We start from the raw sequence: 115,343 nt of genomic DNA, 5'->3' as shown, positions 1-115,343 counted from the left end.
CAGCCCGTGCAACCGCCTGCACGCCCGCACCGCCTACAGCGAAGCTCCGCGCGCTTCCCGCAGCGTCCCGCACCACCTGCAGCGAAGCTCCGCGCGCTTCCCCCAACTCCTGCACCACCTCCGGCGAAGCCCGCGCACTTCCCGCAACGTCCTGCACCACCTCCGGCGAAGCCCCGCGCGCTTGCCGCAACGTCCTGCACCACCTCCGGCGAAGCCCCGCGCGCTTCCCGCAGCGTCCTGCACCACCCGCCGCGAAGCCCGGCGCACTTCCCACAACGTCGCAGCGTCCTCCGCCGCCGGCCAGCCGATGCACCGGCCGGAGCACCGTCTGCTCCTCCACCCACCCGCCCGGGCTCCCAGCTCGACCGACCCGCTCGCCCAGCACGTCGTTCAATCCCCACGCCCCGCGCGACCTCCCCTGCCATTCGTGCAACCGCACGACGATATTCATGAATCGCATCCTTTTCGTGCTCGCTCGCGGCATTCTCTCCAACGCGACTTAGTCCTTGCGTCCATGCCCAAACCCAAGAACCCGAACAAATCAGGGACACCCGCCGTCGAACCCACCCAGCTCCATATCGCGGAGGCGGCCTTCCAGCGCGTGAAGCCCGACCTGGACGCGATACCGCTCGTCGGGCTGGACACGCCGCGGCTCGACCTCCAGGCAGCCGCCGTGCAGGCCATCGGCGTGGCCCAGACGCTCGCCGCGCCCGAGCTGCGCCAGCGCATCGCGGCCATCGCCGCGGCGGGCGCGCTCGACGCCGCGCTCATCGACAGACTCGAGAGCGTCGCCTGGGCGACCTGGTTCGCCCGGCACAAGCTCCTCCTCACCTCGGCCACGCACTCCGGGGCGGCGCTCCCGGCCACCCTCGTCGAGCGCGCCTACGAGATGCGCGCGCGCATGCTGAAGACCCTCGAGTACCACCTCGACGGCGACGCGGAGGCCACCGCCCAGCTCGCGCACCTGCGCGCGGGCAGCGGTCACCTCGACCTCGCCAACGACCTGTCGGGCGTCGCCGATTTGTACCGCAGGCACCGCGACGCCATCAAAGACGACAAGAGGAACTTCCGCAGCGAGGACGAGCAGGAAGCGAGCGCCCTCGCGGAGCAGATCCTGCGCCTGCTCGGCGCCACGTCGACGCCCGAACAGACGCTCTGGAAAGGCTACCAGGCGCGCGCCGCCAAGCTGCTCTTCCGCCATTACGACGAAGCCGTCCGCATTGGCCGGTTCCTCTTCTATTACGACGATCCCGAAGGTCGATTCCCCAATCTGTACACGGCGACACGCTCCACGCCGGCGTCCCCTCGGCCCGACAAGAAGCCGGATGCCGGCCCCGTGAAGCCCGAGCCCGATCCGGTCGATCCGCTCGTCACCGGCATCGCCTGATTCAGCCAGACGCGCACGCTTTCCCGCGCGCTCCTCATCCCCGCCACCCGCGCCCGCTCGCGCCCTCCGGCCGCATGCGCTACTGCGCCGGCATGCGCCTCTACACGTTCCGCCACTCGCCCAACGCGCTCAAGGTGCGCCTCGCCCTCGCCGAGCTCGGGCTCGCCTACGAACCGGTCGAGGTCGACCTGTTTCGAGGCGAGCAGCGCGCCGAGGCGTTCGCCCGGCTGAACCCGCACCGGAAGGTGCCCGTCCTCGAGGACGGCCCGCTCGTGCTCCGGGAGTCGAACGCCATCATCGCCTACCTCGGCCGCACGCACGGGACGACGCGCTGGCCCGACGTGGCGACGTCCGAGGCCAGGGCGCTCCAGTGGCTGTTCTTCGACAGCGCGCACCTGACCCCGCACTGCAGCGCGATCTGGTGGACCAACGTCGTCGCGCCGAAGACGGGCCTCCCCGCCCTCGCCGAGGCGGTCGTCAAGCGGGCCAGCGACGAGGCGACGCGCTCGCTCGATCTGCTCGAGGCAGAGCTCGAGGCCCCGTACCTGCTCAAGAGCTCCATGTCGCTCGCGGACTGCTCCGTCGGCGCCGCCCTCTCGCTGCTCCGCGGATCGCACCTCGACGACGCCGGGCGCTGGCCGAAGGTGATCGCCTACCGCGAGCGGCTGCGCAGCCGCGACAGCTGGGCCGAGGCGGGCGGCGACGCGGTCAGCGACCTCGGTTGAGCGACGCAGCAGGCGCGGCGCGCCCGCGGCGATCGCCTCGCCCTGCGTCGCCCGCGGCGATCGCCTCGCCCTGCGTCGCTCGCGGCTATCGCCTCGCCCTGCGGCCGATCCCGCGCGCGTCGCGCCCGATCGGCTCGCCCAGCTCGAACGCCGGATCCCCGGCCGCCGCCGGCAGCTCCTGCGGCTCTCCCGGCTCGAGCGGGCCGTGCGCCCGCTCGGCGTCGACGACCGACGGGTAGTGCTCCACGTCGCCGTCGACCCGGAAGCCGCCCGCGCGCGCGGGGCGCACCACGCGCCCGAGGACGAGCCCCTCGTCCCAGATGCCGCCGTGCTCGACCGCGATCGCCGCGCCCACCGCCACGTCAGAGAGCCGCGCGGGCGCGCCGTCCGGCCGCCTCGGCGTGGGCCGCCAGCGCAGGATCGCGTCCTCGTGGAGCACCACCACCGGCAGATCGCCGGGCAGCTCGGACACCCCGCGCGCAAAGCGGACCCGACGCCCCGGCGCCCCAGCGCCCTCCACCCCGCGCTCGCCGCCGGCGCCCTCCGCCTCCTCGAGCGCGGCGAGCGGCTCCGCACCCAGTTCCTCGAGCGGCGCCATGCGAAGTCCTCCCCGAGAGGTGTCGGCCGAGCGCACGGCGACGTCAAGGCCGCCCGGCCCGTGCCCCGCGCTTGACGCCCCGAGACCTCCGCTGATGCCATCGGCCGATGACGTCGTTCGATCCGTTCCCCGTCCTCACGACGCCGCGCCTGACGCTCCGCGCGATCACGCCCAGCGACGTCGAGCGCATCTTCCGCATCCAGTCGGATCCGGAGGTGGTGCGCTACGCCGGCCGCGGGCCGGACGGCTCGCTCGCGGACTCGGAGCGGCGCATCGCCACCGTCATGACCGGCGTCCGAGAGAACACCTCGATCCGCTGGGGCATCACCCTCAAGGAGAACGGAGAGCTCGTCGGCACAGGCGGCTTCTGGCGCTGGAACAAGCCCCATCGCTCGGCGGAGATCGGCTACGAGCTCCTGCCCGCGTTCTGGAACCGGGGGATCATGACCGAGGCGCTGCGCGCCGTGATCCGCTTCGGCTTCGAGTCCATGGAGCTCCACCGCGTCGAGGCGCAGATCGATCCGGACAACCGCGCCTCCGCGCGCGTGCTCGAGCGCCTCGGCTTCGCGCTCGAGGGGCAGCAGCGCCAGAACTGGTACTACGACGGGCGGTACACCGACACCGCGCTCTACGGCCTGCTGCGCGGCGAGCTCGCGGACGCCCCGACGTGACCCGCGCCCGCCGGCCTCCGCCCCCGCGGCTACCTCGCCGCCGGCGCGCGCCCGCTGCCCGGCGGCGCCGCGGTCCCGGGGCCGGGCTCGCCCTTCGCGTCCAGGTTGATCTGGATCCGCGCGGGCGACTCCGACGTGATCTCCACCGTCTGCGAGACGCCGTCGCTCGACCGCGCCTCCACCACGAGCGACACCCCCGGCTTCGGCCGCGCGATGACCTGGCTGCCCACGCCGAGCACCACGCCGTTCAGCTTCACCACCGCGGCGCTCGGCTGCGTCTGCACCGCGATCGGATCCACGATGGGCCGCTGATCCCTCGGCCGGCTCAGCGCGACGAACATGAGCGACGCCACCGCGACGCCCGTCGAGACCGACGCCACGAGCCACGGCAGCGCCACCGGGCGCAGCGCGTCGCTGCCGGCGCGCATCAGCCCGCCGATCCCCCACCGCGGCGCCGTGCGCGCGTTCCGCGAGCGGCCCTCCGACGGAGGCCCGACGCTCAGCGTCGCCCCCGGCTTCGGCCGCCACCCGGGGCGCTGCTGCGGGACGATCGCGTCCGCGATCCGCTGCCGCTCCTCCTCGAGCTTGTCCCCGCAGCGCGCCATCAGGAGCTCCGCCACGTGCGCGGTCGTGATCACGCCCGACCTGCGCATCAGGAAGTCCTCCAGCGCGCTCGCCATCTCGCCCGCCGTCTGGAAGCGCCGGTCCGGGTCGCGCGCGAGCGCCTTCAGGATGATCTCCTCGAGATCCCGCGGGCACTGCGGCGCGATCAGCGTGGGCCGCGGCGGCTCCGACGACCCGGTCTGCGGCAGCACGAGGTCGTGCAGCACCTGGAACGGGAGCGCGCCCGTCACCGCCTCGAAGAGCACCACGCCGAGCGAGAAGATGTCCGAGCGGCGATCGACCTGGTGCCCCTGCGCCTGCTCGGGCGACATGTACTCGCCCTTGCCCTTGATCTCGCCGGTCTGCGTCGTGTCGCCCAGCCGCTCGAACGCCTTCACGATCCCGAAATCGGCCACCTTCACCGTGCCGTCGCGATCGATGAGGATGTTCTGCGGGCAGACGTCCCGGTGCACGATGCCGAGCGGCACCCCGCGCTCGTCGTGGAGCTCGTGCGCCGCGTGCAGCCCGTGCGCCGCGTCGGCCACGACGCGCGCCGCCATCGCCGGGGAGATCGGCATCGGGCGCAGGCCCGGCCGGAGCAGCCGCTGCATCGTCTGCCCGTCGATCCACTCCATCACGAGGAAGAGCACGCCGTCGGTGTCGCCGAGGTCGAGGATCTCGACCACGTTGCGGTGATGGATCTTCGCGGCGAGGTTCGCCTCGTCGAGGAACATGCGCTGGAACTGCGGATCGCGCGCGAGCGCCGGGATGAGCGTCTTCAGCGCGACGACCTTGTGGAAGCCGCGGGAGCCCTCCATGCGCGCGGCCCAGACCTGCGCCATCCCGCCCTCGCCGATGAGGCGCAGAAGCTCATATCGCCCGAGACGCTGCCCCGGAGCGGGGTCCTCGGAGATCCGCATGGCTCACCAGACGCTTGTGCTCGGGGAGCCGCGCCCGCGGTCCCCAGGAGCAGCTCGGGCCGCGGGTCGCGGCCCCCTCTCTCCAGGCGCTCACCATAGCCAAGCGCGGCCGCGCAGCAAAGGATCGTGTGGATCGAAGGCCGCCCGCGGCCACCCCCGGACCGTCGCGCCGCGCCACCTCCGGCGCCCGCGACGCCGCGCGTCCGGCGCGACGCCGCGCGTCCGGGGCCGCGACGCCCCCGCGCCCGGCGGCCTCGATCCGCGTCGCTCCCCCGCCCTGCCCCTGCTATGGCCCGGAGCACGATGACGAACGAGAAGAGCGCCCCCCCGCCTGCCCGCGGGGGCCGAGCCCCCGCCTCCAAAGCCCTGTTCGACCGCGCCGCCGCCGTCCTGCCCGGCGGCGTGAACAGCCCGGTGCGGGCCTTCCGCGCCGTCGGCGGCGACCCCCTCTTCATCGCCCGCGCCCAGGGAGCGCGGCTGTTCGACGCCGACGGCGCCGAGTACATCGACTACGTCGGCTCCTGGGGGCCGGCCATCCTCGGCCACGCGAACCCCGCCGTGGTGGAGGCCGTCCGCGAGGCGGCCCTCGGCGGCCTCTCGTTCGGCGCCCCGACCGAGCTCGAGGTCCGCTTCGCCGAGAAGATCCGCGAGCTCTACCCGAGCATCGACATGCTGCGCTGCGTCTCCAGCGGCACCGAGGCCACGATGAGCGCCATCCGCGTCGCGCGCGGCTTCACCGGCCGCGACGCCATCATCAAGTTCGAGGGCTGTTACCACGGCCACGCCGACCACCTGCTCGTCAAGGCGGGCAGCGGGCTCGCCACCTTCGGCGCGCCCGACTCCGCCGGCGTCCCCGAGAGCGTCGCCCGCGCCACCCTCTCCCTGCCCTACAACGACCCGGCCGCCCTCGAGGCCGCCTTCGCGGCGCGCGGCGGCGACATCGCCGCGGTCATCCTCGAGCCCGTGGTCGGCAACATGGGCTGCGTCCCGCCGGAGCCCGGCTTCCTCGCCCTCGTGCTCGACCTGTGCCGCAAGCACGGCGCGCTCTCGATCTTCGACGAGGTGATGACCGGCTGCCGCCTCGCCCGCGGCGGCGCGCAGGAGCGCTTCGGCCTCCGGCCGGACCTGACCACGCTCGGCAAGATCGTCGGCGGCGGCATGCCCCTCGCGGCCTACGGCGGCCGCGCCGACGTGATGCGCGTCGTCTCGCCGCTCGGCCCCGTGTACCAGGCCGGCACGCTCAGCGGCAACCCGCTGGCGGTCAGCGCCGGGCTCGCGACGCTCGAGCGCCTGACGCCCGACCTCTACGCGCGGCTCGAGCAGCTCGGCGCGTCCCTCGAGCAGGGCCTCAGGGCCGCCGCCGAGGGCGCCGGCGCGACCGCGTGCGTCCAGCGGGTCGGCTCGATGATCACGCTGTTCTTCACGAAGGGCCCGGTCCGCTCCTGGGCCGACGCCGCGACCTCCGACACGAAGCGCTTCAGCGCCTTCCACGCGGGCATGCTCGCGCGCGGCGTCTACTGGCCCCCGTCGCAGTACGAGGCCGCGTTCCTGAGCGGCGCGCACACCGAGGAGGACGTCGAGCGGACCGTCGCCGCCTGCCGCGAGGCGCTCGCGGCCTGAGGCCGGGCAGGCCGGAACGGCGAGGGGCCGGCCGCCGCAGCGATCGGCCCCTCCCGCGAGCGCCCGTGCGGGCGGGCCCCGCGGCGCGCGTCGGTCAGTCCGCGCGGACCCAGCCGTTTCTATAGAGGTTGCCGCGGGCGGTCGGCCAGAGCAGGCAGTTCGTCGACGACCGCGGCACCGTGTACACGTATGTGTTCGGCTCGGGGGTCTGGCCGTCGATCCAGCCGATCTCGCGGAGCGAGACGACGATCTCGATCGTGCCGTCGCCGTTCACGTCGGCGAGCGTCGGCACGGGCATCGCGCCGAGCCGCGGCAGCGGGATCTTGTGGAGGAGCTTGCCGCCCGCGTTGAGGATGAAGAGGTGGCTCCTGTTCTCCTCGGTCGAGTAGGTGTTGAACACGACCTCGGGGATGCCGTCGCCCGAGAGGTCCCCGACCACGACGCCGCCCGTGAGCACCTGCGTGTCGTCCGTGTACTCGACGTCCCAGTACTCGCTCTTGTCGGCGTAGACCGCGTGGATCCGCCCGTCGAGGCCCGCGAAGATCATCTCGGGGCCGGCGCGCGTCGCGTCGAGGTCGGCGACGGTCACCTGCTGCGTCGCCGCCACGATGTTGCCGCCGAGGTCCTCGCCGCCGGACAGGTAGTCCGGCGCGTAGAACGGGCTCTCCCAGCCCGGGATGCGGCTCGCGTCGTTGCGGACCACCCACAGGCCGACGCCCTGGGACTGGTCCGACATGTCGACGTCCTCGGCCGCCGCGAGCATGATGACCTCCGGCGTGCCGTCGCCGTCCACGTCCGCGATCGCAGGGGCCGAGTTCTTGAAATAGGCCTGCAGGTCCCTGCTGTCGCCGAAGCCCTGCTGCGCGAGCGCGAGGTCGTGCATGTACCGCACGCCCGGCGTCTTCGGGCGGCCCTCGAACATGGGATTCGCGTCGAATGCCTCCCCCGTGCCGTGGTAGAACCCGGCATAGGAGTTGTCCATCGGCGAGACGATGTCCTGCGCGCCGTCTCCGTCGAGGTCGCCGATGGCCAGGTTCTGGTCGTAGACGCCCACGATCCAGCACTCGGCGTCGTCGCTGCGGCGGGCGTCGCACCCGATCGTGTTGCTCGCGATCGGCGGGAAGCCGGCGACCGGCGCCCCGCTCGCGTGGAAGGCCATCAGGATGTCGGGGGTCCTGTCGGTGCTCGCGGCCACGACGTCGAGCTGGCCGTCGCCGTCGACGTCGCCGGCGGCGAGGGCGCGGATCTCGTCGTTCCAGGCGACGGGCCAGCCGTCCACCACCCGGCCGCTCGCGTCGAGCATGTAGATCCGGGTGCGCGCCGCGATGACCACCTCGAGCTGCGCGTCGCCGCGGAAATCCGCGACGAGCGGGCTCGCCCAGATGCGGCCGTACTCCCGCGACTCGTCGAACCGCCACTTCTGGGCGCCGTCGGGCCCCCAGGCGACGATGTTGCCGTTGTGCGTCACCAGGATCTCGTTCTCGCCGTCGCCGTCCAGATCGGCGACCGCCGGCGACCCGAGCCACGCGCTCTCGTCGTCGTCGGAGAGCTGGAGGAGGAGCTCCGGCTCCGCGACGTCGGCGGAGCCGCTGCCGGCCGGCGCGCACGACGCGACCGCCGGCAGCGGCTTGGAGCCCCCGGGCACCGGGCGGGGGTGGCTCCAGGAGCCGCTGCTGCCGCCGCCGTCGTCGTCGGGGAGGGTGCCGTCGACGTTGCCGAGCTGGCCCTCGCAGGCGGCAAGAGCGAGGACGCTGGTCAAGAGAGCGATTCTACCGGGAATTACAAAACCTCGGTTGCAGACAAAGGACTTCATCATGGCCTGGAAGCTTACCAGCGCTTCGCGGCCGAAGAAGAGGTGAAGCGGAAAATTGACGCGGTCGCGGATGCGCCGAACGGTGCGTTACGCTCCTCCTTCAGGAGGAGAGGTAGGCTGCATGTCCCCGACGTGGCGCGCGCGCGTCGACCTGCGGGTTACCTGCGGGTTGCCGGTATGGGTGCGGGTAGGTGCTGTGCTAGGCTCCGCCGCCATGAACGTATCGCGACGGCTTTGGATTGCCGGCGCCGCCTGTGCCCTGCTGCTGGGGACGACGGCGCTGGGCTGCAGCTCGAACCCCGCACCGAAGACGGCCAAGGTGGAGGCCGGGGACATGCCCGAAGGAGGCGACTGGACGGGCGTCTATTACAGCGAGCTCTACGGTTACCTGCACCTCGTGCGGGACCCGAACTCCGACTCCATCGAGGGCCGCTGGCTCCGGCCCGTCAAGGATCGGTGGGGCGAGCTGCACGGGTCGGTGGCGGGCGACCTCATCAAGTTCAGCTGGACCGAGCGCGTCATCGGCGCCATCGGGCCCAACTCGACCAAGGAAGGCCGGGGGTACTTCAAGTACACGCGGCCGGAGGGCGAGAACGTCGACGACAAGATCGTGGGCCAGATCGGCCGCAACAAGGATGAGGTCGGCGAGCCCTGGGAAGCGGTCAAGCAGCGCAACATGATGCCGGACCTGCAGTCGATCGGGGGCTCCGACAGCTCCGACATCGGCGGCGGCGACTGGGACAGCGACAACCAGGAGTCCGGAAAGCCCGAGCCGCCCGCCTCCCCCTCCGAAGAAGCACCTGCCGAGCCCCCCGGCCTCTGACATAACAGCCCCCGATGACCCAGCCGCAGCCGCGAGGCATTCAGTTCCGCGAACCCCCCATCTTCGAGCGAGGCACGCCGGGCAGGACCGGCGCGTCGCTCCCCCCGCTCGACGTGCCCGACGTCGATCCCGGCGCCCACTACGGCGCGCTCGCGCGCAAGGAGCCGGCCGGCCTGCCGGAGGTGAGCGAGCCGGAGGCCTTCCGGCACTTCGTCCGGCTCTCGCAGTGGAACTTCTGCATCGACGGGCAGATGTACCCGCTCGGGTCGTGCACGATGAAGTACAACCCGAAGATCAACGAGTGGGCCGCGCGGATCCCGGGCTTCGCGAAGCTGCACCCGATGACGCCCGACGAGCTCAGCCAGGGCTCGCTCGAGGTGATGTGGCGCCTGCAGGAGGCGCTCTGCGAGGTCAGCGGGATGGACGGCTGCTCGCTGCAGCCGTCGGCGGGCGCGCAGGGCGAGCTCGCGGGGCTGATGATGATGCGGGCGTTCCACGAGTCGAAGGGGCGCTCGCCGCGGAAGGTCTTCATCCCGGAGAGCGCCCACGGCACGAACCCGGCGAGCTGCGCGCTCAACGGGCTGGTCGCCGTCAGGATCGAGAAGACCGCCGACGGCATCACCCACCCCGAGCAGGTCCTCGCCGCGATCGAGCGCGAGGGGTCGGACGGCGACGTCTGCGGGCTGATGATCACGAACCCGAACACCCTCGGGGCGTACGAGACGCACCTGCCGGCGATCATCAAGCTCATCCACGACAAGGGGGGGCTCGTCTACGGCGACGGCGCGAACACGAACGCCATCATGGGGCACGCGCGGCCGGGCGACGTCGGGATGGACGTCATCCACATCAACCTGCACAAGACGTTCACGACGCCGCACGGCGGCGGCGGCCCCGGCTCCGGGCCGGTCTGCTTCAAGAAGCACCTGGAGCCGTTCCAGCCCGCGCCCGTCCTCGTGCGGCGCGGCGACGCGCTCGCGTGGGACCGCGATCGACCCCAGAGCGTCGGGCGGCTCCGGGCCTTCACCGGCAACTTCGGGATGTTCATCCGCGCGTACACGTACATCCGGGAGATGGGCGGCGAGGGGCTCACGGCGGCGAGCAGCCTGGCCGTGCTGAACGCGCGCTACCTCTGGGCCAAGCTGAAGGACCACTACCTCGCGCCGGTGCCGCAGCCGTGCATGCACGAGGTGGTGCTCTCCGACAGCCAGATCGAGAAGGAGACCGGGGTCAAGACGCTCGACATCGCGAAGCGGCTGCTCGACTACGGCTTCCACGCGCCCACGGTCTACTTCCCGCTGGTCGTGCCGGGCGCCCTGATGATCGAGCCGACCGAGACCGAGACGCGCGAGACCCTCGACGAGTTCGCGGCCGCGATGCTGAGCATCCTCAAGGAGGCGCAGGAGACGCCGGACGTCGTGAAGCAGGCCCCGCACGGGACGGTGGTGGGCCGCCTCGACGAGGCCCGGGCCGCGCGCCAGCCGCGCCTGCGGTGGTCGAGGACGTGACCCTCCCGGAGGAGGCGGCCGGCGCGCGGCCGCCTCCGGCGGGCGGCGCCGGGCGGACAAGCGCTCCAAATTCGCGAATCTCCGCCGGTCGCGTCTACAATGAGCGCCGAGGGTCCGTGGTGCGGTACCTCACGGGACGAGCGACGCGTGGCCGATACCGTTGAGAACGAGGGCGACATCGAGACGATCAGCCAGACCACCCCGGTCTCGGTTGGAGACACCGTGCGCCTGGTGTTCCGCGCCTACGACGAGGCGACGCCGCCGTTCAACATCAAGATCCGCTCCCCCTCGGGGAAGATCATCATCGAGCGCGTGCTGCGCGACCTGCCCACGGGCAAGCCGCAGAGCGCGTCGCCGGTCGAGTTCAGCGCGTCGTCCCCGGGCGAGTACAAGATCGAGATCAAGCAGCTCTACGGGAAGCAGAAGGGCACGGCCGTCCTCCGCGTGAAGCCCTGACGGGCGAGCGCCTGTCCCAGGGCTACCTGGCGAAGCCCGGCAGGAGCATGCGCGTCATGCGGTCGGGGCTCACGATGCCCTGCTCCTGCATCCAGCCGTTCGCGGCGGCGACGGCGGCGCGGCCCTCGTCGCCCTGGAGCAGCTCGCCGTGGCGGCGCCGCGCCGCCGCGGCGTAGAGGGCCATGCCGGCGGCCTCGAAGCCGCGCACGGCCTCGGCGAGCTGCTGCGCCGCCGGCTCCGCCTCGCCTCGGGCGGCCGCGACCGCGGCGCGCACCGCCGCGGCGAACGGGTCGGCCCAGGGCATGTGCTCGGCCTCGATCTTGCGGGCGGCGCGCGTCGCCTCCTCGTAGAGCGGCTCCGCCTCGGCCGGCGTGACGGCGGCGGCGGCGGCGAGCGCGGCGCAGGCCCGGAGGTGGGTGATGATGATGCGCACGGCCTGGATGCGCAGGACCAGCGAGCTCTCGAGGCCCGCCCGCTGCTCGGCGAAGAGGCGGTGCGTGGCCTCGCCGTCGCCCCGGTACAGGCCGATGTGCGCGCGGGCGACGAGGTCGAAATAGCTCTGCAGCTGGAAGCCCGCCTTGGACCAGCTCCGGATCGCGTCCTGCGCCTGGCGCTGCGCGGCGTCGGGGTCGTCCTGCACGAGCCAGTAGGCGTTGCTCTGCGACGAGCGCAGGCTCGTGGCGAGGTAACGGTCGCCGCGCTCGTCGGCCGCCTGCAGGTACATCGGGACCCGACGCATGAACTCGCGCGTCTCGCCGCCATACCAGAGCGCCCAGGCCGAGAACGTGTGCGCCCAGCTCCGCTCCCACGTGACGCCGGTGCAACGCTCGCGAAAGATGACGTCCGCCCGATCGAGATCCGCCACGCCCTGGTGCCAGCGGCCGAACAGCGTGGACGTGACGCCGCTGACGAAGCCGACGAGGCCGAGCGCGTGAGGCCGGCCGATGCGCGACGCGATCGCGCTCGCCGTCGAGAGCAGGTCGGTCACGCGGGAGACGGACGGGCCGCCGTCGATCGCGAGGTAGGTCGCCTCGAAGGCGAGGGCGCGGGTCACGCGGTAAGGCTCCCCCGCCTTGAGCGAGAGCAGCAGGTTGCGCGCCTGGAAGTCGGCGCCGCGCGTGGGATCGACGATCGCGAGCCCCATCGCGGCCGACCAGCAGACGTCGATGCGCATGAGGTCCTCCGGCGAGACCTCGTCGGCCGGCCGCTCGACGAAGTTCAGCCCGCGCAGGCGGACCTGCGCGCGCCGCAGCAGCAGCGACGCGACCGCGAGCTCCGGCGTCTTCGGCACCTGCATGCCCACCGCGCCGAGCACCGAGCGCAGGCCCGCCATGCCGGCGTCGACGTAGCCGGCGCGGAGGAGGTTCTCGGCGGCGCGGCGCCCGAGGTCGATCGCCTCGGCCTCGGGGGCGCCGTCGCTCGCGGCCATGTACGCCTCCGCGGCCTTGGCGCCGCGGCCGGCGCTGCTCAGCGCGTCGCCGAGCTTGGCGAGCACGACCCGCCGCTCCGCCCCGCCGGGCAGGTGGAGATCGATCGCCATCCGGTAGAGGCGCGCCGCGTGGTCGAACGCGAACGCGGCCTCGGCCTGCTCGCCCGCGCGCACCGCGTAGCCGGCGGCGCGCTCGGAGTCGCCGGCGGCGCGCCAGTGCTCGGCCAGCGCCTCGAGCTCCGCGCGCCCCGAGGCCTCCAGCGCCAGCGCGAGCCGGCCGTGCCAGCTGCGCGCCGTCTGCTCGTCGAGCCGGCTCGTGACCGTCTCCCGGATGCGGTTGTGAAACGGCTCGACGAACTCGTCCTGCCCCGAGCCGCCGGTCCGCAGGAGGTTCGCCGCGCGCAGCGCCGAGAGCACCCGCGTGAGCTCCGCGAAATCCGCCGCCATGGCGTGCGCGGCCACCGACGTCAGCACCGGCGCGCCGGCGCAGACGACGAGCTCGAGCAGCTGGCGCGCCCGCGGGTCCAGCCGGCTGATCCGCGCCCAGAGGACGTCGTCGAGGCGCACCGGGCCGCCGTCGTTGTCCTGCGCCATCCGGTGGCGCAGCAGGGCGTCGATGAACAGCGGGTGGCCGCCGGCCTCCTGCGCGATCGCCTCGATGCTGAGCGGCCGGCCGACCGGCGCGCCCCGGAGCAGGAGCGCGCAGAGCTCCTGCGCCTCCGCGAGCGACAGGCGGTGGAGGATGATGTGCCCGAGCGCGTCGACCGGCACCCCGAGCTGCCGCGAGACCGGCGGCGCCGTCTCGGAGGCGGTGCGCACCGCCGCGACGAGCATCATGGCGCGCGGGCGCGCGGGATCGACGGGCGGCGCGCCCGCGCACGCGGGCCCGTCGAGGCCGGCGAACGAGCCCGGCCTGGCCGCGGCGCTGAGATCGGCCTCGGTCCACGGGCGCATCACCTCCGAGAGCAGCGCGACGCTGTCGGCGTCGGCCCACTGGAGATCGTCGATCGCGAGCACGAGCGGCCGCTCGGCCGCGAGCCGGCCGAGCAGCTCCCGCAGCGCGGCGAAGACGAGGGCGCGGATCTCGGGCGGGTCGATCGCCTTGCGCCGCGCGCGCGCCTCGGTGATGGCGGGGACCGTGCGGAGCACCGGGAACACCGTGCCGAGCAGGCCCGCGTTGGGCGGCAGGAGCGCCTTGACCTCCTCGGGCGGGCGGCGAACGAGGTGCCGGCTCAGCGCGTCGATGAGCTCGTCCACCGCCTTGTAGGGGACCGCCTCGCGCTCGTAGCAGCGCCCGGCCAGGACGAGCGCGTCCTTGTCGATGCGCTCGAGGAACCGGCGCAGGAGCGCGCTCTTGCCGACGCCCGACTCGCCCTCGAGGAACCGCGTGACGGAGCGGCCCATCCGCGCCTCGGCGAACGCGCCCTCGAGCGCGGCGAGCTCGCTGTGCCGGCCGACGAAGCCGATGCGCTGCGAGAGGACCGGCGGCTCCTCGATGAGCTCCTGCACCCGGAGCCGCCGCAGCACGTCGCGCGCGGTCGGGCGGGCGGCCGGGTCGATGCGGAGCATGTCCACGCAGAGCTCGTCGATGTCCGCCGGCATGTCCTCGACGAGCCGGCTCGGCGGCGGCGGCTCGGCCCGCCGCATCATGTCCATCGTCGCCTTGGGCGCCGTCTGGAACGGATAGACGCCGGTCAGGGCGAGGTAGAGCATGACGCCCGCGCTGTAGATGTCCGCTTCGGGCCCGGCCGCCTTCCCCTCGGCCTGCTCGGGCGCCATGTAGTGGAGCGTCCCGACCACGGCCTGCTCGCGCCCCGGGCCGCTCGCGTCGGCGACGAAGCCGAAGTCGAGGAGGACCACCCGCTCTTCGGCGGTGACGAGCACGTTGGAAGGCTTGATGTCGCGGTGGACCTTGTAGGCCGCGTGCACCGCCGCGAGCCCCTGGGCGAGCTGGGCCAGCGCCGAGCGGAGGCGGGCCTCGTGGAAGGGGCGCTTGATGCGGGGCAGTTGCTCGGGCGCGGGGCCCTGCCCGTGCCAGAGGGGGATCGACGGCAGGGTGGAGCGCCGCCCGCCGCCCGCGGGCTCGCCCCGCGGCCCGCCGTCGCCCTCCTCGTGGAGCCGCACGTGCACCACGAAGTCGACGCCCCGGATGAGCTCCATCGTGAAGAAGAGCTGCCCCTCTTCCTCGTGGAGCTCGCCGAGGCTGACCAGGTTCGGGTGCTGGATGTCCTGCAGCGAACGGAACTCGTTCTTGAACCGGAGGCGCGCCTCGGCGCTCAGATTGCGGAGGATCTTGAGCGCGACGCGCCCCTTCCGCTCGCGGTCGAAGGCCTCGTAGACAACCCCCATCCCGCCGACGCCCACGACGCGAACGACCTGGAAGCGACGCGTGCCTCCGAACTCCGGTCTCGCGTTCCTCAGGCCCATGCGTGGACCAAGAAATCACCGGCGCCGAGCGGTGGCAAGCAGCGCGTTCGGTGCGCGTTGGGAGCGCGTAGGGAGCGCGCGGGAAGCGCGGAGGACGCGGGCGGGGAGCGCGCAGGATGCGCGCGCCAGCAGCGCGCGGGAGGCGCGGCGAGGGCGCAGGCGCCGCGCGGCGCGCCGGGCCTGCGCGGCGCGCGTCCGGCCTGCGTGACGCGCGCGTCACGCCGCGAGCAGGATCGGCAGAAAGGTGGCACGCCCAGGGGAAGGGCGGTAGCGTACCCGGCCTGCGAGCGAAAAGAACCCGGTCCGGGGCGCGCCGCTCAGCCGGTCAGCCCGGCGCGCACCCAGTTGACAACGGGAGGGCATCATGGTCTGCGTAGTACGCTCCGAGGCTTCGGAAGCGGTTCCGAGAGCGCCACGCGCAAAGGGTTTGCTGGGGTGATCCAGAGGTTGAGAGACTTCTTCTCGTCGTCGGCGCGGCGCATCACGAGGCCCCCGAGCGAGAGCGCGGCCGAGAGCAACCCGGGATGCAGCCTCGTTGTAGAGAATGTCAGCAAGAGCTTCGGGAAGACACAGATACTGAACGACGTGTCGTTCAAGGCGGAGGCCGGCGAGTTCGTCACGCTGCTCGGGCCGTCCGGCTGCGGAAAGACCACGCTGCTCCGCATCATCGCGGGGCTCGATCGCTCCGATCGGGGGCGCATCCTCCTCGCGGGCAGGGCGGTTGACCACCTGCCGGCGAACCGCAGGCCGGTGAACACGGTGTTCCAGAACTATGCCCTGTTCCCGCATCTCACCGTGTTCGAGAACGTGGCCTTCGGCCTGAGGTCGCGCAGCATCCCTGATCCCGAGGTGCGCGAGCGCGTGCGCTCGAGCCTCTCGATGCTCAAGCTCGATGATCTCGCGGAGCGGTATCCGCACCAGATCTCGGGCGGTCAGAAGCAGCGAGTCGCGCTCGCGCGCGCGGTCGTCAACGAGCCTGAGGTGCTGCTGCTCGACGAGCCGATGTCGGCCCTCGACGCGAAGCTGCGCGCCGAGGTCCAGCTCGACCTGCGCCGCCTCCAGCGCGCGCTCGGGAAGACGTTCGTGCTCGTCACTCACGATCAGGACGAGGCGATGACCGTCTCGGACCGCATCGTGCTGATGAACAAGGGCCGCATCGAGCAGCAGGGCGCGACGGCCGAGGTCTACGAGCGGCCGCAGAGCCGCTTCGCCGCCGAGTTCTTCGGCGCGGCCAACCTCATCTCGGCGCAGCGCGTCGGCGCCACGCTCGTCTTCACGACGGTGGGCGCGCTGAGGGTCCAGACCACGCCTCAGTGGGAGTTCGGCACGCTCGCGATCCACCCCGAGTGGATCGAGCTCTGCGACAGCGAGCCGCCGGAGAACGGCGTGCGCGGCGTGGTGCGCGAGAGCTTCTACCGCGGCGACCACGTCGAGCTCATCATCGAGCCCGGGCCGCTGCGCGTGCAGCTCAGCCCCCGCTCGATGCTCAAGCCCGGCTCGTCCGTCTGGCTCGCCCTCCCCGCCGAGCGGCTCGAGGTGCTCAGTGACTGAGCCGACGGTCTGGTATGGCCAGCTGACGACGCGGCGGCGGCTGCTCGCGCGAGGCTTCATGCTCATCGCGGGCGGCGTCTCGTGGCTGTCCGTGTTCCTCCTCCTGCCGAGCCTCGCCCTCCTCGTCGTGTCGTTCGTGAAGCGCGACGCCGACGGCGCGCTGATCTGGGAGCTGACGCTCGAGTCGTTCGCGCGCATCTTCGGCTCCGCGTCGGGCGAGAACGCGCGCATCCTCATCCGGAGCATCGTCCTCGCGCTGGTCGCCACGACCGCCTCCGTGCTCCTCGCGTATCCGATGGGCTTCTTCATCGCCCGCGGCTCGCAGCGCCGGCGGTTCTTCTGGCTGGCGCTCGTCTTCGTCCCGCTCTGCACGAACCTCGTCATCCGCACGTTCAGCTGGAAGCTCCTCCTCTCGGCGCAGCTGCCCCCCGCCAAGCTCGCCGCGTCGCTCGGCTGGGTCGACCCCGGCCGCGACATCTACCCGAGCTGGGTCGCGGTCTCGCTCGGCCTCGTCGCGGCCTCGCTGCCGTTCGCGGTGGTCCCCCTCTACACGAGCATCGACCGCCTCGACTGGTCGCTCGTCGAGGCGGCGCAGGACCTCTACGCCTCGCGGCTCCGCGTCTTCTTCGCCGCGATCTTGCCCCAGACCCTCCCCGGCCTCAGCGTCGCCGTGATCCTGACGTTCGTCCCCGCGATGAGCGTCTTCGTGGTGAGCGACATGCTCGGCGGCGCGAAGCACTGGCTGATAGGCAACCTGATCCAGCACCAGTTCGGCCCCGGCCGGAACATCCCCTATGGCGCGGCGCTGAGCCTCCTGCTCATCGTCATGACCCTGGGCGGCGTCTCCCTGTATCGCCGCAACGGGCGCTCCGTGGAGATCTTGTGAACAGCGATCGCGGTCCCTGGCGCGCGCTGACGACGGTCGCCGCCTTCCTCGGCTTCGGGCTGCTCTACGTGCCGCTGCTCGCGGTGGCCATGTACTCGTTCAACGCCGCGGAGCGGGGCCTGGTCTGGACGGGCTTCTCGGTGCGCTGGTACGTCGATCTCTTCGCCGATCCCGAGACCAGCCGCCGCGCCCGGGAGATCCGCGAGGTGGCCGTGAATACCCTGCTGCTCGGCGGCGCCTCCACGCTCGTCTCGACCGTCCTCGGGACGCTGCTCGCGCTCGGGATGCGCTTTCCGTGGACGAGCTCCGTGAGCCGGCTGCTCGAGTCGATCGTGGACATCCCGGCGGTCGCGCCGGACATCACCTTCGCGGCGGTGCTGGTCATGGCGTTCAACCTGCTCCGCCGGGTGGTGGACTGGTTCGACCTGGGCATGACGACGATGATCATCGGCCACGTGACGTTCGAGATCGCGTTCGTCACGCTCATCGTCCGCAGCCGCCTCATCTCCATCGGACCGACGCTGAGCGAGGCCGCGATGGATCTCTACGCCTCGTCCTGGATCCATTTCCGGCGGGTCACGCTCCCCCTCCTCTGGCCGGCCATCGTGGGGGGCGCGATGCTCGCGTTCACGATGTCGCTCAACGACTTCGTGATCAGCTTCTTCACGTCCGGCCCTCGCTCGGTCACGCTCCCGCTCTTCGTCTATCACTCTCAGGTGCGGGGGATGCGGACGGACCTGTTCGCGATCTCGACGATCCTCGTGTTCGGGGTGATCGTGTTCATCATGGTGCTGGAGCGGCTGACCCGCTGGCGGAACGATTGAGCGCTCGCCGCCGCTCCACGGCCGAGCTCGAGTCGCTCCACCGCTGAGGGCCCGCGCCGCCGCCTCGCGCCGCGCGAGCGCCGGCGCCTCGCGATCGCTTATGCATGTGCGGCGGCGCGAGCCGGCGCGCTGCGGCTCGGCTCGGGCGCGGCGCGCGAGCGAGCCCGAGCTCGGGCGCTTGCCTCCCGGCGCGCGGGAGCGCGAGCGGTTCCGGGGAGATCCGCGCGCGCGGCGAGCTCCGCGCGCTGGGCTCGACCGCGGCCCGCTCACGCTGTCACGCGGCCCGCGCAGAAGCGCCTACACAGCGGCGGCGACGTGGACGTGGGGGCGTCCGCCGCTTGTGCGAACAGGTTGGATCGGCTCACGGCTTACGGTAAGCTGACCCGGCAATGCGGCTGTTCGTCCGAAGCTCGCCGTGTCTCAGCGTGACTGCTGGGCCCCGGCGGACGGCGCCTTGCGCTCCACTACGACCGCTGGGAATCGAGATCGAAAGATGAGCTTTCGTCGTTCCGCACTCCTACTCATACTCGTTTCACTCCTCACATTCTCCGGTCGGCCTGCCTGGGCGGACGATCTGGCCGATGAGGCCGATCTACACTTCAGGATCGCCACGGAGCGTTACGCCAAAGCCGATTACCGGGGCGCCCTGGAGCACTTCCTGGTGTCGAACCGGCTCGTGCCGAACCGCAACGTCATCTTCAACATCGCACGAACGTACGAGGCGCTCGGGGAGTACCCGGACGCGTTCCGCTACTACGTTCAGGCGCTCGAGCAGGAGCCCAACGCGGCGCGCCGGCCCGCCATCGAGGAGGCGCTCGCGCGCATACGCCCGAACGTCGCCGTCATCAAGGTGACGACGGACCCGCCGGGAGCGACGGTGTACATCAACCGCCGTGATCTCGGCGGCCGCGGCAACACGCCGCGCCTCCTCGGCTTCCCGCCCAACACCAAGCACAAGATCATCGTCGACCTCGAGGGGTACGAGCCGGCGGAGGTCGAGAACGTCGAGGCGAAGCTCGGCGAGCAGACGAACGTCGAGGTCAAGCTGAAGCGCATCATCGGGACGGTGCGCGTGGTGGGCGAGACGGCGGGCACGACGGTGCGCGTCAACGACGCGAGCGGCCCGCCGGCGTGCACCGCGCCGTGCGACCTCACGCTGCCGCCGGGCCGGCACCGCCTGTACCTCTCGCAGGAGGGGTATCAGCCGTCGGAGCAGGACGTGAACGTCGCGGCCGCGAGCACGGTGACCGCGCGCTACCGTCTGAACCCGCTCACGGGCAGCCTGGTGGTCAACGCGGACGAGCGCGACGCGCTCGTCGAGGTCGACGGCAAGCCGATGGGCTTCACGCCGGCGGTGCTCAACGTGCAGAGCGGCCAGCGCCGGGTGCGCGTCTCGCTCCGCGGCTTCCGCCCGGTGGAGCAGGTCGCGACCGTCGTGGCGAGCCAGCAGACCCGGATCGACATCTCGCTCCGGCAGCTCGAGGAGGTCGAGGCCGCGTCTCGTTCGACGGAGGCCGTCGAGGACGCCCCCGGCTCGGTCACCATCATCCCCGGGCAGGAGCTGCGCGCGATGGGTTATCCGACCGTCGCCGAGGCGCTCCGCGGCGTGCGCGGCGTCTACACGACATACGACGGCGTGTACACCTTCGCGGGCATCCGCGGCATCAACCTGCCGGGCGACTTCGGCAACCGCATGCTGACGCTGCTCAACGGCCACTCGATGAACGACAGCTGGGTCAACCTGTCGTACTTCGACTACCTCGCCCGGACGGACCTGGAGGACGTCGAGCGGATCGAGATCGTGCGGGGCCCGGGCTCGGTGCTCTACGGTACGGGCGCGTTCTCCGGCGTCGTCAACATCGTGACCAAGGGCCGCCCGACGGCGAGCAGCGTGGGCTTCGGCGTGGGCACGGCCGACAACTCGCTGGTCCGCGGGCGCGCGTCGTTCCAGCTGCCGCTCGGTCGCGACTCGGGCGTCTGGGCGTCCGTCGGCGCCGCGCGGAGCCTCGGGCGGGATTACTTCTTCGATGGTTACCAGGACCACTTCACCTCTAGTTATCCCCCGCCCGAGACGGGGCCGGACGATCCGCTTCGCTACCGGTTCGACGGTCACTCCCGGGATAACGACAAGTTCACGGTGGGGACCTTCCAGGGGCGGCTCTGGCTGAAGTCGTTCTCGGCGCAGTGGTACCTGAACTCCCGCGACAAGACGGTCCCCAACGGCGTCGCGACGACGCAGCTCGGCGTCGACAAGACGTACTACAAGGACACCCGTGGGTTCCTCGAGCTCTCGCTCTCGCCGCGCTTCGGGGACAAGCTCGCGACGCTGACCCGCGCGAGCATCAACCTGTACCAGTTCAGAGACAGGCTCTGGTACTACGCGCCGTTTGCCGCGAAGGGCATGAGCGAGGTCTATGACAAGGAGAAGTTCGACGACGTCTGGTTGCTCGCGGAGCAACGGGTCGAGTTCAGTCCGATCCCGCAGCTGAAGATCACCGCGGGCGCCGAGGCGCAGCTGCACTTCACCGCCGCGCAGCAGGGCGTCAACAGGGCCTGCGACGGCACGCCCACCGGTTGCTCTACCTTCGTCTACCTCCCGCTGAGCGACGATCCTGCGAAGCAACTTGATACGACCGCTCTCGACAAGCACCCTTACCGGATCTTCGCGGCGTATGCGCTCGTCGACATCACGCCGTCGGAGCGGCTCCGCATCTCGGCTGGCTCCCGCTTCGACTACTACTCGACGCTGGAGGATGCGACGCCCGTCCCGAGCCCGAGGATCGCGCTCATCGTCAAGCCGTACGAGCAGGGCAACCTGAAGATCACCGGCGGCCGCGCGTTCCGCGCGCCCTCCATCCAGGAGCTGTTCTACGGGTACGCTCTTCCTCCGAATCCGCTGGTGGCGAATGACACTCCGCACGTGACCTACAGGCCCTCGCCGGATCTCCGACCCGAGAACGTCTGGTCGGGCGAGGTCGAGTTCACCCACCGGCTCTCCTCCACGGTCTCCGCGCTCGGCGCGGCGTACGTGAACCACCTGAGCAACCTGATCTTCCAGGAGGGGAGCAATATTCCAGACGACCCGACCGACTACAACAACACCGATGTTCCGATCTTGGTCGTCGGTGGCGAGGCCGAGCTGCGCCGCGAGTGGCGTCAGGGGTGGATGGCGTCGCTCTCGTACTCCTATGCGAAGGCGCGGTACCTGGAGGACAGCGGCGTCAACAAGCTGCGCAACGTCCCGAACTCGCCGGAGCACATGGCGTCGGCCCGCGGCGCGGCCCCGCTCTTCGGCAAGGCGGTCGTCCTGGCGTCGCGCTTGACGGTCGAGGCGCCGCGGTACGACCGCAATATCAAGGAGGACCCCGCGCTTCCTCCTCAGACCCAGACCGAGCCGGCCGTGATCTGGGACATCGTCGTCTCCGGGCAGCTGGACGTCGGCAACCTCCGGTACAACGTCGGCGTCTACAACGTCGGCGACTGGCGCTGGACGGCGCCGACGGCCGCGCAGTACACCATCGCGAAGTTCCCGCAGAGCGGCCGTACGTTCCTCGCCTCGCTCAACATGAGCCTCTGAGCAGCGCCGGCGCTGGTGCCTGCCAGCGTCGCAGAGCGCCCCTCCCCGTTCGGCGGAGGGGCGCTGTCCTTTTGTCCCCCCGAGCTCGCCCAGCGGCCCGCCGCCGAGTGACACGCACCGTCAGGCGACGCGCACCGTCGGGCGGCCCGCCGCCAAGTGGCACGCACCGTCAGGCGCCGCGCACCGTCAGGCGCCGCGCACCGTCAGGCGCCGCGCACCGTCAGGCGGCCTCACGCTCGCCGATGCGCTCCAGCGCAGATGCGCCTCGATTCATGGACAAACGAAGGCCCCCGCGGCGGGGGGGTCGTCGCGCGGGGTGGGAGATGGGCTGATGTTTGAGCCCGAGTGGCGTCCTGTCTCCGTCGTGCGGCGCACGACGGGGACAGGACGCCCCAGGCGAGCTCAGCCCATCCCCCGCCCCGCGCGACGACCGCCCGCTCCGGGGGCCGGACAGCTCGGGACGACCTGGAAGCCTACGAGACCCGCAGAAGCCCCGTCACTTGTTGTACGGCCGCTGCGCCGGCTTGGGGCTGAACATCGTACACAGGATCGTGTCGTAGAACTTCCCCTGGAAGAAGTAGTTCTCCCGGAGGTACCCTTCTCGCTGGAAGCCGACCCGCTCCGCGACCCGGAGCGACGGCCCGTGCTCGGGGTCGATGCCCGCCTCGATGGTGTGCAGGTCGAGCTGCTCGAACCCGAACCGCACGACCGCGCGCAGCGCCTCCGTCATGTACCCCTTGCCGCTGGCCGTCTTCGCCTGCTCGTACGTGATCTCGGCGCGGTAGTGCGGCGTCAGGAAGCGGAAGAACCCGGCGGCGCCGATCAGGTGGTCCGACCCCCGGACGCTGATGCCCCATCGCAGCTGCGACCCCTCCTGGTGCGCGCGCTTGAGCATGCCGATCATCTTCCTTGTGTCGGCGACCGTCTTGTGGACGGGAGCGCCCCACAGCCTCAACCATTCATCGTCGGAGCAGACGGAGAACAGGGCTTCAGCGTCGGATTCCACGATCTCACGCAGGATCAGGCGCTCTGTCTCGAGTCGAGGATGAACAGCGAACGGAAGGTCGAGAGGGCTACTCATCAGGGGCTTCTCCCAGGTATAACGCCCAGCCTATCATCGTTCCGCGGCGCTCCGCGCAGCAATCTGGCGTGCGCGCGAGCGGATTGTGTCCGCCGCGCGTGCTGACGCGCCGCGCATCGCGCCTCACACGAGGTCGCGCTCCGCCTCACATCGGGAGTGTCCAGGGGAGAGCCAGCGCGCCGCCGGCCACGCAGGGTCAGACAGGCGACTTCACGGCAGGTGCGTGTCTGTCCACGTGGGCCACGTGGGCAGAGGTGCCTCCCTGAGCCCGCGGTCGCGCGCCGCGCCACCATCGATGGTGACGCCACGATGGCGTCACTGTGACTTCACTTCCGTCCAGACCTCGTCAAACACCTTCGCCGCCTCGCCGAGATCGCGGTGGTGCTCCAGGCGATCCGCCACCTCCTTCGTCGGGTAGATGAGCGTGTTCGTGCGATCGGCGTCCGGCAGCTTCCCTTGTGCCGCGGCGTTGGGCGTCGCGTACTTCGTGTACATCGAGAGCTGCGCGCCGCCCTCCGGCGTGAGCACGTGATTGATGAACTTGTGGGCCAGCTCGGGGTGAGGCGCCTTCGCCGCGATCGTCATCACGTCGACCCAGATGACCGAGCCTTCCTTGGGGATCACGAACGCGAGGCGCTCCTTGTCCTGCTCGATCTGCTTCTGCGCGTCCCCGTTCCAGACGACCGCCATGTCCACGGAGCCCGCCCTGACGTCCTCCATGGCGCCCACGCCGCCCTTGAAGCCGAGGCACTTCGGCTGCTTCTTCACTTCCTTGAGGACGCGCCCGGCCTCCCGGATCTCGTTGGCGTTCGTGGTGTTGCTCGAGTACCCCTTGTACTTGAGCACCGAGCCGAGCATGTCCCGCTGCTCGTCGAGCAGCACGAACGTCCCCGCCAGCTTCTGCGGATCGAGCAGCACCGACCAGGAAGGGTCGAGGTTGGGCAGCTTCTTCTTGTTGTAGACGATGCCGACGGTGCCCCACTGGTACGGCACGCCGTGCTTGTTGCCGTCGTCGAACCCGGGCCCGGCGAACCGCGACTCGAGGTTCTTGAGGTTCGGGATCTGCGCGTGATCCAGCGCCCTGACCAGGCCGCGCCGCACCATCCTGGGCAGGATCTGGCTGGCCATGATCACGACGTCGTACTGGCTGTCAGCGCCCGCGTACGCCAGCTTGCTCTCCATCTCCTCGGTGGAGTCGTACCGGGTCAGGCGCACCTGTGCCTTGGTCTGCGCCTCGAACTCCTTGATGATCTTCTCGTCGATGTAATCTGGGAAGATCAGCAAGTTCAGCTCGCCTGTTTCGGCGGGCGCGGCTGGTTTGGCGCCGGCGGCCGGCTCCTGCCCCGGAGCCGGGGACTCCTTCTTGCCGCAAGCCATAAGCGAAAGGACCCCCAGCAGCAGCGAAGCAAGCACCAGGGGTCTACGTCGGTATTGCATTAGTCCGTCCTTTCTCCTTCTTGTTCAAGGCATCTCGCGGGGACGCGGCATGACTGGACGTTCTTCGCACTAGTTGAACAATGATTTGACAGGACCAGTCGAGTGGACGATTCGTCGCGCGAGCAGCGTGACCACGAAGTGGTGGAACGCGGCCGCCAGCTCCGGCGCCTCGTCGGTGAGCCGCCGCAGCGCCTCCTCCGAGAGCCTGTAGAGCGTGGCCTGGCGGCTCGCGGTCACGGTCGCAGAGCGCTTCTCGCCCATGTACAGCCCGGACTCGCCGACCACGGAGCCCGGCCCCATGGTGCGGAGCCGCTTGATCTTCTTCCCGTCGATCTCGAGCCACGCCGTCAGCTCACCGCTCTCGATGAGGTAGAGGTCCTTGGAGACGTCGCCCTGCCGGAACAGGTCGAACCCCGCCGGGGCCTCGACGCGCTCCAGGTAGCCCAGGAAGCGCAGCATGTCTTCCCTGCCGTTGAAGACGTCCTGGAGGTCGTAGAAGAGCATGGGCGGCGGCAGCATGCTCGGGGGCGCCTCCTGGATGATCTCGTTCTCACACGCCTCCAGGCCGCGGTCCAGATCCGGGTAGATCCGGCACACGTCGTCGTTCTCGATCACGACCTCGCCGCGCTCGAGGTGGTTCCTGATGTCCGCCGGGACCTCGGTGAGGATGAGCCTCACGCCGTTCGCCTTCGCGAGGCGGCGGAGCCGGAGGAAGCTGGCGATGGCCGAGGAGTCGAGCCCGTTGACGTGCCGGAAGTCGAGGAGCAGGTACCGAATCTCCGCGTCCGTGCTCTGGATGCGCTGCTGAGCGCTGGTGAGGAGGTTGTAAGCCGTACCGAAGAACACATAGCCCTGGAGCTGGAGGATGTACAGCTGCTTGGCGCGCTCCATCAGCGTCATCTCCTCGCCGTCGCTGCGGGCCACGTTGCTGCGGAGGTGCACGCCGGAGATGGCGTTGCGGATAACCTCGATGCGGCTGTAGCTGAGCGCGAACAGGATGAGCGAGACGCCGAGCCCCACGGCCACGCCGAGGAGGAAGCCCCAGACCGCGACGACGAGGAGGATGACCACCACGACGAGGTACTCGGTCCGGCGCAGCCGGAAATAGCCCTCGTACAGCGTGTTGATCAGGAAGTGGAAGCCGAGGTACGCGATGAGCCCCCCGAGCACCGGGCGCGGGTAATAGCTGATCGCGTCGGCGCCGATGATCAGCACGAGCGCGCTGACCGACGCCGCGAAGAGGCCGGCGAGCCGGGTGTTCGCGCCGGTCTTGAAGTTCATCGACGACTCGGGCATCGACATGTACCCGACGACGCACCCGAACATGCTCCCGACGATGTTCGCGACGCCGGTGGCCCTGAGCTCCCGATCGAGGTCGATCTCCTGCTCGGTGGCGAGCTCCACGCCGGACGCGCTCAGGAGCACGGTGATGGCCGCCATGACGGTCACCGCCACCATGTTGCCGCCGCTGTCGAACAGGACGGGCCAGTTCACCTTCTGGAGATCCGAGGCCTGCACCGGCGGCCAGAGCCCCTCGCGCGGGAACGGCCCGAGGAGCCACCCGTCCGCGAACGCCTGCGTCACGCTCGAGCCGGCGAGGGTGAGCATGAGGTAGAAGACGCCGGTCGACCCGACGAGCAGGATCGGCAGGAGCAAGAGGTTCGTGTAGCGCCGGAGGAGCGCCACGAGCAGCAGGCCGAACAGGAGGCCGGTGAGGACCTTGTCGAGCGAGCTCGCGAACAGCTCCGGCAGCATCGGCAGCGTGGCCGGCTTGCCGGACATGACCGAGAGCGACCCCTGGACGAGCAGCCAGCCGGCGCCGGCGAGGAAGCCGCCGGCCACCGGGTAGGGGATGAAGCGGACCAGCACCCCGAGGCGGAGGATGCCGAGCAGCAGGAAGAAGCCGCCGGCGACGACCGACGTGAGCGCGATCGCGACGATCACCGTCGGGAACGCGTCGGCGTTCGGGTCGACCTTGTGGACGCCGGCCGCGATGGCCGAGGCCATCGAGGCGAAGATGACGGCGGCGTCCTCCTGCGGCGCGGCGATGACGGGGCGGAAGGAGCTGAGGAGGGCGACGATCACCCCGACGATCACGGAGCTGACGAGGAAGATGCCGATCCCCTTCGACAGCCGGTCCGCGAAGTCGTGCGTGAACACGAGCGCCGCCAGCGAGATGTCGAAGGTGACGACCAGCGTCCCCGAGACCGCGGCGGCCAGGGCCGCCTGGACCAGCTTGAGCCGCTTCGCCGACCCGCGCTGCTCCTCACGCGCCGGCTCCGCAACGTCCCCTGCTTCCTGCTGTGTCATGCTCTTGAGAGACCTCTCGGACGATGTGGCGAAATCCGCGCCGCGCTAGGCTCGAGGGGCGCTAGCGTCGACCCGCAGGCGAGCCGAGCATAGCGATTCTGCAGCCGGGCAGGTATGCGGCAGCGAGGGTCGCGACGACGATGGTGGCGGCGTGGCGGGCGGGGGGCGCCGTGGCCCCCCGCCCCGGCTCAAGAGGCGCCCAGCTCACGCTCGATCGCCGCGGCCTGCTCCTGCAGGGCCTCGGCCTCGCCGAGGTGGCCGCTCAGCCGGTGCAGCTTCGCGAACTCCGCGAGGAGCCTCGCCTCCTCGCGCCGGTTGCCGATCTGCCGCTCGATGGCGATCGCGCGCGAGTAGAGCGTGCGGGCGGCGTCGTACCGGCCCTGGACGGCGTAGGCCATCCCGAGGCTCGCGAGCGTGAGCCCCTCGGCCGGGAGGTTGCCCGCCTCACGCGCGGCGCGCAGCCCCTCCTCCCAGTACGTGCGCGCGTCGTCCGGCTGCTGCATCGCCCAGTGCGTGCGGCCGAGGCCGAGGAAGCCGAGCGACTCGGACGCGCGATCGCCGAGCTTCTGCGCGTCGGTGAGCACGCGGATGTGCTCCTGCCGCGCCTCCTGGTACCGGCCCCGCGCCTCGAGGACGTCTCGGGCGAACTCGTAGCGCACGACGACGCTCTCGGGGGTCGGCTCCGGCGAGAGCTTGAAGTAGACGCGGTAGAGGCGCGTCGCCTCCTCGTGGGCGTAGCGCGCCGCCGCCTTGCGGGCGCCCGCGAGGAAGTAGCGGCGCGCGTGATCGACCTTGCCCGCGCGGCGCCAGTGCCGGCCGAGCGCCACGAGCTGGTCCTCGAGGTCGTCGCCGTACAGGCTCTCGATCGCCTCGGCGGCGAGCCGGTGGAGCTCCTGCAGGCGCGCGCGCGACTGCATCTCGTAGGCCGCGTTGCGGAGGAGCGCGTTGCTGAACTGGAAGCGCCGCTCCGTCATCTGCGACCAGATGCACTGCGCCTCGCCGATGCGCACGTGCTCCTCGAGCACGGAGGCGTCGGGGAGCATCAGCGCGAGCACGCGCAGGTCGAACTCGCGCCCGAGGACCGCCGCGGCGACGATCGTCTGCTTCACCTTCGCGTCGAGCCGGTCGAGCCGCGAGATGAGCAGGCTGTTCACGTTCTTCGGCGGCATGAACGTGTTCGAGATCGAGATGGAGCTCGAGCTCGAGCCGTAGCGCCCGTCCTCGAGCCAGTAGGCGAGGATCTCCTGCGCGAAGAACGGGTTGCCGCCCGCGGTCTCGCAGAGGAGCGTCGCGAGCATGTCCGGCATCGGGCCGCCGAAGAACGGGACCGCGAGCGCGAGCAGCTGCTCGCGCGGCAGCGGCTTCAGCTCGATCACCTTCTCGGAGATGCCCGGGTCGAGCGGGATGCGCACCGGCGTGCCGTCGTCCTTGCGCCGCGTCGTGCAGATGATCGCGATGGGCAGCCCCCGGCACGCGCGCGCGATCACGCGCACCGCCTCGAGCGAGTCCTCGTCGGCCCAGTGCGCGTCCTCGAGGTGCAGGATCACCGGCTGGAGCGACGCCTCGGCGAGGAAGACGAAGGACAGCGCCGAGAGCGTGCTCGTGTACCGCAGCTTCGGGTGCAGGCGCTCGTACGGCGAGTCCTCCCAGCGGATGCCGATGAGCGCGGCGAACACCGAGCGCGCGCGGTCGAGCTCGCGCTTCAGCGCGCTCTGGCTCTCGGGCAGCCGCTCGAGGAGGTACTCGAACGCGTCGTCGAAGTTCGTGAGCTTCTCTTCCTTGCCGAGCGCGGAGGACTCCCAGAAGTACTCCTTCAGCGCGAACTCGAACGCGTTCAGCGAGCTCTGGAGCGTCTGGTCGCAGCGCGCGTCGATCCACAGGAAGGGCCGATCGCTCTGGTGCTCCTCGCACCGGTGGCGGAAGCGCTGCACGAGGTAGCTCTTCCCGAGCCCCGGCTCGCCGTCGATGTAGATGATCCCGGCCGGCTTGCCCTCGAAGATCGGCCCGACGTAGCGCGCGAGCTGCTCGATCTCCGCCTCGCGCCCGATGAGGCCGAGGTCGTAGAACTCCTTCTGGACCGAGATGCGGCGGCGCTCGAGCGAGTAGACGAGGATGGGCAGGTCGAAGCCCTTGAACCGGAAGATGTTCTCCGTCGTCCACTGGTAGCTCGTCTCGCCGGCGCGGAAGACCTGCTCGTCGGCCCAGATCGCCGACCAGGGGGCCTTCGCGACGAGGCGCGCGGCGAGGTTCGTCGCGCGGCCGATGCACGCGAACTCGTGCCGCTCGGTGCCGCCGTTGAAGCCGGCGTAGCGGACGTCGCGCGTGATCCCCGCGCGGAGGCGCATCTGCCGGAGGCCGCGCTTCTTCAGCTCGAGGGCGAAGTCGAGCGCGCGATCGTTGTCGTTCTCGTGCGTGATCGGCGCGCCGAAGTGGATCAGCGCGGCGATGCCGAGATCGCCCGCGTCGATGCCGGTGAAGGTGCCGCCGTAGAGCTCCGAGAGCTCGTGCAGGAGGCGCGTGAGCTCGGCGAAGCTCGGGATCTGCTCGAACGAGAGGAAGACGCTCGTGACGTTGCGGAACTCGCCCTCCGGCGGCATGTCCGCGACGCCCCTCGCCACGAACGCGGCGCCGTCGCCGCGCGGCGGGTTGCGCGGGACCTGCGGCAGCCGGGGCGCGGGCACGTCGCCGAGCTTGTAGACGCCCTCGCCGTGGTACTTCGCGCTCGCGGGCGGGATGCGATCGCAGAGCGCGCGGTCGAGGAGGATGTCCCCCTTCTGCGCCTGCCGCTCGATCGCGACGCACGCGGCGAGCGCCTGCCCGTGGAAGTGGTAGTACGCGCGCTCCGGGGAGATGCGGACGATGCCCCACTCGACCGAGCCCCACGCGAGCCCCATCCGGAACGAGAACGGGAAGCTGCCGAAGGGCGTGTCGCGCTCGGGGTGCTCGGCGAAGAGATCGCGCATCGAGAGCGCCGCGCCGAGCACGTACTCGGCGACCTTGCGGTCGGGCGTGTCCTGGAACAGCGCCGTGAACGCGTCGCCCGCGAAGTTCGTGATGAAGCCTCCGGCGTGGTGGACCGCGGCGATGAGCGGGTCGAAGTAGTACCGGAGCGTGCCCGCGAGCGTCTCCGCGCCCGCGCGCCCGTGCTGCATCAGCTTCTCCGTGAGCTCGGTGAAGCCGGGGATGTCGATCATCAACACCGCCCCCGTGAAGCTGCCCTCGGTGTTGCCGAGAGCGTCTTGCTGGATGATGAAGTCGGGGACGAGCGGGTTCATTTCCTTGCTCCTCAGCAACGGATCCCGCTTGGAATCGGCCTGGGAAGCGCGTCTGCGGGACGCAGAGCCTGGAGTCTACTGCCGGCGGGAACAGATGAATACCGGGATCTTCGATCGACGGCGACGACGCTGCGGCTGCCGCTGCCTACCCGCGCGGGGCCGACCCGGCGAGCGTGCGCCCGTTCCGCAGAGCGCAGCACACCGGCGCCTCGCGGGCGGCGCCCGGCCGCGGAGAGCCTGGAATTTGGCGCCTCCGCGTCGGCTGGGACATCCGCCCGGAGCGGTCGCGCGGCGAGGACAGACGGGGAGACGACGAGCAGGCGTGCGGGGCGCTTTCGGGTCATCGCTCGATTTGAATGTCCAGCGGCCGGGGAGACGGAGCAGCAGGGGGCGGCGCGTCGGGCGTCGGCGTGGGCCTCGCGGCGGGCCGCCCGGAGTAGGGCCGCGGCGCCGGGGCGACGGGGGGCGGCGGGGTGGGCGCGGCCGGCGAGCTCGTCGGCGCGGCCGCGCGCTTCGTGAGCGTGGCGACCAGGCGAACCGACTGATCCGACGGGCCCTGGACGATCGAGTACGGCTCGTACCCCTCCTGCCGGACAGTCAGCCGGCGGGGGTTGGCGCGCACCGAGCTGTTCGAGATCGAGAGCTGGAGCGGCGTGGTCCCGAGGGGCTTGCCGTCTTCGAGGACCTCGGCGCCGGAGGGCATGGACTCGACCATCAGCACGAACGTCCCGACGTCGGCCGGCGGCGGGGCCGGGGCGACCTGCGGCTTCTCCGGCTGGGCCGGGGCCGGCGGCGGCTCGCTCGGGCGCATCTGCGACATCGCGACCCCGATGCCCGCGACGGCGAGGACGCCGACGGCGACGAGCACGAGGCCCTTGCGGCCCTGCGGCGCCGCGTCGGCCGGGCGCGAGGCGGCGCCGAGCGACGCGTCGTCCACCTGCGAGGCCGCGCCGCCGGACGACGACGGCGGCGACGGGCTCGCGGGGATCGCGGTCATCACGCGCACGGGCGGCATCGGCGTCGGCATCCTGCCGGTGCCGGTGGAGTCCATGGTGACGAGGCCCGTCGAGCCGAACGCCGGGGACAGGCCCATCGCCTGCGCGCACTCGCCGAGGCCGCGGATGAAGGCCTCCATGTTGGCCGGGCGGCCCTCCGGATCCTTCGACAGGCAGCGCAGCACGAACGCCTCGAGCGGCTCGGGCACGTCGGCCTCGGGGTTGCGCTCGCGCATCCGCGGGACGGGCTGCTGCAGGTGGGCGATCAGGATCTGGACCGAGTTCTGCGCCTCGAACGGGACCTTCCCGCAGAGCATCTGATACACGATGACGCCGAGCGAGTAGACGTCCGTCCGGAGATCGACCTTGCCGTGCGAGATCTGCTCGGGCGACATGAAGCGCGGCGAGCCGAGGAACGAGCCCTGCTGCGTGAGCTCCTCCGAGTCGTCCGCGAGCACCTTGACGAGGCCGAAGTCGAGGATCTTGACGAGCTCCCCGGTGTCCTCGCCGGGGACGAGCATGACGTTCGACGGCTTCAGGTCGCGGTGCACCACCCCGTGCTTGTGCGCCTCGCGGAGCCCGCGCGCGATCTGCCGGGCGACGCCCATCGCGTCGGGCGCCGACAGGCGGCCGGCCTTGCGCAGCCGCCGGAAGAGCGTCTCGCCCTCGAGGAACTCCATGGCCATGAAGTACCGCTCGGGCTCCATGTTCTCGACTCGGCCGTAGTCGAAGACCGTGACGATGTTCGGGTGCTGGAGCCGGGCGAGGATGCTCGCCTCGAGGAAGAAGCGCTTATGAAAGTTGGGGTCGATTTGATTGGATGAGTTCGTCGGCGTCAGGACCTTGATCGCGACCTGGCGCTCGAGGGCGATCTGCTCTCCGCGATAGATGACGCCCATGCCGCCCGTCGCGAGCAGGGAGTGGATCTTGAACTTCTGATTCAAGACCTTTCCCAGCAGCGGGTCGGACTCTCCGCTGGCCGAGGCACCGTCCGAAAGCTTCTCCGCCGTGCTCATGGCCTCTGTCTCTTTCCCCTTCCCATCCCGCTGGCCCCCACTGCTGGCACTCGGGGAAAGCGTACCCCGTGCCCGTCCCGCGCCGCCCTACGTTCGGCTGACGTTCGACCTATGCGCGACTTACGTGCTGCTTACGTTCTGGCTTGCGTGCTGGTGTCCGTTCTGGCGCAAATTCTGGGACCTGCCTTCGCTGCGGTACCGCCCGCGCTCGTCGGCTTGGCTTCCGGACCGGCTGCGGCACGTTTGAGCTCAGCCTACCGTAAGCTGCGAGCCGATCCAACCCAGCTGCTGAAGATGACATTCGTTGGCTACCCGACCACACGCTGTGGGCGGGCGCCCCCGGCCGGGACGCTGGGTCCCTGAACGAGCTTGCTGCATGGGCGGATGTACCCGTACTCTGACCGGGTCCCCGATGCCGCCGCAGCACTTCATCCGATGCCAGGCGTGCGGGTTGCCGCACCCGTCGGACACCGAGAGGTGCCCGGTGCACGGCACGGCGCTCACGCCGAGCGTCGCCCCGCCCTCCTCGACGCGGGTGCCGCCGACGAGCAGGGGCGAGTCGCTCTGGCCGGTGGACGGCCCGCTGCCGCCCGACATCGATCCAGATCAGCCCCGGCCGACGAAGGAGGCCCCGCTCGTCGGCCGGCTGCTGCACGATCGCTACCGCATCCTCGGCGTCATCGCCAAGGGCGGGATGGGGATGGTCTACGACGCGATCCACATCGGCCTGCGGCGCCGGGTCGCGATCAAGACGCTCCGCGCCCAGTACGCGCAGAGCAAGACGGCGATCGCCCGCTTCCACAACGAGGCGGCCGTCGCCGGCCGCTTCGGCCACCCGAACATCGTCGAGGTCTACGACCTCGGCGTGCTCGAGGACGGCACGCCCTACCTCGTGATGGAGCGGCTCGAGGGCGAGACCATCACCGAGCGGCTCGGGCGCGAGCGCCCGATGCCCATCCCCGTCGTGCTGGACGTGGCGGTCCAGGTCCTGAGCGCGCTCGTCGTCACGCACAACGAGGGCATCCTCCACCGCGATCTCAAGCCGGACAACATCTGCCTCGTCGGCGGCGATCGCGGCCCGCTCACCGTGAAGGTGCTCGACTTCGGCGTCGCCGAGGCGTTCAACACCGGGTCCGCGGCGTCGATCCTGGTCTCGACCGGCGCCGCGGGGAGCCACTCGGTGGCCGGCACGCCCGCCTTCATGGCGCCGGAGCAGGCCCAGGGCGTCCGCGATCTCGACGCGCGCGCGGACCTCTACTCGGTGGGCATGCTGCTCTACGTGATGCTCACCGGGCAGCTGCCGTTCAAGGCGCCGACGCCGGCGGCGCTGCTCGCCGAGATCCAGCGCGTCAAGCCTATCCGCCCGCGCATGCTGCGGCCGGAGGTGCCGCACTCGCTCGACGTCGCGACGATGCGCGCGCTCGCGCTCGACCGCGACGAGCGCTTCCCGAGCGCGGCCTCGATGATGGACGCGCTCGAGCAGGTGCAGATCGAGGCGGCGATCGGCGGCGGCGCGCCGACCGAGCCGGCGGGCGAGCCGGTCGATCCGGACTCGGAGAAGGTGGAGTACTTCTACCGGAAGAGCGTGCTCCCGCCGCCCATGGAAGACTGAGCGGCGATCATGCGAGCCGTCGTCATCCGCGAGCCGGGCGGTCCCGAGGTCCTCGAGGTGCGCGAGGTGGACGCGCCCGACGTGCCCGAGGGGCACGTGCGCGTCGCCGTCCGCTTCGCCGGCGTGAACCGCGCCGATCTGCTGCAGCGGCTCGGCATGTACCCGGCGCCGCCCGGCGCGCCGCCCGACGTGCCGGGGCTCGAGTACGCCGGCGTCGTCGAGGCCGCGGGCAAGGGCGCGCGCCGCTTCGCGCCCGGCGATCGCGTCTTCGGCCTGGTCCCGGGCGGCGCCTACGCCGAGCGGATCGTCGCCCACGAGCGCGAGGTCGCGCCGGTGCCGGACGGGCTCTCCGACGAGGAGGCGGCGGCGGTCCCCGAGGCGTTCGTCACCGCCTACGACGCGCTCGTCACGCGCGCGCGGCTCGCCCCCGGCGAGCGCGTGCTCGTGCACGCGGCCGGCAGCGGCGTGGGCACGGCCGGCCTCCAGATCGCCCGCGCGCTCGGGTGCTTCGTCGTGGGGACGTCGCGCACGCAGGACAAGCTGGACCGCTGCCGGGAGCTCGGGCTCGACGCCGGGGTCGCGGCGCCGGGCGGGAAGTTCGCCGACGAGGTGCTGAAGGCGACGCGCGGCGCGGGCGTCGACGTGGTGCTCGACCTCGTCGGCGGCGCGTACGTCGCCGAGGACCTGAAGGCGTGCGCGCCCCGGGCGCGCATCGCGCTCGTCGGGCTGACGGCCGGCGCGTCCGCGGAGCTCGACCTGCGCGAGCTCCTGCGCAAGCGCGTCGAGCTCATCGGCACCGTGCTCCGCTCGCGCCCGCTCGAGGAGAAGATCGCGGCGGCCCAGGCGCTCGAGCGGAACATCTCCCCGTGGCTCGCGCGCCGCGCCGTGCGGCCCGTCGTCGACCGGGTCTTCTCGATCGACGATGCCGCCGCGGCGCACATTTACATGGCCAGCAACGCGTCGTTCGGGAAGGTGCTGCTCCGCATCGGCGCGTGAGCGCGCGGGCGCCGCGTCACCCGCCGGGGCCGAGCAGCTTCGCGAGCGCGCCGGCCTCGGCGTCGTGCGCGTCGGCCTCGTCGGCCGGCGTCCACGACATGTCGAGCTCGAGCCGGTACGAGCCCTCGAACGCGTGCGGCGGCGCGCCGCCCCACTCCTCGGGCGAGAGCATCGAGAGGTAGCGGACGCCGTCGCCGCGCCGGTAGAGGTGGTAGACGTGGCCGGGCCGCTTCTTGAAGTTGCACGCCGCGCGGTGGAGCTCGCTGTCGCGCTGCGCCGCCTCGAGGACCTGCCGCGCCTGCTCCTGCAGCGACCGGATCTGCCGGGCAATCTGCGCGAGCTTGCCGCCGGTGACCGCGCCGAGCAGCGCGTCGGCCTGCTGGATCTCGCGCGCCACGTCGACGAGCTCGTGCGGCGCGGAGAGCCGGCTCAGGGGGTACGGCGAGGTGCGGGCGGGCCCCTCGTGGCGGCCGCCGCCGTGCTTCGTGAAACCGTCGTCGCTCATGCGGAGACCCCGAGCTTAGTGCAGCGCGCCCCCGCGCGCCGCAGCGGCGCCGTCACGGGTCGGGGCAGCCGTCCTCGTCCTCGACGCCGTCCTCGTCTTCCTTCTGCGTCGGGCAGCGGTCCTCGTCGTCGAAGACGCCGTCCTCGTCGTTGTCCCCCTCGGGGCAGCCGTCCTCGTCCTGGAAGCCGTCGCGATCCTCCGCGAGCTCGCCGCACTGGTCGGCCTTGTCGTCCACGCCGTCGCCGTCGGCGTCGTGGACGCGCGGGGTCCACGCGACCGAGAGGACGGCGCGCAGCGGCGAGGTGCCGACGCCGCCGACGAGCGCGGTGCCGACGCCGCCCAGGAACGAGACGTCGCCGAGCGCGTAGCGCGCCGAGAGGGCGAGCTCCAGCGCGGCCGTCTCCTGGTTCTCGAACGGCGCGATCGGCGAGAGCGGCAGGTGCCCGTACGCCTCCAGGAAGAACGTGGCGCGCCCCTCCGGGTCGATGCCCAGGATCTGCGGCCGGAACGAGAGGCCCAGGCCGAAGGGGAGCTCGTGGCCGAACACCGTGGGGCACGGGTCCCCCGCGGCGGTGGCCGGCGTCGCCCGGCACCCGAAGCGGGCCTCGTCGGCGCGCAGCTTGAGCCCGGCCGCGAGGTGCGCGCCGAACGCGATCAGGCGGTACTCGGCGAGGAGCCTGAGCTCGTTCGTGACGCTCCCCTCGCCCACGAACGACGCCTCGTCGCCCGTCGGCAGCGTGAAGCGCTCGTGCAGCGCGAGCGCGAGCCCCCCGAGCTCGCCGGCGGTGGGCTGCACCAGCGTGAGCTTGCCGACGAGGCCGAGATCGCCGAGCGCCTGCGCCGGGACCCACGTGTCGCCGAGCACCCGCGTGGCGTCGGACGTGGGCTCGTCCCCGGACTGGTAGAGGACCACCGGCAGCGTGAGCCCCACGAGCAGGCGCCGCGCGATGCCGACGCCGGCCGCGAAGTCCGCGCTGACCTGGTGGCGGAGGACGTCGAAGCGGGCCTCGCTCGAGGACGGATGGCGGAGGACGATGGGGCGGTAGGCGTAGGAGGCCCAGAGGCTCGCGCTCCACTCGCCCGTGTCCGGGGTGGCGGCGGGCTCCGAGTAGACGCCGGACCCGGGGTCGATCGAGGCGCGGAACCCGCGGAGGTCCGCCGACGGCTGGGCGGCGGCGGCCGAGGCCACGGAGACGGCGAGCAGCGAGGACAGGGCGATGGCGCTCGGTCGCATGGCCGGAGGAGACTAGACCAGCGCCGGGGAAAGTGGGGCCCGAGTCGCCCGCCGCGCGCGGCCGGCGCGCCCCGCCCGCGCGGCGGGCGACAACAGAGCGGCGGGCGGCGTCCCCCGAAACATCGCGTTCCGCCGCGGGTTGTGCGATAGCGGGGGCATGGACTCCATCCGGATCCGGGGCGGCAAGCCGCTCTCCGGCAAGATCCGCATCAGCGGCGCGAAGAACGCGGCGCTGCCGATCCTCTGCGCGACGCTGCTCTCGGACGGCGAGAGCCTGCTCCGCAACGTGCCCGCGCTCCGCGACATCGACACGACCTCCGCGCTGCTCCGGTTCCTCGGCCGCAACGTCGAGGTCGCGGCCCCGCTCGTCAAGGTCGGCGCCGGCGACAACGTGCGGCCCGAGGCCCCGTACGAGCTCGTCAAGCAGATGCGCGCGAGCGTGATGGTCCTCGGCCCGCTGCTCGCGCGCTTCGGCCGCGCCAAGGTGTCGCTCCCCGGCGGCTGCCAGATCGGCACGCGCCCGGTCGACCAGCACCTCAAGGGGCTCGAGGCGCTCGGCGCGACGATCCGGCTGTCGCGCGGCTACATCGTCGCGGAGTGCAAGCGGCTGCGCGGCGCCGAGGTCGTGTTCGATCTGCCGACGGTGACCGGCACCGAGAACCTGATGATGGCCGCCGCGCTCGCGAAGGGCCGCACCACGCTGGTGAACTGCGCCCGCGAGCCCGAGGTCGAGGAGCTCGGCCGGGTGCTCAACAAGATGGGCGCGCGCGTGAGCGGCGCCGGCACGGACGTCATCCACATCGAGGGCGCCGACGAGCTCGAGCCGTTCGACCACGCGATCATCTCGGATCGGATCGAGGCCGGCACGTACATGGTCGCGGCGGCCGCCGCCGGCGGCGACGTGCTGATCGAGAACGCGCCGCTCGAGGACCTCGAGGCGGTCGCGGCCAAGCTCCGCCAGGCGGGCGTCGAGGTGGGCCGCGAGGGCGACTGCGTGCGCGTCCGCCGCGACGGCCGGCCGCTGCGCGCCGTCGACGTCACGACCGCGCCGCACCCCGGCTTCCCGACCGACATGCAGGCGCAGTTCATGGTCCTGATGTGCCTCGCGCAGGGCACGTCGCGCATCGTCGAGACCATCTTCGAGAACCGCTTCATGCACGTGCCCGAGCTCGCGCGCATGGGGGCGCACATCGACGTGGACGGCCACACGGCGCACGTCCACGGCGGCGCGCCGCTGTCGGGCGCGACCGTGATGGCGACGGATCTGCGCGCGAGCGCCTCGCTCGTCATCGCCGGCCTCGTGGCGACCGAGGGCGAGACCGAGGTGCTGCGCGTCTACCACCTGGACCGCGGCTACGAGTTCATGGAGCGCAAGCTCGCGCAGCTCGGCGCCGACACGGTGCGGGTCGAGGGGCGGGCCGGATGACCAAGCCGCTCACCATCGCCGTGCCCAAGGGGCGGATCCTGAAGGATCTGATCCCGCTCGTGCAGCGCGCTGGCCTCGACAGCACGCCGCTCCAGGAGAGCGATCGCCGCCTGGTCCGGCCCACGGCGGACGGCGCCTTCCGGTACGTGTTCCTGAAGCCCGACGACGTGCCGACCTACGTCGAGTACGGCGCCGCCGACCTCGGGGTCTCCGGCCGCGACACGCTCCTCGAGCGCCGCCACGATCTCTACACGCCGCTCGATCTCGGGATAGGCCGCTGCCGCCTCGTCGTGGCCGGGCCGGAGGGGACGCCGATCCCCGACCTGCCGCGCGTCGCCACGAAGTACCCGCGGATCGCCGGGGATCACTTCGCGAGCAAGGGCGTGGTGGCCGAGATCATCCCCGTCCACGGCTCCGTGGAGCTCGCGCCGCTCGTCGGCCTCTCCCACCTGATCGTCGATATCGTCGAGACGGGGGCCACGCTGCGCGAAAATCGCCTCGAGGTGCTCGAGACGGTCACCGAGGTGAGCACCCTTCTCATCGCGAACCGCGCGTCGTACAAGCTGCGAAGCGACGCCGTGCGCCCGCTTGTCGAGCGCCTGCGGGCGGCGACGGCCGGCGCGGCGCGGTGACCGCCGCGGGCGCGCCCGCCGCCGCTCGCGGACGAGGATGAGCCCGCCGCCCACCCGAGACACGAGAGAGAGGAGGCCCAGCTGCTACCGCTATTCGCCGCGCTCCCGGCCGACATCGACGCGTGGGTGGGCGGGGGGACGAGCATCGTCGCCGGCGTGCACCGCGATCCCCCGGGGGCCCTCCGCCTCGACGCCGTCGCCCAGGCCGAGGTCGGGCTGCGGCTCGCGACCGAGTCGCTGTATTTCCGGCTCGATCTCGACGTGCAGGCCGCCTCGGCGCCGCTCGGCCTGCCGGCGTTCGGCCTGCCGGCGTTCGTCTACCCCGCGTGGTCGCTGCCCGCGCCGGAGCTCAAGATCGGCCCGCCCGAGTGGGCGATGCTCCAGATCGGCCGCGAGGACTACCACCTCCGGCTGGGCATCGTCTCGCACGCGATTGGCATCGAGGACTGGGACAGCTGGACCAACTACTTCCCGACCTTCTCGACGATGATCAGCACGGTCCCCGGCCGGATGCTCGGCGTCGAGCCCGGGCTCGTCCTCGGCGAGGGATACGAGATCAACGTGTTCGGCGGCTTCGACCTCGACGTCGACGCGCCGACGTTCGGCGCCGGCCTGACCACGATGCAGGCGCTCTGGTCGACCTGGTCGGGCGTGGCGTTCTATCCGACGATCGATTTCTACTCGGCGGTCGTGGCCCTGGAGCTCTACCCGGCCGAGGCGCTGTCGGTGTCGATCGACGGCAGCGTCGGGCTCGTCGGCGCGGCGGACGAGGCCGGCGCGATCGAGCTCAAGCCGTGGGTGGGCGGCGAGGTCATCGCCAATGTCCTTCCGACGTTGCCAATCCATCCGCTCTTCCGAGTCCAGGCTCTCCACGAGCACGAGGGCGCGCTCTCTGCGTTCCTGTTCGCGCCCCAGCCGAGCGTCTCCGCGAGCGCCGGGCTCACCTTCACGCCGTTCGACGAGCTGAAGATCAGCCTCGAAGGCAAGGCCTCCAAGGTCGAGGACGACATCCTGCCCGGCCTCTTCGCCCTCGTGGCCCTCCGCCGGCCCGAGCCGCCCCCGTACGCCGCCAAGTGACGAGACGACGGCAGCGGCGCTGCGGCGCGGGACGCCGTCGCCGTCAGCGCGCCGTCAGCGCCCGTGGCCGCGCGCCTGACAGCGACGGAGGCAGACGGCGTCGAGCGCCGCGGCGTCGCACTTTTCCATCGATGCGGCGGCCGGCGCGAAACACTCGAAACGGAGCGAGCGCGCAACCACGTCACCATGTAATCACGTAACCACCGCAGGCGACCCTGTTTTTCGCGCCTTGCGGGGCTCGCCCTTGTGATAGGGTTGCGGCCCCTCTCATGAAAATCCACGAGTATCAAGGCAAGCAGCTCTTCGCCCGCTACGGGGTGCCGGTACCGAAAGGGGAGCCCGCTTTCCAGGCGAGCGAGGTGGCGCCGATCGCCGACCGGCTGATCGCGCAGACGGGCAACCCGGTCGTCGTCGTGAAGGCGCAGATCCACGCGGGCGGCCGCGGCAAGGGCGGCGGCGTGAAGGTCGCGAAGGGCGGCAGCGCCGAAGCGACCGCCCTCGCCGAGAAGATCCTCGGCATGCAGCTCGTCACCAAGCAGACGGGCCCCGAGGGGCAGAAGGTCCGCCGGCTCTACATCGAGCAGGGCCTCGACATCGCGCGCGAGCTCTACTTCGCGATGCTGGTCGATCGCGAGCGCCGCCGCATCGCGGTGATCGCCTCGACCGAGGGCGGCATGGACATCGAGGAGGTGGCCCACAGCACGCCGGAGAAGATCTTCAAGCTCTTCGTCGATCCGGTGCTCGGCCTCGCCCCGTACCAGGGGCGGCAGCTCGCGATCGCGCTCGGGCTCACCGCGAAGGAGACGCAGCGCCAGTTCCTCAAGCTCGTGGCGTCGCTCTACACGTGCTTCACCGCGGAGGACTGCTCGCTGCTCGAGATCAACCCGCTCGTCGTGACCGGCGCGGGGGACGTCTTCGCGCTCGACGCGAAGGTGAGCTTCGACGACAACGCCGAGTTCCGGCACCCCGAGTGGAACGCGATGCGCGACGTCGACGAGGAGGACCCGGTCGAGCTCCAGGCGAAGCGGTCCGGGCTGTCCTACGTGTCGCTCGACGGCGACATCGGCTGCCTCGTGAACGGCGCCGGGCTCGCGATGGCGACGATGGATATCATCCTCCATTACGGCGGCAGGCCGGCGAACTTCCTCGACGTCGGCGGCGGCGCCTCGCAGGAGCAGGTCAAGACCGCGTTCCAGATCATCCTCAAGAGCGAGCGGGTCCGCGGTATCTTCGTGAACATCTTCGGCGGCATCATGCGCTGCGACGTCGTCGCGGCCGGGGTCATCGCCGCGGCGAAGGAGCTCGGGCTCAAGGTGCCTCTCGTGGTCCGCCTCGAGGGGACCAACGTCGAGGCCGGCCGCAAGCTGCTCGACGAGAGCGGCCTGACCATCCAGTCGGCGAGCTCCATGGCCGACGGCGCGCAGAAGATCGTCGCCGCCACGCGCGGCAAGGCCCAGAGCGGCGCCTAGGGCGCCCGCGAGCACCGAGCCCCGAACCCAGTTGAGCAGCGAGCGACCGGCGATTGCCGAGCTCCTGTCCACGTTGAAGGTAGAGTAATCAAGCGATGAGCATCCTCGTCAACAAGGACACGCGGGTCGTCTTCCAGGGCATCACGGGCGCCTACGGGTCGCAGCACGCCCGCGCCTGCATCGAGTACGGGACCAAGGTCGTCGCCGGCGTGACGCCCGGTCGCGGCGGCCAGCGCTTCGAGGACAAGGTGCCGATCTTCGACACGGTCGAGCAGGCCGTGCGCAACGAGGGCGCCGACGTCTCGTGCATCTTCGTGCCGCCGGTCGGCGCCGCGGACGCGATCACCGAGGCCGTGGACGCGGGCTGCAAGCTCGTCATCTGCATCACCGACGGCGTGCCGGTGCTCGACATGGTGCGGGTGCGTCGCTTCCTCGAGGGGAAGCCGGCGCGCCTCATCGGGCCGAACTGTCCGGGGGTGATCACGCCGGGCGAGTGCAAGATCGGGATCATGCCGGGCCACATCCACAAGAAGGGGCACATCGGCGTGCTCTCCCGCTCGGGGACGCTGACCTACGAGGCGGTCGGCCAGCTGAGCGCGCTCGGCATCGGCCAGTCGAGCTGCGTGGGCATCGGCGGCGATCCGGTCGGCGGCATGGACTTCATCGACGTGCTCGAGCTCTTCAACCAGGATCCCGAGACGCACGGGGTCGTGCTGATCGGCGAGATCGGCGGCACGGCGGAGCAGCGGGCCGCGGCGTGGATCAAGAAGAACATGAAGAAGCCGGTGGCCGCGTTCATCGCCGGCCGCGCGGCGCCTCCGGGCAAGCGCATGGGACACGCCGGCGCGATCATCGCGGGCGGCGAGGGCACCGCGGCCGAGAAGATCGCGGCGCTCGAGGCGGCGGGGGCCAAGGTGGCCGCCACGCCGGCCGAGATGGGCGTCGCGATGCAGGCGGCGCTCGCGGCAGCGCGCTGATGCCCGGCCCCCGGGGAGGGGGCTCATGGCGCGGGGTGGGGGGTGGGGGCCCCGCCGAACTCGGCGTAGACATGGCTCATCCGGCAAGCCGGATGAGCCATGTCTACGCCTCAGACATCGGCCCATCCCCCACCCCCCACCCCGCGCCATGAGCCCCCTCCCCGGGGGCCTACGCTGTGAAGTTATTTGAGGTTGATCCGGTCGCGGACGCTCACTCGAGCGGGATCGTCCGGCGCTCGGCCGAGCTCTGCATCGCGGCCTCGATGATGCGGATCACGTCGCGCGCCTCCTCGGCGCGCACCGGCGGCGGGGCGCCGTCGAGGATCGCGTCCGCGATCCCTTCGTAATAGGCCTCGTAGGCGCCGGGCAGGCTCTCGATCGCGCGACGCTCGCCGGTCGCCGTGACCAGCGTGCCGAACCAGCGCGGGTCCTCCCGGCCCCACTCCGGCGCGCCGGGGCGCTTGCCCGCCTTGAGGGCATCCTCCTGGCCGTCGATGCCGTACTTGAGGAAGCTCCCGCCGTCGCCGTGGACCGCGAAGCGCGGGCCAGGCTCGCACGCCAGCGTCGAGGAGCGCACGATCACCCGGCGCCTGCCGTAGTCGAGCGTGAGGTGGAAATAGTCGACGGTGCGCGCCTCGGGCCGCTGCGCCAGGAGGTCGGCGGTGACGGCGCGCGGCAGGCCGAAGAGCACCAGGGCCTGATCGATCAGGTGCGCGCCGAGGTCGTACAGGATGCCCGAGCCCGGGGCCGCCTCCTCCCGCCAGCCTTGCTTGATGGCAGGGCGGAACCGGTCGAAGTGCGCCTCGTACGAGGCCACCTCGCCGAGCAGGCCCTGCTCGATGCAGTGGCGCACGGTGCGGAAATCCGCGTCCCAGCGGCGGTTCTGGAACACCGAGAGGAGCCGGCCGCGACGGGCGGCCAGCGCGATGAGCTCGTCCGCCTCGGCGCTCGTGATCGTGAACGGCTTGTCGACGACCACGTGCTTGCCCGCCTCGAGCGCCGCGCGCGCGAGCGGGACATGGGTCTCGTTGGGCGAGGCGATGACCACGAGGTCGATCCCGGGCTCGGCGATCAGCACCTCGGGCGTCGGATGCACGGCGACGCCCGAGTGGTCGGTCATGACCTGGCCCTCCCGTCGGGTCGCGATGGCGGCGAGACGCAGCCGCGGGATGGCCCGGATCAGCGGGGCGTGAAAGACGGCGCCGGCAAGGCCGTAGCCGACGAGGCCGACATAGACGCGCTGGGACATGGCTGGGCGAGCTCGCCGCGGACGCTAGCCCGAAGAGCCACTGGGGGGAAGCCCGGCGGCGCGCGTACGGCCGCGGCACGCCGGAGGAGGCGCGCGACGGCGCCGGCCGGCCGCCAAGGGCGTCCACACCCCTCGCGATCGCGACGGGCGAACCGCCCGGCGCGTCCGCACCCCTCGCGATCGCGACGGGCGAGCCGCCCAGCACATCCGCACCCCTCGCGATCGCGACGGGCGAACCGCCACGAGCGTCCACGGCGATCGTGATTCCGTGTGTCGCACCGCCAAAGGGGCGGTGGCCAGATTCGAAACATGAAGGCGGGAAGGCGAAAAAAAAAATCAATGATCTTCCTGCCTTCCCGCCTTCATGTGAATCGCTCCGGGGGCAATTGGGCCACCACTGCCAAAGGCCCCTTCGACGCTCACGATCTCACCTCAGAGTCGCCGCGCGACCGACGATCGCGGGGGAAGTGGTCACCGCGCCTCCGATGTCGTCGCCCCTGCCCCTCATCGCCGCGGCGTGAGAGCGTTCACGGAGACGCGGCAGCGCTCTTTGCGATAACCTCCTCCGCTTGGAGGCTTTGATGTACGCCAAGCGCGTCGTTTCCGCGGTCGCCCTGACCGCCCTGATCGCCGGCAGCTCCCTCGCGGCCGGCTGCAAGAGCAGCGCCGAGGCCAGCGTGACCGAGGAGTCGGTCGAGGCGGCCCCGGTCGCGCTCGAAGAGCCGCTCACCGAGGAGCACGACGGCGGCTCGGTCGGCTGGGAGATCGCGCCCGACGGCGCCGTGCGCGCGATCGTGAAGGGGCCCGACGGCAAGCCCATCGACAAGGACGTGAGCGGCACGCTCACCTGGAAAGGGCCGAACGGCGAGGAGAAGATCCCGCTCGCGCTCGACGCGAAGACAGGGCTCCTCGTCGCGGCCGGGCCCAAGCTCGAGGCCGACCTCACTCCGGTGAAGTACGACATCGTCGTCGCCGGAAAGCCGTGGATTGGCACGCTCCACGTGCCCGCAGGGGGCACGAGGGTCATCGTCGAGGGCGCGCGAAAGGCCGAGAAGAGGCCCATCCCCGCGGGCAAGACGGGCCCGAACGGCGGGATCATCCAGGTGGTCGGCGACGACACGATCGAGGTGGTCGCGGACAAGGCCTCCGGTCAGGTCCGGGTGTACGTCCTCGACGCGAACCTCAAGCCCATCCCTGTCGGCGACCGCAAGATCAAGCTCGGCTTCGTGGGCTCGAGCTCCGAGGTCGTCGTGCTGACCCCCAGCCCGGGCGGCCTCTACGTCGTCGGCACCGTCGCCGCCAAGGTGAACCCCGTGAAGCTCACCGTCGTCGTGGCGCACCCGACCCACGCCGACGTGGTGCTCGTCGGCTACCGCCCCGGCGTGCACGTCGTCGTCGGCCCGGCCGCGCCGGCCCTGAACGTGATCGTGGCGACGACGTGGAACGTGGGCGTGAAGGTCAATGCGGCCCCGGGCGTGGTGGTGGTCCACGATGACGACGACGACGACGACGACGGGCGATCGGTCCACATCCACGTGCACGGCAAGCACAAGCACAAGCACAAGCACCACCATCACCCCCACCACCGCCACTAGGGCCCTCGCGCGGCGCTGGGCGGCCTACCTCTCAACCGAGGTCGACGCCGCCTCGCTCGCCGTCTTCCGCATCGCCTATGGCGGCCTGATCGCGTGGGAGGTCGTCCGGTACGTCCTCCACGATCGGATCTACCGTTATTACATCGAGCCGGGCTTCTACTTCAGCTTCGTCCCCTTCATCCGCCCCTGGGGCGGGACGGGGATGTACTGGCACTTCGCCGCCGTCTTCGTCCTCTCGCTCCTCTGCGCCGCCGGGCTCTTCTACCGGGTGAGCGCCGCGCTCCTCTGCGCCGCGCTCACGTATGTCTTCCTCCTCGACAAGGCGCAGTACCTCAACCACCTCTATCTCCTCTGCCTCCTCGGCCTGCTGCTCGCCGTCGCCCCGGCGCACCGCGCCCTCTCGCTCGATCGCCTCCGCGCGCGCCGCGCCTCGCCGGCCGGCGCGCCCGCCGAGACCGCGCCGCGCCTCTACCTGTTCGCCCTCAAGGCCCAGATCGCGATCGTCTACTTCTACGGCGGCGTCGCGAAGCTGAACGGCGACTGGCTAGCGGGGCAGCCGCTCACGATGTGGCTCGCCGAGCGCCGCGGCGCGCCCCTCGTCGGGCCGCTCCTCGCCGCGCCGGCCGCGGGGCTCGCGCTCTCGTGGGCAGGGCTGCTCATCGACCTCTCGATGGGCTTTCTGCTCTTCTCTCGACGAACCTTCCCGATCGGCGCGGCGCTCGCCGTCGTCTTCAACCTCTCCAACGCGCTCCTCTTCAAGATCGGGATCTTCCCCTACGCGATGATCGCCTCGCTCGCGCTCTTCGCCGATCCCTCGTGGCCGAGGCGGCGTCTGCCGCTCCTCTTCCGGTTCCGGCGCGCGGACCGCCCGGGCGACGGCGCCGAGGTCCCCTCGCCCGCGGCGGGGCGGCGGCGCGGGCTGCCGCTCGCGCTGCTCCACGGGTACCTCCTGGTCCACCTCGCGGTGCCGCTCCGCCACTGGGCCTATCCGGGCGACGTCGCCTGGAACGAGGCCGGACACCGGTTCTCGTGGCGGATGAAGCTGCGCGACAAGAACGTGAGCGAGCTCGACATCCGCGTGCTGGATCCGAGGACCGGCGTGCGCGAGTCGCTCGACCTCGAGGCGTGGCTCACCGATCGCCAGCTCGGGGAGATGAGCACGCGGCCCGACATGATCGTCGACTTCGCGCACCACGTGGCCGACCGCTGGCGGGAGGACTTCGGGGTGAGGCCGATCGTCACGGCCAGGGTCGTCGCGTCGCTGAACGGAGGCCCGTACCGCGATCTCGTCGACCCGACGCTGGACCTCGGGTCGCAGCCGAGAGGGGTCCTCGCGGTCGTGCAGCCGCCTTAGCCCCGCGTCGCCCCTGGCCCCGTGATGGAAAGCGCCTGAGCCACAGACGCACAGACGATAGGGCAGAGGCCGGCCGCTCTTTCCAGCTCATCAGCGCTGAGCTCCGGAGCCGCCGTTCGCTGACGAGCCTGGTTGGAAGTCGTGCCACGACGAAGAGGCCGCCTCGCTGCTGCCGAGAGCGGCGGCCCTCCGCCCATCGTCACAGCACCCCTGAAGAGTAACCCGCACGACAATCCTGCGCGTAGAAGAGGTTGTCTTCGCTCTACAGCCTCTGGGCTGCACGCGTCCCTCGGCGCCTCGTGTGCCCGCCGACCGACTGGGCGCGACGACGACCCCGAATCAGCTTGTCATCGCTGCAGGATTGCAGCACCATCCACGTGTCTTGGGAGGTGATCCGTGTCGGAGCTCGATGGGCAATACTCTGGTGCTGCGCTGCACTCCTTCATCCGCGGCCTCGAGCGGTCACAAACGCTCATCGACCGGATCCTCAAGGCTCATGGCCTGGATGGAATCGACGAGGATGCTTGGTACCCGCTGGAGACGGCTCGATCCATCTTCATGGCCGTCGGCGAGCAGGTCGGCGACGTGGTCCTCCATGCGGTCGGGATGAAGATCATGGAATCGGCGAGGCTCCCTCCGGAGATCAAGGACCCGAAGGGCGCTTTGGCCAGCCTGGACACGGCATACCGCATGAACGTCCGAGGGCCCGGCATAGGGTACATCGCCACCACCTTCGAGGACGAGCACAGCGCGATCATCCACTACGCAACCCCGTTGTTTCCATGTGCGGCGTGCCGCGGCGTCGTCCAAGGGTGCTTCAAGAAATTCGGCCAGAGAGCGCTGCTCGAGCACGGCACGGACGGCTGCATGGACAGAGGCGCGCCGTTGTGCACGTTTCACATCACATGGTGAAATGGCCAACCTGATGACGACATCGGTGAGCGAGCACATCGAACGGGCGTCCGACGAGATCTCGGCGGAGCTCTGTGATCAGCTCGTGAAGCGGCGCGGGGGGGCGTTCGCCAGCATGGGTGCCCCGGCCGCACGGCGGCTCGTCTCCAGGCTCCTGGCCGCCCTCGCGGCCGACGTCGAGCGCGGCGCGACCGAGCAGACCCGGAGGGCCGTGACGGAGCTCCTCGATGTCCCTCAGCCCGTGCAGGTCGGCTGGCACGATCTGCGCCTGTTGATCACGTCGCTGCGCAAGGCGCTCTTCGCGAGGCTGGACAACGAACGCGACATCCCGCCGTCCGCGACGCGCGCGCTGGAGGAGCTGCTGTCCCATGCCACGTTTCAAATCGGGATATGGTTCGTCACGCAGCGCGAGGAGATCATCGAGAAGCAGGCGGGCCAGCTCGAGGTCCGGCTCGCCGAGCTCGCGGCGCTGGACGCCGAGAAGACCCGCGTCCTCGAGCAGGCGCAAGCGCTGAGCCAGAGGCTCGACAGCATCCTGGCGAACGTGCCGGCGCTCGTGTGGGAGACGCGGTTCGGCGACGGCTCCGCGACGCCGAGCGCTCAATTCGTCAGCGACTATGTCAAGGTGCTTACCGGATACAGCGCGGCCGAGTGGTATTCGACGAGTGAGTTCTGGCTGACCATCACCCACCCCGACGACAAGCCGCGGGCCCTGGCCGAGACCGGCGCGATGCTGGCTGCCGGCGGGGGCGTCTGCTCCGTTCGATGGATCACCAAGGACGGGCGCACGATCCACGTGGAGATGGGCATGGTCCCCATCAAGGACGAGGCCGGCGCGCTCGCGGGCGTGCGCGGCGTGACCGTGGACGTCACCTCCCGCAGGCAAGCAGCAGAGGCTGAAGCGGCGGCGCGGCTCAGGGAAGAGATCATCCGCATGCAGGCGGCGCGGCTGGACGAGCTGTCCGCGCCGTGCATTCCGATCACGGACAAGGTCATGGTCATGCCGCTCATCGGCGGCATCGATCACGAGCGCGCGCAGCGGGTGATCGACGCGCTGCTGCAAGGGGTCGAGAGGACCGGCGCGAGCGTGGCCATCATCGACATCACGGGCGTCCGCGAGGTCGATAGCCACACGGCGGACGCCGTCCTCCGGGCGGCGAGGTCGGTTCGGCTCCTCGGGGCGCAGGTGGTGCTCACCGGGATTCGCGCCGAAGTGGCCCAGACGCTCGTTCACCTGGGCATCGATCTGAGCGGCCTCGTGACGAAGGGCACCTTGCAAAGCGGCATCGCTCACGCGGTGAGCAGCGCCTGGTAGGCAGCCCCGGGCCGAGGCAGCCGCGCCGCCGCGGCGATCGGGGCGAGCCCGGGGAGCTGCGGCGTCATTCGCCTTCTCCTCTCCCGTCCGAGGGCGCTCGGGCCCGGGCTCGCCGGCGGGCGGGCTCGGCGCTCGCGCCGGCGCGGGGGGTCCCGCGCCGCACGAGCCGCGGGACCTCGACCGCGAAGAAGTCGGCGAGCGCGCGCACCGCCGGGAGCTCGCCGCGGCGCGAGGGCATCAGCATCGTCACGCGGTGATCGCCGACCTGCCACTCGGGCAGCACGCGCCGCAGCTCCCCGCGCGCGCGCTCGTCACGGCACGAGTACTCGGGCAGCGCGGCGATGCCGAGGCCCGCCAGGGCTGCGCCGAGGAGCGTCACGGAGTCGTCGGTGCGCAGGCGCGGCACGAACGGGACCTCCTCGATCGCCTCGCGGGAGCGCAGCCGCCAGACCGCGCGTGAGCTCGGCCCGCCGAGCAGCAGCCCGGGATGCGCGCGGAGCTCGTCCGGCGTCGCGGGCGCGCCGCGCGCGTCGAGGTAGCGCGGGGCGGCCATGAGCACCCACGGCGTCGGCGAGAGCAGCCGCTGCACGAGCCCGGTGTCGGGCAGCGGGCCGCCATAGCCGCGGAGCGCGAGGTCGAAGCGCTCCTCGACCAGATCCACGAGGCGATTCGTCGCGTGGAGGAACACGTCCACCTTCGGATGACGCACCATGAAGCGCGGCAGGAGCGGCGCGACGAGGTGCTTGCTCATGCCGCTCGAGCAGGTGAGCCGGATCATCCCGCTGGGCTCCGCGACGCGACGGCGCGCCACGCTCTCGACGGCGTCCGCCGCGACGCGCATCGCGCGCGCGTGCTCGAGCACCTCTTCGCCCACGTCGGTGATGATGAACTTGCGCGAGGTGCGCTGGACGAGCCGCACCCCGAGCCGCTCCTCGAGGAGCTGGAGGCGCCGGCTCAGGCTGGACTTGGGCACGCCGAGCGCGCGCCCCGCCGCCGACAGCCCGCCGTGCTCCGCGATGCGCACGAACAGCGCGAGGTCGTCCCATTCGTCCATCGGCCGGGTGATCGTACCACCTGGTGGACGATACGTTCAAATGGAGGCCTCTACCGGCCAGATCGTCCACGTAGCAGGATGGTCGCATGAACGATCCTTCCCTCCTCGATGCCTACCTCGCGCGCATCGGCTACGACGGCCCCCGCGCGCCGACGCTCGATACGCTGCGCGCCATCCACGCCCTGCATCCGCGCGCGATCCCGTTCGAGAACCTCGACCCGTGGTCCGGGCGGCGCGTCGACCTCTCCCCCGCGGCGCTCGAGCGCAAGCTCGTGCGCGGCCGCCGCGGCGGGTACTGCTACGAGCAGAACGGGCTGCTCGCGCACGCGCTGCGCGCGCTCGGGTTCGAGGTGCGCGGGCTCGCGGCGCGCGTGCGGTGGAACGTGCCCGAGGGCGAGACCAGGCCGCGCAGCCACATGCTGCTCCACGTCGAGCTGGCGGAGGGGACGTACCTCGCCGACGTCGGGTTCGGGGCGCTCGCGCCGGTCGCGCCGCTCAGGCTGGAGCACGACGTCGAGCAGGAGACGCCGCTCGAGACCTTCCGGTTGCGCGGAGAGGACGGCGGTCAGGCGCTCGAGGTGAAGTCGGGTGAGGCCTGGCGCGCGCTCTACTGGTTCGATCTCACCGAGCAGCTCCCCGCCGACTACGACCTGTTCAACTGGTGGGTCTCGACGCACCCCGCGTCGCTCTTCGTGCGGAGCCTTGTCGTGGCGCGACCGACCGCCGAAGGGCGCGTCACGCTGTTCGATCGCGAGCTCACGTACCGGCGCCGCGACGGAGGCGTCGAGCAGCGCACGCTCGCGAGCGCGGGCGCGCTGCGCGAGGTGCTGGAGGGGGAGTTCGGGCTCGACCTTTCAGGCCTGGACGGGCTCGATCAGGCCTTGCGCCGCCTCGCGCCGCCCGGTGGAGCGAGCGAGAGAGAGGAGAGATTTTAACGCAACGGCGCAACGGCGCAACGGCGCAAGAAGAGGACCTGCCCCGCGCACAAAATGCGCCGGACGCGAGAGCGTGACCCGGCACACGTCGAGTCTTCATCACGTGCGTTCTTCGCGCGATCCCGACGAAGATTGTTCTATATTCAAGCTCTCGGCTCGCGATCGACCACACGAAACAGAGTGTCAGGGCCATCACGAGATCGAGCACATGCACATATGGGCACCACAGCGTCGTTCGATTTGCCAGGAGTTGTTGTCGAGCAGCTGATCCACGAAGGCAGCAAGACCCATGTGTACCGCGGCCGCCGCACCGCGGATCAGCGGCCGGTCGTCATCAAGACGCTGAAGGGCGAGCACCCGAGCGTCCGCGATCTCGCCCTGTTGCGGCACGAGTTCGGTCTGCTCCGCGATCTGGACCTCGACGCCGTGGTGCGGGTGTGCTCGCTCGAGAGGACCCGCGGCGGCCTCGCCCTCGTCACGGAGGCGGTCGAGGGCACGACCCTGAGGGCGCTCCTCCACGATCGCCGGCTGGATCTGCGCACGGCGCTGGCGCTCTCGGTCGCCATCGCCGACGCCATCGGCGCGGTGCACCGCTGTCACATCACGCACAAGGACATCAATCCCAGGAATATCATCATCGGCTCGGACCTACGCCGAGCCACGCTCATCGATTTCGGCGCCGCGTCGCGGCTCCAGCAGGAATTCCAGCAGCCGACCTCGGTCTCCACCCTGCAAGGGACGCTCGCGTACATATCGCCCGAGCAGACCGGACGCATGAACAGGGGCATCGACTACCGCGCGGATCTCTACTCGTTCGGCGTCACCCTGTACGAGATGCTGACCGGCGCGCTGCCGTTCTCGGACGCCGATCCCATGGACCTCCTCTACAGCCACATCGCGCGGCCGCCCGTGCCGCCGCACGAGCGCCGCGGGGACGTGCCTCAGCCGGTGTCCGAGATCGTCATGAAGCTCCTCGCCAAGACCCCCGAGGACCGGTACCAGAGCGCGTACGGCGTCAAGGCCGACCTCGCGGAGTGCCTGCGCTCCCTCGAGCAGACGGGCCGGGTCCATCCCTTCTCGATCGGGCGGAGCGATCGCAGCTACGAGCTGCGCGTCCCGCAGAAAATCTACGGCCGGGACGCGGAGCGGCACCGGCTCCTCGCCGCCTTCGAGCGGGTCCGGGGCGGCGCGGCGGAGCTCGTGCTCGTCGCCGGATACTCCGGCGTCGGCAAGAGCGCGCTGGTCCACGAGACCTACAAAGCGATCGCCAGGGTCGGGGGGCACTTCGCGCACGGGAAATTCGACCAGCTGAACCGCGGCGTGCCCTGCGCCTCGATCGTCCAGGCGTTCAGGGGCCTCGTGCAGCAGATCCTCTCCGAGCGGACCGAGGCGCTGTCCCGCTGGAGAGCAGAGCTCGGCGCGGCGCTCGGCGCGAGCGCCGGGGTCCTGATCGAGCTCATCCCCGAGCTCGCGCTCATCATCGGCGACGCGCCCCCGGTCGCGGCGCTCGGCCCCTCCGAGTCGCAGAACCGCTTCGACATGGTTTTCCGGAGCCTCCTCGGCGTACTCGCCGCCCCGTCACACCCGCTGGTCCTGTTCCTCGACGACCTGCAATGGGCGGATCCGGCGTCGCTCCGGCTGCTGCGTCTCCTGCTCACCGACCCCGACACGAGCCACCTCCTGGTCGTCGGGGCGTACCGCGATAACGAGGTGAGCCCGGCGCACCCGCTCATCATCACCCTCGACGCCGTCCGCGCTGCGGACGCGGCGGTGACGGACATCCCGCTCGCGCCGCTCTCGCCGGAGGACGTGACGGCGCTCGTCTCGGACGCCCTGGGCCGCGCGGCGCAGGACGTCGCGCAGCTCGCCGAGCTCATTCACGGGAAGACGCAGGGCAACCCGTTCTTCATCGGGCAATTTCTGCGGATGTTGAGCGACGACGGGCTCCTCCGCTGCGAGCCGGAGACCGGCAGATGGACCTGGAGCCTCGCGGCCATCGAGTCGCGCGCCGTGACGGACAACGTCGTCGATTTCATGATCGCGAAGCTGCAGAGGTTCTCGCCGCCCACCCAGCGCGCCCTGAAGCTCGCGGCGTGCATCGGGTACAGGTTCGACCTGCGCACGCTCGCGACGATCTCCGAGCAGACCGCCGCGCAGGTGGCGCAGGACCTGTGGGAGGCCATGCAGGAAGGGGTCCTGCTCCCCATCGACGCAGACTACCGGCTCGTCCAGCCGGGAGAGCCATCCCAGGGCGATCCCGCGAGCGAGGCGTCGCTGGCCGTCTCCTACCAGTTCTTGCACGATCGCGTCCAGCAGGCGGCGTACGCCTTCATCGCGGACGAGCACAAGCGCGCTGCCCACCTGCGCGTCGGCCGCCTGATGCTGGCCAGTCAGCACGGCGAGGCGCCGGAAGAGCAGCTCTTCGATATCGTGAACCACCTGAACTACGGCGCCCCCCTCGTCTCCGATCCCGGCGAGCGCGAGCTGCTCGGGCGCCTGAACCTGCGCGCCGGGAGGAAGGCCAAGAGCGCGACCGCCTATGGGGCCGCGGCGGAGTACTTCAGCGCCGGACGGAGCGCGATCGGAGACGACGACGCCTCCGCGGATCGCGCGCTGCGCTGGGCGCTCACGCTGGAGGCGGCCGAGTGCGAGTACCTGTGCGGCCGCTTCGCCGAGGCAGAGGCGCTGTTCCAGCGCCTGCTCGACACGGCGCGGTCCAACCTCGATCGGGCGCGGGTCCAGAGCCTGCGGATGAAGCTCTATCAGGTGGCCGGCCGCTACGACGAGGGCGTCACGGTGGGACAGGAGGCGCTGCGCCTGTTCGGCGTCGAGATCCCCAGGGCGAGCGAGGAGATCGGCGCCGCCGTCTCGGCCGAGATCGCGCAGATCCCCGAGAGCATGGCGGGCAGGAGCATCGAGGACATCCTGGATGCGCCGCTGCTCGCCGATAAGCACATCCGCGCGACCATCAACCTGCTCGCCGACTGCGCCCCCTGCGCGTACATCGGGCGGCCGGGCGTGTTCCCGCTCATCGCGCTGAAGATGCTCAACCTGTCGCTGCGGCACGGCAACACCGAGGCGTCGTGCTTCGCGTACAGCGTGTACGGGCTGATGCTGGTCTCGGCGTTCGGCGATATCCCCTCGGGATTCCGCTTCTCGGAGATGTCGATACGGCTGAACGAGAAGCTCGGGGACGTCTCGCTGCGCGGTACGCTGCTGCACCTCCACGGCGATCACATCAACTTCTGGGTCCAGCACATCCGGAACGACCTGCCCATCCTGGAGAGGGCGTTCCTCGCCTGCCTCGAGGCCGGCGACCTGGTGTACGCGAGCTACCTGGCCTTCGAGACCGTCTGGCAGGTGTACGAGAAGGGCGACCCGCTGGATGAGATCCATCGCGTCGCCGAGCGCTTCGCTTCGTTCGCGCGAAAGACAGGCAACCGCGCCGTCCTCGAGACCATCCGGCTGGAGCAGCAATTCCTGCGCAATCTGAAGGGGCTCACCGCGGACGACGTCTCGCTGAGCGAGGAGGGCTTCCCCGAGGAGGAGTACCTGGCCGCCCTCACCCGGGCGAGCTTCGGGTGCGGTATCGCCTTTTATCATATCATCCGGCTCATCCTGCTCTATTCCCACGGCCGGCCCGATGCGGCGCTCGCTGCCGCGGAGGCGGCGCGCCCGGTCCTCGGGGCCGTCATGGCGATGCCGATCGAGGCGACATACCACTTCTATCTCGCGCTCACGCTGGTCGCGCTCGGCGAGCGCGACCAGCGTGAGCGCGAGCGGCACGCCGAGGCGCTCTCCGCGTCGCTCAAGAAGCTCGAGCTCTGGGCGACCCAGTGCCCTGACAACTTCCGCGCGAAGCACCTCCTGGTGCTCGGCGAGATGGCGCGCGCCTCCGGCCGCGACGCCGAGGCGATGGAGCTCTACGACGACGCCATCGACGCCGCCCGTCAGAGCGAGTTCATCCAGTACGAAGCGCTCGCGTCGGAGCTGGCCGGGCTGTACTACGCCCGCAAGGGCCGGCGGCGCATCGCGGCGCTCTACCTGAACGCGGCGATGCACGCCTATCGGCAGTGGGGGGCCGAGCGAAAGGCCGCGGCGCTGATCCGGCAGCACGGGCTCGACGCGCTCCCCGCGGACAGAGCGCCCGCGGCGGAGCGCGATCAGGCCATCTCCAGATCGAGCACCATTTCGGTGAACCACCCGCTCCTCAACAAGCTCGTCGACGTCGCGGCGGTGCTGCAGGCGACGCACGCGATCTCCAGCGAGCTCGTGCTCGGGAAGGCGCTCGATCGCGTGATGCGCGCCGTCCTCTCGAGCGCCGGCGGCCAGCGCGGCTTCCTGGTGCTCGCGCGCGAGGACCGGCTGGTCATCGAGGCGGCCATCACGATCGACCCTGAATCGATCGAGGTGGAGCTCCGGCGTCCGCTCGAGGAGTCCTCGGATCTTCCGGTCAGCGTCGTACACTACGTGGCGCGCACGCGAGAGCTCGTCATCCTCGACGACACCGCCGCGACCCCTCGCTTCGCGGCGGATCCTTACCTCGCCGCGCGCCGGCCGAAATCGGTGATGGGCCTTCCGCTCATCCACCAGAACCGGCTCACGGGCGTGCTGTACGTGGAGAACGCGCTCGCGAGCGGCGCCTTCACGCCGGAGCAAACCGAGCTGCTCCGCCTGCTGGGCGCGCAGATCGCAGCGGCGCTCGAGAACGCGCTGCTCTACAGCCGCCTGCAGGAGATCTCCGAGGGACATCGCGCCATGAGCGACCGGCTCGAGAGCGAGGTGCAGCGGCGCACCGAGGAGCTCTGCTCGGTCAACGAACGCCTGTCACAGAAGGCGGACGAGCTGAACCAGGCCAATGAGCGGCTGCTCGAAGAGCTCAGCGAGCGCGAGCGCGCCGAGCAGGCCCGGGCGGCCCTCCAGGAGGAGATCATCGAGGTGCAGCGCCTGCGCCTCTCGGAGATGGCGACGCCCATCATCCCCATCACCGATCGCGTCCTGGTCATGCCGCTCATCGGGACGATGGACGCGGCGCGCGCCGCCCAGGTGCTGGAGGCGACCCTCGCCGGCGTCCAGCGCCACAACCCGTCCGTCGTCATCATCGACATCACCGGCCTGAAGCACGTCGACGCCGGGGTCGCCGACACGCTGATCCGCACCGCCTCGGCGCTGCGTCTGCTCGGCGCGCGGGCGATCTTGACGGGGATGCAGCCGGAGATCGCCCGCGCGCTCGTGCAGGGCGGGATCGATCTCCGCGGCATCGTCACCCGCTCGACGCTGCAGAGCGCCGTGGCCCACGCGCTCGCGCCGTCCGGCACCGGACCGGTCCACTGAGCCTGCGGCGCGCTCCGCATCGCGCCCCCGCCCGATGCGGAGCGCGCGGACGGGCGCCCCCGCCCGGACGCTAGTCACGCTGCGACGCCTGCTTGTCCTCGCAGCGGCCCAGCACGAAGATCCCGCACACCCGCTCGTCCAGCAGGCACTCCTGCCCTTTCGGGCACTGCGACGGATCGATCACGCTCGGATCGCAGGGCCTCGCGCAGAACGGAGGCGGGCCGAGCGGGGCGTCGTAAACGCCGTTGCCGTCGCGGTCCAGGAAGATGGGGTTCGTGACCGCATACGGCGCCACCGGGTACCAGTCGGGGACCGGCGGAGACGCCGTGAAGAACCGCGAGAGCGCCTCGACCTGCGTGAACGCGAGGCTCGCCACCCGCGGCAGCTGGAGCTCCCCGAACGCGACCGGCAGCGCGACCGGCGTGAGGAGGTTCTCGTCGCGCAACCCCATCGCCACCACCACGACCCAGCCGTCCGACGCCGGCGCCGGCAGCTCGAGCCGCTCGTCGACGTCCACGATCGCCGACGGCCCCGCCGAGGGCTCGAGCACCCGGACCAGCCGGCCGCTCACGTACACCTCGACGCGATCCACGCCGAACCAGCTCGCCGTCTCGATCCGCAGATCGAGCGGCACCGTGTCGCCCTCGATCCGCGCCACCCCGCCGTACGTCGCGCCGCCCACGCCCGCGCGGACGAACGGGCCGTACGTCGCGAACGCGCTGCCCGCGCGCAGCGCGCCGGTGACCCCGCCCAGATCGATCGCCGCGGGCTGGTCGGTCGGCGAGCGGAAATAGGTGCGCGGAAACCCCGGCTCCGGCGACGCGCCGTGGCTGTCGCTGCTCCCGATCTGCGTCGGCGAGAAGCCGTGGTCGAGGTAGCGGAACAGATCGTCGACCTGGCCCGCATGGAACGTGCACGGCCGATCCGCGTCCTCCTCCGGGACCGCGCCCCCCTCGCCGACCAGGCAGAGCGCCTCGCCCTCGGCCGCGGTCCGGTCGAACCGCCAGATCGCGTCCTGCTCCTCGGGCGTCCTCGTCAGGATCCGCTTCGTGACCTGCCAGGCGAGCGCCGAGCGGGCGCGCTGCTGGCACACCGCGTACCGCTCGCCGGGCAGGCACGCCGGCAGCTCCACGGGGATCCCGCCGCACGCCGCGCCGAGCGCCGCCTCGTCCCGCGCGGCGTCGATCCGGGACAGGCAGCGGTTGAAATCGACCACCTCCTGCACGGTCGGCGTCCGGAGCAGGTCGAACCGCTTCGCGTTGAAGACCTCCATCGCGTCGAAATCGCAGCTGCCCGCCTGGAACAGCGGGTTGCTCGCCTCGAGCGTGGGGATCGTCCGGTCCAGCGTGAACGGGTCCACGCCGAGCTGGTCGATGTACCCGATGAACCCGTCGCGCGGGTGCGCCACGATCACGAGCGCGTCCTCGCCGTCCGCCGCCGCGCCGCGGACGCCGTCGATCACGTCGCCGCCCGGGCGGCAGACCCAGTCGAAGACGCCGTGATCCGGCACCGCGAGCTCGTCGTAGCGGAGCGGGAAGCCGATGAAATGGCCGAGCTCGAGCGTCGAGACCTCGGCGCCGACCGCCGTCTTCAAGAGCGGCTCGAGCCCCAGCTGCCGCACCGCCGGCTCGAGATCGGTGTGCACGTCGTGATCGGTCGCCACCGCGACCTCGAGCCCCTCGACGACCGCCGAGGTCACCCGCTCCTCGAGCGGCATGCCGCTGTCGAAGCTCGGGCGCTGGTGCAGGTGCATATCGATCGACATCCAGCCCGTCGAGTCGACCTCGCGCGGCACGACCGCCTCGATCCGCCGCATCTCCCCGGCGCGCACCTCGAGGTCGGGGACCTCGAACCGGCCGAACTCGGGCCCGCGCGTGACGAGCACGCGGTAGCGGCCCGGCTCGATCTCGACCGAGCCCTCGCCCGTCGCCGAGCGCTCGATCTGCCGGACGCCGCTGCCGAGCCGGCCGTGGCCGAGGTAGACCCGCCGCGTCCCGTCGCCCTCGCGCGGCCGCCCCGCGGCGTCGAGCGCGACGAACGTCAGCTTGGCCGGCGAGAGCCGGCCGCCCTCGTCGACGACCCGGTACGCGATCCGCGCGGGGCTCGGCAGCTCCGCCGCGACCGACACCGTGGCCCCGGCGCCGAGCGCCACGCGGATCGGCGCGGACACGCCGCGCCGCCCGGGCTCTCCGCGACGAGCAGGTAGCCGCCGGGCTCGAGCCGCGCGCGGAAGTCGCCGTCCTCCACCGGATCGAGCCCGAGGTCGGCGTCGATGGAGCTGACGAGCCCCACGTCGCCCGAGCGCGCGAGGCTGGCCTCGACGAGCGCGTCGACGCTCGCGAAGCGCGCGGCCGGGTCGGGGTCGCGGAAGACGTGGACGCGCGCGTTCGGCACGGGCTCGCCGGTCGACCGCCAGAGGACCGCGCCCTCGACCGCGCCCGTCGGCGCGCCGCGGGCGCCGTACACCACCTCGGCGACGCTCGCGATGTCGCCCTCGCCCACGGCGAAGTAGCGCTCGTAGGTGAACGACCGCTTGTGGTCGCACGCCTCGTCGTCGTCGCCCGCGGCGAGGCAGCTCTTGCCGGCGCTCAGGAAGGCGGTGGCCGCGCTCGTGAACACGGGGACGTTGACCGTGGAGGGCGGGTCGCCCGGGCGCGCCTTGGTGAAGTAGCCGTAGCTGACGTCGCCGCCCGCCGCGGCCACGAAGTCGAAGCTGAGCGGCCGCTGGAACGTGTCCCGGCCGGAGAAGAGGGCGTCGAACACCGCCTTCTCCTCGTCGAACCCGATGCCGGGGCCGAAGATGTCGTTCTGGTTGCCGAAGAAGACGAAATCGCCGGCGACGATGCCGCCCTTCCGCTCGGGATCGTCGCCGCGGACGTCGCCGAGGATGCCCCGGAAGATGTCCGACGGCCCCGCGTAGTTGTCGAGCGAGAGCGGCTCGCCGCAGGCGCACGTGGGGCAGCCGTCCTCGCCCGCCGCGAGGCCGTTCTCGCACTCGAGCGCGCAGGCGCCGACGCTCGGGCACCCCACCGCCCTGTCCGGCAAGAGCAGCGTCGTGCGGATCGTGACGAACCGCTCGCCCGGGCGGAGGATGTAGTCGGTGCGGAAGCGCATCTCCGGCTTCAGGCCGTCGAACAGGAGGCCGAGCAGGTCCTCCTGGGTCTTCAGCACGCCGAGCGCGTGGAAGAGGAACCCGCCGTCGCCCTCGACGCGGACGATCGCCTCCTGCCCGTCGGCGCCGTCCTTCGCCACGAAGACCTCGGTGGCGCCCGGGTCCGGCACGAGCAGGTTGGCCACCGGAAACGACTCGGCGAAGCGATCGCGCCCCGACGCGCTCGCGAACCGCGGATCGGGGCGGCGCAGGTCGGCGTCGACCAGCGAGCCGCCGTAGACGCCCGGCCCCGGCGAGTGGCGCGCCCCGAGGATCGCGACCCGGATCTCGTCGTTTTCCAGAAGGAAATCGCCGACATCGGCCATCGCCACCGGCCCGCCGACGAGCTCGAACCGGTTCTCGATCGGCTTGGCGCGCAGGAGGTTCGGCGCGTCGCAACCGACCAGGCCGATCAGGCCGATCAGGCCGGCGAGGCCGAAGGCGGTGCGCGGCGCGAGCAGGACGGGGACGGGGCGGCGGGTTCGCATGGCGGGCCGCTACAGGTTGAGCTGGAGCCCTAGCGCCACGGCGTCGTTGTCGAGCGCGACGCCGTGGATCTCCTGCCGGTGGGTGAAGTCGGCCTGCGCCTTGAGCACGTTGTCGATGAAGTGGTAGCTCGCGCCGACGGTGAGCGCCCAGCTGTCGGTCTCGTCGTCGAGATCGAGGTTGGGGTCGAGCCACTCGAACCGGGCGGTCGCGCCGAGCTTGATGCGCTTCACGAAATAGCCCACCTCGCCGACGAGGCCGAGCGAGGTGACCGGGGCGAGCTGGCCGAGCGGCTGCGTCGGGGCGCGCTCGGGGTCGCTCTGGTTCCAGAGGAGCTCGGCGAGCGCGTGCGCGCCGGCGGCCTGGAACAGGACGTCGGCGCCGATGCCGTGGATGTCGCGCGTCCCGCCGTCGCTGAAGAAGTAGCTCGCGCCCGCGCCGAGGCGGGGGCGCGAGACGGCGAGGTCCTGCAGCGAGCGCGGGAGGGGGCCGAGCGGCTCGGTCGCGAGGCGCGCGACGTAGGCTATGTGGTCGAAGCGGTTGCCGGAGAGCGCGGCGTTCTCGACATAGCCGGCGAAGAACTGATCCGAGCGCTGGAAGCCGTTGAAGATGCCGGCGAAGTAGCTGAACGTCCTGTCCCGGAAGTGCCCCTCGACGTGGAGGCCGACCTGGCGGAAGGGCGCCATGGCGCGCACGGCGAACGGCCGCTCGAGGAGCGCGCCCTCGCCGGCGCCCGTCATCGCCGAGCGGCTGAACGGCACGTCGTGCGCGCCGAAATAGAGGTTTGCGAACGGGAAGTGGGCGTAGCCGATCCACGCCTCGGAGAGCCGCGGCGCGCCGTCCGCGCCCGCGGCGAGCTCGCCCGAGACCGCGAACGGCACGTACCCGGCGAGCGTGCCCGCGAAGCCGACGCGGGCGCGCCGGACGCGGAACCCCTGCCCTTCGGCGACGTCGCCCGCCTGGAGGTAGGCGTCGTCGCCGACGTACGGCACGGCCTGCGCCTGCACGAGCACGAGCGGCGAGAGCAGGAGCCGGCCGATGCTGAGCTGGAACGGCGGCCCCGCGGCGCCCTCGGACGGCGGCGCGGCGTCGGAGCCGGCGGGCGACGGCGCGGCCGCCGCGCCCGGCGTGGCGGCCGCGGCGCCCGCGGATGGCAGCGCCGCGCCCGCGGGCGGCGGCAAGGCGTCGCCGGCGGGCGGCAAGGCGGCGCCGGCGGGCGGCAGCGCCGCGGCGGCGGGCGGCGCGGCGGCGGGCGGCGCGGCGGCCGGCGGCGCGCCCGCGTCGGGCGGCGTCGCCGGGGCGGCCGACGGCGGGGCGGGCGCGGGCTCGCCGGGGGGCACGACGGAGGTGGCGCCGGCGGGCGGCCCCGGAGCCGCGGGCAGGGGCACGGGGAGCGGGTCGGCGGCCGGAGGCTGGACCGGCAGCGGCCGGCTGGGCTGCGCGCCCGCCGGCGCACACCAGAGCGCCGCCGCGGCCACGAAGGCGGCGCCCGAGCGCCGCGTCGCCCTGCACCACCGAGGAGCCGCGCCGCGGCGCGTCCATGCGCAAGCTGTCATCGGCATCCCCTGTCGGCCGGCGGCGAGGGTGGGAATCGCTGCGAAGCTGCAGCGGGCGCCGCTGGCAGGCGCTGTTCGTCTATCGCAGGACGCGACGGGGTGTCAACGCGCGGGCGGCGCGTCGGCGCGAGGCGCGCGCGCTCTTCCGCCGCGAGCGATCGCCCCGCGCCGCGATCACTCCTTGTCCGCGGACGGACCGATCATGCGCTCCGGCCTCACGACCTCGTCGAACGTCCGCGCGTCGAGGAGCCCGAGCGCGAGCGCCGCCTCGCGCAGGGTGGTCCCGTCCGCGTGCGCCTTCTTGGCGATCTTCGCGGCGTTGTCGTAGCCCACGTGCGGGTTCAGCGCGGTCACCAGCATCAGGCTCTCGCGGACGTTGCGGGCGATCCGCTCGCGGTTCGGCGCGATGCCGCGCGCGCAGTGCTCGTCGAACGACGCGCAGCCGTCGGCGAGCAGCCGGATCGACTGCAGCACGTTGTGGATGATGAGCGGCTTGTACACGTTGAGCTCGAAGTTGCCGCTCGCCCCGCCGACGCCGACCGCGACGTCGTTGCCGAGCACCTGCGCGCAGAGCATCGTCATCGCCTCGGCCTGGGTCGGGTTCACCTTGCCCGGCATGATCGAGCTGCCCGGCTCGTTCTCGGGGAGGGTGATCTCGCCGATGCCGCAGCGCGGCCCGCTCGCGAGCCAGCGGACGTCGTTCGCGATCTTGATCAGGCTGCAGGCGAGCGTCTTCAGCGCGCCGTGCGCCGCCACGAGCGCGTCGTGCGACGCGAGCGCCTGGAACTTGTTCGGCGCGGTGACGAACGGCGCCCCGGTGAGCTCGGCGATCTTCGCCGCGACGCGCGCCGGGAACTCCGGGTGGGCGTTCAGCCCCGTCCCGACCGCCGTGCCCCCGAGCGCGAGCTCGTAGAGCGGCGGCGCCGCCCGCTCGATCGCGGCGACGCCGGCGTCGAGCTGCGCGACGTAGCCGGAGAACTCCTGCCCGAGCGTCAGCGGCGTCGCGTCCTGCAGGTGCGTGCGGCCGATCTTGACGATGTCCGCGAACGCCGCGCTCTTCTGCGCCAGGGTGTCGCGGAGCCGCCGGACCTCCGGGAGCAGGCGGCGCTCGATCTGGAGCGCGGCGACCACGTGCATGGCCGTCGGGAACACGTCGTTCGAGCTCTGCGACCGGTTCACGTCGTCGTTCGGGTGGATCGGCGACTTCGAGCCCAGGACGCCGCCGCTGAGCTCGATCGCTCGGTTCCCGATGACCTCGTTCACGTTCATGTTGGTCTGGGTGCCGCTGCCCGTCTGCCAGACGACGAGCGGGAAGTGGTCGTCGAGCTTGCCCGCGATCACCTCGTCGGCCGCCGCGACGATGAGCCCGCATTTGTCCGCTGGCAGGAGCCCGAGGTCGCGGTTGACGAGCGCCGCGGCCTTCTTGACCGTGGCGAGCGCGGCGATCATCTCCCGCGGGAAGCGCTCGCCGCCGATCCGGAAGTTCTCCAGAGATCGCTGCGTCTGCGCCCCCCAGTAGCGGTCGGCCTGCACCTCGATCGGCCCGAAGCTGTCCTTTTCGATGCGAGTCCCCATCGCCGCGTCTTAGCGGCAGTGGGCGCGCCCCTCAAGCGGCGCGACCCCCGGTTCCCGGCGTCCTGCGTAACGGCATTCGCGCCGCGGGGGCGAGCGGGGGTAAAAAGCGGGCGTGCTCTTGTTTTCTCGCCTGTTTTTTGCGAAGTTCCGGGCCGCGCACGCGCGAGAAACACGGAGATCAGTATGGCCGGCATGGACACGGTACCGCGGGAGCTGCTGCAGGCTGCCTACAAGCGCAACCCGATTTACCTGCTCAAGATTCCGCTTCATTTCGGCATCTGGGCCGCGCTCACGTGGGTGCTGTACGCGACGCAGCACCACCCGCTCGCCATCCCGATCGGGATCGTCGTCTCGTTCGCGATTGCCAACCTCGTCCGCGGCCTCGGCGCGGTCGCGCACGACGCCGTCCACGGCAGCTGCTCGCGATCGAAGCTCGTCTCGTACCTCATCGCCCTGGTCTGCTGGGCGCCGACCGGGATGAGCGTGACGCTGTACACGAACTACCACCTTCATCATCACAAGATCGCGAACACGTACCCTGACGTCGACAACTTCGTCGTCACGGACTACACGCGGAACCCCGTCCTCGCGAAGCTCCTGCTCCTCGCGGTCTACACGTTCGCCTATCCGCTGTACTTCCTCGGCTGCATGGCGCGCTACGTGAAGCGGCTGTCGGCGCTCCAGCGCGTCAAGATGAACCTGGAGATCCTCGGCTTCTGGGGGCTCATGGCGTTCTTCTTCTGGGTCATGCCGCGGCAGGTGTTCTTCTTCTTCTATGCCCTGCCGTTCATCTTCGGCGCGATCCTCGCCAGCGTGACCTCGATGATCGAGCACTACGAGATGCTCCCGGGGGAGGACGCGTACAGCTCGCGCACGTACGGGACCAGCGCGCACTTCACCAATTTCCTCTGGAACAACGTCACGTACCACAACGAGCATCACAAGTTCCCGGGCATCCCGTTCTACAACCTGCGCCGCTTCCACGTGGCGGCGTATCCCTATTACGATGAGCGGGTGAAGTCCGCGTGCCACCCGTCGATCGTCGGCATCGCCCTCGAGCTGTACGGCCGGATCCTGAAGCTCGACATCGCGAAGCTCGACGAGCGCTACCGCGGCCTCAACAAGGAGGCCGAGCGGCAGAAGATGATGGCGATGAACGGCATCCAGCCGGGCGTCACCGCCTGAGCCTCCCCCCCGGCCCGCAGCGGGCTACCGCTTCTTCTCCGCCATCGTCTTCACGATCGCCTCCGCCGCCGCGATCATCGAGCGCCTGAAGGCGTGCAGCCGCTGCTGCGCCGCCGCGCCCCTCGCCGCCGGCTGGGTCGAGGCGAACGTGAACCAGGCCATCGGCAGCCCGAGGAGGAGGACGAACAGGTCCTCGGCGCACTGCTTCGAGGCCACCCCGAGCTCGTGGGCCGCGCCGAGCGCGCACACCTTGGCGGCCGCCGCCTCGTGCTCCGCCTCGTCGGGGAGCTCCAGCTGCCTCCACATCATCATCCGCACGCTCTTCGGGTTCTCGACCAGGTGGTCGAAGACGCCGGCGACGAAGGCCGGGAGGTCCGACGGGTCGCAGGGCACGGCGTCGAACACGCTCTTGCACCGCTCCTCGAGCACGCTGCGGAACAGGTCCTCCTTCGAGCCGAAGTAGGCGTAGATGGCCTGCTTGTTCGCCGACGCCTTGTCGGCGATGCGGTCCACGCGCGCGCCGGCCAGGCCTCGCTCGGCGAACTCGTCGAGCGCGGCGTCGAGGAGCCTCTTCTTTGTCGCCGCCGAATCGTAGGGCATGGGTCGATCCTTCAGGGTGCCCACGCCGGGGCGCGGTGCAAGGGCGCGGGACCGCCGTTCACGAGGGCAGTGTAGCGGCAAGCGAGCGGCGCGCGCAGCGGCGACGTCGCCCCCCCGTTGACAGGGCCGGAGCCGCTCCCTAGGTTTTCAACCATCCAGTTGGTTTGTTACCCGAAGCACGCCGGCCGCGGCGCCGAGGGGCGTCGCGATCGCAGGCGCGGTCGCCGCCGAGGTGCCGGGGCGCAGCTCCAGGCGCGCGGCGGCGGGGGCGGGGGACCGGAGGAAGGACGGAGAGATGACGGATCGGGATCCGAACAAGCACGAGGACGTCAGCGCGCTCTTCAAGCCATTTCAGCTGAAGGGGCTGACGCTCAAGAACCGGCTCGTCATGGCGCCCATGACGCGCCAGAAATCGCCGGGGAACGCGCCCGGCGAGCCGAACGTCGCGTACTACGCGCGGCGCGCGGCCGGCGGCGTCGGGCTGATCCTGTCGGAGGGGACGGTCGTGGAGCGGCCGGGCAAGCTCCACCTGCGCGACGTCCCGCACTTCTACGGGGATCGGGCGCTGGACGGCTGGAAGAAGGTCATCGACGCCGTGCACAGGGAGGGGGGAAAGATGGCCCCCCAGCTGTGGCACGTCGGGCTCACGACGCGAGATCCGAACGGCCACGAGCAGCCCGCGGATCTGGAGGGCCCGGCGAACATGTCCCGCGAGGACGTGCAGGCCACCGTGCGGGCCTTCGGCAGGGCGGCGGGGGACGCGAAGCGCCTCGGCTTCGACGCCGTCGAGCTGCACGGCGCCCACGGGTACCTCATCGATCAGTTCTTCTACGAGGCGACGAACCAGCGCTCCGACGAGTACGGCGGAAAGACCCTCGGAGAGAGGACGCGCTTCGCCGTGGAGGTCCTCAAGGCCGTTCGCGAGGCCGTCGGGCCGGAGATGGTGGTGATCCTCCGCCTCTCGCAGTGGAAGGTCGGCGCCTACGATCACAAGATGGCGAAGACGCCGCAGGAGATGGAGCAGTGGCTCTTGCCTCTCTCGGAGGCGGGCGTCGATATCTTCCACATGTCCCAGCGGCGTTACTGGGAGCCCGAGTTCGCCGGCTCCGACCTGAACACCGCGGGGTGGGCGAAGAAGATCACCGGCAAGCCCACCATCACCGTGGGCTCCGTCGGTCTGTCGGGCGATCTGTTCGGGAATATCGCGGGCGAAGCCTCCGTGCCCCAGGGGCTCGGTGAGCTCGTGCGCCGCTTCGATCGCGGGGATTTCGATCTGGTCGCCGTCGGGCGCTCCTTGCTGAGCGACCCCGCCTGGGTGGAGAAGATCGAGGCGGGGCGCACCGCTGAGCTGACGAATTTCACGAGGGAGAGCCTCGGCACTTACTTCTGAGGTGGATCATGAAGATTGCCATTGTGGGCGCTGGTAGGATCGGAAGCACGTTCGCGTTCCAGCTCGCGCGGGCGGGGCACGAGGTGACGGTGGTCGCTCGTGGGGCGCGGCTCGCGCAGCTGCGGCGGGACGAGGCCATCGTGACCGCCGCGGGGGAGCGCGCCGCGGTGGGCGTGAGCGCCGCGCTCGACGAGGCGACGGCGTGGGACCTCGTGCTCGTGACGGTGCTCGCGCATCAGGTGGACGAGGTGCTCCCCGCGCTGTCCGCCAGCGCGGCGAGGACGGTGATGTTCATGTTCAACACCTTCGAGCCGCTCGGCCGCCTCCGCGACGCGGTGGGCGCGGCGCGCGTCGCCTTCGGATTCCCCGCGATCCTGGCGACCCTCGATGACGGCAAGCTGACGTCGAGGATCGTCACCCGAGGCATGGTCACCCCGGTGACGGACGCGGCCTGGGCGAAGGTCTTCACGGACGCGGGCATCCCCGCCGTCGTGGAGCCCGACATGGAGAGCTGGCTGCGCACGCACGCGGCGCTCGTCGCGCCGGTGATGGTCGCGGTCGTCACCGCACACGCGCGAAAGGCAGGCGTGTCGTGGACCGAAGCGATGGACCTGGCGCGCGCCCTGGAGGAGGGGCTCCGCCTCGTGCGCCAGCTCGGAAACACCCTCACCCCGGCGCCGATCGCGGCGCTGAGCCGCCTGCCCACGCCGGCGGCGGCCGCGCTCGTGTGGACGCTCAGCCGGGTCGAGCCGCTCCGCAAGACGGGCGCCGCCGGGCCCGGCGAGCCGCGCGCGCTGATCGACGCGATGGCCGCCGCGGCGCCTGGTCAGACGCCGGCGCTGCTGGCCATTCGGCCCTGACGAGGCCGGGGCGGGCGATCGCCTGTCGGCGCTCGGTTCGGAGGGAGGACAGCGTCGATCTTCATAAGGGACTCGCCGGCGCACCGTGGATGCTGTCGGACTTGGTGCGGTGCATGTCAGATCACCGTTGTCCACCACAGTTCGTCCAGCGACAGGGCCTCGTAGTCGATGCTCCCCGAGACCTCGCGCCCAAACACCTTCTCGAGAAGCTCTGGCGCAACCTGATAGTCTCGCTCCCTCGTAGACTTGAATCGAATCCACGTGACGTCGCTCGGCAGCTCCGAACGCGGAACGTCGTCCCGCACTGCACCTATCGGGATACGCGCACAGACAAGCCCCACGATTTCCGTGTCAGCGTCGAGAACCCGGCCCCACTCCTCGTCACCGGGCTCCCAATCCACGCTGCAGCCTGGAGAGTGCGCCGCCAACGCCTGGAGGGCATCGTGGACCTTCTCGTGCGTCCACGTCGCCGATGCCGCGCGGCTGTGCCGAAAGGCATCGCTGAGATCCTGCTTCATAGAGGACGCCCCGGCGCACCGTGGATGAGACCCGTTCCGGTCAGGACACGGTTGCCCACCACAGATCGTTCATCGACAGGTCTTCGTAGTCGACGTTTCGCGAGATTTTGCGTCCAAACACCTCCTCAAGAAGCTCTGGAGAAATTCGATATCTATGATCGTGCATGTGCCTGAATTGAATCCATGTCACAGCGCTTGGCAGCTCCGCGAGTGGGAAGTCATCCCGGGCTGCACCTATCGGAACACGCGCACACACAAGACCCAAGACCTTATTGTCAGCGTCGAGCACCCGTCCCCACTGCTCGTCGAAAGGCTCCCAGTCCACCCAGGAGCCTGAAGAGTGTGCTGCCAACGCCTGAAGGACATCCTGGACCTTCTCGTGCGTCCAGGTCGCCGATGGCGCGCGGCTGTGCCGAAAGATGTCGCTGAGATCCTGTTTCATAGCGGACTCCCCGGCGCACCGTGAACGAAACCCGTTTCGGTGCGGTAAAGGTTCAGTACGTTCGTTCTCTGACCTGTCCCGGCATGCACTCCGATATAATCGTCGAAAACAATCCTTGCCTTGCTATTGTCGCTTCCTCTCCACAGGTTTGCCTGATCGGCGTAATCCGCAGCATCAAGAACGAGTTGCTTCTCGTTCACTCCGTACAAGAACTGGCTCCTGCCGTCGGCGAGGCTGCCTACCGTATGAGGAGCCATGCCCGGCTCGTCAAGAATGTAGCGGCCGTTCGTCAGCTGCCCGTGTCTGTTCCTGAAGACCCCCCTGCTGACGAGCCAACCTTCTCCCGTCGCGGCCCTCGTCGCCAAGGCTCTTCCGCTCACCGCCGTGAGCCCCTCGCCGAGCCCGACGGCCGCGCCCAGCGTGAGCACGACCGCCTTGGTCCTCGCCGCGCCCGCGGCGCGGTAGTCGCCGTCCACAGCGGCAAGGACCGTGTCCGTTCCGGCCCTCAGCGCATGGTACAGGGGGTTCACGGCGTTCAGCGCCCCGACCACGCCGTCCTCCTTGTACCCGTCCCACATCGCGGTCCCGAGTTCGTAGGCGCCGTAGCCGCCGAACGTCAGCGCGTTGAGCACCAGCGACCGCCCGAGCCCGACGGTGAGCTCGCCGAGCCCCTCCCCGACGCCGAGCAGGCCCTCGCCCACCAAGCTGCCGACCGTGCTTTGATCCGGCGTGGAGGCCACCGGTTCGGGCACGTACCCCGAGCTCGTTCCGTACACGTTCACGTCGACGGGAGGCGCGACGACGCCGACCTCCGCGGCCCCGCGCGGCTCTTCCTCGCGCGTTTTTTTCTCGCGCGGCTCCTTCTCTCGCTGGCTCGCGCTCTTCGGGCCGAAGAGATGGACAGTATTCCGCGCCACGTCCACCTCCCAGCGGACCGCATGGACGGGCGGCGCCTCCGGCTCTGCTTGAAAACCGCTCGGATCCACGTAAGCCAGCGGGTTGTTGAGGACGTAGCTGTACGGATTGAGGCTCTGCCCCGACAGCGGATTCGCCACGAGCGGATCCGGCGTCAAGAAGCGCCCGATCACGGGATCGTACATCCGTCCCCGCATGTTGATGAGCCCGAGTTCGCCGTCGCCCTCGTGCCCCGTGAACCCCTGCCGGACAGGGGAGCTGCCGAACCAGCCCGGAGCCGCGCTCTCCCAGGTCGGCCAGCGGCGCTTGCCCCACGCCTGGTAGCTGCGCCGCTCGTGCACGCCGCCGGTGGCGTCCGTGATCACGTCGATCGAGCCCAGGTTGTCGCGATGCAGGTACAGCGTCGTGCCCGGCGCCCCCGCGGCGCGCGTCACGAGCGCCACCGCCCGCCCGTTCACCAGCACGGAGTACCGGTGCTCGACGCTCGGCTCGCCAGCGCCCGGAGCGAGCCGGGTGACCCGCTCGTACAGGTCGCCCACGTAGAGGGTCACCTCGTCCGGCGTCGTCTTCCGGATGCGGTTCTGATCGCCGTCGTAGTCGAGCTCGATCGTCGCGCCGCCGTCGAGCGTGAACGTCTCCGGCTTGTCGAACGGCGTGTACGAGACCGTCGCGCCGGGCCTCGAGATCTGGTTGCCGACGGCGTCATAGCCGTAGAACCTGTCCCCCGCCTGGATCACCGCGTGCGGCTGGTCGGGGTCGTACTCGTACGTGCCGATGCCCAGCTTGGAGTCGATGTTGCCATTCGGCGCGTACGTGTCCACGAACAGGCAGCGGGGCAGATCGCGGAACTGCGAGCACCTCAGGCGATCGAGCTTGTCGTAGAAGAAGTACTCCGTCTTCGTCTGGCGTAGGTCCTTCCTGGTCTCGAGGTTGAGCCTGTCGTCGTACGTGTACGCCAGGTTCTGGAGCTCCACGGCGTCCTTCGTCGTGCGCAGGCCCTCCAGGCGGTTCTTCGTCGCGTGGTACGACCGCTCGGTGACGACGCCGTTGCCGAGTTCCTCGGTCCGGATCCGCCCGGCCCGGTCCGTCTCCTTCAGCTCCCAGTACGGATCGCCGGTCTCGGCGTTCCGCGCCTCGAGGACGTGGCCGTGCGGGTCGAGCTCGTAGAGGACCGAGAACGGCTCCCCGCCGTCGCCCGCGGGGTACGCGATGAGGTTGAGCTGGTTCGAGGGGGTATAGCCGAAGGTCGTCGTGAACGTCTCGCCCTCGAGCGCCAGCCGCTTGATCTCGAGCCGCCCGAGCGGGTCATAGGTGTAGATCGTCTTGTGATGCTCGGGGGTCTCGACCTCGGCGATCTTGCCCTTCCCCGTCGCCCCGCGGTCCCACGTCCACGTGGTGCGGTAGGTGCTTTCGCTGCCCTCTTCCTTGTCGATGCGCGCCGTCATGCGGCCCAGGCGATCGTACTCGAACCAGCGCTCCCGCCCCAGCGCGTCCTTCGCATACGTCGGCCGCCCGAACCCGCTGTAGTGCGTGATCGTCTCGCCGCGATCGGGATCCGTGATCTTTCGCACGCGGCCGTAAGCATCGCGTTCGGTCGTCGTCACCGCGCCGCCCGGATCGGTCACGGTCCACAGCCCGCCGAACGGCCCGTAGCGATAACGCGTCTCCCCCGCCATCGCGTCGGTGATCGACACCGGCCGGCCGAGCGCGTCATTCGTGATCGTGGTCGTCACGCCGCGTGGACCGTTCACCTCGACGGTCGTGCCCAGGTACGTGTACGTCGTCGTGGTGCCCCAAGGCGTCCGGTGCGTCTTGATGCGGCCCATGCCGTCATAGGTAGTGTCGTCGTAGCGCAGCGCATCGCGCGGCGTGTCCTCGCCGGCGGGCAGCGATCGTCGCGCCACGTGCTCGCCCAGCGCATCGAAGACGATCTCCTGCATGACGCGCTCGCCGGCGCCGGCGCCCACGTCGGGGCGATGCGTCCACCACCGGACCGGACGCCCGAGGCTGTCGAGCTCGACAGTGTCATCGCGACCGCCGGTCTCCTGCGTTCGCACCTTCACGTTCCACTCGGTGCCGGACGCGCCGCCGTCCTTCGTCCGCGTGAACGTGGTGATCACCTCGTCCTCCTCGCCCGGCCGGATCTCCTTCGTGACCCGCCCGAAGCCGTCGATCGCCCAGCGCGTGACGAGGTGGTTCGGATCGACCAGCGCCGTCCTGACGCCGAGGCCGGGGTCGAACTTCATCCGCGTGACGTGCCCCTCCGCGTTCGAGCGCGCGTACGGGAAGACGCGCTCTTCGTCGTACGAGATGCAGGAGTTGCGGCGCGCGCCGAACGCATCGACGGAGCGGGTGATCCTGAGGTTGCCGTACACGTCGCGCGTATACGTGAGGTGGAGCTCCGTCTGCGGGTCGCCCTCGGTGCCGACGGACTCCCGGATGACCTGTCCGCGCGTGTTGTACGTGCGCGACATCGTGCGGCACTGGTCGATCCCCGAGGCGCTGCTGCACTCGTTCACGGCGTCCAGCTTGCCGATCAGCCAGGCGGCGGTGTCGTTCGTGTACTTCCGCTTGACGAGGAGCGAGAAATCGGCCCCCGTCGTGGACGACGACTCGGCGAGGATGTTGCCGAACTCGTCGTAATTGCCATAGGCGATCGTCGCGTCGCTCATGAGGATCGGCGGAAACCCCGCCCGGTCGATCGCGTACGCCTCCAGGCTCTGCTCTCCGGCCGGCGAGTACTCTCCCTGTCCCCTGATGTCCCTGCGGAAGACCGGCAACGTGAAGTACGTGCTGCCGCCGTTCGTCTTGACGGCCTGGATCAGCGAGCTCGTGTGCGAGAGCTCGACGATCCCGGAGGGCGCTTGATCATGGGTCTCGGGAGGGCTGTAGCGCACCTCCCGCATGACCTGATGCGCGTAGGGGAAGACGTTGAGGTCCTCGTCGAACGTCACATTGTCGTAAAACTCCACGGTCCCGGAGCCGGTGTCGAGATCGCGCACGATCCGCTTGCCGAAGCCGAGGAAGCCACGGCCGAGCCGGTGGTAACGGCCGTTCCTGTAGGCGACCTCGAAGCGCCGCTCGGCGTTCGCGCCGTTGTTGAGCGTGTAACCGCTGACCACCGCCCGCGGGCCCAGGGCGCAGCGGAGCGGGTAGGCGCACTCCTCCTTAACGGCGTTCTCCATCGGGTTGTAGATCTTCTGCTCGTCCGGCAGCGGCGACAACCCGTCCCAAGCGTGCGGCGACGACAGGTGGCTGTAGGTGATCGTCACGTTCGGCAGGAAGTCGGGGTCGTCCGGATCGAGCGAGCTCATGCCGTCAGTCACGCTCGCGAGGAGATCCTCGTCCTTGAGCAGGTTCGGGAAGATGCGGAAGAAACGTCCCACCGACATCAGCACATCCTGGACGCCGTCGCCGTTCAGGTCCGTCACCCGCGGAGCTTGCGCGTGGGCGAGCGTGACCTCGGAGTCGAGCATGAGGGGCTCGACCGGCAGGTGCGAGTCCACCAGCGTGAAGGTGCCGTCTCCGACCCTGCCCGTCGACTCGAGGATCATCCACGCGGGCACCCCACCCGGCTCCGCCATCGGCATGAGCAAGTCCTGGCGGCCGTCGTCGTTCCAGTCGATCGGCACGGCGAGGTTCGCGAACCGGTCGGCCTCGAGCCAGAGCTCGGGCAGGCTGTTCACGGCAGCGGCGAACCCGTCGCCGGTGTTCACGTAGGTGCGCAGCTGCCGGTCCGGAAGGCCGGTCTGGACCGCGTCGGGCAGGCCGTCGCCGTTCACGTCGAGGAAGAGCATGCGGCCGCCGGGGAGCCGGACCGGGAGGCCGGTCGGGGTGATCGACCACGCGCCCGGGCTCTGGTACGTCACCGCGTCGTACGTGGTGCCGAAGGTCACCGTCGCGTCGTCGATCCACACCGCCGTGTGCACGAGCAGATCGATCTTGCCGTCGCTGTCCGCGTCCACCGTGTGCAGGTCCGCGTTGCACGGGTACGCGTACAGCGCGGGGATCGGGCTCGGCGCGGGCTCGAACCCGGGCCCCTCCGGGCCGCTGGGGCGCCAGAGGTGCACCCACCAGGCCATGCTGATGCCGTCGTCGCCGCACTGGATGAGGTCGGAGACGCCGTCGCCGTCGACGTCGGCCAGGTGTGCCGAATGCGTCGGGCTCTTGATGCTGCCCGGCGTCCACGCCGACCCGAGCGGGTACATGCGAGCGACCTCGGTGTCGAGGCGCGTGAAGTTGCCCGCGCGCTCCGCGAGGAGGACGTGCCAGTTCGGCCATCGACCCTGCAGGTCGTGCATGAAGATGTCGGTGAGCCCATCTTGATTGTAGTCGATCGGCGTGCCGACCTCGGGCTGGAAGGGCGTGTCCGGATCCAGGTGAGTGACCTCGGCCACCAGCCTGTCCACGTTGAAGGCGGTCGAGACCCCCTCCGACAGCCGGTTCGGAGCGAGGAACCAGGTGGTGAGCGGCACCTCGACGTCCTCGTAGATCGCGAGCTCGTCGTCGGACATCACGATGTCGTCGAGCCCGTCACCCGTCGCGTCCATGAGCATGCTGCTGCCGCGATCGGAGGTGGGAACCTCGAGCGGCGTCGCCAGCCAGGTGAACCCCTTCGTGCCGTGATGCCACCCGAAGCGTGTCGGCGGCTTGCACACGCCGTCCGACGCGCACTCCTCGACCTGCTGGAGCAGCCGCCGCCCTGTCGCGGGTGCGTCGTCGAACAAGAAGCGGTAATTCCGGACGAGCGCGTCGCCCGGCCCGAGCATCCGGATCTCGTCGAGGCGCCACGAGCTCCGGAGCTCCATCCCACGCGAGTAGAGCACGCGGCCCCCCCACTGCGGCTCGCCGTACACGAACTCGACGGCGCGCGTCGCCGGGGACGACGGATGACCGGTGTAATCGATCCGCAGCGGCGCGTGCTCGACGGTGTACTTCTCCGTCGGGTGCTCCTCGCTCTTGTACCGCGTGTCCATCGTGTTTCCGTAGCGGTCGCTCACGCGCGTCACCCACCACGCGCGGACGACACCGAGCTTGGCCATGACCCGGCCGCTCGGCTCGTTCCCGTACTCGATGATCCGCCCTGACTTCGTGTACGCGCGGAGGTACATCGGACCCTTTTCCCAGTCCCAGCCTTCATAGCTGGCGATCACCTTGGTAAAGGTATCGGGGAACGTGCGGTACTCCACGAGATCCCCCGCCCTGCCCACCTCGACCAAACGCTTCCCGTCGAGGCAGAGCGCATCGTCTCGATCGTAATGAACGGCCCGGATCTCGCCGTCCTGCGCGATCGTGCGCGGGCACCGCGTCACCGCGGACAGCCCCGTCACGGAGAAGCCCATACCGAGCACGCCCTCTCCGCCCGAGCTGTCGTAGCTCACCGCGAGCTCCGGCTGCATGCCGGCGCGCCCCGGAGGAACGGCGAGCGGCATCGTGTACGTCGCCTCGCCGGTGCTCGAGGCCGAGAACGTCCCGCCGATCGCGCCTGCTGCGACCGTCTCGGAGCGCGGCAGATCGACAGGGAGCTCTGTGCCGTCGTAGCCCGAGCAGATCGTGCCGAGCAGGTCGTCCTCGGGATGGACGGGCCCTTCGATGTCGAGGTCTCCATTCAAGAGAGAGAGCCTTGGCCCGAGAGAGAGCCTTGGCTCGCGCGGCGAGTCTGAGCACGCCGCAACGGCGAGCACGCAAGCGGCGAGGCATACCCCCGCGAGCGAAAAGTGATGCTTTCGCCGGGCCGTGGCACGGCGTGACATCGCGAAATCGTGCGTGGCCGAAGGCGCACGTGTGCGCCGTCTCGTGGGAATGCTCATGAGATATGCCTGTTCTTAAGGTTTCTCGCTGGCGTCCGGCGGCGTGAGGCACACCCGCGCCGCACCCCGTCCGCTCCGCGGTCGAGCGTCTCGCCTCGTCGTCCCCGGGCCGCCCCGAACGGGCCGTCGGCCGCGTGACGCGCGCCTATGGCAAGGGCGGGGCCAGGATGCGTGGCGACCACGCCGCGCGGCGTGAGGCAGCCGACACCGCCTCGAAGGCGGCGAGGCGGCGTCGCCCGGGACGTGCTCCATTGCGAAAGTGCGCAATCGCTTGCGGGATGACGCCACCCGGGCTCCGCGCCCTGCGTGGGACGGGTGGCAGGCAGCTCAGCTGCCCTGCCGAGACCGGATCCGGTTCCTCACGCCATGCTCAGCTGCCCTGCCGAGACCGGATCCGGTTCCTCACGCCATGCTCAGCTGCCCCGCCGAGACCGGATCCGGTTCCTCACGCCATGCTCAGCTGCCCCGCCGAGACCGGATCCGGTTCCTCACGCCATGCTCAGCTGCCCTGCCGAGACCGGATCCGGTTCCTCACGCCATGCTCAGCTGCCCCGCCGAGACCGGATCCGGTTCCCCACGCCATGCTCAGCTGCCCCGCCGAGACCGGATCCGGTCGCGGCAGGCAGCTCCGCTCCCCGAGGGACTGGACGCGCCAGCCCCCAGGCCATGCTCGGCTGCCCCGGCGAGCGCCGAGCGCCGCGGCGGCGCCGGAGAAGGCGCCACCCTCACAAGACCAGGAACGCGACCGAAGCAAGGCGCAGATCAGCGCAGGACCACGCGCCCCCTACTGCCCGCCGGGCACGCAGATCGCCGTCGCCGAGCCGGCGCCCATGCACGAGAAGCCCGCCGCGCAGTCGGTGTTCGCGGCGCACGGGAAGGCGCACTTGCCCACCGCCGTGTTGCACTTGTGCGTGCCGCAGACCATGTCGTTCGTACACGGGAGCGCGAGCGGGCTCGGCTGCGCCGTCGTCGCCGGAGCGGTCGTCCCCGGCTGCTGGTACTGCCCCGGCTGCTGATACCCCGGCTGCTGGTACTGCCCCGGCTGCTGGTACTGCCCCGGCTGCTGGTACTGCCCAGGCTGCTGGTACCCGGGCTGCTGGTACTGCCCGGGCTGCTGGTACCCAGGCTGCTGGTTGTAGGCGTTGTACTGCTGGCTCGAGGGATCCTCGGCCTCGCTGCCCCGGCACGCGGAGGACAGGAGCCCGAGGCCTCCGAGAGCAAGGACGACCGCCGCGGCCGAGCGCACGCTGGTGAACCACATGGATCGCTTCATCAAGGTCTCCCGCAGGTGCGGGGCTTTCCCCGCGTGAGCAGCGGGCCGGTGCCGACCCGCCGCTGAGATCTGAGCCCCGGCCCCCGGAGGAGCAACCGCAGGCCCTTCGCCGGCGAGCGCCGCGTCGCGGGCCCGCTGGAGGCGAGCGTACCCCCGGTCGGCGGCCACGCGCCCGCCAAAATGACGGCGCCACCGTGCGCTCACCGCGGCGCAGCGTCCTTGCAGCAACGAAACCCCTGCTCGTAGCCGTAATCCTCTTCCTTGTGGAACCCCACCGTCGGGCGGCATCGGCCGCGCATCGGGCCCCACCAGCCGCCCTTGAGCCCGCTCCGATCCGGGGACTTGCGGCCCGGCCGCACGACCCACTCGTTGATGTTGCCGTTGAGGTCGTAGACGCCGAACGGCGACACGCACGCCGGCATCGAGCCGGCCGGAACGCGCTGATCGAGCCGCTCGAGCTCCGCCTTGCACTTGGGGTGCCGCATGCACCGCTCGTAGCGGTAGAGCGTCAGCTCGCGCTGGCGGAACGGCCGGTCGATGTTGCACTTCGTCGCGTCCCGCATGAACCCGTACGTGTACGGGAGCATCTCCTCGCCCTCGCAGGCGAAGTTGAACTCGTCCTCGGTGCAGAGGCGCTTGCCGACGCCCTCGCACGCCTTGACGGCCTCGCGCCACGAGACGAGCAGCGCAGGGAGCTCGCCCTTCCTGTTGGGCCACTCGTACCGGTCGACGCAGTAACGCATCGGCGCGCGCTTCTTCGAGAGGCACGCGGTCGGCTGCTTGTACTCGAGGCAGCGCTCGCTGACGCTGGTCGAGCCCTCCACGCCGCCGTACGGGCTCTCCCGCCGCGCCTGGTCCTTCTCGTACTCCTTGTGGTGCTTCAGGCAGATCTGCTCGACCAGGGGGCAGTAGTCGCCGTCGACGAGGACCATGTCGTCCGGACACCCCGCGGAGCTGCCGGGCAGCCCGGCGTCCGACACGCCGCCGTCGGGCGACGGCGACGCGGTCGCGCCGTCGAGGGCCGCGGCGGCGTCGGGCAGCCCCGCGGCGTCGGGCAGCCCCGCGGCATCCGGCGGCTCCGCGGCGCCGTCGGGTGGCGCTGGCTCGGCGTCCGCCGTTGCGCCGGCGCTCGCGGGCGCAGCGGGGGCCGCGGCGTCGGTCGCGGCGGGCTCGCGGCGATCGCAGCCGAGGAGCGCCGCCGCGAGGCCGCACAGCAGGACGAGGCCCCCCGCGCAGCGCCGGCAGAGGGCCCTGCGCCGCCGGCGCGGAGCGGCCGGCGGCGCGATGCGGCGGCGGCGCCGGCTCATCGGCCGGGGGCGGGGATGACCTTGAGCGGCACCCGGGTGCCGCCGCGCTCCACCTCGATCACGACCTCGCGGCCCGGCTCGAGCTCGCCGAGCGCGAACATGAAGTCGTGGATGTTGGTGATCGCGTGGGCGCCGATGCGCACGATCACGTCCCCCGCCTGCATCCCGGCGCGCGTGGCCGGCGCGTCGGGCCGCACGCCCGTGAGCTTCACGCCGGGCCCCTGGTACGCGTAGTCCGGCATCGTGCCAAGCGACGCGCGGAAGCCGCGGCGCATGCTGCGGTGAGGGTCGGCCGGCGGGTCGGTGAACGCCATCCGCGCGTCGCGCTGCGCGAGGGCGAGCGCCATCCGCGCCGCGAGCACCGCGCAGCGCGAGACGCCCGCGGCGTCGATCTTGTCCGCCGTGTCGCTCGGCCGGTGGTAGTCCTCGTGGACGCCCGTGAACAGGAAGGCGACCGGGACGCGCGACGCGGTGAACGACGTGTGATCGCTCGCGCCGAACCCCTCGACGCCGAACTGGAGCGCGAGGCCGAGCCCGCGGGCGGCGTCGTCCACGATCGGCTTCCAGTCGGGCGAGGTGCCGAGGCCGTCGACGAGGAGCTTGTCCTCCCGCATCCGGCCGACCATGTCCGCGTTGATCATCGCCACGACGGACTTCGTCCCCGCGAGCGGCGCCGGCGGGTGATCGACGAAGTGGCGCGAGCCGAGGGTGCCGAGCTCCTCGGCGCCGAACGCGATGAACAGCAGGTTGCGGTCCGGCCGCGCGGGGAGCGAGGCGAACCGCCGCGCGACCTCCAGGAGCATCGCGGTCCCGGAGGCGTTGTCGTCGGCGCCCGGGTGCACCGCGTGCACGCCGGGCGCGCGCGAGTACGAGTTGCCGCCGTGGCCGAGGTGATCGAAGTGCGCCCCGACGACGACGTACTCGCCGGCGTGCGGGGAGCCGTCCCGCGCCGGGAGCAGGCCGATCACGTTGGACGCCGGCGCCATCCGCGGGGTGACCTTGGTCGTGATCTCGACGGTGACGCCGTCGAGCGGCTTCGGCCCAGGGGCCTTCGCCGGGGCCTGCTTCGCGGCCGCGGGCTTCGCGGCGGCCTGCTTGGCGGCCTCGGGCTTCGCGGGCGGCGGAAGCCCCGCCGTCGGGAACAGCGCCCGGGCCGCGGAGCGCGTGATCACCACGGCCGGGATGCCCATGCTCGCCGCGTCGTCCGACACGCGCGGGAGCTCGTCGCCCGCCGCGACGAGGATCACGCCGGCGGCCTTGTGCTCGCGGGCGGTGCGGAGCTTGTAGCGGACGCTGCCGAAGTCGCGGAGCGCGTCGGCCGGCCGCGGTGACGGCGCGTGGTGCGGATCCGCGTGCGCCGCGCCGTGCGGGTCCGCGTGCGCCGCGCCGCCGTGCGGGGCGGCTGCCGCGCCGCCATGCGGATCTGCCTTCGCCGCGCCGCCGTGCGGGTCTGCCTTCGCCGCCCCCGCCTGCGGCGCCGCCTCCGCGCCGCCGCCCAGCGTGGGCACGCCGTCGAGCACGACCGCGATCTTCCCCTCGATGTCGCGGCCGCCGTAGTCGTCCCAGGAGAGCGCCGCCGCGGTCACGCCGTGGCCCACGAGCACCGCGGCCCCCGAGACCGCGCCGCTCGCGCTCCCGTCGGCCGTGACCAGCTTGCCGGCCTCGACGCCCTGCTTCCGGCCCGCGCGCTGCACCACGAGCGCCGCCGGCGCCACGTCGGCGCCCACCCGCGCCTCGAACGCCTGCCGGTACGCCTTCGCGTCGCCCCCCTGCCCGCCCAGCGGCGCGAGCTTGAGCTCGGCGAAGCGGCGCGCGATGAAGTCGGCCGCGAGCTCGGCGCCGGGCTCGCCGGTGGCGCGCCCCGCGAGCTCGGGCGACGCGAGGTACGCGACGTCCGCCTTGATCCGCGCCTCCGCGGCGGGGTCGAGATCGATCGAGGCCGGCGCGGCGGGCGCCGCGGCGGCCGGCGCCGAGGCCGGCGGCGCGGCCGCCTCGCGGGGCGGCGCGGCCGGAGGCGCGCACGCCCCGAGCGCGGCGAGCAGCCCCGCGACGAGCCCCGGGCGGAGCCCCGCCGCGCGGGGCGCGCGCGCCCCGGCGCGCCCGGCGGTCACCACGGCGCGGCCTTCTGCGCCGCGCGGACCAGCTCGAGCGCGCGGCGCCCGATGTACTCCTCCACGTCGGCGGGCGCGATGTGTCTGTCCTTCGCGAAGTCGAACTCGCGCGGCTTGCCGTCGCCGAAGGTCACCCGGACGATCGCCGACTCCCGCAGGAGCTCCAGCGCCAGGCTGAACTCGCCGAGCGCGAGCCGGTGCTTGTCCTGCTCCTGCGAGAGCACGACCGGCTGCCCCTTGTCCTGCAGCCTCTCGTGCGCGAACTTCAGCGACTCGGCCCCCTGCGACACGGCCGACTCCGCGGCCGCGAGCGCCTCGGCGACCCGCTTCTTGTGCCGCGCGAGCTCTTCCGACTCGCGCTCCGCCTTCGATTTCACGGCCTCGTTGAGCTCATCACGCCAGGTAGCCACAGTGCACCTCGGCGCGAACACTCTTCCGAAACGCGCGCTTTGTCCAGCCCGACACGCGCCCGCCGCCCGTCGCCAGGGCCCCCCCGACGCGCCGGCGCGGGCTCCTCCGCGCAGCCTCGACAAAAAACAGGAAGCCCGGGATCCCCGGGGGAGGACGGCCTCCCTCGAGGGCTCCCGGGCCCCTCGCACGATCGCGCAGGCGCGCGCCGCTACTGCACGTCGGCGCCCCCGCCCTTGGCCGGGGCGAGCGCGCTCAGGTCCTCGGCCACGGTGGCCTTCGGGTTCATGAGCTCGTGGAACGCGCGCTTCGCGAGCACGCCGGTGTCGCCCGGCTCGTGCCGCAGGGCCATGAGCGCGCCCTTCTCCTTCATGAACTTGAGCGTGTCGATCGCGCCCTTCTTCTGCTCGCCGTCGCCGCTCTTGGCCGCCTGGTAGAGCCGGTAGCGCAGGACCACGCGCGTCTCGGAGTGCGGGCCGTTGTCGTACTTCAGGTTGTCGAACTGGGCCTGGAGCCGCTGCCGCGCCCACTCCTGCGGCGCGTCAGCGACCTTCACCCGCGTGACCGCCTCGGCGTTCGCGACGTACCGGTAGAGGTTGCCGCGCTTGAAGTCCTCGTCCGACCAGTAGCCGAACGCGCGGTAGTAGTGGTCCTTGAGGTCGTCGAGCGCGCCCTTGTCGAAGTCGGCGTACATCGCGACCGTCCGCGCCGCGGTGTCGCTCGTGCCGCCGAGGATGAGCGCGAGCGCCGCCGCGTTCCGGACCTCGACGTCCTTGAGCTTCTCGAAGAGCTGGTTCTGCGCCGCCTCGTCGAAGCCGCCGATGCCGATGGCGCGCGCGACGGCCATGCGCACCCCGGGCTCGACGTCGGCCGTGAGCAGCGGGACGAGCTCGCCGGCGGCGCTGGGCACCGGCCGGAGCGCGAGCGCGGACGCGTAACAGGCGCCGATGAGCTGCTTGCGCGGCTCCTTCTTGCTCGCGAAATCCTTCGCCTTCTTCGCCACCTCGACCATCGTCTTGTCGTCGGCGCACCAGGCGAGCGCCTCGCACGCGGCCTGGCGGGCCTCCTCGTGCCACGTCTCGTCCTCGATGAGCTTCGTCAGCGGCTCCACCGCGCGCGGGTCGCCCCACTCGGCGAGCCCCTGCGCCGCGCCGTAGGCGACCGCGCGGAGCGCCATGCCCATCATCGCGAGCCCCGCGCCCTGGAGCCCGTCCTGGGTGATGTCCATCTTCGGGTCCTTCTTCCGCTTGAACTGCTCGAGCAGCCGCGGGAAGGAGGGCTCGTCCTTCATGCGCCCGATGTACCGGAGCGCGCTCTGCGCGGTCTCGAACGCCGCCGGGAACGGCGGCTGCTGCCCCTCCTTCGGGAGCGGGTCCGTCGGGAAGGCCCAGTCGCGCATGTCCTTCAGGATCTTCTCGGAGCGGATCGTGGCGAGGAAGCGCAGGCCGTTCGCGTGCGGCTGCGGGCGATCCTTGAGCCACAGGATGACCGGCGACTCGGCCGCGGCCTTGAGCTCGGCGGCCTTGTCCGCGTGGATCGTGGCGAGGTCGGCGAGCATGCGGGCGCCGACGACGCGCGGCAGGTCGGTGCGCGACAGGTGCCCGCCCTCGTCCGCCTCCCAGAACTTCTCGAGCTTGTAGAGCTTGAGCGGGTCGGCCAGCATCCGCTCGCCGATGTACTTGGCGCCGCGGATGTCGCCGACCTCGGCGAGCCGCGTCCCCGCCTCGCCCTGCCAGTGCAGCGGCGGCTTCTTCGCCTCGATCCACTTCACGAGCGGGTCGGCCGCGCGCGGATCGGCGAGCTCGCGCAGCATCTCCATGATCTGCTTCGTCTGGAACCAGGTCGTCTCCTCGGGGTCCGACTTCACGCTGTCGAGGGCGAGGACGAGCCCCTCGCCGCCGATGCCGTCGCGCAGCGCCTCGAGGAAGCGCTGGCGGCTGTCCTTGTCGGCGTTCGAGAGCGCCTCGAGGAGCGGGGCGCGCGCCGTCTCGTCGCCGATGCGCCCGAGGCCGTTCGCGGCCTCGCGCGCGACCTCGACGTCCTTGTCCTTCACGAGCGTGATCAGCGCGCTCGTCCACTTGGGCTCGGCGTTGCGCGACAGGACCGTCGCGACGAGCTGCCGCACCGACGCGCTCTCGTCGGTCGCGAGCTTCGCGAGCTCGTCGAGCGACACGAGGCCGGCGAGCTTCTCGGGATCGAAGGCGATGCCGCCGCCGAGCCGCTCGACCTTCGAGAGGAACCCCTTGCGGTACTGGTCCATCGCGTCCTTGAACGCGGCCGGCTCCTTGAGCTCGACGAGGGCCCAGACGATCTGGGGCCGGTCGCTCTCGTCCGCGACCTTGAGCGCCTCGAGCAGCGCGGGCTTGGCGCCGTCGGCCTTGGGCGAGCCGTAGTAGGCGAGCACCTGCGCGGCGACGCCCTTCACGCGGTGGTCCTGGAGCGAGAGCGCCGTCGTCGCGTGCGTGACGCCCTCGGGGTCGCCGGCCCACGCGAGCTGCATGAGCGCCTCCTGCTGGAGCGACGGCTCGGCGTTCGAGGCGGCCCACTTCCGCCAGAGGGGCAGCTGGTCCTTCTTCGGCAGGACGAAGATGTTCTTCTTCTCCTTCGAGATGGCGTCGACCGTCATCTTCTGGCTGTCCTGCTTGACGCCGAACCAGATGGCGCCCGCGGCGCCGAGCGCGAGGAGGAGGCCGACCACGATCGACACCGGGCTGAACCGGCCGCGCTTGAAGTTGCCGTCGTCCGCGAAGCCGCCGCCGGCGGGCGCCGGCGGGGCTCCGGGCAGGTCGTTGTCATCGGGGGGCCACTTGGCCGCCCGCTTGGCCGGGGGGAGCCCGGGCGGCGGGCGCCGCCCGCGGGGCCCCGCGGGATTTTCTCGTGAAAGATTCGGACGATCCAGCATGGTTCCTCCAGCGCGCGGGCGACGACGTGACCCGGACGGCGGTGGCAGCGCGCGGCGAGCCGCGCTGCGCCCCCGACCCCCACCGGCGGCGGCGGCGGCGTCGCGCGGCGAGCCGCGCTGCGCCCCCGACCCCGGGCCAGGCGGCGCAGCGCCTGGCCGGTCGAGGCGCCGGACCGTACCAGAGCCGCTCGGACGTAGGCCCAAAGATTTGCTATGAAGCCCAGGGCCCCGTATGGCCGAACCCGAGTCCAATTCCGGTAAGATTCTCTACCCTGCAGTCGCGGTGCTCATCGCCCTGAGCGCGCTCTTCGGCCTTGCGATCCTGCCGCGGCTTGCGCCTGGGGTCGGGGGCATGGTCGGCGCGGTGGCCCCCGACGTGACGCTGCCGGTCGCGGCCAACGGCGAGCCCGGCGCGCGCATGCAGCTCGCCGAGCTCAAGGGCCAGCCGGTGATCCTCGACTTCTGGGCCACCTGGTGCGGCCCCTGCGCGGTCCAGGCGCCGATCCTCGACCGGATCGCGCGCCGGTACGAGAAGAAGGGGCTCGTGGTGCTCGGCGTCAACGTGGACGATCCGCCCCACGTGGCCAGCCAATACGCCCTCAAGAAGGGCCTCTCGTACCCGATCCTCATCGACGACGCCAAGGAGGCGTCGGTCCGGTACGGGGTGGACAAGCTGCCGAGCCTCGTGGTGATCGACCGGCAGGGGAACGTCGCCGCCTACCTGACCGGCATCGTCGACGAGGCGAGCCTCTCCGAGATCGTCGCGGCGACCCTCTGACCTCGCTCCACGTGTCACGGCCCTCCCGACCCTCGCGCGTCGCGCTCGCGGCGCTCACCGCGGCCGCGGCCGCCTGCTCCCGCGGCGAGCCCGATCGCGGCCCCGGCGACGCCGCCGCGCCGGCGGCCAGCCCCGCGGTGCCCGCGGCGGCCTCCGGCCCGGGGGACGCGGCCCCGCCGGCGGCTGGGTCTGCCGGCGCGCCGCCGGCGGCCGGGGGCGAGGCGCCGCCGCCGCCGGCCGGCGCGCCGCCGCCGGCCGGGGATCCGACGGCGATCCACTACGAGGCGCGCGAGGACCTGGTGCGGCTCTTCTCGCTGAAGGAGCTCACGCCGCGGGAGCGCAAGTTCAGGAACCCCGAGCTCTTCCTGGAGAAGAACTTCGGCGGCGGCGGGCCGTCGCGCATCAACCAGGGCAACAGGGCGCTCGCGCGGCACACGCGCTCGAAGGAGCAGTGCCTCGAGGGGCTGCGCGGCGTCGTCCTCCAGACGGAGGAGCAGCGCGCCCGCTGCGGCGGCCACGAGAACATGGTGCCCGTCTTCAAGACCGTGCGGGGGAAGGCGAGGCCGGCCGAGTTCTGCATCGACGTCTTCGAGTTCCCCAACAAGCCGTGCGAGCTGCCGATGGTGTGGGCGGGCCCGACGCAGGCGGCGTCGGTGTGCAGCCTCCAGGGCAAGCGCCTCTGCACCGAGGACGAGTGGAGCCTCGCGTGCCGCGGCGACCCGGAGGGCGGCGCGCCGCGGACGTACGCTTACGGCGACGAGCTCGACCTCGCCGTCTGCCACACGCAGACGCGGCACCGCGACATCGACGGCAAGCCCTGCGACGCCGACACGGCGCGCTCGGCCTACGAGACGTGCGCGACCGACACCGAGCCGGCGGGCGCCTACCCGGCGTGCCGCTCGCGGTTCGGGGTCTTCGATCAGCACGGCAACGTGGCCGAGATCATGACCCGCCGCGATCGGGACGACGGCAAGCTGTACAGCCAGCTCAAGGGGAGCGCCTGGTTCTACGTCGAGGTCGCCCGCGCGCACGACGCCCCCCGGCCGAAGGGGCAGGAGACGTATCCCGATCACTGCTCCTTCAGCCCGCGCTGGCACGTGGAGCCGATGGAGAACGCCTGGCACGTGAATTACCACCTCGGGTTCAGGTGCTGTAAGACGGTCCACTGAGGCGCGCGCGCCTCGCGCACCTGCGGCAGCACCTCCTGCTGGTACCGCATCGCTCAAGTTCGTCCCTGGTCGCGCGGAAGGTCTTACCGAACTGTCCGGCCCCCGGCGAAGGTGTTCGCCACGCGGGTTGGGAGATCGCCAACAGGTTGCGCCAGATGCGTGTGCTGTCGTCCATCGACACTTTCGACGTGGTTTTCTACGCGGCGCAGGGGATCGACGAAAGTATACGGTTACCGGACGCCTACAGGCATCTCGTGTCAGAAGCCCACCCCGCACCGGGATGAAAGGGTTCACTCGCTCACGTCATATTACCACTGCTTATGAGACGTTTCGTACGCTTGCTCCGAGTGGACGGAGCTTTCCTCCGCGGAGCTGCCTTCGCGACCGCCTCAGCGCTAACATAAGTGCGTGGCTGCTGTGCGAAGGTATCTAGGAGGAGGGACCGCTGCTCTAGCGGCAGGTCGAGGAGGTCAGCAACATTTAGTGTCCGGCTGTACCGCGCCGCAGCGCCGAGCATTTTGAGCGGCAATTCGCACTCAGGAAGATCACGGAGCGCGCTCGTGAGGATCGGGAGCGCCTCATCCCACGCTTCGGCACGTAGGTTGGCTTGGCCCGAAAATTGATTTACAAGACGCATGAGGGCGTCGCCAAGGAGTTCGTCGAGCCCAGGCTTCTCCAACGTCAAACGCGCCTCGACGATCTGCTTGGCCATCTCTAGCGGACCGCGCTCAGCAGCTTCCATCAGCATCATAGCCGCGAGGACGCCCACCGGCTCAAAATCTCCACCCCCGAACTGGCCAGCCGCTTTGCCGATCGAGGCCAGCGACATCGCTAGATACTCTGCTCCAACCTGAAATCCGTGCGCTCCGCTCTTCGCTAGACAGGCCAGTAGGACGCCGTCATGATCATGGGGTACCCGCTCAAGGAGGCTCAATGCAGCACGCTCGGCGTCGTCGAAGCGACCCAAGTTCATCAGGGCTTTACCTTTCACATAGAGCCCATGCCAATGCGTTGGATCAATAGCAAGAAGCCGTTCTTCATTGACGACAACGTCCTCGTATCTACGGAGAGCACTTAGAATAGTTCCTTGAAAGCAGAGGTCGGCAACACATTGAGGATCGAGGCGGAGCGCCCGCCTGATAATCTTCAGCGCCTCTTCATACTTGCCCTGGCCGAACAGTGCACGAGAAGTAACTGCTGACGCAGCGTGCGCGTGCCGTTTGTGGCTGAGCAGCATGCGCGCTGCCGTCTCCGCTTCGACAAAACGGCCGAGCGACAAGAAAGCCCAAGCTTTCTGTTCGAACGAATGTAGGTGGTTCGGATCGAGCCGCAGTGCGACATCCTCGTTACGTATCACATCCTCATACCGCTCGAGTGCCATGAGGATTGAACCGCGAAAACAAAGATATGGCGAATAACCAGGCTTGATCACCATGGCACGCTCAATTTCAGAGAGCGCCTCCTCATAACGCTTCGCGCGAAAGAGCAACTCCGCATGTTGAGCAGCAAGGCGGCAACTTTGTGGATAGTGCGCAATAGCAGCCTCGACGCGACTCGTAGCCTCCTCGTCTTTACCCAATTTACATAGCGCACTCACACACAAAGTATGATATTCCTCGCGATTTTCTTCGTCGGACAATCGTGCATATGCCTCGGCTTGCCCAACGTAGTCACCGCTCGCGGCGCAACGGAGCCCTTCCTCTTCCAATGCTTTCAGCACTGGCTCGTGCGGCAGGGCCGAGTATTCTTTCAACGCCATCTCTATGTGTAGCCTATCCACATGACGCTCCGGCACACCGGAGCTGCAAATGTCGCGGAGGCGCAACGTGAGCTCTCGCGCCGTGAACCACTCACGCAGAAACCGCACAAAAAGCCTCAAATATGCTGTCTTGTTGTCCTTCACCTCGACGCAAATCCGCATCAATGGCTCGGCAACCTCGTAGTACGTTGAGCGGCCGCTTCGGATAGACTGGACGAAGCCGAGCTTCGCAAGCTCTCCTAGCTGCTTTGCGGCCGTCTGTTGCGAGATGAGACATCTCTGCGCGATGAGTTTCACCATCGCTGGTTTTTCATGCCGACTAAGGAATTCAACAAGCTTGCGCTGCTGCGGCGCGAGTGGCCGCATGCGGTCCTGGTAATACGGCGTTAGATCGTCCACCATCCGCATGAATGGTTTGATAAGATCATCGATCGACTCTCGATCGAGGAACTCAGACATGATCACATAGACACGGTGATTGCCGCCCGCTAGGTGGTGGATCGCGCGGACCCGCGCGCGCCCCATAGGCGTGCCCAATATGTTGGCAAGTTCGTGGTGCCCATCGACCTCGGCCTTCCTCTTCAAGAGCTGCACCGCCATCTCGAAGTCGAGCTTCTCCAATTTCCGCTCGGTAAAGAACCCATAGAAGGGCGATGTCTGGAGCTGCACGCCCGCGAACAGTGCCGGCGTAGTCGCGAGGATAGTCCAGAACGGGTGCTCCTGAATGAACGCTCGCCATCGCTTTTGGCCCTCCTCGCCCAATCCCGTGAAGATGTCGACGAGGTTCTCGCAGAGCAGTAGGAGAGTGTCCCTACCGACAGCCTCGAGGAGGAGCGACTGCGCGACCTCCAGCGCGAGAGTAGGATCTTTCTCGTGGGTCTGATAGATACGCTCTATCCTATCGTCGAGTTCCTTTTCTCTGCCGCCAGACGCGAGCGCGTTGAGGATCCGGACCAGCAGATCCAAGAACGAGGCCACCCCCCACTCTTCTTCGTTGAGATAGGCGATCTTCAGCTTCTTCCGTGCAGCTTCATACTGTGGATCGGTCATCAACCGGTGGTGCAGGAGGGCGACGAAGTGAGTCTTGCCGACACCCCGGGGGCCCACGAGCAGAATATAGTGCTTTCCACTGCCCGTAGCAGAGGCGGCGATGCGCTTCAGAACGTCGGAGAGCGTCTTCTCCCGCCCGACGAACAGCGCTTCGAGCGCCTGTGGCATCATGTTACCAGGGCTATACTTCGATGAGGTGACGAGGGCGCGGGTCATAGACGATGCTTCTGCCACCAGCGCTTGACCAGCGGCCAACGGAAGTCGTAGGAAGAGGTTTTCTTGTCGATGATCCGCACGAGACACAGGTCTTGACAGAGGAGTCGGGAGACCTCGCGGACATCCTCGGCGGTCGGTGTCTCGGCGTGATGGGCGAGCGCCTTGACGATCGCGGCAAGGCGCATAGGCCGATCCTTCTCGGCGATCGCGTCGAGAATCGCGAGCGCTATCGTCGCATGACGCTTATCGTAGTAGATCTTGATCCGCTCGACGTTCCAATGAAAGTGGCCTGGGTCGTTCGGGGCGAGAACCAGTTCGTCCACCGCGACGTCGACATCGCTTGGGACCGGGATACGATCGAGCTGACTGAGGCGGTCTATGACGTGCTGGAGGTAGAAGGGGAAACCACCGACGGCCTCGAATATCTTCTGCTCCATGGGAACGAAACGGTCGGGTCGGTCCACCTGGGGATCGATATCCCGGAGAAGTTCGGTGATGAGGGTGAACGCGTCGCCAGTTGACATCGGCGGCACCACCTCGTCGAGCATATCGTTCATCGGTGCGTTGGCGTTACCCGCCGCGCGTAGCGACTGTAGCACCAAGTGCAAGCCGATGGACCCGGTCAACAGGAAACGTAGCCGGTCGGGGTGAGTCTGCCGGAGGTGGCGAAGGAGATCTAGCAACTGGATGGCGCTGTCAGCTCCTTGACGTGCCTTGATGTTGTGGATCATCAGCGGGAACTCGTCCCAGATCAGCACCAGGCGATTTTCCGGGCCGATGGCCTTCAAGGTGTCGGTGATCGCGCTGGTGAGGAGCGCCTTCCAATTCCTCTCTATGTCCGGTAGGTCGACGTTCTTGATCTGCTTCGGTGCCCATGCTTCCCAAACCTCGAGAGCGCTCGCCTTGAACTTCCCGAGCCGGTCGAGCTGGTCACGCACGGCTCTGTGGAACGTTCGCACGAGCTCGCTGAGACTATGGACAGCCTCAAGCTCCTGGTAGACCGTCACGAAGCCATCGCGCCCGAGCGCGTGCATCTTCTTGACAATGTGCGTCTTCCCGATGCGGCGCTCCCCGCCGAGCACGAGCCCCTGACGCGCCAGGACGGACCAGTACCGCGCGATCTCGGTCTCACGACCGATGATCTCGTCAACTCCAAGTGAGCCGCCGGGATTGATCCTCATCGCGTACTCCTTATACGACAGAACTGACGTACGTCAAGGTTGACGTACGATCCATCAACGGTGATGGCGGCGGGCGAGGCGGCGAGCGAGCTAAGGCTAGCGGGGAGGGACCAGCCTCATGGGAAGGTGGGCGTTCGCAGCTTCTCCTCTTCCCGAGCCTCGCCGTCGATCACCCCTGTACGGGCGTTCCGGTTCGTTCCCCGCGTGCCGCTCGCGGTTCGGGGTCTTCGATCAGCACGGCAACGTGGCCGAGATCATGACCCGCCGCGATCGGGACGACGGCAAGCTGTACAGCCAGCTCAAGGGGAGCGCCTGGTTCTACGTCGAGGTCGCCCGCGCGCACGACGCCCCCCGGCCGAAGGGGCAGGAGACGTATCCCGATCACTGCTCCTTCAGCCCGCGCTGGCACGTGGAGCCGATGGAGAACGCCTGGCACGTGAATTACCACCTCGGGTTCAGGTGCTGTAAGACGGTCCACTGAGGCGCCCCTGCCCGAGCGCCTGAGCAGGGCCCCCTACGCCCGCGCCGACGGTCCGCCCGCGTGGGGCCCACGTGGGGGCTCATGGGCGAACAGCACACCTCCGATGCGGCCGAAAGCGGCGTGGTTCCCGGCGCTTCCAAAAACGGCTCAACAAAATGCACCCGAGTGGGCGATAGCCCACCTTATTTTCCGCGCTCACTCGGCGTCTTTTCTCTCGCGAAGACGCGATGACGTTGCTATCCGTATCCACATGATGAAGAGAGCCAGTCTCCTCGTGACGCTTAGTGGTGTCTCCGTCTCTGGTCTTTTCTTCGGGTGTAATCATGACGAGTCGCTCGGCGCCGCCTCGCAGGCGCTCGTGGCCGAGTGCGTCGATCCGGGCGGCGCGATCCCGGAGGGCGAGTGGGCGTGCGGCGACGAGCGGGTCGTCGAGTGCACGACGCACCGGGGCGCCTACGTCGAGACCATCTACGCGCAGCTGTCGGAGGGCACCTGCGCCGACACGAGCGTGGCTGTCTCCGCGGAGGGGCCGTTCGCCCTGGGGACGCACGAGATCGTCGTGACCGCGGAGGCGGAGGTCGCGGTGTCGCTCTGCGCCTCGGAGCTCGTGGTCGTCGACACGGTCGCGCCGGTGCTCTCCGACCGGCGCCCCGAGCTCTGGCCGCCGAACCACTCGTTCCACACCATCTCGGTGGACGACTGCGTGGCGGTCGAGGACGCCTGTGACGACGAGGTCGAGGTGACGTTCACCTATGCGGCGAGCGACGAGCCGCGGAACGACACGGGCGACGGCAACACCGAGGTGGACATCATGAACCTCGGCTGCGGCTCGGTCGACCTCCTCGCGGAGCGGAAGGGCAACGGCGACGCGCGCGTCTACACGCTCGGCGTCCGGGCGGTCGACGCGTCGGGCAACGTGACCGAGGGCGAGTGCCACGTGATCGTGCCCCACGATCAGGGCGGCAAGGCGCCGGTCGACAGCGGGATCGCCTACCGGGAGGAGGCGCCCGCCTGCGACTGAGGCGCGCGGCTGGATCGCGCCCGCGCCGAGGGGTAGCCTTGCCCCTCGATGCAAGCGCTGGCTCAGCGCGCGCGGATCGCGCGCGGCACGTCCGGTGAGAGCCGCTGGGAGATGGCGACCCGGCCCCCGGCGCCGCGCCTCCGCCCCTACCTCCGCGACTACTGCGGTTACACGGAGGAGACGCCTGGGCCGCTGCGGCGGGCCGAGTTCCCGATGCCGCAGGTCGTCGTCATCATCGAGTTCGGGCCGCCGCTTCGCGTGTTCGACGCCGGGAGCGATCGCCGCCACGCGTCGTACCCGGGCGGCTTCGTCGCGGGGCTCGACGACAGCTTCACGGTCACCGAGCACGACGGCCTCCAGCGCGGGATCCAGGTGAACCTCACCCCCATCGGGGCGCGGCTCCTCTTCGGCGTACCGATGGCGGAGCTCACCGGGCGCGTGATCTCCGCGCGCGATCTCCTGCCGAGGAAGCACGCCCACCTGGCCGAGCGCCTCGAGGAGCTCCCCACCTGGGACGCGCGCTTCGACCTGATCGAGCGCGCGCTCGGCGAGCGCGTCGACGAGGCGCGGCACGCGCTCGGCGTGGTGCCGTGGGCGCTCCGGCGGATCGAGGAGCGCGGGGGCGCGGTCGACATGCGGGCGCTCGCGCGCGAGCTCGGCTACAGCCAGAAGCACGTGATCGACCTGTTCCGCGAGCACGTCGGCGTCCCCCCCAAGCTCCTCGCCCGCCTCGTGCGCTTCGAGCGCCTGGTGCAGCACCTCAAGGCAGGCGCCTCCGGGACCTGGGCCGAGCTCGCGCAGCGGTTCGGCTACTACGACCAGGCGCACCTCGCGCGGGACGTGAAGCAGTTCACCGGGACGACCCCGACCAAGGCCCGCGCCGCGCTGATCGAGCTCTCCGGCATGAGCCCGTGATCCCTCGCCGCGCACGCCGTGTCGCTAGGGCCTGCGCGGCGGCCGCGGCTCCGGCTCGCCGACGGTCACGGTCCTCGGCGGCGGGATCCGCGGTCGCGCCGTCGGTCCCGCGTCTGCCGGCCCCGCGTCCGCCGTCGCCGCGCCTGCCGGCTGACCTGCCGTGGTGAATCGCTCGATGAAGAGCGCGAGCGCCGCGACCGGGCCGAGCGCGAGGATGGCAATCAGCGCGCGAGCCGCCGTCGAGGCCCTGGAGCTGCCGCGCTGTCGTGCGGGCGGGGCGCCGCCGGTCCCAGCCGCGGGCAGGGTCGCAGCGCCGGGGGACGTGTCGAGTGTCCTCTCCGTGCGTGCCGCGTGAGCCGGTTCGCTCGTGTCCATCAGGGTCGGCGCGGCGCTCCTGTGCGCGCAGTCGGCGATGGCGGCCCGGATCGCGAGCGTCACGGAGGTCCACGCCTCGCTCTCGCGCTTCCACGACATCACGGGGACGCGGTTGGGGGGCAGCGGCGCCAGGGCGGAGAACGGCGTACCCTCCCAGTCGCACGCGTCGAGGAGGATGGGGATGACCCGCGCCCGCCCGGCGTTGTGGCGCCCGAGCGCCCGTTCCATCTCTCGCCACTGCGCGTCGGCGGCGAGATAATCAACGCTGACGAGAAGGACGATGAGGTGAGCCGCGTCGAGGCGAGCCGCGAGCTCGGCCTCCCGATCGCTGCCGACCCCGACGCGCCCGGTATGCCAGGTGCGGACTTTCCCTTCGCGCTTCAGGGCCGACAGGTGCTTTCTGAGCACGTCCTTCTGCTTCTCGTTCGCGGCTGCATGCGAGATGAAGACGTCGATCGGTAGAGGCGCAGGAAACACGAGGATAGCGTATCAGGAAGGAGCCAGGCGGACGAGCGGAGCGGCCTTGTTCAGAGTATTTCCTTACCGTCCAGATCCTGGCGAGTCTGTACATCGAGGAACGCCGCCGCCGAGGTGCAGGGCTTACCGGCCGGGATCCGTCCTGTGCACGCATATCAATGGCTTCGGAGATGTGCGATCCGTCGTCACCCCCCGAGCTCCCGACGACGGCGGTGGCTCGCGACGGTTCGGCACGGCAGATTCGCGATCGGCGGCCCGGCAGGGGGCGAGGTAAAATCTTTACAATACCCCCGGCGTCGCGCTCCCCAAGGTAGGCCCCGAAGGAGCGAACACCATGTCGAGCGCGTCTCCCACGAATCTGCCCCCTGCCGTCCGCCTCAACCAGATGATCATGAGCCTCTGGGTGCCGCAGGTCATCCACGCGGCCGCGGAGCTCGGCGTCGCCGACGTCCTCGCCGACGGGCCGCTCCCGAGCGGCGCGGTCGCGGCGCGGCTCGGCACGCACCCCGACGCGACGGAGCGCCTGCTCCGGGCCCTCGTCACGCTCGATCTGCTCGCCCCCCGCGGGGACCGCTTCGAGCTCACCGAGATGGGGCGATGCCTCGAGACGAGCTCCCCGAGCTCGCGGCGCGCGTGGTCCCGGCTCATGGGCGGGGCGGGCGTGTGGAAGGCCTGGGGCCGCTTGACCGACTGCGTCCGCACCGGCCGGATGGCGTGGGGCGCCGGAGGCGCGGCGACGCCGTCCGGGACCGAGCACTTCGACGAGATGGGGCGCGACCCGGCCGCCGCCGCCATCTTCCACCAGGCGATGGTGGAGCTCACCCGCGGGGTCGCGCCCGGCATCGTCGGGGCCGCCGATCTGCGCGGCGCGCGCCGGGTGGTCGACGTGGGCGGCGGCTACGGCGCGCTGCTCTGCGCGATCCTGGAGGCCCACCCCGGCGTGGAGGGGGTCGTCTTCGATCTCGAGCACGCGCGCGAGGGGGCGCTCCAGCTGTTCGCGTCGCGCGGCGTCGCCGCCCGCGCCTCCTTCGTCGCGGGGAGCTGCTTCGACGCGGCGCCGCCGGCCGCCGACGTCTACGTGCTCAAGAGCGTGATCCACGACTGGGACGACGCCCGGAGCCTCACGATCCTGGGCAAGTGCCGCGAGGCGATGGACGGCGCGGCGCGCCTGCTCGTCGTGGAGCCGCCCGCCCCCGCCCAGCGCGGGAACGCGGCGCTCGAGTGGGTCCTCACGTTCAGCGACATCAACATGCTCGTGAACACGGGAGGGCGCGAGCGCACCGAGGCCGAGTACCGCGCGCTGCTCGAGGCCGCCGGGCTCTCCGTGAAGGGCGTGCGCGAGACGCCGAGCTTCTACCGGATCTTCGAGGCGGCGCGGGCCTGAGATACCTTCACGAGCGCGACCCATCCCCCCTTGCCGAGGTGCATCGCCGTGGTCTCTTCCGACGAACTTCGAACGCTCGCCCTGTCGCTGCCCGAGGCCGAGGTGCAGGACCACTTCGGCAAGCCGTCGTTCCGCGTGCGGGGGAAGATCTTCGCGACCCACTGGGTGGCGCAGGAGCATGCGGTCCTGAAGCTGTCGCTGGAGGAGCAGGACAGCCTGGTGCGGGCGCAGCCCGACGTCTTCTCGGTGACGCCGTGGGGACACCAGGGCTGGACGCGGGTGGAGCTCCGTCGCGTCGACCCGGCGCTCCTGGAGGAGCTGCTCGTGGGGGCCTGGCGCCGCGTGGCGCCGAAGCGCGTGGCCGCGCAGCGGGACGCGGGCCGCAGCGTGGAACCGGCGGCGACGCCGGGGGCTCCCTCACGCCCGCGGAGACGCGCGCGCGCGACGTGACGGACGCCGGGACGCGCGGCGCGGAGGGAGACGGAGAGCGCCTCGGCCGCGCGCGGCGATGCCGGCGCCGGAGGGCGCTGTCTTTTTTTCCGACGGGGAAGGAAAAATCGATCGGGGTCGTAGTATGTTCACGCGCCGCGCGCCTGCCGGGTCGACGATTCAGCCCGTTCGCTTCCTTCGACGGAGCCGTCCTCCAGCGCCGCGCGGACTCTCAGGTGAACATTCTCGATGATGGAGCGCTCGATGACACGGATGAAGGTTCTTGGGATGCTGATGGTGGGGCTCGCGCTCGTGGCGTGCGGCGATGATGGCGAGGAGGGCACGTCGGGCCCCGGCGGCACCAGCAGCACCAGCGGCACCGGCACCGGCGGCGACGGCGGCACGGACGGCACCGGCGGCAACGGCGGCACGGACGGCACCGGCGGCAACGGCGGCGAGACCGGGGGCGACCTCGACGACAAGCAGCTCGGCGACCTGACGGACGAGGAGGCGCAGGCGGTGTGCGACGCGGTCGCCGCGTCGGCCGCGGACGTCACGAAGGAGGACGCGTGCGAGCTCGTCGGCCTGATCGCCGCCGCCACGCCCGACTCCGGCCTCGACTGCGAGACCGCCAAGGAACAGTGCATCGCCGAGCCCGACGAGCCTGCGGAAGAGGAGTTGTGCACCGCGGAGGACTTCGCGGGGTGCGCCGCCACGGTCGCCGAGTTCAAGGCCTGCACGGACAGCCAGTTCGAGATGATCAAGGCGCTCACGTGCGAGTCGGACCTCGAGTCCTTCAAGCTGCCTCCGGAGTGCGAGGCCGTCGACGAGAAGTGTCCGGAGCTGTTCGGCTCGGATACCGGCGGCGAGGAGCCCTGAGGCTCCCCGCTCGCCCGCTACCGGTCGATCTCGGGCGCCACGACGTCGAAGCTGGCGATGAGCGCCACGAGATCGGCCAAGAATAGCCCCGGGCTCTTGGCCTCGATCATCGCCATCGCGGTGAAGCTCCCGGTCCGGAACCGCGCCCGGTACGCCTCCTCGGCGCCCCGCCCGATCACGTAACACCCCATGTCGCCGCGGGCGCTCTCGATGCGCGCGTAGGCCTCGCCGTCGGGCCTCATCTTCTTGGGCAGCTTGCCCAGGATGTCGTCCTCCGGGTGCTCGTCGATCTTGTCGAGCGCCTGGCGGAGGATCTTCGCCGACTCGCGGCACTCCTCGACCCGCACGTAGAACCGGTCCCAGCAGTCCCCCACCGTCCCGTAGCGCCCGCGGCCCACCGGCACGTCGAACTCGAGCTCCGGGTACACCGAATAGCCGTCTTCCTTGCGGAGATCCCATCGCACGCCGGACGCGCGCAGGTTGGGGCCGACGAGCCCCCAGTCCTTCGCCTCCTCGGCCGTCACCACGGCGACGTTGGCGAGCCGCTTGATGAAGATGTCGTTCAGGCTGATGAGCCGGTCGAACTCGACCATGATCGGCTCGAAGCGGTCGAGCCACCGCCTCACCTTGTCGGCCCACCCCTTCGGCATGTCGAACGAGACGCCGCCGATGCGGTGGTAGTTGAAGGTGAGCCGCGCGCCGCACAGCTCCTCGATGAAATCGTTGACGTGCTCGCGCTCGCGCAGCGCCCACGGGAAGGGGGTGACCGCGCCGACGTCCATGGCCATCGCGCCGAGCGCGATCATGTGGCTGCCGATCCGGTTGAGCTCGCAGGAGATGACGCGCAGGTACTGCGCCCGCTTCGGCACCTCGATGCCCATCAGCTTCTCGCAGGCGCTCGCCCAGGCCTCGTTGGCGAACATCGCGGCGACATAATCGACGCGGTCGGTATAAGGCATGAAGCCGCTGTAGGTGCAGCGCTCGCCGATCTTCTCGATGCTCCGGTGCAGGTAGCCGACGTCCGGCACCGCCTTGCGGATGATCTCGCCGTCCGTCGAGATGACGAAGCGGAGCACCCCGTGGGTCGACGGGTGGTGAGGCCCCATGTTGAGGGTCATCTCGTCGTCGAGGTCGCTCCCCGGGCCGGCGCCCCCGCGGTCGACGCTGAAGATGACCTGGCTCATGTCGCCTCCGACTCCTTCTTCGGCAGCTTGATCTTGAAGAGCTCGACGGGGTTCGGCCGCTGCGTCGGGATGCCGTGGTACTCGGCCTTCTCCTGCCAGTCCTTGCGGAGCGGGTGCCCCTCCCAGTCGTCGGGCAGGAGCAGGCGCCGGAGGTCCGGGTGCCCCTCGAAGCGCACGCCGAGCAGGTCGAAGCACTCGCGCTCCTGCCAGTTCGCGGCCGACCACACGTCGACGAGCGTCGGCATCGCCGGGCCCTCCCGGTCGAGGAACGCCTTGAGGACGACCCGGTGCTTCTTCGCGTACGAATAGATGTGATAGACGACCACGATCTTCTTGAGATCGGGGTAGTCGACCCCGGTGATGCACTCCAGGTAATCGAAATCGAGCTCCGGCGCCTCGCGCAGGTGCTGGCCCACGGCCTGGATCTTCTCCGGCGCGACCTGGAACCAGGCGTCGCGATCCTTCGCGGACACGGGGTGGAGGTCGAAGACCGCGTCTTCGCCGAGCTTCGCCTGGAGCGCCTGGAAGATCTCTTCGGGTGTCATGGGGTGCGGGATCGCGGGACGAGCATGGAGACGAGCACGATAGGGCGGCTCAGCCGCCCTGCGCGCCGCGGCGGCCGAGGGCCCGCTCGCTCTTGATCTTCTCCTGGATCTTCAGGAGCCCTTCGAGGAGCGCCTCGGGGCGCGGGGGGCAGCCGGGCACGTAGACGTCGACGGGGATGATCTGATCCACGCCCTTGCAGACCGAGTAGGCGTACTGGAAGAGGCCGCCGCAGTTCGAGCAGCTGCCCATCGAGATGACGTAGCGGGGCTCCGACATCTGGTCATAGAGGCGCTTCACCCGGGTCGCCATCTTGTACGTCAGCGTCCCCGCGATGATGAAGAGATCGCTCGAGCGGGGGCTCGGCCGCGGGGCCGCGCCGAAACGCTCGAGGTCGCCGCGGGGGCCGCCGGTCTGCATGAGCTCGATGGCGCAGCAGGCCAGGCCGAAGAGCATGTACCAGACGCTGTTCGACCGGCCCCAGTTGAGCAGCCAGTTCACCGTCTGGTCGACGCTCGTCGTGATGACGCCGCCGCCGTCGCTCTCGTACTTCGCCTCCCACCCGCGGGGCGGGGCCATCAGGTTCAGGTTCGATGTCATGACTCCGCACCTCCGTCGGCGGCCGCGGCCGCCGCGACCGGCGCGCCCTCGCCCGCCGCGCCCGCGATCGGCGCGCGCGCCCGAGACCGGCTGCTCACGTTCTGGGCCCCGCGCGGATCGCCCTTGATGGCGCGGATCCAGTCGAGATCGCCCTTCGCCCAGACGTAGGCGAAGCCGAGCATCAGGATGGTCACGAAGAGGAAGATCTCGATCAGCGCGAAGAGGCCGCTGCCCTGGTCGACCCAGCGCTTGAACACCGCCGCGACCGGGTAGATGAAGGCGATCTCGACGTCGAAGACGATGTAGACGAGCGCGATGATGTAAAAACGCGGGTTGAAGTTGAACCACGCGGGCCCGACGGGCGCCTCCCCGCACTCGTACGTCTCGACCTTCTCGGGGTACGGGTTGCTCGGGCGCAGCAGCTTCCCGAACAGCAGAGAGCCGAGGACGAAGCCGATCGCCACCAGGAAGAACGCGGCAACGCTGGCATATGCCATCAACATCGGACGGAACCTCGCTCGGCTCGCCCTCCCTCGCTCCGGGCGAGAGAGCGCCAGATCAGGGGCGGTATGTAGGTGAAAAGATGAAGCGCGGCAAGCCAGCAGACCCGGGAGCGAGCGCGCGCTGAGCCCGCTCCCTCGCGCGTCGGCTCGGGCCGCGCCGGAGGAGGCGGCTCGCGGAGCCGCTGGTCGGGATCGACAGGACGCGCCGCGCTGGGGTATCGGTCGGACGTGGGTCTCGTGGACGTGGCGGTGCTCGCGGCCGTGGACGGGGCGGCGCAGGCGCTGCCCATCTCGGCCACGGGGCACGCCGCGGCGGCGCGGCTCTGGCTCCGCGCGGCCGACGGCGATGGTTGGGCCGCCGCCGCGCAAGCGCTCGCGGCGGCCGCGGCGCTCGCGGTCGCGGCGCGGCGGCGGCTCCTCCGCGCGCTCGGCGAGGGCGCCCGCGCGCTCGGGCGGCCGTCGCTCTTCCGGGCGTCGCCGCCGGCGCGCGACGCGGCGCTGCTCGCGCTGGGCGCCGCCGCGAGCCTGATCGTCGCGGCGGCGCTCCGGCCGTACGTCGCGCGGTGGGGGCAGGATCCGCTCGCGGTGGGGCTCGGCCTGCTCGCGACCGGCGCGACGCTCGCGAGCACCGCGATCGCGCCGCGGCGCGACGGGCGCGACGCGACCGACGCGCCGTCGCTCGTCGGGATGCTCGCGGTCGGCGCGGCGCACGGGGCCGCGGCGCTGCCGGGCGGGTCGCGCGTCGGGGCGGCGCTCGTGCTCCTGCTCTGGCTCGGCGTCCGGCCCGCGCGCGCCGTCGAGCTCGCGCTCGCGCTGAGCATCCCCGCGCTCGCCGCCGCGGCGCTCGCGGAGGCGCCCGCGCTCCGCGCCCCGCCGCCCGGGGCGGGCGCCGCGGCGCTGAGCCTGCTCGCCGCCTTCCTGAGCGCCCTCGCGGCGGCCGCCGCGCTCCGCGCGCTCGCCGAGCGGCGGCGCACCGGCGCGCTCGCGCTGTGGGTCGTCCCGCTCGGCCTCGCGATGGTGGCTTACGCGTACGCGCTGCCGGGCCCCACCTGAGCGGCCCCCTGCCCCGGCGCCGCGTCCCTGCGGTACCCTCCGGCGTGTAACCCTCGACGTTCGCCCATGAGCTCGACCGAGACCCCCGTCCATGTCCTGATCCTCGCCGGCGGCGCGGGCACGCGCTTCTGGCCGGCGTCGCGCGCGGCGCGCCCGAAGCAGCTCCTGCCGCTGCTCGGCGGCGAGCCGCTCATCACCGCGACGGCGCGCCGGGTGCTCCCGCTGTGCGGAGGCGCCGGCTGGGAGCGCATCTGGATCGCGACCGGCCAGCACCTCCTTTCGCCCACGCGGGCCGCGCTGCCCGACGTCTCCGAGCGGCGCCTGCTCGTCGAGCCCGCGCCGCGCAACACGGCGCCGTGCATCGGCTGGGCGGCGGCGACCATCGCGCGCGAGGATCCCGAGGCGGTCGTGGTCGTGCTCCCGAGCGATCATCACATCGCCGACGTGCCGCGGTTCCTCGAGGTGCTGGAGGCCGCCGTCGCCTCGGCCCGGGGCGGCGCGATCACGACCATCGGCATCCGCCCGACGCACGCGGAGACGGGCTTCGGCTACATCGAGGCGGACGGCGCGGACGGCGCCGGGAGCGCGGCGCCCGCGGCGCCCTGCAAAGTGCTGCGCTTCGTCGAGAAGCCGAGCCGCGAGCGCGCCGAGGAGTTCGTGGCGAGCGGCCGCTTCCTCTGGAACGCGGGGATGTTCATCTTCCGCGCGGGCGACATGCGGGCGGCGATCCGCGCCCACCTGCCGGCGCTCGCCGAGGGGCTCGACGAGATCGACCGCGCCGCCGCGCAGGGCGCCGAGGCCGAGGCGGTGCTGCGGGTGTTCCCGCGGCTGCCGGCCGTGAGCGTCGATCACGGCGTGATGGAGCACGTCGCCGGGCTCGCGGTGGTGCCCGGCGATTTCGGCTGGAGCGACGTCGGCAGCTGGCAGAGCGCCTGGGAGCTCGCCGAGAAGGACGAGCGCGGCAACAGCGCGCCCGCGGGGTCGGTGCTCGTCGACGCGCAGGGCAACCACGTGGTCGATCTGCGCGCGCGGTCCGGCGGCGCGCCGGACGATCGCCGGGTGATCGCGCTCGTCGGCGTGGAGGACCTCGTGGTGGTCGAGACCGACGACGCGCTCCTGATCGTGCCGCGCGACCGGGCGCAGGACGTGAAGCGCGTGGTCGACGCCCTCAAGGCGCGGGGGCAGGGGCGGCACACCTGACGGCGCGCCGCCCGCCCTACTCGCGCGGCGAGCCCCGCCGCGCCACCGCCCGCGCGTAGAGCTCGCGCCGCGGGAGCCCGAGCTCGACCGACAGCTCCTCGGCGATGTGCTTCGCCCGCCTCCCCTGGGCGAGCTCGCGGTCGATGCGCGCGTCGAGCTCCTCGTCGCTCGGGCGCGCGCCCTCCGCGGCCGGCTCGGCGGGCGCGAGCACCAGCGTGATCTCGCCGAGCCACTCCCGCTCGAGCGCCGCGAGCTCCTCCACGGTGCCGCCCAGGATCTCCTCGTGCACCTTCGTCAGCTCGCGCGCGACGACCGCGCGGCGGCCGCGCATGCGCTCGGCCAGCTCGGCCAGCGTCTCGCGGAAGCGCCGCGGCGACTCGAACAGCACCACCGCCTCCGGCGTCGACGTGACGAGGGCCAGCGCCTCGCGCCGCTCGCGCCCGCCGCGGGGCAAGAACCCCACGAAGCGGAAGCCCCCGGTCACGAGCCCCGACGCGCTCACCGCGGCCATCACCGCGCTCGGCCCGGGGATCGCCACGACGCGCGCCCCGGCGTCCTTGGCCGCGCGCACGAGCGCCGTCCCCGGATCGCTCACGACCGGCGTGCCGGCGTCGGTCATGAAGGCGATCGACTCGCCCGCCGCGAGCCGCGCGGCCGCCCGCGCGGCGTCCGCCTCGGAGGCGTGCGCGTCGAAGCGGTCGACCGGCTTGCCCGAGACGCCGAGGTGGCCGAGCAGCGCGCGGGCGCGCCGCGTGTCCTCGGCGAGGATCCGGTCCGCCGCGCGCAGCGTCTCGACCGCGCGCAGCGTGATGTCGCCGAGGTTGCCGATCGGCGTCGCCACCACGTAGAGGCACCCGCGATCGCTCGCCCCGCCCTGCTCGCCGACGGTCGACAAGGCCTAGTCCGCTTCGACGGCGTCGCCGAGCTCCTCTTGCAGGTACGTCCGCAGCTTCGACTGGAGCCGCGCCTCGAGCTGGCGCACGCGCTCGCGCGAGATGCCGAACTCGTTGCCGAGCTCCTGGAGCGTGAGCGGATCCTCCGCGGCCATGCGCTTGTCGAAGATGATCACGTCCTTGCCCTTCAGCGTCTCGCGGAACTTCGAGAGCCGGTCGTGGACGAGCATCCCCATCTCGCTCGCCTCGAACGCGCTGTCCGGGCTCGCCCCCGACGAGACGAGCAGCTCGACGCGCGGGATCGTCCGGCCCTCGAGATCGCCGACCGGGGCGTCGAGCGACGCCTCGCCGCTCGCGAGGCGGCGGTCCATGTCGACCACCTCCTTCTCCTCGACCGAGAGGCGCTTCGCGATCTCCGCCGCCGTCGGCTCGATGCCCATCGCCGAGAGCTTCGCCTTCTCCTTGTTGAGGTTGAAGAAGAGCTTCCGCTGCGCCTGCGTCGTGCCGAGCTTCACGAGGCGCCAGTTGTTGAGGATGAAGCGCAGGATGTACGCGCGGATCCACCACGCCGCGTACGAGGAGAGCTTCACGCCGCGGTACGGGTCGTAGCGCTTCACGGCCTGCATCAGGCCGATGTTCCCCTCCTGGATGAGGTCCATGATGTTCTTGTAGGCGCGCCGGTACTCGTACGCGAGCTTGACCACGAGCCGCAGGTTCGCCGTCACGAGCCGCGCGGCGGTCGCGACGTCCTGCGTCTTCGAGTACTTGATCGTCAGCTCCTTCTCCTCGTCCGCCGTGAGCAGCGGGTGGCGCTGCACCTCGCGCAGGTAGGCCTGCAGCGGGTCCGTGCGCGACAGCGCCGCGTCGCCGCCGCGCCCCTCGCCGGCGGCGCCTGCGCGCGCGGCGCGCGGGAGCTCGATGTCGTTCACATCGAGGCTCGCGTCGTCGATGACCTCGCCGACGACCTCCACGACGTCGCCCTCATCGACGTCGCCGGCCGGCGCGGCGCCGCTCTCGGGCGGGGCGTCTCCCTCGTCCTCGTCGTCGCGCGCGCCGTCGTCGTCGCTGGCCGCGGGCTGCGCCTCGGCGCGCGCGCCGCCGGCGTTCTTCGCCGCGGAGCGCGCGCGGCGCTTCGCGGCGGGCCGGGGGGCCGCGCCCGCGACCTCGTCCGTGCCCGCGCTCCGGTCCGCGCCTTCGTCCTCCGGCTCGGGCAGCGGGCCCGCCTCCGCGGCCCCCGCGGGCTGCGGCGCACCGGTCCCCTTCGTTCGCTTCGTTCGCGGCTCGCTCTTGCTCTTCGCCACCAGGACCTCGTCCTCGAAGTTCTAGTACAGGCCCGCCGCACCGCGCCACCTGCGCCGGCGCGCAGGCACCTCGCGATCCGAGGCTACCCGCTCCGCGATCCGCAGGTAAGCAGGTATGGAAGAGAGCGCGCGGGCTCGGAGAACGTGCTACACGCCAGCCTCCACGTGGACTCGCACCGCCCCCCGCGCCCGCGCTCGCTGCGCCCCTGGTACCTGGTGGCCACCATGCTGCTCACCTGGCTCATCGGCGTGCGCGGCTTCATGGCGGGGTGCGGGACGGCCATGTACCTGCGCGGCGGCATGGCCCCCGACGTGATGGCCGTCGCCCAGCAAGCACGCGACCAGGGGGAGCCATTCCAGTTCACGTACCTGGTGCTCGAGGCGGCCCAGGCGCGCGCCCTCAGCCTGCACCAGGACGTCTCCTTCCCGCTCAGCATCGGCAAGGTGCTCCTCGGCGGGCTGCTCGTCGTCGCGAGCGGCCTGGCGCTCGGCGGGCGGCCCGGCACGCGCGGCTTCGTGCTCCAGGTCCTCTTCGCCAACCTGGCCTTCGCCGCGGTCGATTACGCGCTCACCCGGGGCGTCCGCGGCGCGTGGATCGACATGGTGGCGCAGGCGGGGGCGCTCCTGCCGCCGGACGTCCCCGAGCGCGCCGGCCTCACGAACCCGGACCTCTGGTGGACCGCCGAGCGGGTGCGCTTCGTGATCTTCGAGCTTGCCATCCTCGGCTCCGCGGCGCTCGCGCTGACGCGGGAGCGCACCAAGCTCTACTTTCAGGCGGTCGCCCGGACGACGGTCGACCCCGGCGAAGAGCCATGAGCTCCGCGGAGAGGATCGCCGGCGCGGATCCTCGATCGAAGCCCGCCCAGCCCGAGGCGCGAAGGGTCGCCGTCCTGCCGGACGACCTCGCCAACCAGATCGCGGCCGGCGAGGTGGTCGAGCGGCCGGCGAGCGTGGTCAAGGAGCTGGTCGAGAACGCGCTCGACGCGGGCGCGCGCCGCATCCGCGTCGACATCGAGGGGGGCGGCGTCGGCCTGGTGCGCATCGCGGACGACGGGTGCGGGATGAGCCGCGAGGACGCGTCGCTCGCGGTGCTGCGCCACGCGACGAGCAAGATCGCGCGGATCGACGACCTCCGCTGCATCCAGAGCTTCGGCTTCCGCGGCGAGGCGCTCCCGAGCATCGCCTCGGTGAGCCGCTTCTCGCTGCGCACGCGGCGCGACGGCGAGTCGGAGGGGACGGAGATCCGGATCGAGGGCGGCGGCGCCGCGCAGGTGGTCCCCTGCGGGTGCGCCGCCGGCACCGTGGTCGAGGTGCGCGACCTCTTCTACAACGTCCCCGCGCGGCGCAAGTTCCTGCGCGCCGTCGGGACCGAGTCGGCGCACGTGACCGAGATCGCGCAGGCGGTCGCGCTCGGCGAGCCGGGCGTGACGGTGGTGCTCTCGCGCGACGGGCGCGTCGCGCGGGAGTGGCTGCGCGCCGCGAGCCGCGCGGAGCGGGTGCGCGCGATGCTCGCGGGCGAGGAGCTCGCGACGTGCGCCGGGCAGCGGGGGCCGCTCACGGTCGAGGCGTTCGTGTCGCGGCCGGAGCGCGCCCGCTCGGGCGCCGGCTGGCTGTGGATGTTCGTGAACGGGCGGCACGTGCGCGACCGGTCGCTGGCGCGCTCGATCGCGCTCGCTTACGGCAGCGTGCTCGAGCCGGGCCGGTATCCCATCGGCGCGGTGTTCATCGATCTTCCTCCCGAGCTCGTGGACGTGAACGTCCACCCGCAGAAGGCCGAGGTCCGCTTCGCCGACGGCCGCGCCGTCGCCGACGCGCTCTACAAGATCGTCGCCGCGCAGGTGGCCGCGGCGTTCGGCCTGCCCGCGCCGGCCCCTGGCGGCTTCCAGGGCCGCAAGGGCAAGCTCTTCGAGGACGCGGCCTCGCCGCCCGGAGACGCCTGGGTATGGTCGAGCGGCCCCTCCGCGGGGGCGCCCGCGGCGGGCCCGCCCGCGGCGGCGGGCCCACCCGCGGCGGGCGCGCCGAGCGAGCGCCGGGAGCCGCCGGCCGACCCGTGGGGCCTCGGCGGCGACCTCGTCGGGATCCCGCCGGGGCGCCCGGAGGCCGCGCGCCCCGGGTCCGCCGCGAGCGGCGCGGGCGCGCCGGCGCAGCTCGGGGTGTGGGACGACATCGCGCTCGCCGAGCGGCGCGGCGGGGCGGTCGAGCCGGCGATCGCGCCGGGCGCTCCGGGGATCGCGCCAGACGAGCCGGCGAACGTGCCGGGCGGGCTGGCGAACGTGCCGGGCGCGCCGGCGAACGTGCCGTACCCGACCGGCAGCGCGTCCGTGCTCGCCGCGGCCGAGCGCGTCCTCGCCTGGAAATCGCTGCGCTTCCTCGCGCAGGTGCGCAACACCTACTTCGTGTGCGAGGGCCCGGACGGGATCTACTTCCTCGACCAGCACGCGGCGGCGGAGCGCGTGACGTTCCACCGGCTGCGCGCGGCGTATGACGGGCGCGACGTCGCGACGCAGAAGCTGCTCTTCCCGGTGCTGGTCCCGGCGGCGCCCGCGGAGGTGTCGCTGGTCGAGGAGGCGCAGGAGGCGATCGCGCGGCTCGGGCTCGACGTCCGCCCGGCGGGCGCGGCGCAGCTCGCGGTGCACGCGGTGCCGACGCTGCTCCGCCGCGCGGCCCCCGAGCGCCTCGTGCGCGACCTCGTGGACGAGCTGAGCCACTCGGGCGAGCGCGCCTTCTCGGGCGCGGTGGACCTCGCGCTGGCGACGATGGCCTGCCACGGCTCGCTGCGCGCCGGCGACCCGGTGGCGCCGGACGAGGCGCGCGCGCTGCTCGCGGCGCTCGACGAGGTGGATTTCGCCGGCCATTGCCCGCACGGCCGGCCGATCGTGATGCGCGTCGGCTGGCCGGAGCTGGAGCACCGCGTGGGGCGGCGGTGATCGAGGCCGAGCGCGGGCTCGCCCCGGAGGCGAGCGCGGCCGCCGCGCCGCCGTGCGCGGCCGATGCGCCGCCGTGCGCGGCCGATGCGCCGCCGTGCGCGGCCGATGCGCCGCCGTGCGCGGCCGCCGCGCCGCCGTCGTGGGAGACGATCGCGCCGCCGTCGCCGGGCGAGCTGCTCGTCGTGGTCGGCCCGACGGCGAGCGGCAAGACCGAGCTCGCGATCCGGCTCGCGGAGCGCTTCGGCGGCGAGGTGGTGAGCGCCGACAGCGTGCAGATCTACCGGGAATTCGACCTCGGCTCCGGCAAGCCGACGCCCGCCGAGCGGGCGCGCGCGCCGCACCACCTGATCGACGCGGCCGATCCGCTGGAGCCGATCGACGCCCAGCGCTTCGCGGAGCTCGCGGAGGCGGCGATCGGCGATATCCGCGGCCGGGGCCGGGTGCCCATCGTCTGCGGCGGCACGTTCCTGTGGGTGAAGGCGCTGCTCTTTGGCCTGTCGCCGGCGCCGCCCGCCGACCCCGAGGTGCGGGCGCGCCACCGCGCGATCGCCGAGGCCGAGGGGCGCGCTGCCCTCCACGCGCGCCTGGCCGAGGTGGATCCGGCGAGCGCGGCGCGCCTCGCGCCGAACGATCTCGTGCGCGTGAGCCGGGCGCTGGAGATTTACGAGCGCTCGGGCCGGACGCAGAGCGCGTGGCACGCCGAGCACGGCTTCCGGGAGCGCCGCCACGCCGCGCGCCTGCTCGCGGTGCACCGGGACCGCGCCGAGCTCGACCGCCGCATCGAGGCGCGCGTCTCCGGGTGGCTGGAGCAGGGCTGGGTGGACGAGGTCCGCTCGCTCCTGGCGCGCGGCTACGGCGGCGCGCGGGCGATGGGCTCGGTGGGCTACCGCGAGGTGCGGGAGCACCTGGAAGGTGGCCTGCCGGCCGCGGAGCTCGCGCCGGCCATCGTGCGCTCCACGCGCGTCTTCGTGCGGCGGCAGCGCACCTGGCTGAGGGATCAGCCGGTCGCACACGTCACGCTCGCAGACAGCGTTGATAGTTAGACTAACGAACCATATCGCCCCACGCGGCGGCCCCTCCAGGCGAGGTCCAAGGAGCGGGCGGTCGCACGCGTCATGCTCGCAGACGGCGGCAATCGTTAGATAGGCTAACGAACCATATCGCGCCGCGAGGCGGCCTCTCCAGGAGCGGTCGAGGGAGCGGGCCGTCGCGCAAGCCACGCTCGCAGATGGCGTTGATAGTTAGATAGGCTAACGAACCATATCGCGCCGTGGAAGCCCCCTCCACACGCAGTCGACGGAGCCGACGCGGCGGCCCTCCCACGAGCCCCGAGGCAGCCACAGGGCGTCGCGGGCGCGGGCGGTTCGGGCGCGCGACGGCGCGGGTCAATAGGCGAAGGCCTGGTAGACCTCGGTCTCGTCGGGCCCGTCGAGCGACTCGACGATCGGGTTGAAGCGGAGCATGCGCTTCGCCCGCTCCGACAGGTGGGGGAGGCTCTCGCGGGGCACCCGGATCGAGACCTCCGGCCGGAAGAGCCAGCGGCGGCTGTAGCCGATGACGACCATGGGCCGCGGCTCGCGCGAGCGGTTCGGGGTTCCGCGGTGCAGGCCGCGAACGTCGCGGACCATGACGTCGCCGAGCTCCATGGGGATCGGCTCGAGCGCGACCTCGCCCTGCTCGAGGCGCCGCATCCCCTCGGCCTTGGAGAGCATGTGCGTGCCACGGGCGATCTCGATCGGGCCGTTCTCGGCGGTGACGTCGACCAGGGGGAAGTTGACGGCGAGCTGGAATGCAGGCGTCTCCCTGCCGGTCTCCGGGAAGAGCGGCGGCGTGTCGCGGTGGACGTCCTGGTAATCGGACCCGAGGAGCGGGGTGTCGGTCGCGAGCTGGACCATGGTCATGTCGGCGCCGACCAGGCGCTCGACGACGCCCAGGATCGTCTCGTCTTCGTAGATGCGCGGCTCCGCGAAGGGGGCTTTGAAGGGGAGCGTGACGTAATACCGCCCTGGCCCCCGGTTCTTGAGGTGCCCCTCGCGCGCGATGTGCGCGTCGAGGAGCGGCGCGAAGGCCTCACGCCACGAGAGCAGCAGGCTCTTCGGGATGAGGCTCTTGATCAAGCAAAACCCATCGCGCTGCGCTGCGTGGGCAAGCTCATCCAATTCGGCGCTGGTGCGGCGGGCGAGGTTCATGGCTCGGCGCCAAGCTTGGAGTGGCTCACGCCGAGTCGTCAAGCTCATCACTCGCCCTCTACCGATTCGTGACGACCCCACCTTTCCCGGAATCGTCGTCTTCAAAAGAGAAGTCGCCGCGTCAGGGAGCTGGAGCACGCGCGGGACGGACGAGCGCCCTCACCCTGCTCGATGTCCGCAGGACTCCGCATCGGCAGCGCCGATTCCTCGCTCTCAGCGCGACTGCCACCTGACCTCGCCGTCGCAGCGCGGGCAGCCCGCGCCGCGCGGCCGCGGCTCCTGCGCGAACGCGACCCGGCCGCAGCCTGCGCAGACGGTCATGTGGCTCCGGTAGAGCTCCGCGTCCGAGAGGATCTCCGCGGCGAACAGGCTGAGCACGATGTCGCTCAGGAGGTCGCTCTCGCGCGGCGCCGGGATCCAGCCCGAGCGGCCTTCGACGACGCTCCACCGCACGCGCGCGCTGTACAGCGCCGCGCGGAGGAACCCGCGATCGGGGTTCGGCGCCACGAAATCGAGCAGCGCGAGCGCCACGCGCCGGCGCGCACATCCGGTGAGCGCCGCGACCTCGCGGTGCCGCTCGTCGAGCTCGCAGAGCTCCACGGGCGCCGCGCCCGGCTCGCGCAACGCGCGAGGGGCCTTCATCCAGCCGGGCTCGACCACGTGCTCGTGGAGCCACGCCGCGAGCTCGTGGGGTTCCCACGAACGGGTGGTGACCTGCATGAAGCTGAGCGCGCCGGCCAGGCTGGGGCTCGCGAGCAGGCGCGCCCGCAGCGCGACGAACGAGCCGGCCCGCCCCGCGCCGGCTCGAACGCCCTGCCCGAGGGCCTCGCGTCGGACGGAGCGGCTCGCGGGCTTGAGGCCCGCCATCGCGATCTTGAGGGAATTGCTCATAAGTTCCATGGGGTTTCCGTCCCGCTGTGCGCTGCGGGGGGCGGCCGATCGCCGGCGATGTGCGGCGCTGTAAGCGCCCCGCGTGCCAGCCATTCGATGCGTCAGCCCTGCGCCGCATCGCGCGAAGACGCGCTGATTGCGCTCAAAAGAGCGCGGCGCGCGCATGCAGCTGAGGTCTCGAGACCGCCGTCCATCGCGCGCGATTGCTGCGTCCAGGCATCAGGCAGCTGGAACGCAATCGACATCTGCGCTCGGCGCGCGTCCTGCGGTCATCCGCGGCTCGATAAAGCAGGTCCGTTTCGCGCGCCGGCGCGGCACGCAGTCGATCTTCCGCCCGCGACACCCCGAGATCGCGCCGAGCGCTCCCCGAAATATCGTGATGAGAGCACCCGATGCGTGGCCGCCGTCGGCTCACCCGCTCGGCAGCGAGGAATCCATCACTGCGGGCGCGGCGGCGAGACGGCGGCGCCGAGCGCGTGGGCCGCGCGCAGGGCCACGACCCGCAGATGACCGTCGGGCAGGTGCTCCCGGCCCGCGACCAGCGCGGTCAGCGGCACCCAGTGAAGCCGCCGAGGCGGAGCGGACATCGGCGCGGCCGTGGGCGCGGCGCCCGACGGGGACGCGGCTGCCGACGGGGACGTGGCTGCCAAGGGGGACGTGGCTGCCGACGGGGACGCGGCTGCCGACGGGGCACGCGGCGCCTCCGCGGCCACCCCGGTGACCACGAAGGCGATGGGGTGGACCAGCTCCGGCGTCAGCCCCGCCGAGGGGCGGTAGGCGCCTCCGAGCTCGACGGCCTCGCCCGCGTCGACGCCGTACTCGACGAGGAGCCGCGCCCGCACGAACGCCTCCGCCTCCGCGAGGGTGCGCGCGCTCCGCGGCAGCCGCCACGCCGGCGCGACAAGGAGCTCGCTGTTGCCCGAGAAGCTCTGGGCGGCGGGCAGGTCGTGGTCGTCCACGCCGAGCACCACCTCTCCCGACGGCGCGCGCGCGAGCAGCGCGGTCGAGACGGTCAGCGCGCCGAGCGGCCGCGGCACCACGTACTCGAGCTCGCGCGCGGCCACCACGGCGCCGCCGTCGGCCAGCTCCTCGAAGCGCGCCCGCCGCACCTCGAGGAACCCGGTGCTGGCGCTCGGATCCACCCGCGCGTACCGCCGGCGGCTCGGGCGCTCGAGCAGGGCGCGCAGCGACGTCGGCTCCACGACGGCCACCGCGCCGCCGCCCGCGCTCGCGAGCGCGGCGCCTGCCGCGCCCGCTCCGGGCGGCGCGGAGGGCCCCTCGGGGAGCGCGATGTCGTCGCCGATCCACGGCCCGAACGACAATCCGAAGCGCGCCAGCAGGTCGTAGACGTTCAGCTCGAGCCGCGCGTCGGGCAGGCCGCCGACCTGCGCGGCGCGCAGCAGCTGGCGCGCCTCGATCGCGCGGATGCGGCCCGAGGTGCCGAACCCGGAGACGTCCTCGGAAGGCGCGTTCACGAACGAGGGCTCGACCTCCACGAGCATCGAGCGCACCTCTTCGAGGATGCCGCCGGGCGACGGGTAGTACGTCGTCCCCGGGATCATCCGCTGGATCGCCTCCGCCCGCACGCCGGCCGCGCGCCCGAGCGCCCGCTCGACCGTGTGGCCGACCGGGAGCTCGGTCTGCACGACCGCGATCGGCTCGGCCAGGTAGTCGGCCGGGCCGCTGCCGTCGAGGGGGGGCGTCTCCTCGCGGCAGGCGCGCGCGATCGGACGCGGGTAACTCGTCCTCGCCAGCACGTACGCCGTCTCGCCGGCGAAGAAGAACGGCACGATGTCCAGCGTGGGGTGGGGCCGCGCCGCCAGGTCGAACACCCGGCCGGTGGCGCGATCCTGGTGGTGCTCGATCCGCAGGAACCGCGGAGGGCCCTCCGCCGGACAGAGCCGGAACGCGACCCCCTGACCGGCCTTCACCTTCTCGCCGACGATGAGGTAGTTCGTGGGCGGATACGGCAGCCGCACGCCCGCGGCGTCCCGCAGCTCGAAGCGGCCGGCGAACCGGTTGCGCACGATCCACGGGTTGCGCAGCGGCGTGGACGACAGCACGCGCAGGCCGAGCCGGGCGAAGAGGGCCTCGAACTGCGCTTGCGAGAAGTAGGTGTACTCCTCCTTGACCTCGGCTTCCCAGTCGGCGCGGTAATCCTTCCGCAACACGAACTCGACCGCGTGCTTGTGGGCGAGCCGATACCGCCGCCACCCGGGGCGCGGCGCGGGAAGCGCGCCGGACGGCCCGGGGGAGAGCCGCTCCAGCGGGAACCCGGGCTCGGGCGACAGCGATCGAAACTCGCCGGCGAACCGCTCGAGCAGCGCCGCGGTCGAGGCGCTGCGGGGGTCGGGGCCGCCGTCGCCGTCGTCGGCGGGCACGTCGAGCAGCACCGGCTGCGGCCCCGGGTCGACGAAGTCCCGCACCACCAGCACGCCGCCCGGCGCGAGCTGCTCCACCTGCGCCGAGAGCGCGTCCGCGGCGTTCGCGTGGCGATAGCCGCCGTACGAGGTCACGTGGTGCAGCACCGACGAGTCGAAGATCCCGTCGAGGCTCTCGGGCGGGAAGACCGCCGTGGCGATGTCGCCCAGCTGGAAGCTGAGGTTCGGGCGCCGGTGAGCGCGGCGCGCGAGCTCGATGACCGTGGGATCGATGTCGACGCCGATCACCTCGAGGCGCGGGTAGAGCAGCGCCAGCGCGGCGCTGCCCTGCCCCGAGCCCATGCCCATGTCGGCGACGCGGCCCTCGCACAGGAGGTGCGCGGCCGTGAGCGCGACCTTCTGGCGCATCGACGCGTCCATCGCGGACAGGTACCGCGCGTACGCGGACAGGTCGTCTCGCCGTTGATCCGCCTCGTACCCCGCCGCCGCGCTCGTCGTCATGGCTCACGAGTGTACGCCGGGCGCGGGGCGCGGGAAGACCGCACGGCCGGCGCGGTCACCGCCGGCGCGGTCGCGTGATGGCGGCGGCGCCCGCGCCGGGGCGCCGCGCGCCGGCCGCGTCAGGTGGCCGCGAGGCCCGGGAGCGGCGACTTGGCCGGCAGGTTCGGATCGCCGAAGCCGCTGAAGTCCGTGACGCCCATCGCGTCGCAGAGGCTGAGCAGCACGCGCTCGTGCCGCTCGGAGCTGCGCACGTAGCGCCCGCCGGGGCTCGTCTTCAGATAACCGCCCTCGCCGCTCGCCAGGACGAACTTCATCTCGTTCTGGTTGTGGTTCGGCGAGTCGCCCATGTCGCGGCACCAGGCGATCAGCGTGTTGTCGAGGAGCGTCCCGGAGCCGTCGGCCTCGGGGATCGCCTTCAGCTTGTTGATGAGATCGACGAACCGCTGCGCCAGCCACTTCTCCAGCTTGATCAGGTCGAGGTGCGCCGGAGCGCCGGTGTGGATCATCGAGCCGTGCTCCTCGCCCCGCAGCCCGATGTCCGCCAGCTCGACGTTCATGGCCTGATCCGAGCCCCACTGGATCGCGGCGACCCGCGTGATGTCGCACGCGAACGCGCCGACGATGAGATCCATGTGCAGGAGGTTGGCCTCCAGCGGGTTGCTCGGATCGCCGCTCGGCGCCGTCGGCGCGGCGCAGGCGCCGCCTCCGCCGGACGACGCGTTCGACAGCCGCTCCTCGATCTGCCGGATCGAATCGAGGTGCAGCCCGAGCTTGTACTTCTGCTCGGCGCCGAGGTTCCCCTCGAGCGCCTTGATCTCGTTCTTCAGGTTGTCGAGCACGCTCCTGCGGCGGCGCAGCACCTCGTCCGAGGTGGTGTTCGACGGGATCGCCGAGCCGAACAGGGTGGAGTAGGCCGACTTCGGGGACGCGAGCGTCGGCAGGTTGTCCTTGCGGTAGTACGGCGACCTCCCGCCGCTCACCGTGCTCTCGGCCCCGAGCAGGAGCGAGGGGATGGTCGTCTTCGTCCCGGCGGCGATCAGCTTGTCCGCGATGAACTGATCGACGGAGATCAGCCTGGCGGGGTCGCTGAAGCCGAGCCCGGTGAGGCCGTCGGGGGCGCCGTGGTTGTTCCCGGGGTTGCCGCTGGGGAGGCCGTCCACGAGCACGACGTGCTGCTTCACGTCCGCGAGCGGCGACGTGGACTCGCTGAACGTCGGGGTCTCGCCGGAGACGCTCGTGGGCTTCCAGATCTGGGGCGCGGTCCCCATCGTGCAGAACAGGAGCAGCCGCTTCGGCTTCTTCCCGGGCGCCGCGTGGGCGATGGAGTCGAGGAACGGCGTGAACAGGAAGCTGGCCCCGACGCTGGCGCCCAGGCCTTGAAGAAAAGCTCGACGATGAAGGCTGCGCATGAACGACCTTTCGCTCGCACCCGATTCTCTTGCAGCTTGCAGCCGTGCCGCGTGAAGAGCGCGGTCCGGAGACCGCCGCGACAGGCGCGTGGGGGCGCGCCTGTCGCGGCGGGGGGGCTCGCGCCCCGTGCTCTCAGGTAGCCGCCAGGCCCGGGAGCGGCGACTTCGCCCCCAGGGCCGGATCGCCGAAGCCGGAGTAGTCCGTGACGCCCATCGCGTCGCACAGGCTGAGCAGCACGCGCTCGTGCCGCTCCTGGCTCTTGATGAACCGGCCGCCCGGGGCCGTCTTCAGGTAGCCGCCCGTGCCGCTCGCCAGGACGAACTTCATCTCGTTCTGGGTGTGCGCCGGCGCGTCGCCCATGTCGCGGCACCAGGCGATCAGCGTGTTGTCGAGGAGCGAGCCGGAGCCGTCGGCCTCGGGCAGCTCCTTCAGCTTCTTGATGACGCCGACGAACTGCTCGTGCAGCCACTTCTCGAGCTTGATCAGCTTCACGTGGCCGGGGTCGTTGCCGTGGATCAGTCCGTTGTGCTCCTCGTCCGCCAGGCCGATCTCCGGCAGGTTGACGTTCATCATCTGATCCGAGCCCCACTGGATCGACGCGACGCGCGTGATGTCGCACGCGAAGGCGCCCACGATGATGTCGAGGTGAAGCTGGTTGGCCTTCATCGGGTTCGACATGTCGCCCGAGGGGCTCGTCGGGACGGAGCAGCCGCCGCCGGTGGGCCCGCCGGTCCCGCCGGTCATCGAGCCCGAGAGCCGGTTCTCGATCTGGCGGATCGACTCGAGGTGCAGATCCAGCTTGTACTTCTGCTCCTGGCCCAGGTTCCCCTTGAGCGTCGTGATCTCGCCCTTGAGGTTGTCGAGGATGCTCATGCGCCGGCGCAGCCGAGCCTCGGCGGCGGGGTCGGGTTGGTTCGGGTTCGTCGGGTTCGACGGGGTCACCCCCGAGAACACGGTCGAGTAGGCGGACATCGGCGAGCCGATCGGCACCAGGTTGGTGTTCTTGTAGAACCCGGTCTTGCCGCCGCTCGTGTCGGCGCCGAGCAGGAGCGAGGGGATGGGGGTCGCGAGCCCGGCGCCCTTCAGCTTCTCGACGATGAACTGGTCGACCGAGATCAGCCCGTAGGGGCCGTTGCTGAAGTAGCCCATCCCGGTGAGGCCGTCGGCGGACCCGTGGTTGTTGCCGGGGCTCGCGCTGGGGAGGCCGTCCAGCATCACGATGTGCTCCTTCACCTCCTCCAGCGGCGAGGTGGCCTCGCTGAACGTGGGGGTCTCCCCCGAGACGCTCTTGGGCTTCCAGACCTCGGGGGCCGTCCCCATGGTGAAGAAGATCAGGAGCCGCTTCGGCTTCTTCCCGGGAGCCGCGTTGGCGATGGAGTCATAGAAGGGCGAGAACAGCAGGCTAGCCCCGAGGCTGGCCCCAACACCCTTAAGGAAGTTCCTACGACTGTGGCTGCGCATGACCGATCCTTTCACTTGCTACCGATCTCTTCTTTGTTTGCAGCCGTGGGGTCACGGACCTTGAACTCTGCGGGTGAAGTGCGGCGTGCGCGTCAGCGCGAGCCACACGCTCTTCAGGCGGTACTCGTCGGCCGACGCCTCCTGCTGGACCTTCTCGTACGTGCAGCCGTCCTGCTCCCAGGTGTCGCCGAACGCGTAGTACGACCAGTAACGGACCATGCACGCCTTGACGTCGTCGCTCGCCGCGAGGTAGTCGGCCAGCTCGGTCACGCCGTTGAAGTTGAAGTCTTCCCCGGAAGGCGGCTCGACGATCATCCCGGTCACGTCGACGGGGATCCCGGCCTCGTCGTTCCGCCACCGGCCGAACGTGTCGTAGTGCTCGAAGCCGACGCCGATCGGGTCCATCTGCACGTGGCAGCTGTGGCAGTAGTCAGCGCGGGTGTGCTGCTCGACCATCTCGCGCGTGGTCGCCGGGGTCTCCAGGGGCTTGATGTTCGGATCGACGCCGGGCGGCGGGGGATCGAGCGGCTGGCAGAGCAGGCGCGTGCGGACCATCTTGCCGCGCTGGGTCGGCGAGGACAGCTTCGCGCCGCCGTGCCCGGTCAGGAAGCTGCCGTGGGCCAGGATGCCGCGATCGCGCTGCCCGGGGGCGAGCGTCACCCGGGTGAGCTCGGTGCCGCCGGCGCCGCCGATGCCGTAGTGCGTGGCCAGGCTGCTGTTGACGAACGTGTAGTCCGCCTGCAGGAGGTTGGCGAACGTGCCGTTCTGGTTGAACGCGGTGTCCACGATGAGCGCCTGCGTCTCGGACATCATGTCCTTGCGCAGGTCGTCGCTGAGGTTGAAGACCGTGTTGTCCTTCACCGCGGTGACCAGGCGGTTCAGCTGGAGCCAGCCGCGCATGAACCGCGTCATCTCCGCCTCGGCGAGCGGCCGCGTCGCCGGGTCTTCCAGGATGCGCAGCGCGTGCTGGGTGATCAGCTCGCTGCTCAGCGTGGTGCCCGCGGCGGCGGCCTCGTCGGCGGCCTGCAGCAGCGCCGCGTCCGGCATGGTCCCGGTCAAGAGGTACGAGAGGTTGCTCGCGATCTCGTGCGGGGAGAGCTCGTAGATGCCGCCGCCCGCCTCCCGGCCGATCTCGTGGCGGTACAGGAAGTACGGCGACTGCAGCATGGCGCTCACGACCACCTTGGCGCCGTCCTCGAACGTGCTCTCCGCCCCGAACAGTTTGTCGTAGGCCTCGAAGCGGTCCGTCGGGAGCGGCTCGCGGAACGCGCGGCGGCCGAAGTCGCGGATGAACTGGCCGCGGCAGGCCTCGTCGGTCGTCCGGCAGGTGGCCGAGCTGAGGGTGTCGAGCTTGTTCGTCACCGCCCAGTCCGCGGTCGCCTCGGCCCAGTCCATGATCTGCTGGGCGGTCAGGTCGCGGATCACGAGCGCGTTCGCGTCGGCCGTGAACCCGAGCACCTGCGGATCGTTGAAGATGCTCGGCAGGGCGACGCTCGGATCCCGGAAGAGATCGCGCACGGTGGCCTCGAACTGCTCCACCGTCAGGCGCCGCACCGTGCGCGGGCCGGGGGTGCTCAGGTCCTCGACCTCGCACTCCGACACCTTGGGGATGTCGTGGGGCTGCGGCGGCGGCTTGTCGATCGGCGGCTTATCGTCCGGAGTATCGCTCGGGTCGTCCTCGGCGGGCGTGCCGTCGACATTGCCCAGATTGCCCAAGCAACCGAGCGGGCCGGCGAGGAGCAGTGCCACTGCGGAATAGCGGCGACACGCCTTCGCCGAAACTAAGCTCTTAAGCGTGCTCATCATTGCTTGAGAAAAGCTGATGTCTCTCATGTTGTCAAGCCCCGATCAAGCGGTGTCGCCTTGATAACTCACGAGCTCACGTGGTTTCCACGTGCCCTGACTCGATTCGTCGGTTGGTTGATTCAGCGCTTCTACCTGTCTCCGCAGGCCTCATCGTTCACAGGATCGTCACAGGACCGAGTTCGCTCTCCAGAGAGGGAGTCTCGCTCGACGCAGAGCGTCGAGCCGATTCACGCTGTCGTGCGCCATGCGGGCGAGCTCGGCCGGCTCGCCAACCCAGAGCCGACCCGGA

80 protein-coding genes are annotated in these 115,343 nt (G+C 71.1%); 40 read left to right on the top strand and 40 right to left on the bottom strand.

What is annotated here, in order from left to right:
• The first annotated feature begins 427 nt into the window (after positions 1–427).
• Together WMF33_RS49285 and WMF33_RS49280 are read left to right on the top strand one after the other, a co-directional pair.
• Positions 428–1,387: a hypothetical protein gene (locus WMF33_RS49285; RefSeq protein ID WP_437335061.1), complete on the top strand. Its 960-nt coding sequence runs from the start codon at positions 428–430 to the stop codon at positions 1,385–1,387.
• 92 nt (positions 1,388–1,479) lie between these two features.
• Positions 1,480–2,112, top strand: coding sequence for a glutathione S-transferase family protein (locus WMF33_RS49280; RefSeq protein WP_437335060.1), 633 nt, complete (start codon positions 1,480–1,482; stop codon positions 2,110–2,112).
• 85 nt (positions 2,113–2,197) lie between these two features.
• On the opposite strand, the gene WMF33_RS49275 is transcribed toward WMF33_RS49280, so the two are convergent.
• A complete protein-coding gene (locus WMF33_RS49275) occupies positions 2,198–2,710 on the bottom strand; it encodes a hypothetical protein (protein ID WP_437335059.1) in 513 nt (170 codons plus the stop codon).
• A 107-nt stretch (positions 2,711–2,817) separates the two neighbouring features.
• On the opposite strand from WMF33_RS49275, the gene WMF33_RS49270 reads away from it, so the two are divergent.
• Positions 2,818–3,381, top strand: a complete 564-nt coding sequence (locus WMF33_RS49270; RefSeq protein ID WP_437335058.1) for a GNAT family N-acetyltransferase — start codon at positions 2,818–2,820, stop codon at positions 3,379–3,381.
• Between the two features lie 29 nt (positions 3,382–3,410).
• Here WMF33_RS49270 and WMF33_RS49265 read toward each other — a convergent pair whose 3' ends face one another.
• Positions 3,411–4,904, bottom strand: a complete 1,494-nt coding sequence (locus tag WMF33_RS49265) for a serine/threonine-protein kinase (RefSeq protein ID WP_437335057.1) — start codon at positions 4,902–4,904, stop codon at positions 3,411–3,413.
• Positions 4,905–5,207: 303 nt separating this feature from the next.
• Here WMF33_RS49265 and hemL point away from each other — a divergent pair, with 303 nt between their 5' ends.
• Positions 5,208–6,524 (top strand): glutamate-1-semialdehyde 2,1-aminomutase, encoded by a 1,317-nt coding sequence (hemL, locus tag WMF33_RS49260; RefSeq protein ID WP_437335056.1) that lies wholly within the window; start codon positions 5,208–5,210, stop codon positions 6,522–6,524.
• A 94-nt stretch (positions 6,525–6,618) separates the two neighbouring features.
• Here hemL and WMF33_RS49255 read toward each other — a convergent pair whose 3' ends face one another.
• Complete coding sequence (locus WMF33_RS49255; protein WP_437335055.1) at positions 6,619–8,283, bottom strand: FG-GAP repeat domain-containing protein; 1,665 nt, start codon at positions 8,281–8,283, stop codon at positions 6,619–6,621.
• Between the two features lie 268 nt (positions 8,284–8,551).
• Here WMF33_RS49255 and WMF33_RS49250 point away from each other — a divergent pair, with 268 nt between their 5' ends.
• From WMF33_RS49250 to WMF33_RS49240, 3 genes are all read left to right on the top strand, one after another.
• A complete protein-coding gene (locus tag WMF33_RS49250) occupies positions 8,552–9,160 on the top strand; it encodes a hypothetical protein (RefSeq protein ID WP_437335054.1) in 609 nt (202 codons plus the stop codon).
• Positions 9,161–9,174: 14 nt separating this feature from the next.
• Positions 9,175–10,668: an aminomethyl-transferring glycine dehydrogenase subunit GcvPB gene (gene gcvPB, locus WMF33_RS49245; RefSeq protein WP_437335053.1), complete on the top strand. Its 1,494-nt coding sequence runs from the start codon at positions 9,175–9,177 to the stop codon at positions 10,666–10,668.
• A 147-nt stretch (positions 10,669–10,815) separates the two neighbouring features.
• Positions 10,816–11,124 carry a hypothetical protein gene (locus WMF33_RS49240; RefSeq protein ID WP_020742172.1) on the top strand — a complete coding sequence of 103 codons (309 nt, stop codon included), beginning with the start codon at positions 10,816–10,818 and terminating at the stop codon, positions 11,122–11,124.
• Positions 11,125–11,146: 22 nt separating this feature from the next.
• Here the strand turns inward: WMF33_RS49240 and WMF33_RS49235 are convergent, their stop codons facing one another.
• Complete coding sequence (locus WMF33_RS49235; RefSeq protein WP_437335052.1) at positions 11,147–14,980, bottom strand: serine/threonine-protein kinase; 3,834 nt, start codon at positions 14,978–14,980, stop codon at positions 11,147–11,149.
• Positions 14,981–15,415: 435 nt separating this feature from the next.
• On the opposite strand from WMF33_RS49235, the gene WMF33_RS49230 reads away from it, so the two are divergent.
• The 4 genes from WMF33_RS49230 to WMF33_RS49215 all read left to right on the top strand — a co-directional run bounded on the left by WMF33_RS49230 (position 15,416) and on the right by WMF33_RS49215 (position 21,818).
• On the top strand, positions 15,416–16,531 hold the full coding sequence (locus WMF33_RS49230; RefSeq protein ID WP_129580871.1) for an ABC transporter ATP-binding protein: 1,116 nt from the start codon (positions 15,416–15,418) through the stop codon (positions 16,529–16,531).
• On the top strand, positions 16,524–17,417 hold the full coding sequence (locus tag WMF33_RS49225) for an ABC transporter permease (RefSeq protein WP_437335051.1): 894 nt from the start codon (positions 16,524–16,526) through the stop codon (positions 17,415–17,417). The genes WMF33_RS49230 and WMF33_RS49225 overlap by 8 nt, the downstream gene beginning before the upstream one ends.
• On the top strand, positions 17,414–18,241 hold the full coding sequence (locus tag WMF33_RS49220) for an ABC transporter permease (RefSeq protein ID WP_437335050.1): 828 nt from the start codon (positions 17,414–17,416) through the stop codon (positions 18,239–18,241). The genes WMF33_RS49225 and WMF33_RS49220 overlap by 4 nt, the downstream gene beginning before the upstream one ends.
• Before the next feature lie 493 nt (positions 18,242–18,734).
• Entirely contained in the window at positions 18,735–21,818 is a 3,084-nt protein-coding gene (locus tag WMF33_RS49215) for a TonB-dependent receptor domain-containing protein (RefSeq protein ID WP_437335049.1), read from the top strand.
• Between the two features lie 496 nt (positions 21,819–22,314).
• Here the strand turns inward: WMF33_RS49215 and WMF33_RS49210 are convergent, their stop codons facing one another.
• From WMF33_RS49210 to WMF33_RS49190, 5 genes are all read right to left on the bottom strand, one after another.
• Positions 22,315–22,899 (bottom strand): GNAT family N-acetyltransferase, encoded by a 585-nt coding sequence (locus WMF33_RS49210; RefSeq protein WP_437335048.1) that lies wholly within the window; start codon positions 22,897–22,899, stop codon positions 22,315–22,317.
• Positions 22,900–23,214: 315 nt separating this feature from the next.
• The gene (locus tag WMF33_RS49205) at positions 23,215–24,183 is read right to left on the bottom strand and encodes a polyamine ABC transporter substrate-binding protein (protein ID WP_437335047.1); all 969 of its coding nucleotides are present in this window, start codon (positions 24,181–24,183) and stop codon (positions 23,215–23,217) included.
• 222 nt (positions 24,184–24,405) lie between these two features.
• Positions 24,406–26,646: an SLC26A/SulP transporter family protein gene (locus WMF33_RS49200; protein WP_061624842.1), complete on the bottom strand. Its 2,241-nt coding sequence runs from the start codon at positions 26,644–26,646 to the stop codon at positions 24,406–24,408.
• A gap of 188 nt (positions 26,647–26,834) precedes the next feature.
• Positions 26,835–29,921 carry an AAA family ATPase gene (locus WMF33_RS49195; RefSeq protein WP_020742163.1) on the bottom strand — a complete coding sequence of 1,029 codons (3,087 nt, stop codon included), beginning with the start codon at positions 29,919–29,921 and terminating at the stop codon, positions 26,835–26,837.
• A 340-nt stretch (positions 29,922–30,261) separates the two neighbouring features.
• A complete protein-coding gene (locus tag WMF33_RS49190) occupies positions 30,262–31,932 on the bottom strand; it encodes a serine/threonine-protein kinase (protein ID WP_437335046.1) in 1,671 nt (556 codons plus the stop codon).
• A gap of 484 nt (positions 31,933–32,416) precedes the next feature.
• On the opposite strand from WMF33_RS49190, the gene WMF33_RS49185 reads away from it, so the two are divergent.
• Together WMF33_RS49185 and WMF33_RS49180 are read left to right on the top strand one after the other, a co-directional pair.
• Positions 32,417–33,544, top strand: coding sequence for a serine/threonine-protein kinase (locus tag WMF33_RS49185; protein ID WP_437335045.1), 1,128 nt, complete (start codon positions 32,417–32,419; stop codon positions 33,542–33,544).
• A gap of 9 nt (positions 33,545–33,553) precedes the next feature.
• Positions 33,554–34,540: an NAD(P)H-quinone oxidoreductase gene (locus WMF33_RS49180; protein WP_437335044.1), complete on the top strand. Its 987-nt coding sequence runs from the start codon at positions 33,554–33,556 to the stop codon at positions 34,538–34,540.
• A 16-nt stretch (positions 34,541–34,556) separates the two neighbouring features.
• On the opposite strand, the gene WMF33_RS49175 is transcribed toward WMF33_RS49180, so the two are convergent.
• Together WMF33_RS49175 and WMF33_RS49170 are read right to left on the bottom strand one after the other, a co-directional pair.
• Entirely contained in the window at positions 34,557–35,045 is a 489-nt protein-coding gene (locus tag WMF33_RS49175) for a DUF2452 domain-containing protein (RefSeq protein ID WP_020742159.1), read from the bottom strand.
• Between the two features lie 52 nt (positions 35,046–35,097).
• Positions 35,098–36,279, bottom strand: a complete 1,182-nt coding sequence (locus WMF33_RS49170) for a hypothetical protein (protein WP_437335043.1) — start codon at positions 36,277–36,279, stop codon at positions 35,098–35,100.
• Between the two features lie 157 nt (positions 36,280–36,436).
• Between WMF33_RS49170 and murA the strand changes: the two genes are divergently transcribed.
• The 5 genes from murA to sucD all read left to right on the top strand — a co-directional run bounded on the left by murA (position 36,437) and on the right by sucD (position 41,860).
• Positions 36,437–37,705: a UDP-N-acetylglucosamine 1-carboxyvinyltransferase gene (gene murA, locus WMF33_RS49165; protein ID WP_020742157.1), complete on the top strand. Its 1,269-nt coding sequence runs from the start codon at positions 36,437–36,439 to the stop codon at positions 37,703–37,705.
• The gene (hisG, locus tag WMF33_RS49160; RefSeq protein ID WP_061626578.1) at positions 37,702–38,337 is read left to right on the top strand and encodes an ATP phosphoribosyltransferase; all 636 of its coding nucleotides are present in this window, start codon (positions 37,702–37,704) and stop codon (positions 38,335–38,337) included. The genes murA and hisG overlap by 4 nt, the downstream gene beginning before the upstream one ends.
• Positions 38,338–38,463: 126 nt before the next feature.
• Entirely contained in the window at positions 38,464–39,414 is a 951-nt protein-coding gene (locus WMF33_RS49155) for a hypothetical protein (protein ID WP_437335042.1), read from the top strand.
• A 269-nt stretch (positions 39,415–39,683) separates the two neighbouring features.
• On the top strand, positions 39,684–40,883 hold the full coding sequence (gene sucC / locus WMF33_RS49150) for an ADP-forming succinate--CoA ligase subunit beta (protein WP_437335041.1): 1,200 nt from the start codon (positions 39,684–39,686) through the stop codon (positions 40,881–40,883).
• 95 nt (positions 40,884–40,978) lie between these two features.
• Positions 40,979–41,860: a succinate--CoA ligase subunit alpha gene (gene sucD, locus WMF33_RS49145; RefSeq protein ID WP_061626575.1), complete on the top strand. Its 882-nt coding sequence runs from the start codon at positions 40,979–40,981 to the stop codon at positions 41,858–41,860.
• A gap of 211 nt (positions 41,861–42,071) precedes the next feature.
• Here the strand turns inward: sucD and WMF33_RS49140 are convergent, their stop codons facing one another.
• Positions 42,072–43,109 (bottom strand): oxidoreductase, encoded by a 1,038-nt coding sequence (locus tag WMF33_RS49140; RefSeq protein WP_437335040.1) that lies wholly within the window; start codon positions 43,107–43,109, stop codon positions 42,072–42,074.
• A gap of 581 nt (positions 43,110–43,690) precedes the next feature.
• Between WMF33_RS49140 and WMF33_RS49135 the strand changes: the two genes are divergently transcribed.
• The 4 genes from WMF33_RS49135 (at position 43,691) to WMF33_RS49120 (ending at position 48,285) form a co-directional block, all read left to right on the top strand.
• A complete protein-coding gene (locus WMF33_RS49135; protein WP_437335039.1) occupies positions 43,691–44,704 on the top strand; it encodes a hypothetical protein in 1,014 nt (337 codons plus the stop codon).
• Entirely contained in the window at positions 44,601–46,058 is a 1,458-nt protein-coding gene (locus WMF33_RS49130; RefSeq protein ID WP_437335038.1) for an HTTM domain-containing protein, read from the top strand. Before WMF33_RS49135 ends, WMF33_RS49130 begins: the two co-directional genes overlap by 104 nt.
• Before the next feature lie 396 nt (positions 46,059–46,454).
• The gene (locus WMF33_RS49125; protein ID WP_061626571.1) at positions 46,455–46,970 is read left to right on the top strand and encodes a hypothetical protein; all 516 of its coding nucleotides are present in this window, start codon (positions 46,455–46,457) and stop codon (positions 46,968–46,970) included.
• A gap of 13 nt (positions 46,971–46,983) precedes the next feature.
• On the top strand, positions 46,984–48,285 hold the full coding sequence (locus WMF33_RS49120; RefSeq protein ID WP_437335037.1) for an STAS domain-containing protein: 1,302 nt from the start codon (positions 46,984–46,986) through the stop codon (positions 48,283–48,285).
• A 64-nt stretch (positions 48,286–48,349) separates the two neighbouring features.
• Here the strand turns inward: WMF33_RS49120 and WMF33_RS49115 are convergent, their stop codons facing one another.
• Entirely contained in the window at positions 48,350–49,339 is a 990-nt protein-coding gene (locus WMF33_RS49115) for a LysR substrate-binding domain-containing protein (protein WP_437335036.1), read from the bottom strand.
• Positions 49,340–49,425: 86 nt separating this feature from the next.
• Here WMF33_RS49115 and WMF33_RS49110 point away from each other — a divergent pair, with 86 nt between their 5' ends.
• Both WMF33_RS49110 and WMF33_RS49105 read left to right on the top strand, forming a co-directional pair.
• Complete coding sequence (locus tag WMF33_RS49110) at positions 49,426–50,274, top strand: arylamine N-acetyltransferase family protein (RefSeq protein WP_437335035.1); 849 nt, start codon at positions 49,426–49,428, stop codon at positions 50,272–50,274.
• A gap of 216 nt (positions 50,275–50,490) precedes the next feature.
• Positions 50,491–55,608: an AAA family ATPase gene (locus tag WMF33_RS49105; RefSeq protein WP_437335034.1), complete on the top strand. Its 5,118-nt coding sequence runs from the start codon at positions 50,491–50,493 to the stop codon at positions 55,606–55,608.
• A 70-nt stretch (positions 55,609–55,678) separates the two neighbouring features.
• Here the strand turns inward: WMF33_RS49105 and WMF33_RS49100 are convergent, their stop codons facing one another.
• The 3 genes from WMF33_RS49100 to fumC form a co-directional block, all read right to left on the bottom strand.
• Positions 55,679–57,778, bottom strand: coding sequence for a PHP domain-containing protein (locus WMF33_RS49100; RefSeq protein WP_437335033.1), 2,100 nt, complete (start codon positions 57,776–57,778; stop codon positions 55,679–55,681).
• Between the two features lie 1,478 nt (positions 57,779–59,256).
• Positions 59,257–60,801, bottom strand: coding sequence for a porin (locus WMF33_RS49095; RefSeq protein ID WP_437335032.1), 1,545 nt, complete (start codon positions 60,799–60,801; stop codon positions 59,257–59,259).
• Positions 60,802–60,975: 174 nt separating this feature from the next.
• The gene (gene fumC / locus WMF33_RS49090; protein WP_061623002.1) at positions 60,976–62,376 is read right to left on the bottom strand and encodes a class II fumarate hydratase; all 1,401 of its coding nucleotides are present in this window, start codon (positions 62,374–62,376) and stop codon (positions 60,976–60,978) included.
• A gap of 192 nt (positions 62,377–62,568) precedes the next feature.
• Here fumC and WMF33_RS49085 point away from each other — a divergent pair, with 192 nt between their 5' ends.
• Positions 62,569–63,561 carry a fatty acid desaturase family protein gene (locus WMF33_RS49085; RefSeq protein ID WP_236644344.1) on the top strand — a complete coding sequence of 331 codons (993 nt, stop codon included), beginning with the start codon at positions 62,569–62,571 and terminating at the stop codon, positions 63,559–63,561.
• A gap of 24 nt (positions 63,562–63,585) precedes the next feature.
• Here WMF33_RS49085 and WMF33_RS49080 read toward each other — a convergent pair whose 3' ends face one another.
• Positions 63,586–64,161 (bottom strand): TetR family transcriptional regulator, encoded by a 576-nt coding sequence (locus WMF33_RS49080; RefSeq protein ID WP_437335031.1) that lies wholly within the window; start codon positions 64,159–64,161, stop codon positions 63,586–63,588.
• Between the two features lie 295 nt (positions 64,162–64,456).
• Here WMF33_RS49080 and WMF33_RS49075 point away from each other — a divergent pair, with 295 nt between their 5' ends.
• On the top strand, positions 64,457–65,551 hold the full coding sequence (locus WMF33_RS49075; protein WP_437335030.1) for an NADH:flavin oxidoreductase: 1,095 nt from the start codon (positions 64,457–64,459) through the stop codon (positions 65,549–65,551).
• Between the two features lie 8 nt (positions 65,552–65,559).
• On the top strand, positions 65,560–66,411 hold the full coding sequence (locus WMF33_RS49070; protein ID WP_437335029.1) for a ketopantoate reductase family protein: 852 nt from the start codon (positions 65,560–65,562) through the stop codon (positions 66,409–66,411).
• A 116-nt stretch (positions 66,412–66,527) separates the two neighbouring features.
• On the opposite strand, the gene WMF33_RS49065 is transcribed toward WMF33_RS49070, so the two are convergent.
• From WMF33_RS49065 to WMF33_RS49030, 8 genes are all read right to left on the bottom strand, one after another.
• Entirely contained in the window at positions 66,528–66,929 is a 402-nt protein-coding gene (locus tag WMF33_RS49065) for a hypothetical protein (protein ID WP_437335028.1), read from the bottom strand.
• Positions 66,930–66,969: 40 nt separating this feature from the next.
• Positions 66,970–67,371 carry a hypothetical protein gene (locus WMF33_RS49060; RefSeq protein ID WP_437335027.1) on the bottom strand — a complete coding sequence of 134 codons (402 nt, stop codon included), beginning with the start codon at positions 67,369–67,371 and terminating at the stop codon, positions 66,970–66,972.
• Positions 67,368–73,898: an RHS repeat-associated core domain-containing protein gene (locus tag WMF33_RS49055; protein WP_437335026.1), complete on the bottom strand. Its 6,531-nt coding sequence runs from the start codon at positions 73,896–73,898 to the stop codon at positions 67,368–67,370. The genes WMF33_RS49060 and WMF33_RS49055 overlap by 4 nt, the downstream gene beginning before the upstream one ends.
• A 982-nt stretch (positions 73,899–74,880) precedes the next feature.
• Positions 74,881–75,369 (bottom strand): hypothetical protein, encoded by a 489-nt coding sequence (locus WMF33_RS49050; protein WP_437335025.1) that lies wholly within the window; start codon positions 75,367–75,369, stop codon positions 74,881–74,883.
• Between the two features lie 200 nt (positions 75,370–75,569).
• The gene (locus tag WMF33_RS49045) at positions 75,570–76,676 is read right to left on the bottom strand and encodes a formylglycine-generating enzyme family protein (RefSeq protein WP_437335024.1); all 1,107 of its coding nucleotides are present in this window, start codon (positions 76,674–76,676) and stop codon (positions 75,570–75,572) included.
• The gene (locus WMF33_RS49040; protein WP_437335023.1) at positions 76,673–78,790 is read right to left on the bottom strand and encodes a M20/M25/M40 family metallo-hydrolase; all 2,118 of its coding nucleotides are present in this window, start codon (positions 78,788–78,790) and stop codon (positions 76,673–76,675) included. The genes WMF33_RS49045 and WMF33_RS49040 overlap by 4 nt, the downstream gene beginning before the upstream one ends.
• Positions 78,784–79,164, bottom strand: a complete 381-nt coding sequence (locus WMF33_RS49035) for a hypothetical protein (protein WP_020742126.1) — start codon at positions 79,162–79,164, stop codon at positions 78,784–78,786. Before WMF33_RS49035 ends, WMF33_RS49040 begins: the two co-directional genes overlap by 7 nt.
• A gap of 242 nt (positions 79,165–79,406) precedes the next feature.
• Positions 79,407–82,097: a HEAT repeat domain-containing protein gene (locus tag WMF33_RS49030; RefSeq protein WP_437335022.1), complete on the bottom strand. Its 2,691-nt coding sequence runs from the start codon at positions 82,095–82,097 to the stop codon at positions 79,407–79,409.
• Positions 82,098–82,380: 283 nt separating this feature from the next.
• On the opposite strand from WMF33_RS49030, the gene WMF33_RS49025 reads away from it, so the two are divergent.
• Positions 82,381–82,875 (top strand): TlpA family protein disulfide reductase, encoded by a 495-nt coding sequence (locus WMF33_RS49025; protein WP_437335021.1) that lies wholly within the window; start codon positions 82,381–82,383, stop codon positions 82,873–82,875.
• An 11-nt stretch (positions 82,876–82,886) separates the two neighbouring features.
• Positions 82,887–84,044 carry an SUMF1/EgtB/PvdO family nonheme iron enzyme gene (locus WMF33_RS49020; RefSeq protein ID WP_437335020.1) on the top strand — a complete coding sequence of 386 codons (1,158 nt, stop codon included), beginning with the start codon at positions 82,887–82,889 and terminating at the stop codon, positions 84,042–84,044.
• A gap of 298 nt (positions 84,045–84,342) precedes the next feature.
• Here the strand turns inward: WMF33_RS49020 and WMF33_RS49015 are convergent, their stop codons facing one another.
• Together WMF33_RS49015 and WMF33_RS49010 are read right to left on the bottom strand one after the other, a co-directional pair.
• The gene (locus tag WMF33_RS49015; RefSeq protein WP_437335019.1) at positions 84,343–87,069 is read right to left on the bottom strand and encodes a tetratricopeptide repeat protein; all 2,727 of its coding nucleotides are present in this window, start codon (positions 87,067–87,069) and stop codon (positions 84,343–84,345) included.
• Positions 87,066–88,250, bottom strand: coding sequence for an AAA family ATPase (locus WMF33_RS49010; RefSeq protein ID WP_437335018.1), 1,185 nt, complete (start codon positions 88,248–88,250; stop codon positions 87,066–87,068). The genes WMF33_RS49015 and WMF33_RS49010 overlap by 4 nt, the downstream gene beginning before the upstream one ends.
• 256 nt (positions 88,251–88,506) lie before the next feature.
• On the opposite strand from WMF33_RS49010, the gene WMF33_RS49005 reads away from it, so the two are divergent.
• The 3 genes from WMF33_RS49005 to WMF33_RS48995 all read left to right on the top strand — a co-directional run bounded on the left by WMF33_RS49005 (position 88,507) and on the right by WMF33_RS48995 (position 90,667).
• Positions 88,507–88,731: a hypothetical protein gene (locus tag WMF33_RS49005; RefSeq protein ID WP_437335017.1), complete on the top strand. Its 225-nt coding sequence runs from the start codon at positions 88,507–88,509 to the stop codon at positions 88,729–88,731.
• Positions 88,732–89,089: 358 nt separating this feature from the next.
• Entirely contained in the window at positions 89,090–89,752 is a 663-nt protein-coding gene (locus WMF33_RS49000; protein WP_437335016.1) for a hypothetical protein, read from the top strand.
• 48 nt (positions 89,753–89,800) lie between these two features.
• Complete coding sequence (locus WMF33_RS48995; protein WP_437335015.1) at positions 89,801–90,667, top strand: helix-turn-helix domain-containing protein; 867 nt, start codon at positions 89,801–89,803, stop codon at positions 90,665–90,667.
• Positions 90,668–90,691: 24 nt separating this feature from the next.
• Here the strand turns inward: WMF33_RS48995 and WMF33_RS48990 are convergent, their stop codons facing one another.
• Complete coding sequence (locus WMF33_RS48990) at positions 90,692–91,519, bottom strand: toll/interleukin-1 receptor domain-containing protein (RefSeq protein ID WP_437335014.1); 828 nt, start codon at positions 91,517–91,519, stop codon at positions 90,692–90,694.
• Between the two features lie 334 nt (positions 91,520–91,853).
• Here WMF33_RS48990 and WMF33_RS48985 point away from each other — a divergent pair, with 334 nt between their 5' ends.
• From WMF33_RS48985 to WMF33_RS48975, 3 genes are all read left to right on the top strand, one after another.
• Positions 91,854–92,903 (top strand): methyltransferase, encoded by a 1,050-nt coding sequence (locus WMF33_RS48985; protein ID WP_437335013.1) that lies wholly within the window; start codon positions 91,854–91,856, stop codon positions 92,901–92,903.
• Positions 92,904–92,951: 48 nt separating this feature from the next.
• Entirely contained in the window at positions 92,952–93,353 is a 402-nt protein-coding gene (locus WMF33_RS48980) for an MmcQ/YjbR family DNA-binding protein (RefSeq protein ID WP_437335012.1), read from the top strand.
• Positions 93,354–93,596: 243 nt separating this feature from the next.
• Positions 93,597–94,211, top strand: a complete 615-nt coding sequence (locus WMF33_RS48975; protein ID WP_437335011.1) for a hypothetical protein — start codon at positions 93,597–93,599, stop codon at positions 94,209–94,211.
• 17 nt (positions 94,212–94,228) lie between these two features.
• On the opposite strand, the gene WMF33_RS48970 is transcribed toward WMF33_RS48975, so the two are convergent.
• Genes WMF33_RS48970 through WMF33_RS48955 form a run of 4 tightly spaced genes read right to left on the bottom strand, consistent with a single transcriptional unit; the run spans position 94,229 to position 97,041 of the window.
• Positions 94,229–95,395 carry an NADH-quinone oxidoreductase subunit D gene (locus WMF33_RS48970; protein WP_061622403.1) on the bottom strand — a complete coding sequence of 389 codons (1,167 nt, stop codon included), beginning with the start codon at positions 95,393–95,395 and terminating at the stop codon, positions 94,229–94,231.
• On the bottom strand, positions 95,392–95,940 hold the full coding sequence (locus WMF33_RS48965; protein WP_437335010.1) for an NADH-quinone oxidoreductase subunit C: 549 nt from the start codon (positions 95,938–95,940) through the stop codon (positions 95,392–95,394). Before WMF33_RS48965 ends, WMF33_RS48970 begins: the two co-directional genes overlap by 4 nt.
• A 49-nt stretch (positions 95,941–95,989) precedes the next feature.
• Positions 95,990–96,538, bottom strand: coding sequence for an NADH-quinone oxidoreductase subunit NuoB (nuoB, locus tag WMF33_RS48960; protein ID WP_437335009.1), 549 nt, complete (start codon positions 96,536–96,538; stop codon positions 95,990–95,992).
• A complete protein-coding gene (locus WMF33_RS48955; protein ID WP_437335008.1) occupies positions 96,535–97,041 on the bottom strand; it encodes an NADH-quinone oxidoreductase subunit A in 507 nt (168 codons plus the stop codon). The genes nuoB and WMF33_RS48955 overlap by 4 nt, the downstream gene beginning before the upstream one ends.
• 228 nt (positions 97,042–97,269) lie before the next feature.
• Between WMF33_RS48955 and WMF33_RS48950 the strand changes: the two genes are divergently transcribed.
• Both WMF33_RS48950 and WMF33_RS48945 read left to right on the top strand, forming a co-directional pair.
• Positions 97,270–98,094 carry an undecaprenyl-diphosphate phosphatase gene (locus tag WMF33_RS48950; protein WP_437335007.1) on the top strand — a complete coding sequence of 275 codons (825 nt, stop codon included), beginning with the start codon at positions 97,270–97,272 and terminating at the stop codon, positions 98,092–98,094.
• Positions 98,095–98,160: 66 nt separating this feature from the next.
• Positions 98,161–99,294, top strand: coding sequence for a mannose-1-phosphate guanylyltransferase (locus WMF33_RS48945; RefSeq protein ID WP_437335006.1), 1,134 nt, complete (start codon positions 98,161–98,163; stop codon positions 99,292–99,294).
• 16 nt (positions 99,295–99,310) lie between these two features.
• Here the strand turns inward: WMF33_RS48945 and rsmI are convergent, their stop codons facing one another.
• Positions 99,311–100,189, bottom strand: a complete 879-nt coding sequence (gene rsmI, locus WMF33_RS48940; RefSeq protein WP_437335005.1) for a 16S rRNA (cytidine(1402)-2'-O)-methyltransferase — start codon at positions 100,187–100,189, stop codon at positions 99,311–99,313.
• A gap of 3 nt (positions 100,190–100,192) precedes the next feature.
• Positions 100,193–101,488 carry an RNA polymerase factor sigma-32 gene (locus WMF33_RS48935; RefSeq protein ID WP_437335004.1) on the bottom strand — a complete coding sequence of 432 codons (1,296 nt, stop codon included), beginning with the start codon at positions 101,486–101,488 and terminating at the stop codon, positions 100,193–100,195.
• Between the two features lie 225 nt (positions 101,489–101,713).
• Here WMF33_RS48935 and WMF33_RS48930 point away from each other — a divergent pair, with 225 nt between their 5' ends.
• From WMF33_RS48930 to miaA, 3 genes are read left to right on the top strand one after another with little or no spacing between them, the layout of a single operon-like run.
• Positions 101,714–102,304 (top strand): hypothetical protein, encoded by a 591-nt coding sequence (locus tag WMF33_RS48930; RefSeq protein ID WP_437335003.1) that lies wholly within the window; start codon positions 101,714–101,716, stop codon positions 102,302–102,304.
• A complete protein-coding gene (gene mutL / locus WMF33_RS48925) occupies positions 102,301–104,415 on the top strand; it encodes a DNA mismatch repair endonuclease MutL (RefSeq protein ID WP_437335002.1) in 2,115 nt (704 codons plus the stop codon). The genes WMF33_RS48930 and mutL overlap by 4 nt, the downstream gene beginning before the upstream one ends.
• The gene (miaA, locus tag WMF33_RS48920) at positions 104,412–105,458 is read left to right on the top strand and encodes a tRNA (adenosine(37)-N6)-dimethylallyltransferase MiaA (protein WP_437335001.1); all 1,047 of its coding nucleotides are present in this window, start codon (positions 104,412–104,414) and stop codon (positions 105,456–105,458) included. The genes mutL and miaA overlap by 4 nt, the downstream gene beginning before the upstream one ends.
• A 342-nt stretch (positions 105,459–105,800) precedes the next feature.
• On the opposite strand, the gene WMF33_RS48915 is transcribed toward miaA, so the two are convergent.
• The 6 genes from WMF33_RS48915 to WMF33_RS48890 all read right to left on the bottom strand — a co-directional run bounded on the left by WMF33_RS48915 (position 105,801) and on the right by WMF33_RS48890 (position 114,997).
• A complete protein-coding gene (locus WMF33_RS48915; RefSeq protein WP_437335000.1) occupies positions 105,801–106,604 on the bottom strand; it encodes a phytanoyl-CoA dioxygenase family protein in 804 nt (267 codons plus the stop codon).
• Between the two features lie 213 nt (positions 106,605–106,817).
• On the bottom strand, positions 106,818–107,495 hold the full coding sequence (locus WMF33_RS48910; RefSeq protein WP_437334999.1) for a hypothetical protein: 678 nt from the start codon (positions 107,493–107,495) through the stop codon (positions 106,818–106,820).
• Positions 107,496–107,932: 437 nt separating this feature from the next.
• Positions 107,933–110,377, bottom strand: a complete 2,445-nt coding sequence (locus WMF33_RS48905; RefSeq protein ID WP_437334998.1) for a methyltransferase domain-containing protein — start codon at positions 110,375–110,377, stop codon at positions 107,933–107,935.
• A 119-nt stretch (positions 110,378–110,496) separates the two neighbouring features.
• The gene (locus WMF33_RS48900; protein WP_437334997.1) at positions 110,497–111,786 is read right to left on the bottom strand and encodes a DUF1552 domain-containing protein; all 1,290 of its coding nucleotides are present in this window, start codon (positions 111,784–111,786) and stop codon (positions 110,497–110,499) included.
• Positions 111,787–111,919: 133 nt separating this feature from the next.
• Positions 111,920–113,248 (bottom strand): DUF1552 domain-containing protein, encoded by a 1,329-nt coding sequence (locus WMF33_RS48895; RefSeq protein ID WP_437334996.1) that lies wholly within the window; start codon positions 113,246–113,248, stop codon positions 111,920–111,922.
• A gap of 51 nt (positions 113,249–113,299) precedes the next feature.
• Positions 113,300–114,997 (bottom strand): DUF1592 domain-containing protein, encoded by a 1,698-nt coding sequence (locus WMF33_RS48890; RefSeq protein WP_437334995.1) that lies wholly within the window; start codon positions 114,995–114,997, stop codon positions 113,300–113,302.
• Positions 114,998–115,343: the final 346 nt, after the last annotated feature.

The sequence above is a fragment of the Sorangium sp. So ce394 genome (assembly GCF_051474665.1).
Taxonomy (GTDB): domain Bacteria; phylum Myxococcota_A; class Polyangia; order Polyangiales; family Polyangiaceae; genus Sorangium; species Sorangium cellulosum_D.
This window is presented reverse-complemented; position numbering and strand designations above follow the sequence as displayed.

What these genes read in the sequence shown, in the direction of transcription:
- WMF33_RS49280 (WP_437335060.1), top strand. Translation starts at nt 1,480, where the DNA reads ATGCGCCTCTACACGTTCCGCCACTCGCCCAACGCGCTCAAGGTGCGC.
- WMF33_RS49275 (WP_437335059.1), bottom strand. Translation starts at nt 2,710, where the DNA reads ATGGCGCCGCTCGAGGAACTGGGTGCGGAGCCGCTCGCCGCGCTCGAG.
- WMF33_RS49270 (WP_437335058.1), top strand. Translation starts at nt 2,818, where the DNA reads ATGACGTCGTTCGATCCGTTCCCCGTCCTCACGACGCCGCGCCTGACG.
- WMF33_RS49265 (WP_437335057.1), bottom strand. Translation starts at nt 4,904, where the DNA reads ATGCGGATCTCCGAGGACCCCGCTCCGGGGCAGCGTCTCGGGCGATAT.
- hemL (WP_437335056.1), top strand. Translation starts at nt 5,208, where the DNA reads ATGACGAACGAGAAGAGCGCCCCCCCGCCTGCCCGCGGGGGCCGAGCC.
- WMF33_RS49250 (WP_437335054.1), top strand. Translation starts at nt 8,552, where the DNA reads ATGAACGTATCGCGACGGCTTTGGATTGCCGGCGCCGCCTGTGCCCTG.
- gcvPB (WP_437335053.1), top strand. Translation starts at nt 9,175, where the DNA reads ATGACCCAGCCGCAGCCGCGAGGCATTCAGTTCCGCGAACCCCCCATC.
- WMF33_RS49235 (WP_437335052.1), bottom strand. Translation starts at nt 14,980, where the DNA reads ATGGGCCTGAGGAACGCGAGACCGGAGTTCGGAGGCACGCGTCGCTTC.
- WMF33_RS49215 (WP_437335049.1), top strand. Translation starts at nt 18,735, where the DNA reads ATGAGCTTTCGTCGTTCCGCACTCCTACTCATACTCGTTTCACTCCTC.
- WMF33_RS49210 (WP_437335048.1), bottom strand. Translation starts at nt 22,899, where the DNA reads ATGAGTAGCCCTCTCGACCTTCCGTTCGCTGTTCATCCTCGACTCGAG.
- WMF33_RS49200 (WP_061624842.1), bottom strand. Translation starts at nt 26,646, where the DNA reads ATGACACAGCAGGAAGCAGGGGACGTTGCGGAGCCGGCGCGTGAGGAG.
- WMF33_RS49195 (WP_020742163.1), bottom strand. Translation starts at nt 29,921, where the DNA reads ATGAACCCGCTCGTCCCCGACTTCATCATCCAGCAAGACGCTCTCGGC.
- WMF33_RS49190 (WP_437335046.1), bottom strand. Translation starts at nt 31,932, where the DNA reads ATGAGCACGGCGGAGAAGCTTTCGGACGGTGCCTCGGCCAGCGGAGAG.
- WMF33_RS49180 (WP_437335044.1), top strand. Translation starts at nt 33,554, where the DNA reads ATGCGAGCCGTCGTCATCCGCGAGCCGGGCGGTCCCGAGGTCCTCGAG.
- WMF33_RS49175 (WP_020742159.1), bottom strand. Translation starts at nt 35,045, where the DNA reads ATGAGCGACGACGGTTTCACGAAGCACGGCGGCGGCCGCCACGAGGGG.
- WMF33_RS49170 (WP_437335043.1), bottom strand. Translation starts at nt 36,279, where the DNA reads ATGCGACCGAGCGCCATCGCCCTGTCCTCGCTGCTCGCCGTCTCCGTG.
- murA (WP_020742157.1), top strand. Translation starts at nt 36,437, where the DNA reads ATGGACTCCATCCGGATCCGGGGCGGCAAGCCGCTCTCCGGCAAGATC.
- hisG (WP_061626578.1), top strand. Translation starts at nt 37,702, where the DNA reads ATGACCAAGCCGCTCACCATCGCCGTGCCCAAGGGGCGGATCCTGAAG.
- sucC (WP_437335041.1), top strand. Translation starts at nt 39,684, where the DNA reads ATGAAAATCCACGAGTATCAAGGCAAGCAGCTCTTCGCCCGCTACGGG.
- sucD (WP_061626575.1), top strand. Translation starts at nt 40,979, where the DNA reads ATGAGCATCCTCGTCAACAAGGACACGCGGGTCGTCTTCCAGGGCATC.
- WMF33_RS49140 (WP_437335040.1), bottom strand. Translation starts at nt 43,109, where the DNA reads ATGTCCCAGCGCGTCTATGTCGGCCTCGTCGGCTACGGCCTTGCCGGC.
- WMF33_RS49135 (WP_437335039.1), top strand. Translation starts at nt 43,691, where the DNA reads ATGTACGCCAAGCGCGTCGTTTCCGCGGTCGCCCTGACCGCCCTGATC.
- WMF33_RS49130 (WP_437335038.1), top strand. Translation starts at nt 44,601, where the DNA reads ATGACGACGACGACGACGACGACGGGCGATCGGTCCACATCCACGTGC.
- WMF33_RS49120 (WP_437335037.1), top strand. Translation starts at nt 46,984, where the DNA reads ATGACGACATCGGTGAGCGAGCACATCGAACGGGCGTCCGACGAGATC.
- WMF33_RS49115 (WP_437335036.1), bottom strand. Translation starts at nt 49,339, where the DNA reads ATGGACGAATGGGACGACCTCGCGCTGTTCGTGCGCATCGCGGAGCAC.
- WMF33_RS49110 (WP_437335035.1), top strand. Translation starts at nt 49,426, where the DNA reads ATGAACGATCCTTCCCTCCTCGATGCCTACCTCGCGCGCATCGGCTAC.
- WMF33_RS49105 (WP_437335034.1), top strand. Translation starts at nt 50,491, where the DNA reads ATGGGCACCACAGCGTCGTTCGATTTGCCAGGAGTTGTTGTCGAGCAG.
- WMF33_RS49095 (WP_437335032.1), bottom strand. Translation starts at nt 60,801, where the DNA reads ATGACAGCTTGCGCATGGACGCGCCGCGGCGCGGCTCCTCGGTGGTGC.
- fumC (WP_061623002.1), bottom strand. Translation starts at nt 62,376, where the DNA reads ATGGGGACTCGCATCGAAAAGGACAGCTTCGGGCCGATCGAGGTGCAG.
- WMF33_RS49085 (WP_236644344.1), top strand. Translation starts at nt 62,569, where the DNA reads ATGGACACGGTACCGCGGGAGCTGCTGCAGGCTGCCTACAAGCGCAAC.
- WMF33_RS49080 (WP_437335031.1), bottom strand. Translation starts at nt 64,161, where the DNA reads ATGCCCTACGATTCGGCGGCGACAAAGAAGAGGCTCCTCGACGCCGCG.
- WMF33_RS49075 (WP_437335030.1), top strand. Translation starts at nt 64,457, where the DNA reads ATGACGGATCGGGATCCGAACAAGCACGAGGACGTCAGCGCGCTCTTC.
- WMF33_RS49070 (WP_437335029.1), top strand. Translation starts at nt 65,560, where the DNA reads ATGAAGATTGCCATTGTGGGCGCTGGTAGGATCGGAAGCACGTTCGCG.
- WMF33_RS49065 (WP_437335028.1), bottom strand. Translation starts at nt 66,929, where the DNA reads ATGAAGCAGGATCTCAGCGATGCCTTTCGGCACAGCCGCGCGGCATCG.
- WMF33_RS49060 (WP_437335027.1), bottom strand. Translation starts at nt 67,371, where the DNA reads ATGAAACAGGATCTCAGCGACATCTTTCGGCACAGCCGCGCGCCATCG.
- WMF33_RS49050 (WP_437335025.1), bottom strand. Translation starts at nt 75,369, where the DNA reads ATGAAGCGATCCATGTGGTTCACCAGCGTGCGCTCGGCCGCGGCGGTC.
- WMF33_RS49045 (WP_437335024.1), bottom strand. Translation starts at nt 76,676, where the DNA reads ATGAGCCGGCGCCGCCGCCGCATCGCGCCGCCGGCCGCTCCGCGCCGG.
- WMF33_RS49030 (WP_437335022.1), bottom strand. Translation starts at nt 82,097, where the DNA reads ATGCTGGATCGTCCGAATCTTTCACGAGAAAATCCCGCGGGGCCCCGC.
- WMF33_RS49015 (WP_437335019.1), bottom strand. Translation starts at nt 87,069, where the DNA reads ATGACCCGCGCCCTCGTCACCTCATCGAAGTATAGCCCTGGTAACATG.
- WMF33_RS49010 (WP_437335018.1), bottom strand. Translation starts at nt 88,250, where the DNA reads ATGAGGATCAATCCCGGCGGCTCACTTGGAGTTGACGAGATCATCGGT.
- WMF33_RS49005 (WP_437335017.1), top strand. Translation starts at nt 88,507, where the DNA reads ATGACCCGCCGCGATCGGGACGACGGCAAGCTGTACAGCCAGCTCAAG.
- WMF33_RS48995 (WP_437335015.1), top strand. Translation starts at nt 89,801, where the DNA reads ATGCAAGCGCTGGCTCAGCGCGCGCGGATCGCGCGCGGCACGTCCGGT.
- WMF33_RS48985 (WP_437335013.1), top strand. Translation starts at nt 91,854, where the DNA reads ATGTCGAGCGCGTCTCCCACGAATCTGCCCCCTGCCGTCCGCCTCAAC.
- WMF33_RS48975 (WP_437335011.1), top strand. Translation starts at nt 93,597, where the DNA reads ATGACACGGATGAAGGTTCTTGGGATGCTGATGGTGGGGCTCGCGCTC.
- WMF33_RS48970 (WP_061622403.1), bottom strand. Translation starts at nt 95,395, where the DNA reads ATGAGCCAGGTCATCTTCAGCGTCGACCGCGGGGGCGCCGGCCCGGGG.
- WMF33_RS48965 (WP_437335010.1), bottom strand. Translation starts at nt 95,940, where the DNA reads ATGACACCCGAAGAGATCTTCCAGGCGCTCCAGGCGAAGCTCGGCGAA.
- nuoB (WP_437335009.1), bottom strand. Translation starts at nt 96,538, where the DNA reads ATGACATCGAACCTGAACCTGATGGCCCCGCCCCGCGGGTGGGAGGCG.
- WMF33_RS48955 (WP_437335008.1), bottom strand. Translation starts at nt 97,041, where the DNA reads ATGTTGATGGCATATGCCAGCGTTGCCGCGTTCTTCCTGGTGGCGATC.
- WMF33_RS48945 (WP_437335006.1), top strand. Translation starts at nt 98,161, where the DNA reads ATGAGCTCGACCGAGACCCCCGTCCATGTCCTGATCCTCGCCGGCGGC.
- WMF33_RS48930 (WP_437335003.1), top strand. Translation starts at nt 101,714, where the DNA reads ATGCTGCTCACCTGGCTCATCGGCGTGCGCGGCTTCATGGCGGGGTGC.
- mutL (WP_437335002.1), top strand. Translation starts at nt 102,301, where the DNA reads ATGAGCTCCGCGGAGAGGATCGCCGGCGCGGATCCTCGATCGAAGCCC.
- WMF33_RS48915 (WP_437335000.1), bottom strand. Translation starts at nt 106,604, where the DNA reads ATGAACCTCGCCCGCCGCACCAGCGCCGAATTGGATGAGCTTGCCCAC.
- WMF33_RS48910 (WP_437334999.1), bottom strand. Translation starts at nt 107,495, where the DNA reads ATGAGCAATTCCCTCAAGATCGCGATGGCGGGCCTCAAGCCCGCGAGC.
- WMF33_RS48905 (WP_437334998.1), bottom strand. Translation starts at nt 110,377, where the DNA reads ATGACGACGAGCGCGGCGGCGGGGTACGAGGCGGATCAACGGCGAGAC.
- WMF33_RS48900 (WP_437334997.1), bottom strand. Translation starts at nt 111,786, where the DNA reads ATGCGCAGCCTTCATCGTCGAGCTTTTCTTCAAGGCCTGGGCGCCAGC.
- WMF33_RS48895 (WP_437334996.1), bottom strand. Translation starts at nt 113,248, where the DNA reads ATGCGCAGCCACAGTCGTAGGAACTTCCTTAAGGGTGTTGGGGCCAGC.